Below are 112,325 nucleotides of genomic sequence, written 5' to 3'. Positions count from 1 at the left end.
CTGATTCCCGGGGCCGGTTCTAGTCAACGTCGCAACACAGACGGATTCTCGGCGGCTAGCAGAGCGGTGAAAAGTTCTGCCGGGCAACGGTCTTGAAGGACGTGCCGGGGGCGGTGGTTGAGTTCGTCCTCCACGGCCAGCAGATGCTCGGGCGTGTGGATATTGAGGTTGATCCCCTTCGGAAAATAGTCGCGCAGCAACCCGTTCGCATTCTCGTTCGAACCGCGCTGCCATGGGAAATGGGAGTCACAGAAGTAGATTGCGGCGCCCAGCGAGCGCGCGATCGTAATGTGCCGGGCCATATCGGTTCCTTGGTCCCAGGTGATCGACCGCAGCAACGCCGACGGCAGATCACGCATCCTGGCGGTCAGTGCCGTGTGCAGAGATTCGCTGTCGCGGGAGGACAGATGTAGTAACCGGACCATGCGGGTCTGGCGCTCGACCAGCGTGCCGATCGCCGAACCCTGGTCCTTTCCAACGATGAGATCTCCCTCCCAGTGACCTGCTTGGGTGCGGTCTTCGGGCCGAAAGGGACGGTCGTGGACGGTGAGCATAGGGCGTTGGAATCGCGGGCGACGACGGTCGACCTTCTGGTGAGCGCGCCGATGATCGCGACCGGTGCGCAGCGGCGAGCGACGGTGCGGTGCAAGCGGCGAGGGCCGCAACAGGGACGATCCGGGCTGGTAGACGGCCTGATAGATGGTCTCGTGGCACAACCACATTCGCGGATCGCTGAGGAATCGTTTCCGCAGATGCCGGCTGATCTGCTGTGGGCTCCACCGCTGCGCCAGCAGTTCCGCGACCAGCCGTTGCAGTTCGGGGTGGGTTTCGAGGCGGCGACGATGCCGTCGAGCGCGCCGCGCGGTCGCGCGTCGATGTGCTTCAAAGGGGCGATATCCTTTGGTCTTGAACGCATTTCGTCGTAGTTCCCGGGAGATCGTCGACGGTGATCGGCCCAGCTGGGCCGCGATCGCGCGGATGCTCAGGCCTGCCTGGCGTAGATCTGCGATCTCGATCCGCTCGTCCTGGGACAGGAACCTGGCGTCGATCTGACGTACTGCCAACCGGTCCAAGGCCGGCACGAACCCGACGACCTTGCCGTTGCGGTAGGTCTTGTAGCCACGCGACCAGTTGGCGCCCGCGGTCCGCGACGCTCCGACCTCGCGAGCCGCGCGGAGAATGCTCCAGCCGCGAGCCCTAAGTTCCATGAACCGTTGACGTTTGGCCGACTGCGGGCGGCGCCCCGGCCCCTTCTTCACGCGACGCGACGAGGGCAACACAACCTCCAGAACCTACGGGAGTGTTGCGATCACCGGTAGAAACCGCCCCGGAACGACCGGGTCACCATTCAACCGAAGTTGACACCGTTTCGAGTTCCAGGACGAGGCCCGTGACACGCGCCGCCGCAGAACAGTTCGACGCGGCGACAGCCCGTATGCAGTCCGGCTATCCGCGTGACCGTGGTGTGTACTTGGCGCGGGCTGCGGTGGCGCATATGACCGCGGGGGATATCGAGCCGGCGGCGTCGGCGGGGAAGCAGGCTCTGCGGATTGGCATTGCCACCAATTCGGGCCGGATCATGGAGCCGGTGATCACGCTTGCGGCGTTGATGGATCCGCACAGCACCCAGCCCGGGGTGGGCGAATTCGTAGAGGAGTTCGAGCAGTGGAAGGTAGCGAGTTGCCCAAGCCGTATGTAGTGCTCTCGGTGGCAGTGAGTGTGGATGGCTATATCGACGACCTCGTTCCCGAACGCCTCTACCTGTCGAACGAGGCGGATTTCGATCGTGTCGACCAGGTACGTGCCGGATGTGATGCCATCCTGATCGGGGCGGAGACATTGCGGCGGGACAATCCGCGTTTGATCATCAAGAGCGCAGACCGTCTCGAAGCTCGCGCCGCCGCGGGAAAGCCCGCGCATCTGCAGAAGGTCGTGGTGACGGCTTCCGGCAACCTGGATCGTGAGGCGAAGTTCTGGCACCACGGCGTGGAAGAACGCCGTCCGATCGTCTACACCACGGACGCGGCAGCGCTGAAGCTGCGTGAACGGCTCGGCGACCTCGCCACAGTCGTAACGCTCGGCGACACAGTGGATTTCGATGCTCTGCTCGATGACCTCGGCACGCGCGGCATCGGCCGGGTGATGATCGAAGGTGGTACCTCAATACACACCGCAGTACTTGCCGCCGGATTGGCCGACGAACTCCATGTCGCTGTCGCGCCTTTGGTAATCGGGCAGGGGGATGCGCCCCGCTTCGTCAACCGGCGGAGTTCCCTGGAGGAACTCGCCGACGGATGCAGTTGGCCGACGTGACCCAGATCGGGGATGTTGCGCTCATTGGATACTTTCCGAAAGTCACGTCCACAGACGGCTGACAAGTTACAAGCCGAGGTCGGTGATTACCGATCTTTCGGGGACCTCATGCTCACTGCCGGTAGCAGTTTCGTACTTGAGCTCCCCAGTGTCAGGCAGTGCGGCCTCCACCGCCGAGTCAATGGTAGAACCCGCGGATGGGATATCGACACCGCCGGAGTCGCCGTCGGCGGCGGCCTCTGCACTGTCCGTTGGTGCGTGCTCGTGTAGTTCGAGGCGGTGCCAGAGGGCTGCGGCGGGCATGTCGTCGGGGAGGGGGCGTTGTGCGGCGGCGCTGGTGAGGAGGGTTTCGATGTCGTGGCCGGCGTCGGCGGCGGTGTCGAGGTGTTGGGCGAGGACGGGCCACCAGGGGTCGGTGGTGAGGCGAGTGTCGATGCGTTTTGCGAGTGCGGACCAGGTGTGGGTGGCGGTGTAAAGATCGCCGAGGGCGTCGGTGACTTGGGTGTTGAGCCGGTGTTGATGATGGCGTTCGGTGGTGGGGTAGCGGCGTGGTCCGGTGGGGCGCAGGTCGGTGTCGGGGATGTGGTGGGCTGCGCGCCAGACGGCGAGTTTTTCGATAAGGGAGGGGTTTTTGAGTAGTGGTTGTGCCCATGGTGGGGCGGTCGAGGGTGTCCATGTTCTGGTGTCGCTGGTGATTTGTTCGGTGAGGGTGGTGATGATTCGGGCGCGTGCGTCGAGGTGTTCCCTGAGCGGGGTGTCGGTGATGTGGTGGGGGTGCCGGAGTGTCCAGGGCAGCGGTCCGGGCTGGGTGGAGTGTGTTCCGGTGGTGTCGAGGCGCCAGTCGAGGACGGCGGCGGGGTCGTGGGCGGTGTCGAGTTCTCGTTCGGCGGCCGCGGTGCGGAGGGCTTGGACGGGGTCGTGGCCGGTGAGGGCGAGGGTGGCGAGGTGGTGGCGTAGGACGGTGTAGGCGGGTGCGTCGGTGAGTCCTGGGAGGAGGTTGTCGGCGGCGGTGTCGATGTGGTGGAGGGTGTCGGGGCCGAGGGTGTGTTCGACGGCGATGCCGGTGGCGTCGAGGTAGGTATCGATAGCGGGGCCGAGTCGTTTGTGGGGGTTGAGGGTGTCGCGGAGGTGGTTGTGGGCGCTGGTGTGGGTGGCGTCGCGGGCGAGGATGTGTTGCAGCACTTCGGCGCTGGTGCGGGAAAGGATCGCCGGTTCGATCCAAGGGGAGGATTCAGCATGGTCGGTGGTGGTGGGGATGTATGCGTGGTTGGTGTGGATGCCGCGGGTGAGGGCGACGTAGAGCTGGTTGCGTGATTCGCGGCCGGTGAGCACGGTGTGGCAGGTGTCGGTGGTGATTCCTTGGGCGGAATCGAGGGTGAGGGCGTAGCCGAGGCGGACGTGTTCGGCGACGTAGCCGGCGGGCAGCAGTGTTGTGGCGCTAGGTTTTCCGTTGTGGGTGTGGTGGGTGGCGGTGAGGCTGCCGTCGGGGTGGACGGTGGTGATGGTCCAGCGGTAGCCGTTGCGGACCCAGTCGTTGTCACCGAGGGGGAGGCGGGGGTTGTTGCGTCGGGTGCAGATGATGTCGCCGGCCGAGGCAGCGAGCCCGTCGGCGAGGACCACTTCCGGGCCGGGATCGGCGGTTGTTCGGGTGAGGCGGTCGGTGCGGGCGCGAGTGTTGAGGTCGGTGACGATGTCGTGGGTGGCGGCGAGCATGAGCGTGTTTCGGCCGTGGTGGTGGTCGGCAAACCATGCGGCATACGCCTTGTCGGCGACCGCTGCGGGGGTGCCGGAGTGGATGCGTTGGTGGTCGAGATAGAACCCGAGCGCAGCGGGGTCACCGTCGCGCAGCATGAGACTTGCGCGGGCTTCGGCAGGTGAGGTGAACCGCACGACCGCGGTGAGAGTGGGTGTGGTCGGGTTGTGGGTGGTGTCGATGCCGGTGCCGCCGGGTTCGATGGAGGGCAGTTGTTTGTCGTCTCCGAGGCAACGGATGGTGGCGTCGCGGGTGGTGAGGAATTCGAACAGGCGCAGTCGTTTGTCGTCGCCGAGCTTGACGTGTTCGTCGACGATCACCAACGTGCGGTCGTTGATCTGCAGCATCCACTCCGTCACTGACGCCGGGAACTCGGCGCCGGCGGTTGCTTGTTCGGGTGTTCGGGGCTGGATTCGGTCGAGAACGTGCAGGAGGCGGTCGACGGTTTCGACCCTGGTGCCGGTGTTTTCGGCGAGGACCGCGGCTGCGGCGGCGGTGGGGGCGAGGCCGAGGACGGTGCCGCCGGAGGCGTGCCAGGCGTTGACGAGCACACGCATGGCGGTGGTTTTGCCGGTGCCAGCGGGCGCGTTCGCGACCGCGATCCGCGCGGGAGACGTGGCGAAATGCGTGACGAGCGCGGTCTGACCGGTATTGAGCTGTGCGAGGTTATGAGCGGGATCGGTGTTGTAGGCGTCGATCGCTGCGGTCACGAGCTCGGGCGGCAGGGTGCGCGCGCCGGGCTGTATCGAAAGGTCGAGGAGGCGTTGTTCGGTGCCGAGCCGGCGTGCGGAGGTGTAGGTCTGGCTGCCAGGAACGGTGTAGACACTCGTGCCGTCGCGGCGTTGGAAGACTGCCGGTGGATACTGGAGAACGGGTTCGGCGGTGACATCCGCGTCGCCGCGGGGGAGGGATCTGGTGGGTGATAGTGCTTCACGAACCACGGCATCCACCACTGATGGCCAATGTGTCGGGTGAAGGTAGCCGCGGGTTTGGCGTTCGGTTTCGGCGCGGATGTGGTGGTGTTGCCATACCGAGCGTTGCCCGGAAACGACGGCGATGACCTCGTCGGCGGTGCAAAAAATCCACGCCTCGTCGATCGTCGGGCGAGCACCTGTGCGGAGATTGAGCACCGAGAAGACCGTGTCCTCGACAGCCTTCGGTCCGCCTAGCAGTGCCGCTGCTTCGTTGTGCCAGTCGTGGCGTTGTTGGGCGTAGGAGCGGGAGAGGTGTTTGGCGGGGCGGGTTTCGAGGGTGGCGCGCTCGGCCAGGGCGAACAGTTCTTTCGGGGTCGGTTCGCGCCCGAGCTGCTGTTGAAACGACACCGCGAGCGAGTCGAGCCGGTGGGAGATGGCGGCGTCACGGCGTGACCAGTGGTGGGCCAGTTCGGGTGGGATGCCAGTGATTTCGCGAATGGGCCGCTTGTTGGGTGTGGGGGCCGGTCGTTCAGCGAAGCCGATGCCGAGGCTGGTTTCGAGGTGGTGTTCGAGGCGGGTGTTGTAGATCTCGCTGACGACGACGAGGTTGCGGTAGATGTGGGTGGCGTCGAGGCTGCGCCATTTCCCGTCGAGGGTGCGGACTCGGTTGGCGATGAGCATGTGAGTGTGCAGATCGGGATCGCCCGAGCGTGATTCGCGGTGGGTGAAGCGTGCGGCGATGAGCCCTTCGACGTCGACGTGCCGCACCCCGTGGGTGCCGAGGCGGGTATAGGTGGCGTTGTTTTCCAGCCAGGCGATGGCGTCGTCGACGGCCGCATTGTGGGCGGCCTGGATAGTGTCGGCGATCGGCTTGGGGGCGATGGCCCACAGCGCGGAGACGCTTTTGACGGGCGAGAAGGTGATGTCGAACCCGGCTACCGCTGTCGATTGCGGGCGGGAGATGCGGGCGACGAACCCGGACAGTTCTCGGTCGTCGAGCGGTGCGCGGTCGTAGTTCTCGACGAACATCGCTGTCGCGACCTCGGTGCGGATGCGGGCGCGGGTGTCGTCGTCGATGGCGGCGTGCGCGTCGAGTCCGTGGGAGAGGTTGTGTTCCCTATATGCCTGGGCGCAGCGGGTGCGGAAGGTGTTGTCGCCGTGGCGGGCGGGGAAGGCTTTGCCGAGTCGGCTGGCTTGTTTGGCGGCGTGGACAGCGTCTTTGGGTTTGGCGCCCTTGGCGATCGCTTCGGTGACGATTTGGTATTCGATGACGGTGGCGTTGGGGTGTCGGCCGAGGCCGAACAGGCATCGCATCTGGTCTTCGGTGACTTGGTCGCCGGCTGTGATGTCGAGGGCGGCAAGGCCGGTGCCGTGCCAGGTTCCGGGTGCTTCGCCGCGGGTGGAGTAGTAGTCGGCGAGGCTGGATGTGCCGAGGTCGGTGGCGTCGGCGGCGGCTACCTGGCGTTGGTAGTACAGGTAGCTGGTGCCGGCGAGGATCTTGTGCAGCGTCGCTGTCACGTATCCATCAGACACCCAACGACATTCGGGATGCGAGGGCTGGAAGGGAGGTAGTTTGTATCAATTTGCGCCGTTTCGCCATGTTGTAAGGAAATTCTCAGCCAGGGTGCAAGAGGTCTGCGTGTGTTGAGTGGATATGGGGGTGAGGGGTTATGGGGAGTTGGGGGTATGGGGGTTATGTGTATGAGTGGAATGTGTGGGTGTGAATGTGTGTGGGGGTGAGAAGGTTTGATGGGTGATTGTGTGTGAGTAGCTGTGTCCGGACCTGCGCTTGGATGCGTTCTGGCGCGGCCCAGTCCAGCTACGCCTGCGTCTTCTCGTCGAAGGTACTGTCGAAACCGATCTGCTCGGCATCGCTCACGTCCGGCTCCCCTCGTCGATTGTGTGCTGGTCAGATTAGCTCGGGTCACTGTCACCGTCCGTTGTCTGTTCGTCCTCGATGCGCTGGCGTATCTCGACCACTGAGCGGCCTTTCGGGATGCGCCTCGGCCAGCAACACACACCGACGAAGACGGCGAGCAGCGTGGCCACGGCGACTGCGCAGAAGAGCCACACCCCGGTCACGGAAAAACCCACAACCGTTCACAGGGCAGCCGGGGATATAGCGGATCCGGCGTCTCGAAGGTGACGCTCACGGCCGGATAGTCGATGGTCCAGTGCACGGCGAATCGCGCGGCGGCCGATATACATGCGACGAACCTCATTTCGTGCGTGCTCGGGACTGTGATGAGGACACAGAGACCGATGTCCGGCTCGTGTGGTCGCGGCGATTCGGGTTGAGCCTCAGTGGGTTCGGTGAAGCTCATCGACCCGCTGGTGCTTCCCGATCGCGGAGTACTCGGTCAGGCCGACCAGAACGTCGAGCAATGTCTCCAGGTCGACACCCTCGGGTAGAGGAGCGTCGGTGTCGGGTTGCGCGCGGAACCTGATACCGCGGGCGGCCGCTCGCTCACGTGGGGTATCGACCGGCGGAACGATTCTGCCCGAGCGGACAAGGAAGTTGTACGCGCTCGACTTGCGTGCGCAATCGGTCGCGTGGCACTTCAAGTGCTGCTGCATGATTCGTTGCGCCGAATCGACCGAGAGTGGCTGTTCGGGGTGCGCGTGGGCGGTGTCGTCCGGACTGGGCGCCGACGCCGCCCAGGTCGCCGGAGGGCAGACCGTCTCCAGGTCGAACTGCTCGCACACCCGGCTCGGTGTGTGGCCGACGGTCTCGAGGTCGTAGACGATCACCGCGTCGGCGCTCAGGCCGGAGGCCAGACCGAGTGCGTAACCGATCGGGTCGGCGCGGTCTGCTGGTGGCCGCACCGTGTAGACGTAGACGTAGCCCATGCGCTCGGCATGGCGGCGGATCTGATCAGCGTGCTCCGGCGCCCGCGCGCCCGATACGTCCGCGCGAATTATGCCGATAGCGGTGGGAAGCAAAGTATTCCATGTCCCCGATTTCATGCCCTGTCCTCTCAGCTCGTCAGGAGAAAGAGGGCCGCCGCCGGGGTGGTCGATCGACCGGCGTCACGATCTTGGTGGTCGACAACCGCTGAGGGCAATGCATGGAACCGGCGGCAGGCCCGCGCCTAGGTTGGACGCTCAACAAGCCGAGACTGTCCCGCAGCGGGACACGACCGATAGCATGGTGTTTCAGTGCCCGCCACGAAAGAGCGCAGATGTCCGAATTCGAGCACGTCGAAGACCGATTCATCGGCCAGCAGGTACGCAAGATCCGCGCTCGTCGCGGAATGACTCAACAAGTCCTCGCTGACCGTGCGGGGCGTAGTCGCGGCGCGATCGCGAAGTACGAGAGTGGCGAGCGTCCGGTCGACTCACGCCGAACTCTGCTGGCGTTGGCCGCCGCTCTCAACGTCACCATCGGTGATCTGACCGGCCACGATGACGAGAAACTGAATCCCTCCGGAGCCGGTTTCCATTCGAGGGTGCCCGAACTCGAAACGGTGTTGTGGTCGAAGGGGAACGTCACGGATACCGCGCCGCCACGCAGCCTCGAAGAGTTGGCATCGCTGGCTGAGATCGCGACCAAACTTCGCCACGACTGCGACTACGAGACTCTGGGTCCGATGCTGGCGCCGATGTTGACCGACAGCTATCGCCATGTGCGCGATGATGGTTCGGAACGTGCATGGGACGTCCTCGGCACCGTGGCGTACGGGGTCGCGTCGGCGTTGCGGGCGCGCGGCTACCACTCGCTTGCATGGAATGCGGCACAGGAAGCGGAGCGGGCTGCGGAACGCGCCGGCGGGGCGGCGCCGAGGGCTGCCGCCGCGTTCGTTCAGGGGCAGATCCTGCTGTCGCGTCCCGACGCGCTTCCGGCGGCTCTCGCAACGATCACAGGCACTGCCGAGAAGCTGTCGTGCGAGGTGCGCACCGTTGGCGAGATCGAGACGTACGGGATGCTGCATCTGCAGGGGTCGATTGTCGCCGCGACGATGGGCGACGATCCCGAGCCGCACTTGGCCGAGGCGGCGGAACAAGCTCTGAGGCTGTCGCAGGCAGGTCCGAATACCTCAGTGGCACGGAACAAGTCGTTCGTTCCAGCGAACGTGGCCCTGTGGCGCATGTCGGCTGCGATGGAGCGCCGGGAGCCTGGTCGTGTGCTGGAGCTGGCACCCGGTTTGTCGCCCGACCAGCTGCCGAACGAAGGCCGGCGCGCACAGTACTTCGTCGAGATCGGCCGCGCCTACGCGATGCAGCGCAAGTATCGGGACTCGTTGTACGCGCTGTTGCGGGCAGAGCACGCGGCGCCGCAGCACGTGCGGGGCATGACGCACGTGCGTGAGCTGGTTGGTCACATGATGCGGGCCGCGCGTCGTGATCTGACGGCGGGCGAGCTGGGCAAGTTGGCTCAGCGCGTCGGCGTGGTGCCGGTCTGACGCTGCGTATTCGTTGGGGTCGGATGCAGCGGTGCAGCCATGAGCTGCCCTGCCCGTTGTCGATCTCGATCGTGAATTCGCAGAGTCCGGGCCGCTTACCGTCGGTGACACGTGCCCAGCCTCGTACTATCCTGGTGAGGTTGAGTCCGCCAGCCGATTCCTGCCCATTTACAACACGATCAGGCTGTACTGGGCACTCGATAATAGAGTGTTCAGCGTGACCTTCATCGGACGCGACCAGCGGAGAAATGCTCGATAAGCGGCATTATGGTGTGATAAAACGTACTGGCCTGACGGCGCCAGCGGATAACGCAGCAGGACTACTCGCGCTGGGTGCTGTGACGACGGTCGGAAATCAGACGATCGAGGGTTTTCTGATCGCGGATCATCCGCTGCGGGATCGGTGCGGGTATGTTGTTCTGTTCGAGTAGTTGGCGCAGCGAGACGGGAAACTGCTGATTCGTCCACCCGCCGAACAGGTCAGCTATATCTCTGCCAGGTGCCGAGAAGTGGTCGGCGAGTCCTTCGAATAGGGCGAGATCACCGATTCTCAAGGGCACCGGCGGACGGGTAGAGCCCTGTAGTTCGGCGAATGGTGTCTCTGCCCGGACTCGCCAGTCAAGCTGTACCGCGGTCGTATTCGACAGCCCATTGTTCGGGACCACGACGTACGGAAAGAAGACTGGGTCGGCTTCGACGCCGAACGATAGATGCTCTCTGACCAGTTTCGCCGTCGAGACTATCTGGTTGAATTTGGTTGTAATGAAGGAGGATTCGATATCGGTATTGAACGTGTCAACGTCGGCGAGTCCCTGTGCCAGGTTCGCGCTCAGATGGTGGTTTGTGGCATCAATGAGAATGCAACCGCGGCCGGCCACCAGCATGAAGTCGCAGACTGACGGCGTCCGGCCCCTGCTCTCTGTCCATTCGTCCTGCATTTCGGGTTCGGTAACCAGTCGGGTGATCTTGGAGCTGTGGGCGACGATTCGCTTCAGTATGTCGTTGGCGACACGCTCGAAGGCGTAGTTCATGCCCTGACTGAACGCTTCCGCCACTGACCCAGATGTCGGGGCTCCCAACGCGAAAAACGTCTGCCAGTAGAGCTGTGAGCCGAAGAACCGGTCGATCACCCACTGATATCGCAGGACGAACAGTGTGTCGGCGCTTTGCAGAAGGAAGGGACGCTCGGTGAAGGCGTACCGCTGATAAGCCACTGGCCCGCGCGAGCGATCCTGGCGAAGTCTCCGCGTGAACTGGGCCGCGTCGTACGCCGTGTTCTCGATGACAAATTCCACCGCGTCTGTCGCAGCTCCGGCGCGCGTCAACTCCTCTCGGGTGAACTCGAACCGCCCGGCCGCTATGCCCTCGGTGATGATCTGCCCCACCACCATGACATCGAGAAGTGGGACGCGATTAGCGATCTCGAAAGCGTCGGCTGGATTCTCTCCGATCCGGGTGTCGGTGACTCGCGCGGGCCACGGCCGGAACCAAAGGTCGTAGGTCGACGCCTTGATCAACTCGAGCTTGACAGATTCGTTGCTCAGCAAGTTCGCCATCTCTTCGAGAGCGTCTTGGCGAACGGCTGCAACCGTCTCCTCGGCGGTGTAGGCCGCGACGGCCGCCATCTGCTCCCTGAGCTGCGCGGGATCGGGATTCGCGACGGCGTCGAGGGGATTCTGTGCCCCCGCATGCTCAGTCGTGATCGACATGACCAGAACCAATATGTCTGCGATCTCAATATCGCGGCGCGGAACAGCTTCCTCATCCCCGCCGTATTCGAGGGCCTCGCGGATCAACTGCGTCATCGACCGCGGCGGGATGAGGCGATGGGTGGAACCGACCATGCTCACAAGACGGGTAGCCCATTCGGTGCCGCACTCCGCGAGAAGCTCACGCTCCACGCGGCCCTCCGACCAGTCGGTGGTGGACGCGACATCGAGGCGAGACTGAACCGCAGCCACAGCGTGAAGCGTTGAGGCCAAGTCAAATTGACCAAGATACTCAGCCCGCTGGCCGTGGTCCATCGCGGTCAGCCCGGCGTGACCGGAGATCACCGGGAACGTTGGTGTGTACTGTGCGGAAGGTGGTTCGGTGGCGGGCGGTGCGGTGCGGGACGCTCCGGCGGATCGAGCTTCGCCGCGTCGCTCTTTCCTCGTCTTGCCTGAGCGCGGCTTACCCCGATTCTTCTTCGACATCGACACCTCCATGCTGCGACCGGCCCCAAAGCTGCGCGGCCGGACCTCGTGAACCAGTACTAACCGATCGCGGCCAGGGAAGCGGCGTTACAGACGCCTCTGGCCCCCGCTGCTGCGACGGACGGCACCTACGGTCAACACTCGCACGAGGTTTGGGCGAACTCATGGCCGAAGGATCCATCAGCGACACCGACGGCAGGCACATCCGCAAACTGACAGGGCGACCGCAAGATAGCTGACATGCCAGCAGGCCTGCTCCTTGCCGGCCTGGGATACTGGCTCATCCCTACTATCAGGAGGATTCTTCCCGTGGCCCAATCCGGGGTTCTGCCGTTGATCGACCTTGTCGCTGATGCCGTGTCTCGTGCGGTCAGCGTGGTCCGACCCGATGCGGCAGGCGCAGACCCGGTAGTGCGACGATCCGCACACGCCGATTTCCAATCCAATGTTGCTCTGTCGCTTGCCAAGCGATTGAAGTCCAAGCCGGTCGAACTGGCGAATGATGTCGCCACGAATCTGGAGCTGGCTGGGGCACCGGTGATTTCGGTCGAGCCGTCCGGGCCGGGTTTTCTGAATATCGGGGTTTCGGACATGGCGGTGTGGCAGCAGGTCGCGGCACGACTGGACGATGGCCGCCTCGGAGTGGCGGCGTCGGAGGATGGTCGTCGGACGGTGATCGACTACTCGGCGCCCAATATCGCTAAGGAGATGCACGTCGGGCATCTGCGGACGACGATCATTGGTGACAGCCTCGCTCGCGTGCTGGAGTTTCTGGGGGCGGAGGTGGTTCGTCAGAATCACTTGGGGGACTGGGGAACTCAGTTCGGGATGCTGATCCAATACTTGGACGAGCACCCGGATGCGCGCTGGCGCCGCGAGGACCTCGCGGAGCGGGACGGTTCGTCGGTGTCCGCGTTGGACGGGTTGTACAAGGCGGCGCGTAAGGAGTTCGATGCCGACTCGGCGTTCGCGGACAGGTCGCGGGCGCGGGTGGTGGCGTTGCAGGCCGGTGATCCGACGACGATGGCTCGGTGGCGCGAGATCGTCTCGGAGTCGGAACAGGCGTTCGCCGATATTTACCGTCGGCTCGGCGTGTTGCTGACTGCCGAGGATTCGGTGGGGGAGTCGTTCTACAACTCGATGCTGGTGGACACCATCGACGAGGTGGTCGGCAAGGGAATCGCGGTCGAGAGTGATGGCGCGCTGGTCGTTTTCTCCGAGGAAGTGAACGGTCCCGACGGCCGGCCGGTGCCATTGATGGTGCGAAAAAGCGACGGTGGATACGGTTACGACACAACCGATCTCGCTACGATCCGCTACCGGATCAACGAGCTGGGAGCGCAACGGCTGCTGTACGTGACCGACTCCCGGCAAGCCCTGCACTTCCAGCTGATCTTCGAAACCGCCAGGCGCGCAGGCTGGCTCACCGACAAAGTCGACGCGGAGCACATCGCCTACGGCACGGTCCTCGGCCCCGACGGCAGGCCGTTCAAGACCCGCGCCGGTGGAACCGTGCGATTGATGGACCTACTCGACGACGCTTTCACGAAGGCCCGTCAAGTTGTCGCGGACAAAGACCCTGACCTGGACCCGGCAGAGCTGGACACGATCGCCGAACAGGCCGGGATCGGTGCGGTGAAGTATGCCGATCTATCGACTTCGCGGGTCAAGGACTATACCTTCGACCTCGACCGCATGATCGCCTTCAACGGAAACACCTCCGTATATCTGCAATACGCGCACACGCGGATCCGTTCGATCCTCCGCAAGGCGGGCGAGCCTGCACCGGTTGTCGATATCGACCTGGTCTTGGAACCGGCCGAACGCGCCCTCGCCCTGGAACTCGATGGCTACAGCTCGACCGTCCGCGAGGTCGCCGAAACCCTCGAGCCACACCGTTTGTGCGGATATCTGTACGAGTTGGCGCGTGACTTCACCACGTTCTACGACGACAACTGCCCGGTCCTCAGCGCGGACGAACCTGTACGCGGAAACCGCCTGGCGTTGTGCAAGCTCACTGCCGAAACGCTCGCTCACGGGCTCGGATTGCTGGGAATCGCTGCCCCTGAAAGGATGTAGTAGTGCGTTGAGTCTGTATGGACCATCGGTCCTAGGATATCTAGCATATGCACCGATAAGCGTCTCGGGCCGCAACCAATGAGCGATTCAGCCAAATCGATACCCCGGCGGGTCTATGTCTGGATTCGTTCTATCAGAGAGGATTGACCTCGGCTCGGCATTGCCTGCCGCAAACGTCGCGATTTAGCTGGCGCGCGCATCTCGTGCGGCGGGTTGCTCCGAATTATGTCCTTGTCGGCAGCAGGGGCGATAATTGGCGCGTGAACCTTGACGAGTTGCTTCGCAATGACGATGGTGGGCCGAGGATCGTGCGCATCGACGACGTTCCGGCGCTAGACTACTTGGACGCTGCCGCGCGGCGAGTACTCTGGGGGCGTCGGGGGGTGCTGCCTGTGCTTGAGAAGTTTTCGCGTCTCCTGGCCGACCTGGACCTCTCGAGTATGGACAATAGCGACGACGATGTGGCTCTCGCTTTTCTATCTGCAGTAAGTGAGCCAGCACGGTCGGAGGCGGCTGCTCAGCTGGCACGTGGGAACGCAGTTCTCCATCCCTTGCCACTCCTTCTCGCCATCAAAGAGGTCATCGAGCATGCGGATTCGGATGAAGAATCCGAGCTCTCGTGTGACGAACTCTTGGCGGTACTTCTAAGTATCGCGTCGGAAGCTCACGAGGCTGCGATGCCAGCACGAGGGGGAGGTTTCGATCAGACCCTCGGTGAGATTACAGTTAACCGAATAGCTCAAGCGCTATTACTGTTTCCTGAACCATTGGAAATGCTTTTAACAACAACCCAGGGCACCTGGTATCGGTCGTGGTCGGACCGAACATCGAAAAAAACGAGACGCGATCTTGCTGCTGGGCCGGCCGAGCAATGGGCGGAGATCACAGGCGTAGCGCTCGATGACTTTCTATCGCTCGGATGGTTATTCTACAATCTGTGGAGGCATGAGGGGTTCTCGCGAATCAATGCTAGCTTTTTTTCTGACCACTCTGTGGCTCCGGAGGCGGTAAAGTTCCTGATTGAGCACTGCAGTCTCACCGTCTCAGACTTGCGCTCACTGCTTAGACAAGAGCGCGCCGAAGGTGCGGCGCTCTGGACTCGGTACAAGCTGCAGCAGTTTCCGTTCGTTCGGCTGGATGACGGCACATTGGTGCCTATCAGGTTCCAGTTCGTGATACAGCGTATTTTTGGCGATCACCTATACCTTGAGTCTGAAGCAATCTTGCGGCAAAGAGATAGTAAGAAGGCAGATCACTACGCCGAGTCCATGCGAGACATCTTCGAAGAGCGGGTCGGCGAGGTGCTCCAGAGAATTTGTGCATACGACGCATCGGGCAATACTGTCTTGATTCAAGAAGACCAGATGAGGCGCGCATGGCGCACTAGCAAGTCTAGTATTCCGAAGATCTGCGATTTCGCTCTATTCCGCGACCACGGATGTGTATTGGTAGACGCTAACATGCGAAACCTGCCACAGCCTTTTGCAGAGGGAAGTGGAACGTTTGATTCCTTGCAACAAGAAATCGAGCAGCGCTTTACCGCAACGAAATTCAAACAGCTTCTCAGTACAGTGGACCTCTTCATGACCCGCAGCTGGAACAGGCTGCATACTGCTGTAACTGGCCGGACAAGATTCGTGCCGCTCGTCGTCGTGCCAGACGCCGGCATGCCAAGTGAGCTCGCAACCGAGAACGCCATATTCGTTAAGGGTGTGAAGCTCGTGCAAAAGTACAACGACAACCTGAACTTCTACAGAGTCCATGCGCCAGCCATACTATGCTGGCGGGACCTCCTGATTCTCGATGGACTCGCAGAGAAAGGGGTCGACATATTTGCCCTTCTGAAACGCTGGCGAAATATCGACCCGCGCGGACGCTCCGGGCGCCAACCCATCCCGATACCTCTCGGAGAATACGTCGATCAATGTTATCCAGGCTCGTCGATGGGGCGGCAGGAACGGAAGCGGGGGTGGGATTTGTTTGAGGGACTTCGAGACCATACTGCTCAGAGAGCGATCGATTCTGCACCGCCGTCAGTCCGCGACTCGCTTGCGCGTTCGATTGCCGGTCAACGGAGGCAGCTACCGACTTGGGAGAACAGAGGAGAGTTTGAGATGCAGTCAGGTCGCGCCGTACGCATACGCTATTGAATTGATAAACCTAGGGTTAACGATGTAAATGTGGTGGTCACTCGAACGTTAAATCGCCGCGTTTCGACCCAGATTGCAATAGTAAAGCTGTAATGCTTTCTAGTGAAAGGCGGTAAGTCCAGCTAAATCCGCACCGATCTCCACTCGGTTTATCAGCCATCGGCATTTGGCTGCAACTAGCGCTACTGGCTCGTGAGATACTTGCGAGTTGCGCACTGACTCATCGAGAATGGCAGCTAGTAGTTTTGATGCTACTTTTACGGTTTCAGTCATACTGTACGGCTCGAGAACGCCAGCATGTACGATCTCATTTCGGCATGCGTACAGTCTGCGTAGCGACTCCGAGAACTCGGCCCGTATCAAATGAAGCTGCTGCTTTTCGAGGACTAATCTGCGGGCCTGCTGCAACAGTACGGGGCCATACTCGGTATCTACGGCTAGAGAGTTTCCGGACAGAAGAGACTCAACGATGAGTTCAACTCTGCGATACAAATCCGCGCTCTTGAGTTCATTCGCAAGAGCATCTCTGCCGAGCTCGCTGTGGCTTGCTGCAAGCTTGTCGAGCAGATCGGTTATGTACATGCATGCTAATAGGTCACCAGGACGATCTGAAATGTCAGCTAGAGCGCCAAAGTCGGATGCATCGGCAAACATCGTTTCAACCATCGCCCATGTGGTGACACAGGAAGATCTGAAGGAAACGGTCCCGACGCTAGACAGCAGATCTAGCCCCGCTTCGATTTCAGCGGGAAGCTGATGAAGTCTCCAGCGATCGCCTCCGATGCTTAACGATTGCAGGGAAAATGGTGTGCGTTCTAAGTCAGGAAGGTCCACTTTACTGGAGCCCGGATGCATCCATGCCCCGCCGACGGACTCTACCTCGAACTTTGTGCCCACCATTCGGCCCCTTGTTATGACCTCCTGCAAAGCCTTCGCGAACAGCTCTTCGGCGCGGTACTTTTCGATTGCTGATATCTGCAAAATCAACCCGCCCGTGTGGTCGGGTACTGTTACTCCCCGCATGTATTCTGCGAATTTATCCTCAAAATCATTCTTTGTTAGCCAAGGTGGCTCGCTTTTTTCGTTGTCCTCGTCAATCGAGAGTAGTGGCACGAGATAGGTGTACTCGCCTGGGCCCTTTCGTGCCACGCTCGCGGCAGAATTCAGAAGATCCTGCAGAGTGCTAACTTCGGAGTTGTGTTTGAGATAGTAATTGCAGTGTTTTAGTATCCATTTGTCTGAAAACCCGCACCAGCGTAGATGTCCTGCGATATAGCAAGAAATTAGATTGAGATCCAGTTTCGTTGAAATTGGGTCCTCGTCTTCGTCTAAACTAGCTATGAAGGCTAGCCAAAATTCGAAGTATTCGAGACTTAATTGATTTATTTCGTGTTGCAGAACGAAGAACGAGTGAGTGCCATGCTGGAATTGGTCAGTTTTGCTCGGCATCGAATTGAGGGCCTGACCGCGTCGCCGTCCGGATAAGACTGGATCATGTTGGATTACGCGACGAGCCGTATTGACCACATATTGCACTCGTGCTGAAGTCGGGTTCGACCCGGCAAGGGCCATGCATTCTTGCATGGCCCTCAGCGTTCCCACCTGCCACAGTTGGTTATGCCAAGTCGATTCGGCATCGACCAACGAAGCAATCCGAAGGGCGATAACCTTGCCGACTCCATCTTTGGTAAACATGGCGATAAGTCAAGCAGAAGCAGGGATTAATTGACTAGTGGCACCGCTGGTCCGGGTATCGCCCAAGCGCTGGTGTAATGACATCTGATTGCGCTGTGGGGCTGACTGAGGCCGCTCATCGAATCGGCTGGCGCTCCTCCGGCGGGCCAATGCCCGTCTCTCGCTGAGCTCATCGGTTGCCCGCGTATCGATGACGTCGCGGGACGCCGATGTCATCGCCTTGGCCCAGTCACAGTCCGGTGCCGTAGTCGACCCTGTGGCTGGAGCCTGACGCTGGCTCGTGCATGGACTCAGGGTTGCTGGGGTTGGAGTTCGTGGTTCGGGCTGAGCTACGTCGATCGCTTGTTGGATCGTGGAGCCTCGGGCAGTCCGGTTGAATGCGGGAGGTGCCGGCCCTGGTGGTGCGTTCGGCGTTGTGTCTGCGAATTCGAGTCGGTGCCAGAGGGCGGCGGCGGGTATGTCGTCGGGTATGTCGTCGGGGAGTGGGCGTTGGTTGGCGGCGGTGGTGAGGAGGGCTTCGATGCCGTGGCCGGCGTCGGCGGCGGTGTCGAGGTGCTGGGCGTGGACCGGCCACCAGGGGTCGGTGGTGAGTCGGGTGTCGATGCGTTTGGTGAGAGCGGACCAGGTGTGGGTGGCGTAGTGCAGGGCACCGGGGGTGTCGATGATGCGGGTGTCGAGATGCTGTTGGTGATGGCGTTCGGCTGCCGGGTAGCGGCAGGGCCCGGTGGGGCGCTGGTCGGTGTCGGGGGTGTGGTGGGCGGCTCGCCATATCGCGAGTTGTGCTGTGAGATCACGGTTTTCGAGCAGTGGCCGCGCCCATCGGGGTGCTGTCGCCATGTGGTGAGGGGGAATGGAGAGTGATGGTGGGGGTTGCGGATGAATTGCCATGGGCCTCTCGTTGCCGCAAGCGGCCCGGCGTCGAGGCGTGGATAAGCGCAGGTGTTGGTCGTCGCGTCGAGTGTCGCGCGCCGTAGCGCCAGGCTCGGCGTTGTCTGGCCTCTCTTACCCGGCCCGCGACGACGGCGCACATCGACAGTGGCGTCCTGTATTCACTGTCGGCGGGTCCGTTTGTGGCGGACCGAAGATCATGTCGTGGGTGGGTCTAGCGCCTTGGCTCGACTGACAATTCTGCTGACGGTTGATCGGCTGCGATGCGTTCGCTCGGCGATCTCGCTGGCGCTGAGTCCTTCGGCGTAATGCAACGCCAGGATGTGTGCGACCGCGTCAGGGTCTCGGCGGCGTGCGGGATCGCGTGCGCAGATCTCCGCTGCGATTTCGCTCCATGTGGTTGCGCCGGAAATGGTCGCTTCCGTCGTGCGCACGGTGTTGTTGTCGGCCGGGGGGCGTGACGATTCTGGCGGTGTATCAGGGACTGTCGTCGGTCCGGCGGACGCTACGTCTTCTGTTGTGGCGCTGGTGCCGTGGGGTGGCTGTGTGATCGAGATGAGGGCGACGGTGGCTTGGGTCATCGAGCCTTCGATGATCAGTGGCCACAGCCATGCCTGGTTGTGCGGGATGCCGGCCAGTTCGGCGAGGGACCGCAACGCGGTGAACGACAGCCAGAACGCTCCGGCCGCGATGAGGACGGTCAGTACGACGGCGAGCCGGTGGGCGGTGGTGCTGCGCACCTGCTTTCGCTGCAGCACGGTGACGCCGTGCACAGCGGTCAGCAACGCGATCGGGGGCACGACTGCGACCGCACCGGCGATCGGCGGCACCGGTGCGTGCAGGACGGCGTGCACAGCGTTGCCGGTCACGCTCACTGTTGCGGAGGCGACGAGCACGCACCAGAAGAAGGCGTGCACACGGTCGTGACCGTGTGCACGGTCCTGGCCGTTCGGCGAGGTGGGCGTGCGCACGATGGGGTCGGGTGCGGGCATGTGGTGTGGTCCTTGCGGCGAGCGGGGATCGGGTGTGCACGCGGCAGTGTTCATGTGGCCGTGGGTCCTTCGGCCGTGGCCAAGGGGTGGGGCTCGCCGGTGAGTACGGCGAGGGCGGCGGCGACTTCGAGCAGGTTGGCTTTGACGTAGGTGGCCGTTGTGCCCGCGGTCTTGCCGTGGTGGCCGGCGTAGGCGCGGGCCACGGCGTAGCCGAAGGTGCGCTCTACCCATGTCAGGGTGGTATGCCGGAGCCAGTGCATGGTCACGCCCTGCACGGCCACCCATGGCAGCTCTTCGCCGATGCGTGCCCAGATGTGGTCGTAGCGTCGCGAGGTGATGGGTGTGCCGTTGCGGTAGCGCAGCAGCTGCCCCGACACCGGGGCGTTGCGGGCGGCGGCGTGGGCGCGTAGGTGGCGCATGAGTGTGGGGGAGACCGGTTGCCAGCGGTCGGTGCCGTCTTTTTCGCGGAGCCACACCAGGCATTGGTCGGCGTCGAGGTCGTGTGGTCGCAGGGCCAGTGCGCCGCTGCGGCGGCACGCGGTCTCGATGTGCAGGCGCAGGATCAGTGCGTCCAGTTCCCCGTCGTTGCCGGTCTCGGCGGCCACCGCGCAGATTTCGGCCAGCTGCCCGGAGGGAATCGCGTAGCGGTGCGAGGGTTTTCGTGTGGGCTTGGCGACCTTGCGGGCGGGGTTGTCGCTGGGGCGGATCCAGCCGGTGCTCTCGGCGTAGCGGTACACGCAGCGCACCGCGCTGACGAAATGCTCGACCGCGCTGCCCCCGCCGCGCGAAGCCCGGTTGGCGCGGGCGTGCTCTTGGACTGCTCGGGCCATGGCCTCGAGGTCGGCTTGGGTCGGCTCGTCGAGGCGCCGTGTCGGCCACTGTGTTTCCAGGCGCCGCAGATGCGCGTCGTAGGTGCGCATCGTGCCGGGACGCAGCGTGGCCCGCACCTGCGGGACCACCTCGGCGAAGGTCGGCACCAGCGCGGCGGTGCCGACGAGATCGGCGGGACTGATCCCCATCTGAGCCAGCAGGACCCGCGCGGCCGCGACAGCCTCGGCCGACGCCACTGATGTTGTGTTGGCGGTCATCGGTGTCAGCGCTCCAGCAGTGCCAGGCCGGGAGCGAACACCGTCTCCATCGCGGCAGGCGCGACGATCGCCAGCCGATCGCCGGTGCGTCTGCCGAGAAGGAGGGCGCGGTCGCCGATGAACAGCTGCACGCGGCGCCGTTGCCGCAAGGGGATACCAATGGTCCCGTCGCGGATCAGGATCGGGCCCTCGGGGTCGGGGGAGGCGACGAGGATTCCGTGTTCGGCGCAGCGCAGCATAAGTCGGTCGCCGGCCTCCCAGCCCAGCGCGGCGAAGACCTTGCGATCCACGACCCGCCCGCCTCGCCCGACCGTGGACATCCCGACGACCAGGTCGGCGTCCGGCGCGGGAACAGGCAGCGGGGCAAGCGAATGCGGGCCGTGGATCAGCTGCTGCAACGGCGTCTGCGGTGGGATCACCGGTGCGATCACGCGCCCCACCCCCGCACACCGCGGGGCGATGAGGGTCGCACGAACGCACGCAAATATCGCATTCGTGTTACCAAAGTGCGCGGGTCACAGACTGTTGTCACTGGTCGTCCTTCGCGTGGTTGAGTGCGCTCACACACGCGGACGCCGAATGTGTCACCAGTGACACGAAATCGTGCGCGAGGGGGGACTTGAACCCCCACGTCCGAGGACACTGGAACCTAAATCCAGCGCGTCTGCCAATTCCGCCACTCGCGCGTGATGGTACGACCGTCCAAACTCTACCGGCCCGGGCGCGGATCGCGAAGCCACGCGGGGGTGTCGTGTACCCGCGGGTAACACGAACTGGGATTATAACGATTTGGCAACTCCCAATATGAGGAACCCTCAACTTTCTGACTTCCGAGTAACGCTGCCACCTGGGGCTTCAAACATGAGGGAGGGTCATGTTTGGCGTTGTTCTTGTACGGCTGTACCGAAATACTCGACGGTAGGGGTGCGGGGGCGGGGGAAACGTGAGGCTTTCCTCATGATTTTGTGCGAACCTGAGGCTTCGTCAGGTCCTCAGGGGTGAGGGACGCCTGTGCACGCAAGAGCGGGCCCCGCGGGGTGAGCCGCCACGAGAAGGAAGTCGATACGTCTTGACGATCAACGAACGCACCGGGACCGGAACGAACGGGAAGGTCGCTGGGGGAGTTTCGGATACGGGTATCAAGTCGTCGCTGCTGGATCGCCTGCTCGGTGGTGAGAAGTACGCGCTGGCCTTCGGTGGCCAGGGTGCGCAGTGGCTGCGGGAGCTGGAGGAGATCGGACGCGACAGTGCGCTCGAGCCCGAGTTGACCGCGCTCGTGCACGAAGCGGATGCGCGGCTGGAACCGGTGGCGGCGCAGCTGCTGGTGGTCCGGCCCGTCGGCTTCGATCCGATCGCGTGGATGCTCGAGGACGAGCTCGCCGACGGCGAGGAAGGCGAGGAGTCGGCGGCGCCGTCCGCGCAGGCGCTGCGTTCCGCGGCGGTCTCGATGCCGGGCGTCTTCCTCGCGCAGGTCGCCGCGCTGCGGGCGCTGCGGATGCAGGGTCTGGATCCGGCCGAGCAGGCGCCGACCGGCATCATCGGTCACTCCCAGGGTCTGCTCGCCGCCGAGGCCGCGTCCGCACAGGGTGCGCGTGATGCGGAACTGCTCGCGCTGGCCCAATTGATCGGCGCGGCGGCCACACTGGTCGCGCGCCGGCGCGGTCTCATTCCGGTCGGCGACAAATCGCCGATGGTCGCGGTGTCCAATGTCGACCCCGACGAGCTGCGCGCGGTCGTGGCCGAGGTCTCGGAAGGTGTGGACCCGAACATCGCCGCGGTGGTGTCGATTCGCAACGGCCGCCGACGCGCGGTGCTGTCGGGCACCGTGGCCCAGTTGGAGCGGGTGCGGCAGCGCTGCACCGAGATCAACGCCGAGCAGAGCCGCGATCGCGATGCCAAGAAGCGCGGCGGCTCGGTGTTCGCCCCGGTCTTCGAGGACGTCCAGGTCGAGGTCGCTTTCCATCACCCCGCGCTGGCCGAGACCGTCGAGCTGGTGTCGGCCTGGGCCGCGCAGTGTGAGATCGACACCGAACTCGCCGCGCAGCTGGCCCGCAGCATTCTGGTCGACCCGGTGGACTGGGTGCAGATCGTCGACGACACCGTTTCCGGTGGCGCGCAATGGATTCTGGATATCGGCCCGGGTGATCTGCTGAGCCGCTTGACCCAGGGGTCGCTCAAGGGCACCGGCGTGGGCATCGTCGCGGCCGCGACCCGGCCCGGTCAGCGCAGCCTCTTCACCCCGGGCGCGGCCCCGCAGGTCGCCCCGTCCTGGGATGCGTTCGCGCCCAAGCCGATTCGTCTCCCCAACGGCCGGATCGTGGTCGAAACCGCCTTCACTCGCCTGACCGGCCGGTCGCCGATTCTGCTGGCCGGTATGACCCCGACCACCGTCGACGCGAAAATCGTTGCCGCCGCGGCGAATGCGGGTCACTGGGCCGAGCTGGCCGGTGGCGGCCAGGTGACCGAGCAGATCTTCGCCGATCGGGTCGCCGAGCTGAAGACCCTGCTGCAGCCCGGCCGGGCCGTGCAGTTCAACTCGCTGTTCCTCGACCCCTACCTGTGGAAATTGCAGCTGGGCGGCAAGCGGCTGGTGCAGCGCTCCCGCACGGCCGGCGCCCCGTTCGACGGCGTGGTCGTGACGGCGGGCATCCCCGAACTCGACGAGGCCGTGGCGCTGATCGCCGAGCTGACCGAGGCCGGCATCACCCACGTCGCGTTCAAGCCCGGTACCGTCGCGCAGATCCGCGCGGTGCTGCGCATCGCCGACGAGGTGCCGGACTACCCGGTGATCATGCACATCGAGGGCGGTCGCGCGGGCGGCCACCACTCCTGGGAGGACCTCGACGACCTGCTGCTCGAGACCTACGCCGAACTGCGCAACCGCGCGAACGTCGTGGTCTGCGTCGGTGGCGGCATCGGCACCCCGGAGCGGGCCACCGAATACCTCACCGGCGAATGGTCGGTTTCCCACGGCTACCCGACGATGCCGCTGGACGGCGTGCTGGTCGGCACCGCGGCCATGGCCACCCTGGAGGCCACCACCGCACCCGAGGTCAAGCAGCTGCTGGTCGACACCCCCGGTACCCCCGACTGGGTCGCCGCCGGGACCGCCACCGGCGGAATGGCTTCCGGCCGTAGCCAATTGGGCGCCGACATCCACGAGATCGACAACTCCGCCTCGCGGACCGGGCGCCTGCTCGACGAGGTCGCCGGTGACGCCGAGGCCGTGGCCGCGCGCCGCGACGAGATCATCGAGGCGCTCGACCGCACCGCCAAGCCGTACTTCGGCGATGTCGCCGGTATGACCTACCTGCGCTGGCTGGAGCGCTACGTCGAGCTGGCCGCACTGCTGCCCGAGCACCAGCGTGCCGGTCGCGACGGCTTCGACTGCGGCACCGACCTCGGCGACGCGATCGCCGACGCCACCCGCTCGGTCTGGGCCGACATCACGTGGCGGGATCGGTTCGCCGAGATGGTGCGGCGCGCCGAGGGCCGCCTCAACCCCGCCGACCGCGGCCGCATCCCGACCCTGTTCGACGACGACAGCGTCTTCGAACGGCCGGTGCACGTGATCTGCACGCTGAAGGAGCACTACCCGGCCGCCGCCGAGACCGTCCTGCACCCGGCCGATGTGCCGTTCTTCGTCTCGCTGTGCAAGACCCCGGGCAAGCCGGTCAACTTCGTGCCGGTCGTCGACGCCGACGTGCGCCGGTGGTGGCGCTCGGACTCGCTGTGGCAGGCCCACGACCCGCGCTACGCCGCCGACCAGGTATGCGTGATCCCCGGCACCGTCGCGGTCGCCGGCATCACCCGCGTCGACGAGCCGGTCGGTGAACTGCTCGACCGCTTCGAACAGGACACCGCCTACACGCTGATCCGCGGAGGCGTCACCCCCGCCGCCGTCGACGGGCGCCGCCGCGCCGACATCGGTTCCGGCGCCATCGACGTCGTGCTGGCCGCGCCCGACGTGCAGTGGGCCGGGCGCACCACCGCCAACCCGGTGCACCGTCTCGGCGATCTGCACGAGTGGACCGTCGACCCGCAGGGCGCGGTGCACCGGCCGACCGGCGCCACCCTGGTTCCGGCTACCGGCCCCGACGCCGACAACGCCTACGTGGAACTGGCCGTCCCGCTGTCGCCGGCGAACGAGGTCCGGATCCGGATCACGGTTCCCGCTTCGGTCTACAACGGTGGCGCGCCGGTGGTGACCGAAGACGATGCCGAGACCGCGATGTCGGCCCTGCTGGCCGTGGCTGCCGGGCAGGCCCTGCCGGAAGTCAAGTCCGCCAACGGCTCTCACGTCGCACACGTCAACCTCGCCTGGACGCCCGATATGGTCGCCGACCACGCCGGTGTGACCGGCTCGGGTCTGCCGGAGGGCCTCAGCACCATCGGCCGCCGGGTTCCCGACGTGCTGGTCGGCGCGTGCTGGCCGGCCGTATTCGCCGTGCTGGGCGCGAGCCGCGCAGAGGGCGAGAACGGAAGCGTCAGCAGTGTTATCGAGGGCATGCTGGATCTGGTGCACCTGGACCACCAGGTCGACCTGGTGCGTGAGCTGCCCGGTGATCCGGCGGTGCTCAGCGTTCGCGCGGAATCCGCGTCGGTGGTCGACACCGATCTGGGGCGCGTCGTCGAGGTGCGGGTCACCGTCGGGGTCATGCGCGATCACGGTCTGGAGACGCCGACCGTCGCAACGCTGGTGGAACGCTTCGCGATTCGCGGCCGCAACGGCGGCAACGAGCTCACCGATCCGCCGCGCGCGGCCGGGACCGTGTCCGAGGAGGCCACCGAAACCCCGCGCCGCCGTCGTCGCGACGTCACGCTCACCGCGCCGCGGGCCATGGCCGCCTTCGCCGAGGTCTCCGGCGACCACAACCCCATCCACACCAGCAACGCCGCCGCGAAACTCGCGGGCCTGGGCAGCCCGATCGTGCACGGCATGTGGCTGTCGGCCGCTGCCCAGCACGCGGTGTCGGCCGTGGATCCCGAATCTCCGCTGCCCGCACGCACTGTCACCGCCTGGACCACCCGATTCCTCGGAATGGTCCGGCCGGGCGCGCAGATCGATGTGCGCGTCGAGCGGATCGCCGTCGACCGCGGCTGCGAGATCGTCGAGGTGTCCTGCCGGACCGGCGGTGATCTGGTGATGACCGCGACCGCCCGGTTGGCGGCTCCCAAGACCGTCTACGCCTTCCCCGGTCAGGGCATCCAGACCAAGGGGATGGGCCTGGACGCCCGGTCGCGGTCGAAGGCGGCCAAGCAGGTGTGGGATCGCGCCGACAAGCACACCCGGGAAGCTCTGGGCTTCTCGATCCTCGCCGTGGTGCGCGACAACCCGACCTACCTCAAGGCGCGGGGCGTGGAATACCGTCACCCGCAGGGTGTTCTGCATCTGACCCAGTTCACTCAGGTCGCGATGGCCACCCTGGGCGTGGCTCAGGTCGCCGAACTGCGCGAGGCCGGTGCGTTCGTCGAGGGCGCGATGCTGGCCGGCCACTCCGTCGGTGAGTACAACGCGCTGGCCGCGGTGGCCGGTGTGCTGCCGCTGGAAGCCGTGCTCGAGGTCGTGTTCCAGCGTGGCTCGGCCATGCACGAGCTGGTGCCCCGGGATGCGCAGGGCCGCAGCGACTATCGGATGGCCGCCATTCGCCCGTCGCAGATCGGGCTGCCCGACGCCGAGGTGATCGACTTCGTCGCCGGCGTCGGCGAGCGCGTCGGCGAGTTCCTCGAGGTGGTGAACCTGAACCTGCGCGGTTCGCAGTACGCGATCGCCGGTACGGTCGCCGGGCTCGAGGAGCTGGAAGCCGAAATCGAGCGTCGCCGTGCGGAATTCGGCGGTAAGCGTGCCTTCGTGCTGGTGCCGGGCATCGACGTGCCGTTCCACTCGACGGTGCTGCGCAAGGGTGTGCCCGAGTTCCGGCACAAGCTCGAGGAGCTGCTGCCGGAGAACCTGCATCCGGAAATCCTTGCCGGGCGCTACATTCCGAACCTGGTGCCGCGGCCGTTCTCGCTGGAGCGCGACTTCATCGCCGAGATCGCCGACTACGTGCCGTCGGAGCCGCTGCGCGCGGTACTCGACGACTTCGAGTCGTGGTCCGCGCGTCCGGAAGAACTGTGCCGGGTGGTGCTGATCGAGCTGCTGGCCTGGCAGTTCGCCAGCCCGGTGCGCTGGATCGAGACCCAGGATCTGCTGTTCGGCGACACCGGACGCGGTGGCCTCGGCGTGGAGCGGTTCGTCGAGATCGGCCTGGCGGCGACGCCGACCGTGGCGAACCTGGCGAGCAACACCCTGAAGTTGCCGCAGTACTCCGCCACCAAGGTCGAGGTGCTCAACATCGAGCGCGAGGCCGGCGTGGTGTACTCCACCGACACCGATCCGGCGCCGGTCGACGAGCCGGAAGAGGCTGTGGCCGAAGCGGTTCCGGCCGAGACGGCCGCCGCGGCCGCCCCGGCACCGGCTCCGGTCGCCGCTGCCGGTGGTCCTCGTCCCGACGACCTCACCTTCACCGCCGCCGACGCCACCCGCGTGCTGATCGCGCTGTGGACCAAGCTGCGGCTGGACCAGATCGGTCCCGTGGACACCATCGAGGCGCTGTGCGACGGTGTCTCCTCGCGGCGCAACCAGCTGCTGGTCGACCTCGGCTCCGAACTGTCGCTGGGTGCGATCGACGGCGCCGCGGATGCCGATATGGGCGCCCTCTCGGTCACCGTCGACCGCCTGGCCCGCACCTACAAGCCGTTCGGCTCGGTGCTGTCCGACGCCATCGGTGATCACCTGCGCAAGGTGTTCGGTCCCTCGGGCAAGCGCCCCGCGGCGATCACCGATCGCGTGAAGAAGGTGTGGCAGCTCGGCGACGGCTGGGCCCACCACGTCACCGCTGAGGTGTCGCTCGGCACCCGTGAGGGCACCAGCGTGCGCGGCGGGGATCTCGGTGGCCTGGTCTCCGGCGCGCTGAGCGACGGCGCCGCGGTGGATGCCGCGATCGACGCCGCGGTGCAGGCCGTGGCCGCCCGCCGCGGAATCAGCGTCGCGCTGCCGGCTGCCGGTGGTGGCGGTGGCGCCACGGTCGACGCGGCCGCCCTCGGTGAATTCACCGAGCAGATCACCGGTCGCGACGGTGTGCTGGCGACCGCCGCCCGGGTGGTGCTCGAGCAGCTGGGGCTCACCGACCAGGTGTCGGCGCCGGAGGCGAGCGACGAATCGCTGGTCGACCTGGTCTCGGCCGAATTGGGTTCGGACTGGCCGCGTTTGGTGGCTCCGGCCTTCGACGCCCGCAAGGCCGTGCTGATCGACGACCGCTGGGCCACCGCCCGCGAGGATCTGGCCACGCTGTGGCTGGGTGGCTCGGGCGAGGACACGGTCGACAGTTTCGTCGGAGCCGGTAAGGCCGTTGCGGCACAGGCGCAGTGGTGGCGCAAACTCGCCATGGGCGAAGCGCGTTCGGTGCTGGCCCGGACCTATGAACGGATCGCCGAGGCGGCCGTGAGCACCGACGAGGGTGTCTGGTCCGCCGATACCGCGGTGATCACGGGCGCGAGCAAGGGGTCCATCGCGGCCTCGATCGCGGGCCGGCTGCTCGCCGGCGGCGCGACCGTCATCCTCACCACATCCAAGCTCGACGACGACCGCCTCGCCTTCTACAAGCAGCTCTACCGCGAGCACGCTCGTGCGGGGGCCGCGCTGTGGGTGGTGCCGGCGAATATGGCCTCCTACGCCGATATCGACGCGCTGATCGACTGGGTCGGCAACGAGCAGACCGACAACGCCGGCGGCGCGAAGGTTCTCGTGAAGCCCGCGATGACCCCGACGCTGCTGCTGCCGTTCGCCGCCCCGCGGGTGGCCGGCGATCTGGCCGATGCCGGGGCGCGCGCCGAAATGGAGATGCGGGTCCTGCTGTGGTCGGTGGAACGTCTGATCGGCGGTCTGTCCGCCCTCGGCGCCGACCACGACGTGGACGCGAAACTGCATGTGGTGCTTCCGGGTTCGCCCAACCGCGGCATGTTCGGCGGCGACGGCGCCTACGGCGAGTCGAAGGCCGCGCTGGACGCGGTGATCGCCAAGTGGCGGGTCGAGAAGTCGTGGGCGCAGCGGGTCACCCTGGTCCACGCGATGATCGGCTGGGTGCGCGGCACCGGCCTGATGGGTCATAACGATCCGCTGGTCGCGGCCGTCGAGAAGGCCGGCGTGCACACCTGGTCCACCCAGGAGATGGCCGGCGAGCTGCTCAAGTGGTGCACGTCGCGGGCCCGCGCCGTCACCGCCACCGGACCGCAGCAGATCGACCTCACCGGCGGTCTGGCCGGTGCGAAGCTGGACCTGTCGGTCCTGGCCGAGGACGTCGAGCGCGAGCCGGAGGCGATCACCGACGAGCGGGCGACGGTCCCGGCGCTGCCGGTGCCGCCCACGCTCACCTCGGCCCTGCCGACTCCCGAATGGGGCGCTGTCACCGCCGATCTCGCCGATATGGTCGTGATCGTCGGCGCCGGTGAGCTCGGGCCCTACGGTTCCGCGCGCACGCGCTTCGAGATGGAGGTCGCCGACGAACTGTCCGCGGCCGGCGTCCTGGAGCTGGCGTGGACCACCGGTCTGGTCACCTGGGAGAACGACCCGAAGCCGGGCTGGTACGACGCGGAGAGCGGCGAATACGTCGAGGAATCGGAGCTGGCCGAGCGCTACCACGACGCGGTGGTGCAGCGCTGTGGCATCCGCCGCTACGGCGACGACGGTTCCATGATCGACAACGCGGCGCCGCTGCTCACCTCGGTCTTCCTCGACCGGGATCTGAGCTTTGTGGTCAACAGCGAGGCCGAGGCGCGCGCGTTCTACGCCGCCGATCCGGAGCACACCGTGATCAGCCCCGTCGCCGAGTCGAGCGACTGGCAGGTGATTCGCCAGGCGGGCACCGAGATTCGAGTGCCGCGCAAGGCGAAGCTGTCGCGCACCGTCGGCGGTCAGATCCCCGAGGGCTGGGATCCGACCCGCTGGGGCATCTCGCCGGATATGGCGAGTTCGGTGGACCGGGTGGCGCTGTGGAACATCGTCTGCACCGTGGACGCGTTCCTGTCCAGCGGCTTCAGCCCCGCCGAGCTGATGAGCTGGGTGCACCCGGCGATGGTGACCAACACCCAGGGCACCGGTATGGGCGGCATGTCCTCGATGCGCTCGCTCTACATCGACAACCTGCTCGGTGAGCCGCGTGCCAACGACATCCTGCAGGAGGCCTTGCCGAACGTCGCACTGGCGCACGTGGTTCAGTCCTACGTCGGCAGCTACGGCGGCATGATCCATCCGGTCGCGGCGTGTGCGACCGCGGCGGTGTCGGTCGAGGAGGGTGTCGACAAGATCCGTCTCGGCAAGGCCGAGGTCGTGGTCGCCGGCGGTTACGACGATCTCGGTATCGAGGGCATCGTCGGCTTCGGTGACATGTCGGCGACCGCGGATTCTGCGGCCATGAGCGCCAAGGGCATCAGCGACCGCTACTTCTCCCGGGCCAACGACCGGCGTCGCGGCGGATTCATCGAATCCCAGGGTGGCGGAACGGTTCTGCTGGCCCGCGGTGACATCGCCGCGGAGTTCGGCCTGCCGGTTCTCGGTGTGGTCGCGTTCGCGCAGTCCTTCGCCGACGGCGTGCACACCTCGATCCCGGCTCCCGGACTGGGCGCGCTCGGCGCGGGTCGCGGTGGTGCGGAATCGCGGCTGGCCGCCGAACTGCGCAAGCTGGGCGTGACCCCGGACGAGATCGCGGTGATCTCCAAGCACGACACCTCCACCGCCGCCAACGATCCCAACGAATCGGAGCTGCACGAGCGGCTGGCCGGCGCGCTGGGACGGTCCGAAGGCGCACCGATGTTCGTGATTTCGCAGAAGTCGCTGACCGGTCACGCCAAGGGCGGTGCGGCCGCCTTCCAGCTGATCGGGCTGTGCCAGGTGCTGGAGCAGGGCGTGATTCCGCCGAACCGCAGCCTCGACTGCGTCGACGAGAAGATGGCCGAGTACCCGCACCTGGTGTGGCCGCGGCAGCCGCTGCGGTTCGGGGATCGGTTCGCGCTCAAGGCCGGTCTGGTGACCTCGCTCGGATTCGGGCACGTCTCCGGTCTGCTGGCGGTCGTGCATCCGCAGGCCTTCGTCGAGGCGCTCGATCCGCAGCGTCGCGACGATTACCTGCGCCGCGCCGAGGAACGCCGGCTCGCCGGGCGTCAGCGGCTGGTCGAGGCGATGTGCGGTGGGGAACCGCTGTACGAGCGGCCCGCCGACCGCCGTCTCGGCGGCGACGGCACTCCGGCCAAGCAGATCCGTCAGCTCGAGGCCGACGTGCTGCTCTCGGCGGAGGCCCGCCTGGGCGCCGAGGGGCTGTATCTGGCCCACGGCTCCTGCGGCACAGGCGAACTGGCCGGTAACCGGGAGGCCGAGAAGTAGGGAGATCGGCCCCGGGAAGTAACAACTCCCGGGTAACGATCCGCCGATACCGATGATGGCCCGCCGAATCCGTAGGCTGCGGATTCATGACCATCCTCGGTATCGGCTTGGATCTGGTGACCATCTCCGATTTCGCCGAACAGCTCGAACGGGCCGGAACCACTATGCTCCGGGAGAGTTTCACCGCGGGTGAGCGGCGTTACTGTCAGAGCAAGGGCACCGATCCGGCCCGCAGTTTCGCGGCGCGGTGGGCGGCCAAGGAGGCCGTGCTCAAAGCATGGGCCACCTCGCGGTTCGCGCGCCGTCCGCAGATCGGTGACAACCCGTATCCGCTCATCGAAGTGGTGAACGACGCCTGGGGCCGGCCCAGCATCAAATTGCACGGGCTGGCAGCGGAATTCCTGCCGCGGGTGCGGGTTCACCTGTCGATCACGCACGACGGCGATACGGCCGCCGCGATGGTCGTCCTCGAGGATCCGGGCGAATTGGCCGATTTGATCGAAAACCCCTGAGGCGGTAGGGCTCCGGCACCCCGAGTCGGCCCGTCGCTCCTGCGAAGGCCGGAACCGGCGACGTCTCGCTCACACGTCGCCGGTTCCGCCCTTCGTCGGAGCGACGGAAAGCCCTGTCGGCGACAGGTGCGGATCGCGCGCGATCAGGCCGTCGTATCGCGTTGTCCGGTGCGCGATTCCTTCTCCGCGATCAACAGGTACGCGACCATGAGCCGCTTGAGTTCGGCCACGGCCGCCTCGTGGCTGAGCCCGTCCTGTACCGAGAAATTCAGCATCGAATACACCACGTGCACCAGCACCTGCGCCATCATCGAGCGGCGCCCGCGCGGGGTACGCGGCATCAGCGGCCGCAGCATCTGCTGCACCGCCTCGGCGAATTCCTTCTCGTGGATGGCGCCGGTGGCGCGGGTCGACGGGGTCGACTGCATGGCCAGCCACACCTCGCGCCGCGACGGATCGGTCATCCACAGTTCCGCGAGGTGGTCGACGAGTTTGTTCATATGCCGCAACCAGTCCATCGACGGAATTTCGCCGTGGAAGTCGGCCAGCTCCTGGGAAACGGCCACCAGATCCTGCCGATTCAATTCGCAGACGATGACGTATTTGTTGGCGAAGAACTGATACAGCGTGCCGATCGGCACCTCGGCGCGGGCGGCGACTTCCTCGCACGTGAACGATTCGAATCCGACCTCGACCAATAGTTCGCGCGACGATTGCAGCAGCGCATCGAATTTGCGCTTGCTACGTTCCTGGGTGGGCCGCCGGCGCGGCATCAACTCCTGCGGGTCGTCCTGCAGCTCCAACGCCGGATCAGGACGCCGGTTCGACCTCGGTGCCGTGCGCGCTTCCACCACATCCACCAGGCTAGCGGTAGCGACACGCGGATGACACACGGTGCCGACTTCTGTACCCGCGATTCGGTCCGATTCATAACCCATCCAAGCCGAATGTGGTGACGAACACATACCGAGTAGATCTACATCGGCGGGGGTGTGTCGATTTTCGATCATTCCCGCTGCGGCGTTGAACCGCTGCTCGGCGCAGCTTCTCCGGCGCGGTTCCTGCACACGGAAGGCCTGATCTGTGGTGGTTCGACCTGTGGTGACTCTCGGTGCTTCGATCGCTCGCGACTGCGTGGACGCGGTGGCCCTGCGCGAGGGAAGTGCGAAACTGACCGACCGGGTGCTCGCGCACCACGTGGCCGAACTGGGCGCCGCGTCGCCGGCCGGATTGCCCGGACTGATCGAAGCGCTGCTCGACGGGCTCGCCGCGCGGGTCGGCGCGGAGTACGAGATCGCCGGGGCGGCCGTGACCTATCGCGATGCCGCGGGCCGGCGGGCGGTCGTCACCGGCCTGGCTTCCGGGCCGTGGTACGAGGCCTCGCTGGTCTCGGCCAAGTCGGCGCATCTGGCACTGGCCCGCGCGATGACCTGGGCGAGCGAATTCGACCACCTGCTGATCTGCGAGCTGACCCCGGGATACCAAGGCTTCTCGCTGATTTCGCCGCATCGCGACCGCGTGGTCGCGGCCACCGCGACCGCCGCCGGTTTCGTCTCCGAGGATTCGCTGCGGCCGGGCATCGCCGCCGCCTGGGATCAGCTGGATGCGGCCGGTGTGCGGCCCAGCGCGGTCGTCGCGATCGGTTCGGAGGCAGAGCAGCCGGGGCTCGCCGCGGTGTTGTCGGCGGGGTTCAACGCGCCGGTGATTCCGTGCGCGGTGGCGGAGGCCGGGTCGGCGATCGGTGCGGCACTCGTGGTGCAGCCGGAGGCGTTCGTCGCGGGAACGGGGGAACGCGCACGGGTATCACGCAATTCGGTCGCGGTCGTCGCCGCGGCGAGCGTGCTGGCCGGCGGTCTGACCATCGGCGGCGTGCACGAGCTCACCGATCATCCGCGCTCGGATGCCACCACCCGCCTCGCCGACGCCCGCAACGCGCAGCCGAGCCGGGGGCCGCGCCACGCACGACCGGAACCGGGTCTGCCGGCGGTGGATTCGATTCCGGAATTGCCGGTCGACGGCCCCGCCGATCGGCCGTCATCGGGTCCGCGGCATGCCGCACCGGATCCGTCCGACGCCGATCCGGCCGCGGCGGGCTGGGGTTCGGACGGTTCGTCCTGGCTGGGCGTGCGCGGTTCGGATCCGGCGAGTGAGCCGAAGCGCCTGACCAAGGAGGCGCCGCAGCCGGATTCGGCGCAACCGCAGACGAAGTCGGTGATCCCCGCTCCGACCGAACCGGTCGGAGCGCCCAACGGCTCGCTGCTGTTTCCGGGCGAGCCGGCGCCGCCACAGCTCGGTACCGCCGAATTCACCGAGTGGTGGGACAACCACTGGCGGCTGACGCTGCGCTGGATGGTCGCGATGATGCCGCAGCGCGACTGAACAGCCGCGAAAACACCCGCGAGGGGGCCCGGGACGATCGTCTCGGGCCCCTCGTCTACGGTCGGTCCGCGCTACACCGACAGGTCGCGGCGCAGCTTCGCCACATGCCCTGTCGCGCGCACGTTGTACTGCGCCACCTGGATGACGCCCTGCTCGTCCACCAGGAAGGTGGAGCGGATGACGCCGGTGATGCGCTTTCCGTACATCGTCTTCTCACCGTAGGCGCCCCACGCCTGGAGCACTTCGCGGTCCGGATCGGAGAGCAGCGGGAAGGTCAGTTTCTCGTTGTCCCGGAATTTCGCCAGCTTGGCCGGTTTGTCGGGCGAAATACCGATGACGTCGAGGCCGGCCTCGTTCAGTTCGGTCAGGTTGTCGCGGAAGTCGCACGCCTGCTTGGTGCAGCCGGGCGTGCTGGCGGCCGGGTAGAAGTAGACGATCACCTTGCGGCCGCGGTAGTCCGCCAGCGACACCGGCTTACCGTCGGCGTCGGGAAGCGTGAAATCCGGCGCGGGATCGCCGGGGCCGAGTTTTTTGGTATCGGTCATGCCAGCACGGTAGCCCACCGATGTGACAACGGACGCGACATCGGGGGCGGCGGATAGACTCGACGCCCAGCGACCTACCGGAACGACAACAGGAGACAATGTGGCGAGGGATACCGAGCACATCGAGCGGGAGATCGAAGCCGCGCGCAATCGGCTCGCGGGCACACTCGACGAGCTCGCGGTGCGGGCGGACCCGCAGCGGATCGCCGACAACACGAAGAGGGCCGTGGTGGCGAAGGTGAACGAGCCGAAGGTGAAGTACAGCCTGATCGGCGCGGGCGCTCTGGTCGGCGTGCTGGTGCTGATCAAGATCTTCCGCCGCTGACGCCACAGAAACGACGGAACCCGGTGTGACACAGTGTCACACCGGGTTCTTTTCGTCTACGGCCAGTGCCGCGGGGATCAGACGGTCGGGCAGGCCATACCGGTGCCGTCGGGATCCAGGTGCGGCGAATAGCCGGGCTCACCACGGAACAGCGGAGCACGACCCGCCGCCCGGGCCTCGTCACAATTCTTGAACGTGCCTCCCGCCGAACCCGTCTGGGTCAGCCCCGCCGAGCCGGTGGCACCGATGGCATCGTCGATACCCGACGATCCGGTACCGGCGGAACCGGTGGGAACGAAACCGTCGGCCATGGCGGACGGGGCGGTGAGGACGATCGGGGCGGCGAGGGTGATCAAGCCCGCGCCGGTCACGATTAGCCTGCGAACGTTCATGTATTCCTCGATGTCAGCTGCGGTTGATACGGCGGACCGGCCGCACTCCCCGCGGTGGCAGGGCCGGAACCGCCGAGTCTACTGTTCTGATGGCGACCGCCGTTGTCAACCGCACGGCCGAGAGCCGCTTATTCACCCAGGCGGCGGCCCGTCATATGTTCCGCCGGAATATGTCCCATTCGTCCGGCCTCGAAATCCGTTATGGCGTCGATGATTTCCTGTTTGGAATTCATCACGAACGGCCCGTATTGCACGACCGGTTCACGAATGGGCGCGCCGCCCAGCAGTAGTACCTCGAATTGACCGGTGGGTCCGTCCTGGTGGTCGTCGGCGGTCAGCGCGACGGCCTCGCCGTGGCCGAGTACCGCCAGTTGCCCCTCGGTGAGGGTGCGGCCTTCGTCGCCGACAGTGCCGCTGCCGGCCAGCACGTACGCCATCGCGGTGAACTCCTGCGGCCACGGCGTTTCCAGCCGCGCGCCGGGGCTGATCGAGGCGTGCGCGTAGGCGATGGGCGTATAGGTCGAGCCGGGACCCTCGTATCCGCCGACATTTCCGGCGATGATGCGCACGAGTGCGCCGCCGTCGTGGGAGGTGACCAGTGTCAATTCGCTCGCGCGCAGATCCTGGTAGCGCGGGTCCGCCATTTTCAGCGACCGCGGCAGGTTGACCCACAGCTGCACGCCGTGGAAGACGCCGCCGGAGATCACCAGGTCCTCGGCGGGAAGTTCGTCGTGCAGGATGCCCGAGCCGGCGGTCATCCATTGGGTGTCGCCCTCGGCGATCGTTCCGCCGCCGCCGTTGGAATCGTGGTGGACCATGGTGCCGTCGATCATGTACGTGACGGTTTCGAAACCGCGGTGCGGATGCCACGGGGCGCCCTTGGCCTGGTAGGGCTCGTAGGCGACCGGGCCCATGTGGTCGAGCAGGATGAACGGATCCGCGGTGCGCACATCGAGGCTCGGGAAGGGCCGGCGCACCTCGAATCCGGCGCCCTCGAGTTGTTTGTGGGCGGTCGTCACGGTCCGGACCGGCCGCTGCCGCATGGTCTGCTCCGGTCGGGGCAGTCGCGGCAGCACCAGGATGTCGTCGACGGTGATCGCGGGCATGGTGTCCTCCTAGGCCGGTTGGTGTCCATGTCAACCAATTACTCGGTAGGATCATTCCCATGGTGCGGTGGCTGGACGAACAGGAGCAACGGACCTGGTCCGCGTACATCCGGCTGCGTCAGCGTCTCGACGCCGCGATGGCCGCCGGACTCGCGAGCGACGGGCTGTCGGTCTCCGATTACGAAATTCTGGTGGCACTGTCAGACGCGCGCGAGGGGAGTGTGCGTGCCCGCGACCTCGCCGCGCAGATCTGCTGGGACAAGAGCCGGCTGTCGAAGCATCTGGCGCGGATGGACAAGCGCGGGCTGGTGGTGCGGAGTCCGGCCGCCGACGACGCGCGCGGCCGGCTGATCTGTCTCACCGACTCCGGTCGCCGGGCGCTCGAAAAGGCCGCGCCCCGGCATGTCGAATTGGTGCGGCGGCTGTTCGTCGACCAGCTGACCGACGCGGAGGCGCGGGCGTTGCGATCGCTGGCGGACAAAGTGAGCGCGCGTGCCGAGAGCGAATCGGATATGCCGTCGGCGATCGGTGGCGCTGCGCACGCGGATTGAGGCGCACGCCGGACGGTCGTCCGAGTTTCCGATACCGAGGCTCCGAAGTCGTCGCGGCCGGTTCGATGCTCGGGTTGTTTCGTCCAGGCCGCGGATTCACCTGTCTTCGGTGCCATCCGACCGGTCGAATTGCGCCCGCTTCCAGTCGCCGAACGGTTCGTCGCGTTCACGCACCGCTTCCCGGAAGCCGACTGTGGCCGAGCGCAATTGGAACGCATAGCCTTCGCGCGTGTGCCGGGAGACGCCGTCGAAGACGGTGCTCACCATTCCCGAATTCGCGACGCCCTGGGCCAGCAGTGAGCTGTTGAGTGCCAATTTCGCCATGATCAGCTGATTGATCGGCATGCGCGAAATCCGTTCCAGCAGTTGCTCGGTGCGTTCGTCGAGCTCGTCCGCCGGACAGGACTCCACGGCCAGGCCCCACTCCTCGGCCTGCTTGCCGCTGAGGCAGTCGCCGGTGAACAGCAGCCGCTTGGCGCGCTGGTCGCCGAGCCGGTGCGCCCACATACCGGCCGCCGGAATGCCCCACACGCGTGTGGGTGGGTAGCCGATCTTGGTGTCGTCGGCGCAGATGATCTGATCGCAGAACAGGGCGATATCCGTTCCGCCGGCGACGGCGAATCCGTGCAGTTTGGCGACCGTCGGCTTGTTCGCGTGCAGCAGGCTGGAGAAGCCGCGGTTGAACCGGCTCATCATCTGATAGTCGACCATGGGATCCCAAGTGCCCCAAGGGTTGTGGTTGCGCGCCTGCACCACCGGGTCGAGAACGGTTCCGGTCGTGGGCTGGGCCGACACGGTGGGAGACAGGCCGTTCTCCGCGAAGATCGAGAGGTCGTAGCCGCCGCAGAATCCCTTGCCGCGCCCGGAAACCACCATCACGTGCACGCGCGGATCCAGATCCGCGCGCTCGACCGCGTGCGCGAGTTCGATCGGAGTATCGGCGGTGATGGCATTGCCGTGCTCGGGCCGGTCGAAGGTGATGCGTGCGATCCGGCCGGTCACCTCGTAGGTGAGGGTGCGGTAGGCCGGGTCCTGCTCCGGTTCGGGTCGGTCGGTGAACAGCGAGTCCTCGCCGCTGGTCAGGTCCTCGCGCCAGGCCGCGGGCCGGGTTCCGGAGTGGTGCGCGTCGTCGGTCACCCAAGAAGTGAACTCCAGTTCACTTCTTGCTGTCAAGGGGTGCCGCCGGTTGCCGATCGAGGGAGGAAGTAGGGGTTGCGGCGTGCGAGCGCGTCGGACCGGTGGTTCAGGGGGCCGGTTTTCCGTCGTCGGCGAGCCAGGGCGTCACCGGCGGCTTGATCCACAGGATCTTCTCGTCCGTGTGATCACGTTGTGCGGCAGGATGATTCGGGTTGCGGGCGGCCCACCCGTCCTTCTCGTCGAGCAGCCGCGCGACCAGCGCCCACGTTTCGTCGGTGCTGGGCGGATTGGTATCGGCGGCCCGCGCGAGTTTGCGGCGCGTGGCTGCCGGGATCGTCGCGAGTTCGGCGCCGGAGATTCCGCGCTGCCACAGATAGGCCGCGAGCCGTCGCGCCTTCTCGGCGCGGCCCTTACTGGCGTGGTCGGTATGTGCGTAGTCGGCCATATCGGTTCCCGATCGCGAGCGAATTGCCCACGAGCCTAGCCACGTCCCCGCCGAGCCGAATCAGAGGATCCACTCCGGTCGATAGTCGGCATGATCGGCCCAGCGCACTTGTGAGCCGGTCAACGGTTCCGTGGTCTGCCGGACTCGGCTATGGCGAAGTCCCGCCCGCCGACGTGTCGGTTCCCCGGAAGAATTCGCGGATGTCCCGGAGCATCGGCGACTCATCCAGGATGTCGGGGAGGTCGGGTTGGTCGTCCAGGTCGGCCGCGACCGACGCCGCGGCGGCCTCGCTCTGCCTGCGAGCCCGGTGGGCGGCCTCCTGTGTCGCCTCCACGATGGTGCGGACGAGTTCCGCCGCCGGCTTGCGCAGCGCGGCGGCCGACAGCGACAGATCGGTGAGAACGCCACCGGCGTCGACGGTCGCTGTGACCGAGCTGTCGGCGGAATCGGCTTGCACCCGAACCTTTTCCAGCTGCTGATTGATCTCCGCGAGCCGGGAGTGCTGTTGCTCGTAGGAATCGAGCAACCGCTCGACCTGGTTACGCAGTCCGCTGTTGGCCGACCGCAGGGCCTCCCGCCGCCACCGGTCCATATCGGTGTCCTCTCGTCGGCCGAACCGGGAGAGACGATTGTCCTCCACCCTGCGCGACAGGCCGGACGCTGCCTTCTCGGTGGTGGGAGGATCGGCGGCCGATCAGGTTCTGCGCGAGATGACCATGATGTATTCGCAGGGAGCGTTCGTCCGGTTGGCGAAGCCGTGGTCCGCGTCGGCCTGGAAGAACAGGGAGTCGCCCGTGTTCAGGGTTTCGCTGATCCCGCCGATCAACACGGTGAGGGCGCCGTCGAGCACCACGAGTTGCTTCTCGGTACCCGGCGGATACGCGGGCAGCAGCCCGGTGGAGACCTGTGCGGGGAGGTGGTGGACGATCATCTCGCCTGTTCCCGCGCCCGGAGCCGCGGACACCATGTGTCGTTCGAAGCCGGTTTCCGGGTCGCGGAAAACCGGGCGATCGCTCTTGCGCAGGACGACGGCCCCGCCGGATGCGGCAGCTGCCGACCCGCCGACCAGGTCCGAGAGCGACGCGTCGAGCGCGTGGGCGATTCTGGAGGCGACGCCGATCGTCGGGCTCTTCTCACCCCGTTCGACCTTGGACAACATCGCCCGGCTGACCGACGACTGTGTCGACAACTGCTCCAGCGTCAGCCCCGCCTCCTCGCGGCGTCGCCGCACATTGCCGCCGAACACGCCGGCAGGGTCGTCATCGCGGTGTGGTCCGGTCACCTTTGCCTCTTGCTCGACCACCGTGCTCCTCGATCGATGGGTATCTCGCCGTGCACAGTGTATGTTTCTTCTATAGAAGAATACATCTTCTATAGAAGATTTACGCGATCCGCGTGACACGACGGAGGTCTTATGCGTGTGGTTTCGAGTGGCAGGCTCCATGCCACGTTCGAATTCGGTGATCTGCAAGTGATTTCGCTGCGAGACGGATACATCGACATGCCGACGAGCCGGCTCCGCGACGAGAACGGGTGCCCGCTCGAGGAGCTGCCGGCCGCCGTGCCGCTGGTCGGCGACAATGTGAGGCTGGCGGTCAATGCCTTCTTCGTCACCGACGGCACGCGGTCGGTTCTCATCGACACCGGCGCGTCCGATGCGTGGCACGACCCCACCATGGGGTTGATCTACGACGCGCTCGACGAGGCGGGAATCGACCGGGCGCAGGTCACCGATGTGGCCATCACCCACGACCACGAAGACCACGTGAGCGGTCTGATCGCGCCGGACGGCACGGAGGCGTTCGCCGAACTCGAACGTGTGTGGATCGGCGCGGGCGACACGTCGGTGTTCACGGGTCGGCTGGCGCCGATCCGGGACCGGGTCGTCCCCGTGTCGGAGAAAATCGCGATCAACGATTGGGTCACCGCGATCCCGACACCGGGTCACACCCCCGGTCACACCGTCTACGACGTCAGCAGTGGCACCGCCCACCTTCTCGTCTGGGGCGACACGGTCCACGTCCCGGCCCTCCAGTTCGATCGGCCGAAGGTCTCCTGGGAGCTCGACGGCAACCAGTCCCAGGCCCGCGCTGCGCGGGCGGCCCTCCTCGAACAACTGACCCGGCCACGTCATTTCGTCGCCGGCGCCCACCTCGACTCACCCGGCATCGCCCGCGTAATCCCCGCCGGCTCCGGTTACGCGCTGGAATATCTGGCACCACCGATCGGCTGATCGAGCCCGGCGTCTCGGGGCCGCAGCGCGGGTGCAACAGCGTGTGGAATCCCGTTGTGACCGACTGGAATTCGCGGATCGTCCGGACCGGAACGCAGAAGACCCCTGACCGGCAATCCTGGTCAGGGGTCTTCGTGGAGTGCGCCATCAGGGACTCGAACCCCGAACCCGCTGATTAAGAGTCAGCTGCTCTGCCAATTGAGCTAATGGCGCTTGGACCTCCGGATCGGGCTGTGGGCTCCGTTCCGGTGCGGGAGAAACCATAACAGTTGGGTGCGCGGAAAGTGAAATCGCCTGTTCAAAGGCTATTCGAGAAGGCATCGTGATCTTGGATGAATGCGGTAACGGTTGGCGGGCCGGAAGGGATGAATCGGACGAGAGTGTGCGGGGCCGGCGCGTCGTGTTCAACCGGTTGCGACCCTTCCACCTGGCAGAATAGGTGGGCGTGGTCTCGACCGATCCCCGCATGCGTGGTGGGTTGAGCAGCGTGGCCGGTTTTCCCGGTTGCGTACGAGGCATGAAACGGGGTTGCACATGGGCGGACGTCGAGGCTCGCGGCGAATGAGAGCGCCGGCGGCGTGGTTGGGCGTGATGTCGATGCTCGCGCTCGCGGTGACCGGATGCAGTGATTCCGGGGCCGCGAACAACGGACCGGCGATCGAGGCGGCTTCGGCCATCGACCTGGTCAAACCGAAGGTGCTGACGCCGGTCGCCGACGGGGCGGTCGGGGTGCCGCCGGGCGATCCGATTCCGGTGAAGGTGGACAACGGGAAATTGACCGCTGTCACGTTGCTCACACCCGAGGGCAATCCGGTGGCGGGGCAGATCGCCCCCGACGGAACCTCGTGGCAACTGACCGAACAACTCGGCTTCGACCGCACGTATCGCCTGCAGGCCGATGCGGTCGGAATCGGCGGCACCACCTCGACGACAATCAGTTTCACCACTCTCGCACCGCGCAACAAGACGCATCCGTGGTTGCTGCCCGGTGAGAACGCGGTGGTCGGAATCGGTCAGCCGGTCGCGATCCAGTTCGACGAGAACATCCCGGATCGACGCGCCGCGCAGGATGCGATCAAGATCACCACGACACCGGCGGTGGAAGGCGCGTTCTATTGGGTGAACAATCGCGAAGTGCGTTGGCGCCCCGAGCATTTCTGGGCCCCGGGAACCAGTGTCGCGGTCGACGTGAACACCTACGGCCGCGATCTGGGTGGCGGGCTGGTCGGTGACTCCGATATCCATTCCAGCTTCACCATCGGCGATCCGATGGTCTTCACCGCCGACGACAACACCAAGATGGTCACCGTCGAACGCAACGGCCAGGTGATACGAACCATGCCGACCTCGATGGGCAAGGATTCCACGCCCACCCAGAACGGCATCTACATCATCGGCGACCAGTTCGACCACATGATCATGGATTCGTCCACCTACGGTGTCGCCGCCACCGGCCCCAACGGATATCGGACCCCGGTCGACTGGGCGACGCGCATGTCCTACAGCGGTATCTTCATGCATTCGGCGCCGTGGTCGGTCGGTCAGCAGGGCTATTCGAACACCAGCCACGGCTGCCTCAACCTGAGCCCGGCCGATGCCCGCTGGGTGTACGAGAACGCCAAACGCGGCGATATCGCGATCGTCAAGAACACCGTCGGTGACACCCTGTCCGGCGTCGACGGACTCGGCGACTGGAATATCCCGTGGGCGGAATGGAAGGCGGGCAACGCCGACACCAACCGCTGACGACGGCGAGACGAGCGGGCCTTCCGGATATCCGGAAGGCCCGCTCGTCGTTCGGGCTCCACGCGGTGATCGGACGCTACACTGGCTTCCGCCAATCCACTCCCGCGAAATCCGGGGCCGAGGCGCACAACACTCCGGCTCCCCGAAATCGCCTGTGTTCGTGGCTCTTCCGGGGCGATCGCCGCTCCGCTGCGTGGTTGGCGGTGGCTCCCGTGTGATTCGGTCTCGGCGTGCTGAAGGGTCAGGTCCTCATGGGTGGTGTAGAGCGGTACGCGGTCACGACCCCTGGGGGTCGTCGTTCTCGTGGTCGGCTGCGAGAGGTCGGCGGGGCTGTCGCGTCGGTGATCGTTGCCGTACTCGCGGTGACGATGGCCTCCGCTTCCGGTATCGCGGTCGCGGAACCCGCAGACCCGCTGGCGCGCTTTCATCGGCAACGTCTCGACTGGAGTGTATGCGACGATGCGGCCCTGGTAGCAGAGGGTGCTGTCTGCGCGGATGTCGCGGTGCCACTCGATTACGGCAGTCCGGACGGGCCTATCATCAGTATCGCGGTCTCGCGGATCCCGGCGAGCGATACAGCACACCGTCGCGGTGTGCTGCTGACCAATTCGGGCGGACCCGGTACGCCGGGGCTCGATGCGTTCGAACTCGTCGGTGATGTTCTCGAACCGGATGTGCTGAGCCGCTACGACCTGATCGGATTCGATCCGCGTGGCGTCGCCCACTCCGGGCGGCACCAGCGATGCGGCTGGCCGGTCGCCACCCCGATCCGCTCGGCAGGTATCGGATTACCGGGCTTCGTCACCGAAACGGCCCTGCAGGCACGGCTCGCCGCCGACTGTCTGGTGGGCGGTGACCTGGCCTGGATGCGGCAGCTCAGCACGCGCAACACCGCGCGCGACATGGACGTGATCCGTGCGGCACTGGGCGAGGACCGCATCAGCTATTACGGCGTCTCTTATGGCACGTATCTGGGCGCGGTCTACTCGCAGTTGTTCCCCGGCCGATCCGACCGCATGGTGCTCGACAGTGCCATCGATCCGCAGCGCTACTGGCTCGGCTTACAACAGGACTGGGGCCCGGCGGTGGAAGCGGCCTTCGACGACTGGGCCGGCTGGATGGCGGCTCGCGATCGGCAGTACCACCTCGGCGCTTCCGCTCCCGAGATACGCCGGCGAGTCGAGGCTCTCATCGATCGTGCGGCGCGGTCGCCGATCGTGGTCGAGGGCTTCGGCTTCGACGATCATGTCCTGCCGAATCTGCTGTGGACGATGTTGCGGGATGCGCGATTGAACGAGGCGCTGGCGGCATCGGTGCGAGCCGTTGCCGATGCGGCGGAGGGCCGCGCGCCCGCGGTGCCCGCGCAGCTGCACCAGCAGATCGAGTACTACGAGCACGACGAAGATTCGGTGATGGTGCAGATCTGGTGTGCGGACGCACCGATGCCCGCCGATCCCGCGTGGTACTGGAATGCGATCGAGGCGGCTCGCCCGACTCAGCCGATCTTCGCCGCACTGGCTGACAACATCCAGCCCTGTGCCTTCTGGCCACCGCCGGTGGAACCGCCCACCGTGGTCGACAACGATGTGCCCGCCCTGATCCTGTCCGCCACGGGCGACAACCGGACGCCCCATGCGCACTCACTGGCACTGCATCGGCAGATGGCGGGATCTCGCTTGATCACGTTGGCCGACACCAGGATCCACATGGTGCTGCGTCCGGGTTTGAGCACCTGCATTCTCGACACGACCAACGGCTACTTCCGGGACGGGGACTTCCCGGAAGACGATCGCACCTGCCGGCCCACCACACTGATCGAATGAGCCGTCCGACCGGTGCGCGCTCGACCAGGGTCGGCCGGCAACCGGATGGACTGAACGGTAACCGTGAGGCGCGCCACGTCCGCGCATCGCGATCGGGTCGGCGGACCGGACGGAAAGTCGACGACTCGACTCATGACGAAGGGGCAGGTCCGGAATCTTTTCCGGACCTGCCCCTTGCAGGGTGACCGACGGGACTCGAACCCGCGACAGCCAGGATCACAACCTGGTGCTCTACCAACTGAACTACGGTCACCATTGCCGGTAACAACCGGCGCGGTAGATGGTAGCGCGAAGACCGTCGGGAAACCTAATCGGCGGGTGCGGCGGGGGGCTCGGAACCGGTGAAACCGGCGCTGACCTGCGCGGCGATCTCGGCGATCTCGGCGGTCGAGGGGCCGGGGGCGGCAACGAACGCGGTCCGGCGGTAATACCGGAGCTCCCGGATGGACTCCTCGATATCGGCGAGGGCGCGGTGGGCCAGGCCCTTCTCCGGCTGACCGAAGTAGATGCGCGGATACCAGCGCCGGCACAGCTCCTTGATCGAGCTCACGTCGATCATCCGGTAGTGCAGGTGGGCGTCGAGTTCGGGCATGTCCCGGGCGATGAAGCCGCGGTCGGTGGCGATGGAATTGCCGGCGAGCGGCACGGTGCCGGGGGTGGGAACCCACTCGCGCACGTAGTCGAGAACCCGCTGTTGCGCCTCCTCCATGGTGACCGTGGAGCGTCGCACCTCGTCGGTCAGGCCGGATTTGGCGTGCATCTCCTGCACCACCGGCGGCATCGCCGCCAACGCGTCGTCGTCGGCGTGGATGACGATATCGACGCCGTCGCCGAGGATATTGAGATCGCTATCGGTTACGAGCGCGGCCACCTCGATCAGCTTGTCGCTGTCCAGGCGCAGGCCGGTCATCTCGCAATCCATCCACACCATCAGTTTGTCGGACACTCCGGCAACCTTAGTGCGCGGACGGTGCGAATCGGACCGACCGCACCGGATGCGTGCCGTCCGGCCCGTTGCGGCCGCTTTCCGGCAAACATCCCGCTACAGTTTGCCCAGGTATATGCGTGATTCCAGTGGTGTCGGCAGCGGTGGGCAGGGCGACGGAGGATCGGCGATGACCAGTTCCGAGGACAAGGCGGCGAAGGCGGCGGCGGCGCGCAAGGCGGCCGAGGAAGCGGCCCGGGTCGCGGCCGAGGCGGCGGCCGCGGCGGAGGCGGCCGAGGCCGAAGCCGCCGCGGAGCAGGCGCCGGAGCCGAAAATGGCTGCCGCCGAGACGGATTCGGCCGCCCAGCAGATCGCGGCGGGTTACGACTTCGAGGGTGCCGCGCTGGAACTGGGTGCGGTAGTCGTCGGCGGGGAGGTCGATCCGGCCGCGCGGGTCCGGATTCCGATGCGAACGCTGAACCGTCACGGTCTCGTCGCCGGCGCCACCGGAACCGGGAAGACCAAGACCCTGCAGGGCATCGCCGAACAGCTGTCCGCGGCGGGGGTGCCGGTGGTGCTCGCCGATGTGAAGGGCGATCTGTCGGGGTTGGCGCAGCAGGGCGAATCGAACGACAAACTCGCCGCCCGTGCCGCCCAGACCGGCGATACCGACTGGGCGCCGCACGGATTCCCGATCGAATTCGTCTCCCTCGGCACCGAGGGAATCGGCGTCCCGATCCGCGCGACCATCACCTCGTTCGGCCCGGTGCTGCTCAGTAAAGTGCTGGGGCTCAACGACACTCAGGAATCCACCCTCGGCCTGATCTTCCACTGGGCCGACACCCGGGGGCTGGCGCTGCTGGATCTGAAGGATCTGCGTTCGGTGATCCAGCACCTGACCAGTCCGGAGGGGAAGGAGGATCTGAAGGGGATCGGCGGGGTGTCGGGCGCGACGGCCGGGGTGATCCTGCGTGCGCTGGTGAATTTGGAGGCCGACGGCGGCGACACCTTCTTCGGTGAGCCCGAACTCGACCCCGCCGATCTGTTGCGGACCGCCGGCGGTCAGGGCGTGATCACGCTGTTCGAACTCGGATCGCAGGCGGCGCGGCCGGTGCTGTTCTCCACCTTCCTGATGTGGGTGCTGGCCGATCTGTTCCAGACCCTGCCCGAGGTCGGCGATGTCGACAAACCCGAGCTGGTCTTCATCTTCGACGAAGCGCATCTGCTGTTCGCCGACGCGTCCAAGGCGTTCCTGGAACAGGTCGAGCAGACGGTGAAACTGATCCGCTCCAAGGGGGTCGGCGTGTTCTTCTGCACGCAGTTGCCCACCGACGTGCCCAATGCGGTGCTGTCGCAACTGGGTGCGCGGATCCAGCACGCGCTGCGCGCGTTCACCCCCGACGACCAGAAGGCGTTGTCGAAGACGGTGCGCACCTATCCGAAGACCGCGGCCTACGACCTCGAGAACGCGCTCACCACGCTGGGGATCGGTGAGGCGATCGTGACGGTGCTGTCCGAACAGGGCGCGCCGACGCCCGTGGCCTGGACCCGGCTGCGCCCGCCGCGGTCGCTGATGAACACCATCGGCGAGGACGGGATCCGCTCGCGCGCACAGTCGAGCCCGCTGTTCGAGAAGTACGGCCGGACCGTGGACCGGGAATCGGCCTACGAGATGCTGGCCGCGAAAGTGGTTGCGGCCGAACCGGAACCGCAGGCGGTGCCGCAGGGCTCCGGCGGGCGTGCACCGGAGCCGGACGTCTCGGCGGCGGAACGGATCATGAGCAATCCGGCGGTGAAGAGTTTCCTGCGTTCGGCGGCCTCGGCCGCGGGCCGCGAGATCAGCCGCAGCCTTTTCGGCACCCGCAAGCGCTGAGCGCTCCCTGACGCCGGGCAGGCGTCACCGGCCCGCGCGCGGAGGTGCCACTCAACCGAGATCGCGCAGCAGCAGATCCGCCACGGTCTCGCGGCGCACCAGCTCTCGCATCCTGCCGTGACGGAGCGCGACGATCGGCGGCCGCCCGACGCCGTTGCAGGCCGACGCCAGGCTGTGGTGGTAGGCGCCGGTGCACGGAATCGCCAGCAACTCACCGACGTGCAGATCCGCGGGTAACCGGATATCGGCGGCGAGGACGTCACCGGCTTCGCAGTAGCGTCCGGCCACGGTGGCGGTGATGGTCGGTCCGGTGGGATGCCGGTTCGCCACCACCGCGTCGTAGCGCGCCCCGTAGAGGGCGACCCGCGGATTGTCGTTCATTCCGCCGTCCACGATCACGAACGTTCGTCCGCCCGGCACATGCTTGATCGCGGTGACGCGATAGATCGTCACGCCGGCGCGAGCGACGATGCCGCGGCCCGGTTCCATCGCGATCACCGGGCGGGGGAAGCGGTTTCGCGCGCACGCCGCGTCCAGGGCGTCGTCGATGATGTCGGCCAGCTCCGAGAGATTCAGTTCCGCGTCGCCCGTGCGATAGGCCACCGCATGCCCGCCGCCCAGATCGAGCTGGGTCAGCACGACGCCGTAGTCGTGCCGGACCTCGGCCATCCGCGCGACGAGCCGTCGCACCGCATCCCCGTAATGGTCGGGGGTGTGGATCTGCGAGCCGAGGTGGCAGTGGAAACCGCGCAGATCGAGCAGGGGATGGTCGATGATCGTCCGGATCGCCTCCTCGGTGGTCTCGTCGTGCAGGCCGAAGCCGAATTTCTGATCGCTGACCCCCGTGCGGACGGCCGGATGTCCGTGCACGTCGATATCGGGTGTCAGGCGCAGCAGAACCTGCTGCGGCCGTGTGACCACCGTGCCCAGCAGACTCACCTCGGTAAGCGAGTCGATCACGATCCGCCCCACGCCGGCGCCGACCGCGTATTCCAGTTCGGCGAACGGTTTCCCGCTGCCGTGCAGGATGATCCGACGCGGGTCCACCCCGGCCGACAGGGCGATCGCCAGTTCGCCGGCCGAGCACACATCGATGCCGAGACCTTCCTCGGCCACCAGCGCCGCGATCGTCCGAGTCAGCAGAGCCTTTGCGGCGTAGACGATTTCGGCATCGGGGAAGTGTTTGCGGTACGACCGGCAGCGGGTGCGGATCTCGCTGTCACCGATCACATAGGTCGGTGTGCCGTAGCGGTCGGCGACATCGTCGAGGGCGACCCCGTCGACGGTGATGCGGCCCAGTTCGTCGTAGTGCGTCCGGTACGGCCACACGGTGGTGTCCAATCGCGGGGATGCCATCCCCGAACGTAAGGACGGGAACATCTCGAGCAACGTCACGGCGTGTCTCCTGTGGTTCCCCGCTTTCCTCCTCGACTGCGGGGGTCACTCTCAGGACTACGCCGCGCAACGGTGCCGGAACCGTCTCGATACGCCGTCTTGACCAGCGGCGCCGCGATCTTGACGCCGCCCTGACACCCTGCGGATCAGCCGGCCAGCTTCTTGTAGAACGAGCCGACGATGGGCGCGGTGAGCGCCCGCGGCGCGTACTGGCCGGCAACGCTCATACCCTTGCTGATCAGGCCGGGAACGACGCGCATCTTGTTGCGCGCCAGGGCGTCGATGGAGATTTTCGCGGTGTAGGCGGCCGACACCCAGATGAAGTCCGGGATCTTGCTGCCGACCTCTTCCTGGTCGGGATTGTCGGTGCGCACCGGGCCCGGCGCCAGCAGCGTGACATGCACGCCGCTGCCGGTCAGCTCGCCGCGCAGCGATTCGGAGAAGGTGTTGGTGAAGGCCTTGGTCGCGGCATAGGTGGCGTTGTTGGGGATGGCCATGTTCCCGGCCGCCGAACCGGTGATGAGGATGCCGCCGCCGCGGGCGAGCATGCCGGGCAGCACCGCCAGGGTCAGATCGTGGACCGCGACCGCGTTCAGTTCCATCACCGAGCGCTCGACGTCGGCGTCCAGGTCGGCGACTGCGCCGAAGGTGGCGACACCGGCGTTGTTGCACAGGATGGCGATCTCCCGGCCGGCCAGCTCGGCCACCAGCGGTGCGCGCTGTTCGCGATCGGACAGGTCCACCGCGCGAACCTCGGCGGTCACTCCGTAGGTGTCGGTCAGCCGCTGTGCCAGCTCGGCGAGCAGGTCGCCGCGCCGGGCGACCAGGATGACCGAATAGCCGCGTTTGGCGAGCTCCTCGGCCAGAGCGGTTCCGATCCCGGAGGACGCTCCGGTGACGACGGCACGATTGTCGGCGGTGGGTGCAGGCAAGCTCACGGTCGCCGAGCCTACCGGGTGCCCTCATCCGCGGCGCCGGAGTTCCCCTCGCCGCGGGGCTTGGGCTCGAGGAAGGCGATCCCCCAGTCGATATGCCCGTGCCAGACCCCGGCGATCCGTCCACCCTGCACCGCCGGCTTCGGATCCCCGACCGGGCCACCGGCCGCACGCACCGCCGCCACCGTGGCATCGAGATCCGCAGTGCCGAAGGCGACGCCGACCAGCGCGGGCCGCTTCGCCGGGGCGGCGACGACCTCCAGGAACGCCTCGCCGACCCGATAGAACGCCATTTCGGGGCCGTCCGGACCACGCGGGTGGAAGCGCCGTCGCGGGCCGATCCCCAGCACGGCGTTCAGCGCGGTCACGGATTCGTCCAGATCCGGCACCCAGTAGACGACGTGGTCGACGAAGGTCACCCCGTTGGGATGGGCCGTCTCGGTCTCGACGTCGTGCAGCAGCTCCGGCACACCCAGTGTCGCCGCGTCGGACTCGATCCCCTCGAATCCCCAGCCGGTGCCGACGCCGAGCGTGCAGGAGATCCGCCCGATCCGCATCATCCCGCCCTCGACCGCGAAACCCAATGCGGCCCACGACTTCTCGTCGCCGGGCAGTCCCAGCCGGGTGAGAATCGCCATTACAGCGCCGCCGCCAGGCGGGTGCCCTGATCGATGGCCCGCTTGGCATCGAGTTCGGCTGCCACATCGGCGCCGCCGATCAGATGGATGCGCACCCCCGCCTGCCGCAGCGGATCGACCAGATCGCGCACCGATTCCTGTCCGGCACACAGGATCACGTTGTCACATTCGATGACGGTGGGCCGATTCCGCTTGTCACCGAAACTGATGTGCAACCCGCGGTCGTCGATGCGTTCGTAGTTGACGCCGCCGATCTGCTCGACACCCTTCGCCTTCACCGCCGCACGATGCACCCAGCCGGTGGTCTTGCCCAGGCTCTTGCCGAATGGAGTCGACTTCCGTTGCAGCAGTACGACATCGCGGGGCGCGGGCGAGGGACGCGCGACGGTCAGCTGCCCCGGAGCCTCCGGATCGTCGGCGGTGACACCCCACTCCTGCTTCCATTCGTCGAGCTTGCGCGCCGGATGCCCCTCGACGGTGAGGAATTCGCTGACGTCGTAACCGATTCCGCCCGCCCCGATCACCGCGACCTTCTTCCCGACCGGCTTCTCCTCGCGCACGAGTTCGGCGTAGGTGAGCACCTTCGGATGGTCGATACCCGGAATATTCGGGATACGCGGGCGCACGCCGGTGGCGAGCACCACGTGGTCGTAGCGGCCTTCGATCAACTCACCGGCGCTCACCCGGCGGTTCAGGAATACCCGCACCCCGGCGAGTTCCAGCTTGCGGGTGAAGTACCGGATCGTCTCGTTGAATTCCTCCTTGCCCGGAATCCGCCGCGCGATATCGAACTGTCCGCCGATCTTGTCGTCGGCTTCGAACAGATCCACCTTGTGGCCGCGTTCGGCGAGGTTCACCGCCGCCGACAATCCCGCCGGTCCCGCGCCCACGACCGCGATGCGCTGCATCCGCCGGGTGGGCAGCAGGCGCAGTTCGGTTTCGTGGCCGGCCCGCGGATTCAGCAGGCAGGACACGGTCTTGTGGACGAAGGCGTGGTCCAGGCAGGCCTGGTTGCAGGCGATACAGGTGTTGATCTCGTCGTCGCGGGCGGCGCGGGCCTTGGCGGCCCACTCCGGGTCGGCCAGCAGCGGCCGGGCCAGCGACACCAGATCGGCGTCGCCACGGGTGAGGATCTCCTCCGCGGTCTCGGGCATGTTGATCCGGTTCGAGGCGCAGACCGGAATGTTCACGCGCGCGGTGATTTTCGCGGTGAATTCGACGAAGGCCGCGCGCGGCACCGAGGTGACGATCGTCGGCACCCGTGCCTCGTGCCAGCCGATGTCGGTGTTGATGATGCTGACGCCCGCGGTCTCCAATTCGGTTGCCAGCGCCAGGATCTCGGGTTCGGTCTGGCCGTGTTCGACGAATTCCGCCATCGACAGCCGGAACACGATGACGAAGTCCGCGCCGACCGCGGCCCGGATCCGGCGCACGATCTCCAACGGAAAGCGCCGCCGGTTCTCCGCCGACCCGCCCCAGCGATCGGTGCGCTTGTTGGTGCGCGGCGCGAGGAACTGGTTGATCAGATATCCCTCGCCACCCATGATCTCGACACCGTCGTATCCGGCGAACTTCGCGAGCCGCGCACACCGCACGTAGTCCTCGATGGTGCGCTCGACACCCTGGTCGGAGAGTTTGCGAGGGCGGAACGGGTTGATCGGCGCCTTGATCGAGGAAGCCGAAACACTGAACGGCACATAGGCATAGCGCCCGGCGTGCAGAATCTGCAGGGCGATCTTGCCGCCCTCGGCGTGCACGGCCCTGGTGATCGCGCGATGCCGGTAGGCCTCGGTCTTGTTGGTGAGTTTGGCGCCCAATGGCAGCAGCCAGCCCTCGCGGTTGGGGGCGTAGCCGCCGGTGATGATCAGGCCCACGCCGCCGCGGGCGCGCTCGGCGAAATAGGCGGCCAGCCGGTTGGTATCCCAGGCGCGATCTTCCAGGCCGGTGTGCATCGAACCCATGACCACCCGGTTGCGCAGGGTGGTGTGGCCCAGGTCGAGCGGCTCGAACAGATGCGGATACGAATGCGGCGAATCGGAATTCGCGGTCATGGGATTACCTTTCGGAAACGGAATCCGGTTGCGGGGCTGAGGCTTCCGGATCAGGCGACGACGAGCGCGACACACCCCGCAGACCGGCCAGTACCTCGTCGCACCATTCGACGAAGCCGACCTCGACTCGGATACCGCCGCGCAGCACCAGGTACTGGTACAGGGCGGTGCCGGTGAGCCGGTCCGGGGCGGGAAAATCCTTCTTCTCGATGAGGCGGTACAGCTCCAGCCGCTGGGCGTGGTGATCGCGATGACGTTCGACCTCGGCGCGCAACGCGTCCGGATCGCCGTGGGCGGCGGCGCGGATCTTCACGCCCAATTCGCTGCGCAGCGGGCCGATATCGTCGGTCGGCTCCGCAATCCAGCGCGCCAGTTCGGCATCTCCGGCGGCGCTGACGGTGTAGACCTTCTTGTCGGGCCGCCCGTCCTGAGCGATCGCCTCGCCGGTGACCCAGCCGCGTTCCTCCATGCGCTTGAGTACCCGGTAGATCTGCTGATGCGTTGCGCTCCAGAAGAATCCGATCGATTTGTCGAATCGGCGCGCCAGTTCGTACCCCGAACCGGCCCGCTCGCTCAGCGATACCAGCAGTGCGTGTTCGAGGGCCATGCGGTGAGGTTAACCGATACCCGCTGTACTATGCAACGTGGTGCATATTCCCGGTCAGGGGAGCCGGAACTGCGAGAATCCTGTGAGGACGTGCAGTTTTCTGTATCATCACCCGCGGTGCTCTGCACTATCTCGGATACGGGAAGGGCGCCTCGCACGACCGCGAGGTCCGCGGGGCGTCCTTCTGTCCGAGGGGCGCTCAGGCGGTATGCGGTTTCCAGGCGGCCATGCCGAGGGCAATCATCCGCACTTGGCCGACGGTGCGATCGACGAGTTGCGGGCGGTCGCGCAAGGGGACGGCGACGAAGTCGGCGATGTGGTCGGCGACGGTGGAGACGATCAGGTCGGCAGCCAGTTCCAGATCATCGGTCGGCCATGCGTCCAGCGCCGGAATCCGCGACATGTCGACCACCAATTCCCTTGTGATCAACTGCATTTCGGAGGCTATCGCGGAGCGTAGCGCCGGTGCGCCCCCGTGGCGTTCGCGGATGAGGAAGCCGTAGAGGTCCTCGCGGCCGGCGATCTGAGCGAAGACGAATCGCACCGTTTCGGCCAGGCGCGCGTCCGGGGTGCGGCGCAAGTGCCGCAGCGCCAGGCGCAGCTGTCGCACGCCCTCGTCGACCAGGGCGGTTCCCAATTCGTCGAGGGAATCGAAGTGGCGATAGAAGGCGGTGGGCACGATCCCGGCCGAGCGGGCGATCTCACGCAGGCTCAGCGCCGCGAATCCGCGCTCGGCAGCCAGGGCCAGCGTGCCGTCCAGCAGCGCTCGCCGCGTGCGCTCCTTGCGCTCGACTCGGGTTTCGGCCTGCTCGCTCATCTCGCTGAGCATACATCCGTTCACGATTGGTCCATTCATGGAGATGTTGCATCGGTCACATCAGATGCAGGTTGAACTATTGCGGTACCGCCAGGCACACTAGTTCAGTGTACAGATGTGCACCGAAAAAGGTGCACATGATCAACAGACGAAGGCTGGGGAGAACCGCATGGTGGGACTGCTCGATCTGGTCCAGACACTGACCTCGCCGCACCCGCTCGACCGGTATCTGGAGTTGGTGCGACCGACACTGACGCTGCGCGATATGCGGGCCGAGATCATCGGCGTGGATCGGTCGGTGCCCGGTTCGGTGACCCTCACACTCCGTCCGACGCGACAGTGGGCCGGGCACGAGGCCGGTCAGTTCGTGCAGGTGGGCGTGCTGATCGACGGAGTGAAACACACCCGCTGCTATTCGCCGATCGATGCCGAGGCCGGCCCGCGCCGCACCCTCACGCTGACCGTGAAGGCGCATCCGGAGGGGCTGGTGTCGCAGTATCTGCACCGGCACGCGAAGCGGGGCATGGTCGTGGACCTGGCGCCCGCGTCCGGTGTGTTCCGGCTGCCGGAGCGGCGACCGGACAAGGTGGTGCTGATCAGCGGAGGCAGCGGCATCACGCCGGTGCTGTCGATGCTGTCCACCCTGGTGGCCGAGGGGTACCGCGGTGACGTGGTGTTCCTGCACTACGCCCGCTCACCCCAGGAGGTGCCGCACCGGGACCTGCTCGCCGATATCGCCCGCCGCCACGACAACGTCGACATCGTGCTGGGTTATCCGGAACTGGCCCGGTCCGAGCGGCTGGACGGCGCACCGTGGAGCTGCGCGACCGTGCCCGGCGCGAAGTTCCTCGACTACGACGAACTGTCGCGCATCGCGCCGTTCTTCGCGACCGCTCAGACCTACGTCTGCGGCCCGCCGCCGCTGATGGAGTCCGTGCGCCGCATCTATCAGGCCGAGGGCCTCGACGACCGGCTGCACAGTGAGGAATTCGTCCTCACCGCCGCGCCGGCCGACACCACCGACGTCGAGGGCGTCACCACCTTCTCGGTGAGCGGCAAGCAGTCGGAGAACACCGGTGCGAGCCTGCTCGAACAGGCCGAATCGGCCGGATTGACGCCGGAGTTCGGGTGCCGGATGGGTATCTGCTTCTCCTGCACGGCGGTCAAGCGGTCCGGCTGCACCCGCAATCTGCGCAGTGGCGAAGTGGACAGCGATCCCGACCAGCCGATCCAGCTGTGCATCAGCGCCGCGGTCGGCGACGTCGACATCGAAATCTGAAAGGGGAGAACCGTCATGACCATACTCGCCGAAACCGAGAACGGACCGCTGGTCCTGTCGCCGGAACAGGTCGCCGAGATCGGCCGCGAGCTGGACGCGCTGCGCGATCGCATCACCGCTGATCTGGGGGAGCGCGATCGCGAATACATCTACTCGATCATCAAGGCGCAGCGCGGGTTCGAGATCGCCGGGCGCGGCCTGATGTACCTGGGCTTCCTGCCGCCGTTCTGGCTGGCCGGAGTGGCGGCGCTGAGCCTGTCCAAGATTCTGGACAATATGGAGATCGGCCACAACGTCATGCACGGCCAGTGGGACTGGATGCGCGAACCCGGCCTCAATTCCCGTGTGTTCGAATGGGATACGGTGTGCCCGGCCGATCAGTGGAAGCATTCGCACAACTACATGCACCACACCTACACCAACATCCACGGTCGTGACCGCGACATCGGCTACGGCGTGCTGCGCATCGACGAGGGCCAGCAGTGGAACCCGTACTACCTGGGCAACCCGGTGTACGCGCTGGCGCTGATGCTGTTGTTCGAGTGGGGCGTGATGCTGCACGACCTCGAGGCCGACAATATCGTCAAGGGCAAGCGGAAGTGGTCGGATATCAAGCGCCTGGCCAAGGGGCAGATCCGCAAGGCGGGCCGGCAGGTGCTCAAGGACTACATCGTCTTCCCGCTGCTGAGCGGCCCGCTGTTCGTCTCCACCCTGGCCGGCAACGTGACCGCCAACCTGGTGCGCAACGTCTGGGCGTACTCGATCATCTTCTGCGGGCACTTCCCGTCGGGCGTACAGACGTTCACCGAAGAGGAGACCGAGAACGAGACGCGCGGCGAGTGGTACGTGCGGCAGATGCTCGGCTCGGCCAACATCAGCGGCAGCAAACTGTTCCACATCCTGTCGGGCAACCTGTCCCACCAGATCGAACACCACCTGTTCCCGGACCTGCCGGCCAACCGCTATCCGGAGATCGCACCCGAGGTGCGCGCACTGTGCGAGAAGTACGGCCTGCCCTACAACACCGGCCGGCTCAGCAAACAGGTCGGCTCGGTCTGGCTCAAGATCTGCACGCTCGCCCTTCCCCCGGCCATCGTCGGGAAAGGCTCGCAGCCTGGTGTTATCGTGATGCGAGAGCGGCAGGTCGAGCCGAGCGAGGTGGGCGGGTAGATGATCGGAAAATTCGAGAGCAACAAGGATCTGATCCAGGAGCTGACATCCTCCGGGGCACGACACGTCGGCAATATCGCAACGATCATTACCGGCACGGTCTCGGAAGTGACGCGCGAAATCGGTGACTGGATCACCGACGCCATCGAAATGCGGGAGGCCGCGGCCGCGGCGCACCGTGATCGGGAGGCGGCGGCCGGGGTGAACACCGGTCGCGACGAACCGGATGTGTTGATCGACGAGCCCGACTCGGCGGCGAATGTGAATGCGGCTCAGCCCATCATCGATGCCGATGTGGAAATCGTCGATCCGAAGCACTGAGCCGAGTCAGAACACCGGCAGCCGACGCCGGTGTTCGGCGATATCGGTGATCAGATCCTTGTAGCCGTCGGCCAGTTCGGCGAGGCGCACCCAGTGCAGGTGTGCCTCGCCGTCCGGTGTGGAGGCGGGGAGTTCGTCCGTCGGATGGTTCGAGGCGGGCAGTCCGAGCGCATGATGGGCGGCGACCCATTTTCCGGCCATCCGGTCGATGACCGCACCGAGGGTTTCGGTATGCAGCGAGGCGCCCTCGCGGTGCGCGATGTTGTCGGCCACCCAGACGTCGATGCATTCGACCAGCCGGGTGCGTTCGCGATCGATGTGGTCGACCAGGCGGCTGGCGCCGGCCACGCGCGCGCTCGACGCCTTCGGCGCCTGCGCCTCCCGGTAGGCGTGCCGGCGTAGTTCGTGGCAGTGGACCAGCTGCCGGGCCGCCTCCAGCACCGGATGGTCGCCGGGCGGTGGCGTCGTGGACCGGAATGCGCGCAGTAGTGCGGATACCGACGGAAGTGCGCCGGTCGCGTCGTTGTCACCGGCGTATGCGGTCGCCATCGTCTCCCACCCTCGTCTCAGCGGTCGGAATCTGGTTACGCCAGGGCCGAGGAGGTTTTCGGGGAGGGGCTCCCCTCGGCTCCGGCGTAGTCCCGCGGAATCGGACTCCGGCTGTTCGGTCGCACTGCTCACGGGTGTACGAACCGGGATATCCGCGACGATGCGAAAGACGTGTCCGAATGCGGGGACATATTCAGGAAAGCGTGTCCTGACTTGGCATGCAACGGTTGACGCGCGGAACACCCAAGGTGCCGGACAATCGTTATACGCATCACGCCGGGATCACATGATCGCGAAGATCCACCATCGGCGGCGCGGCGCCTGCGCGACCGGTCACGGGTGGCTAGCCTGAAGATTTGTGCCCGCCTATGTCTCTTCGCCGGAGCTGACCTTCGGCTTCCTGTTCGCTCTCGAAGATCCCGAGCGAATCGCCGAGGTGGTGCGAGATCTGATGGAACGTCGGACAGTCTCGGTCTTTCGCCTCGCGCACGTCTCCGGCGCGGAAGGTCCGCCCGAGCGCTATGTCGTGAACTGGGCTGCCATTCCGCAGATTTCGATCACCACCGCCGCACCGGACGCCGACGCCATCCAGGCCGAGCGGATCATGCTGGTCAACGCATTTCTCGGCGAGGGCGGTGAGGTCAGCTTGTACTCGTCGGACAGCAATCGCCCAGACGACAAGCGCTAGAGTCGATTTGCCATCGGCACCGCAATCGTTTTCGTTACGGAGACACTCCACACAGCGGCTCTTACGTCCCTCTCAGCTACCGGCCAGCGGCGATTAAGTTCCGGCCAGCAGGGTGGGTCTGGTCGATCGCCCGGCAAGGGCACCGACGACCTATGCCCCCTAGAGAGAGGTAGAAGCATGATTCCGGTCATCATCGACACCGGTAGCGCCGCGCTGAACGGCATTCTCGACACCGGCAGCGCCGCCCTCAGCGGCGTTCTGAACACCCTGTTCACCGGGTCGTTCGGCGGCTGATTCCGCCTCGTCCCCGGGGATCGCGCCCCGGGCAACCGCCCCGGCGTCCGACGGCGCCGGGGCGGTTCCGTCTGCGGCGGAGTAGATGCGGCGCACCACATCCTCGATATCGGGTTCCTCGATGGACAGGTCGCGCACCTCGACCCGGTTCGAGATGGCGGCGAGAAGCTGGGCGGCGGTGGTGATTTCGGGATCGAATGCCAGCCGCTGCCGCATGCCGCCGGCCTCGGCCGCCAGCAGTGTCGCCCCCGCGAGGTCGGTGAGATCGTCGCTGGGCCGGGCCAGATCGACGACCAGGACGCGCCGCGCGCCGACGGTGCGCGCCAGTCCCGGCAACGTGCCGTCGTAGGCGAGACGGCCGTGGTCGACCACCAGCACCCGTTCACAGAGGCGCTCGATATCGCCCATATCGTGGGTGGTGAGCAGCAGGGTGGTGCCGCTGTCCGCCCGTTCCCGGCGCAGGAACTCCCGTAGCCGCTGTTTGGACAGCACGTCCAGTCCGATGGTCGGCTCGTCGAGAATCAGCAGCTCCGGGCGATGCAGCAGCGCCGCGGCGATTTCGGCGCGCATGCGCTGACCGAGGGAGAGCTGACGGACCGGGGTGTCGAGGGTGTGCGCCATCTCGAGCTGTTCGACGAGTTCGTCCGTGCGGCGGCGGGCCGCGGCCGGTTCCAGGCGATGGATCGCGGCCAGGATGGTGAACGATTCGCGCAGCGGCAGATCCCACCACAGCTGTGACCGCTGTCCGAACACCACGCCGATCCGGCCGGCCAGTTCGCGCCGCCGGCGCACCGGATCCAGTCCGCAGGTGCGCACCGTGCCCGAGGTCGGCACCAGGATGCCGGTGAGCATCTTGATCGTGGTGGATTTGCCGGCTCCGTTGGCGCCGATATAGCCGACCGCCGAACCGGATTCGATGCGAAAGCTCATCGAATCCACGGCGGTCAGCACCTCGCGCACGCGTCTGCGGCGGCCCCGCGCACTGCGCCGGAGCACGAATTGTCTGGTCAGTTCCGATACTTCGACGGTGTTCATCCGCCCCCTCCCTGATAGTGGCGTACCCCGATGCGCCACAGCGTCGAAGCCATTATCCAAACCCACAGTGCCGCAAAAGGTCCGAACCAGGCGAGCTCGGCGGGCAGCCACCGCGGTCCGGGCAGGCCGAGCAGGGCGATCGTGGGCAGATAGGCGACGAACGACACCGGGATCGCGAATCCGAACAGCGCCCGCAGCGGTCCGGAGAACACCGAACTCGGCTGCTGGGCGGCGAAGGATCCGCCGTAGGTGAAGCTGTTGGTGAGCTCCGAGCCGTCCACCAGGTGGAATTGCAGGCCCGCGGCGCAGACGAACAGTCCGGCGAAGATGGCGATCCCGCTCACTACGCTGCTCACCGCGAGCGCGATATGCGCTGGGCTCCACTCGATATCGTTGCCGATCAGGCCGGCGGTCAGGACCACCGCCGCGACGGTGGCCCGCGACAGCCGCCGCAGCGACACATCGCTGGTGATCAGCTGGAGCAGCAGGGGCTGGGGTCGCAGATGGAAGGCGTCGAGGGTGCCCAGCCGAATGTAGGTCGCGAGGGTGTCGGTGTGGCCGACGGCGATCTGCGCGAGCGCGAAGCTCAGGTTGGACAGGCCGAACAGCAGCAGCATCTGAGTCGAGTTCAGCCCGCCCAGGGCGGTGACGTTGTGGTAGATCAACCACATTTCGGCGAATTCGACAACGCCGATCAGAAGGGAGGAGAACAGGTCGGTGGCGAACGACAGCGGATAGGCGCGCTGTGAGCGCATCCGCGAGCGCAGCACGGCCACATAGGGTGTGAGCCGGCTGCCGTACGGTGCGAGCTCAGCCACCCTGCACCTCCAGTTTGCGGCGGCCCGCCGCGATCAGAGCCCGGCCGATGCCGATCGCGATCACGATCCACAGCACCTGCATGCCGATCACCGCCCAGGCCGCCGAACCCGTTGCGCGACCGGACATCACGTCGACCGGCCCCTGGAGCAGCCAGGGAAACGGGGTCAATTGTGCGGCAGCGGCCAACGGCGCCGGAAACAGGTGGATGGGTACGTAGAGACCGGCGAGGAACGTGGACAGGATCTGGTAGAGCATTCTGACCCCGCGCGTCTCGATCAGCCAGAATCCCAGCAGGCTCACCGAGAACAACAGCAGCAGTGAAAGCGTCACGGCCGCAACGACACTGACGGCGCCGAGCAGATACGGCGCGAAGGTGCCGGGCAACACCAGTTGCGCCGTGATCAGACCGGTGGCGATGGAGGGCAAGCCGCGCAGTGCCAGTGTGCACGCCGAACCGCCGAGATCGGTTGCCAGATAGAAGAATTGGATATCGATAGGGCGTTGCAGATCGACCGCGACATCGCCGGTGCGTACCCGCTCCGCGATATCGTGCGGCGGCCCCATCACCCGCAGGGCGCCCAGCATGGCCTGCGACAACCACACGTAGGCGCCGATCGACGCACCGGTGTAGCCGCCGAAGCCCGGTGTGGAGCGCGCCGCCGCGATCATCACCGCGGCGCGGATCAGGCCGAATACGACATTGGCGGCCAGGCCCGCGAAGACGGCCGACCGGTAATTCCATTGGCGCCTGAAGCCGGCGCCGAACAGACGTGAATAAACCCCCGAGAGTGCGCGCACAAGTCGTCCAGAATACGACGTGGTCGCTCACCCGGCGAGCGAATTTCGAAGAACCGGAGTGGGGAAGTGCGGGCGGTCGGTATGGTCGTCGCACCCGACGGCCGGGCGTGCTCGGATGCTCGACGGTTGCCGGCCCCGTCTGTCGGGGCACGCCGGGCGATGTCCCGGCCGTTGCCGGGGTCGATGTGGATTCGCGCAAAACCTTGCCGCGACCTCCATCGCAGTGTTAGAAACAGTCATGTTTCACACTGGGGTCGCCGCGGTGGCTCCCGCCCCTGAGGACCGCCTATGACCACCGTTTTCGAAACGCTGGAATCGGATGTGCGTGGATACTGCCGGGTCTGGCCGACGGTCTTCGACACCGCCCGCGGCGCCTGGCTCCGTGACGAGCAGGGTCGTGAATACCTCGACTTCTTCGCCGGAGCCGGCGCGCTCAACTACGGGCACAACAATCCGATCCTGAAGGCGGCCCTGCTGGACTATCTGTCCCGCGACGGGCTCATTCACGGCTTGGATATGTCGACGGTCGCCAAGCGTGATCTGCTCGAGGCGGTGCGCGATCTGATCCTCGTCCCGCGCGGGCTCGACTACAAGGTGCAATTCCCCGGCCCGACCGGGGCGAACGCGGTGGAGGCGGCGCTGAAGCTGGCCCGCAAGATCACCGGGCGCAGCAACGTGGTGAATTTCACCAACGCCTTCCACGGTATGACGCTGGGTGCGCTGGCCGTGACCGGTAACGCCGCCAAGCGGGCGGGGGCCGGCGTGCCGCTGCCGCACGTCCATCCGATGCCCTACGACGGCTACCTGGGTGGTGCGGACGAATTGGCGTGGATCGAGCGGATGCTCGACGACACGTCCTCGGGGGTGGATAAACCGGCGGCCGTGATCGTGGAGACGGTGCAGGGCGAGGGTGGGGTGAACATCGCCGGCGCGGAGTGGTTGCGCCGGCTCGCGGAGTTGGTCGCGACGCGCGGAATTCTGCTGATCGTCGACGATGTGCAGATGGGCTGCGGACGGACCGGACCGTTCTTCTCCTTCGAGACCGCGGGCATCACTCCGGATATCGTGACACTCTCGAAGTCGATCGGCGGCTACGGCCTGCCGATGGCGCTGGTGCTGATGAAACGCGAGCTCGACCAGTGGGCGCCCGGTGAGCACAACGGCACCTTCCGCGGTAACAATCCCGCGTTCGTCACCGCGCGGGTGGCGCTGGAGGAGTACTGGCGTGACGACCGGCTCGAGCTCTCCACGCTGGCCCGCGGTGAGCGGGTGCGCGCCGCCTTGGCGCGGGTGGCGGATGCGGTGGGCGGATTGTCCACGCGGGGCCGCGGTCTGGTGCACGGCCTGGTCTTCGACGACGCCTCCGAGGCAGGCAAGGTGAGCCGGGTCGCCTTCGAGGAGGGAGTGCTCGTGGAAACCTCGGGCGCCAACGACGAGGTGGTGAAACTGCTTCCGCCACTGACCATTACGGATGCCGAGTTGGATCACGGACTCGACATCCTCGCGCGCGCTGTCGACATCGTCTGCGGCGGGCGCACATAGGGGGATCGGACCGTCGGCTGCCGACCCACACCCGGTAGCCGATCGCGGGGCCGGGTTTCCGCTGCGGGGCCCGGTCCCGCACATTCGTGTGTGCCGCGAACGGTTACGAATCGGATGTCTTCATCTTGTCCAGGATCCTGGGCTGCCACTGGTAGAACCAGCTGAATTTGTAGGACTCGCCCTCGGGCGACGAGGTGGCGGCATAGGTGTATCGCCGGTCGTTCGTGGCGTAGGGGACCTGGTCGGCGAGGTCCAGGAAGTGCGGGTCGATCGGGACGGGGAGGGCGGCCGGGTCGGGTGTGATGACCGGGAAGCACAGGCGCTCGATCCGCGACGATTCCCAGCTGAACGTGGCGTATATGTCGAATGCCTTCGCGGTGAGCGAGAGGAATTGCGCGCTGGGTTCCGGGAATCCGGCATCCCGATGCAGAGACGCGATGGCGTCGGGTGCGAAGTGGTCGGCGGTAAGCCCGGGGAAGTACACGTTCATCGTCTTGTCGTGGTAGTCGATGCCGAGGAGGCCGACCTTGTCCGCCAGGCCGTGCCGGGCGAACATATCGGCGTGGTCGGCGAGACCGGCCGGCATGGAGGGGAGTGCGGCGAGTTCCGGCACGTTCTGCACGCCGTCCGCGGGAAAGAACGGCCAGATCTTCTTGAAGCCGCCGGCCACGCCGATGTCGATGCCGTAGCTGTCCACGGGGAAGCGCGTGCGGACCTGGTCCAGCAGTGAGCCGATCGGATGATCGGTCTCCGGGATCAGCCCGTTCGAACGCGCGATGTCGTACGGGTCGATGTCTTTCGGCAGCGTGAGAAAGCGATAGTCGAGGTCGCCCGAGCGACGGGCTTGGGTGACCACCCGGAAAGAGATCACCGATTGCGTGAGCATCGGGCCGTATGCGTTCAGGAGCGGCCACACAGCGTCCGGAGTGCAGGCGACGTTCGCCAGCCGCGCGGATTTCTCGATGGCCGCATACAGATCGTCCAGCGCGGATTCGGTAGTGGTGGACATGCGTCCTTCCTGAGGTGGGTGCTACGAGCAACATCGCGGTCTCGCCGAGACGACGGCCGGGCAGTGAGTGCTGCCCCGGCGGAGTCGAATGCGGAACGCGCACAGGATTTTACGAATCGATGTCGCCGACAGGCTGTGGTCGACTGCCCGCTGCTGGGAGCTTGTCGGGTTCGGGACTTTCGATAACCCCGTGACGAACGAGAGAAGGAAGTGGACTTCGGCTGCGAGCAGGATGGCTCGACGCTACCGGTCCGGTACTTTCGTGGAGCGGATGACGGGATTCGAACCCGCGACCCTCACCTTGGCAAGGTGATGCGCTACCAACTGCGCTACATCCGCATCCCGCCTCGCGGCGGTGCGAGAAAAACAATAGCCGATGGCGGCGCGCAACCGCGAATCCGCAGGTCAGCGCGCTGCGTAGATGACCTCAGCTGAGCAGCAGGTGCACCTGCAGTTCACCCACCAGAAAGCCGAGCACACCGCCGATGGCGACCAGTTTCCACTCGTCCTGTTTGAACGCCGGGCGCAGCAACCCTTCGTATTCGTCGTCGGTGAGCTGGCGGGTCTTCTCGATCACCAGACTGCGCAGATCCAGCGTGCGCATCGCGTGATCTTCGAATCCGGCTGCGGCACTGCGGATGTAGGCCAGCATCTCGGGCACGATCTCGCGTTTGACCCGGGTGATGGAATCGCCGGCGACCAGCATCACCAGCGGTCGCGCGGGTGCGGACTGCGTATCGATGAATTCGTCCATCCGTCGCGCCAGAATCGAGGCCAGCCGGTCCGAGCGCTCGCCGTTGAGGACCGCCTCTCGCATCTTGGCCGGGGTGAGGATTTCGGTGGCGATCAGGTCGCCGTAGTCGACGCAGACCTGTTCGCGGCGCTTGTGGAACAGCCCCTGCCAGCCGATGCGGCCGAAGATCCGCCACGGCCGCACAGGTCGGAAGATCATCTGCAACGCCAGCCAGTCGGTGACCAGGCCGGTGAATCCGCCGAACAGCGGCATCAGCCACGAGGAGTGGGTGAAGGCCCAGGTGATCATCTGGACGAAGCCCAGCAGGGTGCCGAACAACAGGCCGGAGCGCACGATGAAGCGCAGTTCGTGATGGCCCACCCGGCGCACCATCTCCACCAGCAGCGCCTTGTCGTTGACCAGGGTGTCGATGGCGATGGACCGCAGATCCATGATCTGGTCGAGATTGGTCCGCAGGTCGGTGACGATCTCGTCGATGAGGTCGGGGACATCGCGCTGGACCCGGCGGATCATCGCCTCACGGGCGAACTGCGGCATGGTCACCCACAGCCGCGGTTCGTAGCGCATCATCAGCTCGTCGACGGTGTGCGCGACGGCGTCGTCGAGCGGTTCGCGCAGGGTGGTGGTGAGCTCGGCGACGTCGATGCGGCCGAGGATCTCCTGCGGATCGATCAGCCGCGAGAACATCAGGTCCACCGCGATCGTCGCCATTCTCGGCGCCGCCTTCGGAATCACGCCCTGCCACCCGAACCAGGGTGGGATGCCGCGGAATTCCAACGGACGGCACAGCATTTCGACGGCGACGAGTTTGGTGGTCCAGCCGATGAAGGCGGCGATCACCGGAATCGAGCAGTAGAGCAGCCAGTGCTCGGTGAAATCGGCGATCACGCGTCCGCCCTGTGGGGAGCCCGCGCCCAGCGGAGGTTCGGCGAACAGCGCTGCAACGGTGGGGAAATGTCGAGCCGCACGCGCGAACAGTAACAGGTTCTATGGAGGCGTTTACTGGGAGCCGGGGCTGGCGGCCAGGAACATGTAGCTCTTCTCCTCGACCCGCCGCGCGATCCGCCAGGCGCCGTCCACGCGGGTGAAGGTATCCAGGTACCACAGGCCGCACAGCATGAGGTTCTGCTTCCCCTCCGCTTCGCCGACGAGCATCGGGTTGTGGCACATGGTGCGGCCGGTGGCGGTATCGCCGTCGACGGTGATGGAGGAATTGCTGATCAGATGCTGGAAGGCGGGAAAGTTCGGCATCACCGTGGCGAGGAACTTCTTGATCTCGGGCAGGCCCCCGCTGGCGCCGCCCATGGCCGAGTAGTCGATCTGCGCGTCGGCGGTGAAGACGTCGTCGAGCAGATCCCACTGCTGGGTGTCCACGGCATGGGAGTATCGGACCATCAGATCCTCGATCTCGATCCGATCCGAAATCTCTTGCAGCGACAGCATTTTTCCTCCAGTGGTAGCGGCTCGGCGACGATGCGGACCAGACGATGCGGGCTATCCGGAAGCCGCGTCGAAGGCGCGCACCAGGGTGCGCGGCGCCTTGTGTCGCCAGGCGTCGGTGAGCAATTCGCTCAGTAGGCCGGTGTCGGCGGCGCTGAGGTCGACGCGGACCGCCGACAGGTGCTTGCCCCACCACTTCTCCGTGCAGCAGTCCGGATATTCCGCGACGGCCTCCCGGATATCGGCTTCACTCGCCATCACGTGGGCGTGCGTGGGGTCGGGCAGGGTCGCGAAGATCGCCTTGCGGACGCGGAACGACGGCATGTCGAAATGCGGCGCTTCGGTGGACTCGGGTAGTCCCAGCGCAATTCGCCGGACGTCGTCGGCATCGGCCATGGGCCGATTATGCGGCCGAATCCGCGTCGTCGCGTCCGGTTCCGCGAGATGGGCCGTACTAGCCGAGGTCGGCGAGGGCGGCCTCGATCGCGCGGTGGAAGGTGGGGTAGGCGTAGATCATTTCCCGCAGCGTGGTGACCGGCACCCGGGCGTGCACCGCGACGGCCAGGGCGCTCAGCACCTCGCCACCGACCGGGCCGACCGAGGTGGCGCCGACCAGAATGCCGCGATCGGCGTCGGCGACCAGCTTGACGAATCCGGCGTTGCCGGGCCCGTGAATCCAGCCGCGGGTCGAATCCGGGACCTCGGCCCGTCCGGTCCAGACGCTCAGTCCGGCGTCGCGGGCCTGCGACTCCGTCATCCCGACCGCGCCCACCTCCGGTTCGGTGAAGGTGACATTGGGAACCGCGTGATACTGCGCGGGTTCGGTGAGGGAGCCGAGGATGTCCGCGGCGGCGATGCGCGCCTGGTACATGGACATGTGGGTGAACGCGCCGTGTCCGGTGACGTCCCCGATCGCCCAGACCCCCTCGGCGGCGCGCAGCCGGTCGTCGACCCGGATGCCGTGCGCCTGTTCGTCCAGGCCGATGGCGCCGACGCCCAGTGCGGACAGATCGGTGTAGCGGCCGGCGGCGACCAGCAGGCGCTGGGCGCGGATCGGATCACCGTTGCTCAGCCGCACGGTGAAATAGCTGCCGTCGTGGTCGATGCGGGTGGCCTCGACGCCGGTTCGGACCGAAATACTCTCTTCGGCAAAGACTTTGGCGAGCAGGTCGGCGGCCTCGGGCTCGGCGCGCGGGAGCAGCCGGCTGCGCACGGCCATCGTCACCTCGGCGCCGAACCGCGAGAAGATCTGGGCGAATTCCGCGCCGACCGGTCCGCCGCCGAGCACGATCAGCGATTCCGGCGCCTCGGTGGTGGTCACCGCCTCGCGATTGGTCCAGTACGGGGTGTCGGCCAGACCCTCGATCGGCGGTACGGACGGGGCGGTGCCGGGATTCAGCACGATTGCCCGCAGGGCGCGGAAGTCGCGCGGTCCGTCGGCGGTATCGACGCGGACCTGGCCTGGACCGGTGATGCGCCCCCAGCCCCGCACGAAGGTGCCGCCGGCGGATTCGAATCGTTCGACCGCGACCTTGTCGTCCCAGTTGTCGGTCGCCTCGTCGCGGATCCGCTTCGCCACCGGCGCCCAATCCGTATGCACCTGGGCACTTCCCGCGAGGGTGCCGACCCGGCGCGCCTCGGCCAGGGTCTCGGCGGCGCGCACCATCATCTTGGTCGGCACACAGGCGTAGTAGGGGCATTCGCCGCCCAGCAACCGGCCTTCGACGCCCACCACCGCGAGTCCGGCGCGCGCCAATTCGGTCGCCACGGCCTCGCCGCCGGGCCCCATGCCGATGACGACGGCATCCACGGATTCGGTCGCCGGGGTTTCGGCGGGCATGCGATCACGCTCCTCTGATTCGACTCGGTGGGGGACGGCGGGGTCCCGCAGACCATGGTGACAGCTGCGACGCCGCCGGTGGGGGATCGACAAGTACCCATCGCGGGATTCCGTTGCGCGCGCTGACGGGTGGATGGATGATTCTCGAAAGTAAGAATTGGACTCTCGTGACGGTCCTACGGTGATAAAGTAAGTACTCGCTCAGTACTGGAGGTCGCTGATGACGGAGCGAATGCTGCTGACCAATGGGCGGATCCTGACCTGCGGTGGTGATCTCGCCGAACGCCCGCGCGCGGGATCGGTGCTGATCGAGGGGGATCGGATCGCCGAGGTCTCGATCGGTGCGGACATCGCGGTCGATCCGGGAGCCGTGCGGGTGGTGGATCTGCGCGGCGCCACGGTGTTGCCAGGTCTGGGTGACGCGCACACACATATCAGCTGGCCGCTGGATTTCGTCTTCGACCACGCGGCCGTCGCGGCGGCACCGCCGGCGCGGCACATCCTCGACGTCGCCGCCGTGGCGAAAACCTATCTGCACAGCGGTTACACGCTGCTGATCGGTGCCGGAGCCACCCAGCCGCAGGACGATCTGCTCATCCACGATGCGGTGGAGCGGGGTCTGATCGCGGGGCCGCGCCTGATTCCCTGCGGGGCGATGATCGCCGAGCGCGGGGGCCTCGGCGGCGAAGAGGGCGGCCTGATGGAGGTCGTGGACGGGGTTCGCGATATCCGCGAGGTCGTCGCCCGGCAGTGCGACAGTGGCGTGCGGTCGCTCAAACTGTTCATCTCCGGCGACGGCGTGATGCCCGAGCATCCGTCCGAGGACGTCTATATGAACGACGAGATGCTCTCGGCCGCAGTGGAAGTCGCGGACCGCTACGGCGCCTTCGTCACGGTGCACGCCCGCGGTGCGGCCAGTGTGGCGATGGCCGCGCGCACCGGCGTCCGCATCATCCATCACGCGTGTTTCCTCGACGACGAGGCGCTGACCGCGCTGGAGGCGCGCCGCGACGACGTCTGGGTATGTCCGGGCCTGCACTATCTGTACGCCGTGGTCGCGGGCCGGGCAGAGCAATGGGGCATCACCCGGGACCGGGTCGACGCGTCCGGCTATCGCGACGAATTACGCGCTCAGATAGACGGATTGCACAAGCTGAAGGCCGCCGGTATTCCGATTCTCTCGGGGGGCGACTTCGGGCATCAATGGACCCGGCACGGCACCTATGCCGCGGAACTGCAGCGCTATGTCGAGTTGATCGACATGTCCCCGATCGAGGCGATCCACACCGCCACCCGCCACATGGGTCCGGCGGCGCGTCTGGACACCGGTGAGATCCGGTCCGGACTGCTGGCCGATCTGATCGTCGTCGACGGCGACCCGACCGTGGATATCACTGTGCTGCAAGATCATTCGAAGCTGCGAACGGTGATCAAAGGCGGCGACGTCGCCTACGTCGACCCCCGGGTCTATCCGTGACGGCGCAGACGCCGGTGCTCTCGGGAGTCCAGACGCTGGTGCGGCTGCTCGCCCTGCGCCACGAACTGGACCTGCGCGACGGGACGACCACCGCCACCATGGTTTCCGGATACCCGGGGTCGCCGCTGGGCGGTTTCGATCTGGAACTGGACCAGCACGAACCGCGGCGATATCGCATCGTGCACCGGCCCGGGCTGAACGAGGAGCTGGCGGCGGCCACGGTCTGGGGCAGCCAGATGGGCGCCGCCCTCGCCTACGACCGTGTCGACGGCGTGGTGGGCGCCTGGTACGGCAAGGGGCCGGGCCTGGATCGCTCGGGTGACGTACTCAAACACGCCAATGCGATGGGGGCCGGTCCGGGCGGCGGGGCGGTGGTGTTCTGTGGTGACGATCCGGCCGCGAAATCGTCCACCCTGGCCTGCGACAGCCAGTACACCTTCGCCGACGCCGGCATGCCGGTGCTGTTTCCGGGTGATCAGCAGGACATCCTCGACCTTGGTATCCACGCCTTCCGGATGTCGCGCTATGCCGGATGCTGGGTCGGCCTGAAGATCGTCACCGCCGTCGCCGACGGAATCGGCACGGTCGACACGGATCTCGCGCGCCATCATCCGGCCGAACCGCACATCACCATCGCGGGACGGACCTGGTCGCATCGACCGCAGGCGACCATCGGCCCGCATGCGGTGCCCGGCCAGGAAGAGCTGATCAACGAGCATCGGCTGCGCGCGGCCCGCGCCTATGCCCGGCACAACGGCCTCGACCGGACGGTCGGCCCGGACACTGCCGAACTCGGGATCGTGTGCGCGGGCGCCACGTATTTCGATGTGGTGCAAGCGTTGTCGGAGCGCGGAGTGCGCAGTGCCGATCTCGCCGCGGCGGGTGTGCGCATCCTGCGGCTGGGCATGACCTACCCCCTGGTCGAGGAGACCGTCGTCGAGTTCGCGGATTCGGTGCGGCGGTTGCTGGTGGTGGAGGAGAAGCGGCCGTTCGTCGAGACGCAACTGCGCGCGGTGCTGCACGAGGCCCGGCATCGAATTCCGGTGCTGGGCAAGCGGGATCGCGACGGTGCGCCCCTGGTGCCCGGATCCGGTGTGCTCGATCCGAAGGCCGTGGGCGACATTCTCGACCGTGTTCTTCCGGCGCTGCGCCCGGCGACGCCGCCTCGCCTCGATCTGCCGCTGCTGGTGACGCCGGCCCGCGCGCCCGCGTACTGCAGCGGCTGCCCGCACAATCGGTCCACCGTCGTACCGGAGGACGCGCTGGTCGGGGGCGGGGTCGGCTGTCACGGCATCATGTATTTCGAGGCCCGTAACCGCGACCTGACGACGCTGCCGCCGACGCCGATGGGCGCCGAGGGGGTGCCGTGGATCGGATTGTCACCGTTCGTCGCGGCGCCCCATCTGATCCAGAATCTCGGTGACGGCACCCTGACCCATTCCGGCATCCTCGCGGTTCGCGCGAGTGTGGCCGCCGGAACCGACATCACCTTCAAGATCCTCTACAACGCGGCGGTCGCGATGACCGGCGGTCAGGAGGTGACCGGACTGCAGGACGTGCCCGCCCTCACGCGGGCACTGCAGGCCGAGGGGGTGCGCGAGATCGTGGTGTGCGCCGAGGATCCCGGCCGCTACGGCCGCCGCGCGCGATGGGCGCCGGGCGTGGAGGTGCTGGGCCGCGATCGGCTGGCCGAGGTGCAGCAGCGGCTGCGAACGGTGCCCGGCGTGACGGTGATCATCTACGACCAGCGGTGTGCGGCCGAGGCGCGGCGGCTGCGGAAGCGCGGTCTGCTGCCGGAGCCGCCCCGCCGGGTCGTCATCAACGAGGCGGTCTGTGAGGGCTGTGGCGACTGCGGCACGAAGAGCAACTGCCTGTCGGTGCTGCCCGTGGACACCGAATTCGGCACCAAGCGGCGTATCCACGATTCCTCGTGCAATCGTGACTACACCTGCCTGGACGGCGACTGTCCGTCCTTCGTCACCATCGAGCCGAAAGCCGCTGGGCGCCGGCGGAAACGAGCGCCGCGTGAGCGGCCGCGACTTCCGGCGGGATCGTTGCCGGAGCCGGTGCCGCCGGCGGTCGGCGAGCGCTACAGCATCTACTTCACCGGGATCGGCGGCACCGGAATCGTCACCGCCAACCGGATCCTCGTGCGGGCCGCCGAGGCGGCGGGCTGGGTGGTCGGCGGGATGGATCAGACCGGGCTCTCGCAGAAGGCGGGGGCCGTGGTGTCGCATCTGCATCTGGCGGCCGATCGCGCGGGACTGAGTGCGGCGGCGGTGAGCAGTGGCGGCGCCGATCTGTACCTGTCGGGCGACATCCTGCAGGCCGCCACCGCCGAACACCTCGCGAAAGCCCGTGCGGGGCAGGCCGTTGCGGTGGTCGACCGGACCGTCACGCCGACCGCGGCGATGTTGCAGAGCCATACCGCGGCCCCCGATGTGGCGGCATTGGAAGCCGCGATCGCCGATCGGATCGGCGCGCCGCGAACCTCGGTGATCGATGCGCGACGCGTCGCCGAGCGCATCTTCGCCGATCACCTTCCCGCGAATGTCGTGTTGCTGGGGGCGGCCTTTCAGCTGGGTGGCGTGCCGGCGACGGCGGCCCATATGGCGCAGGCGTTGGCGGGGCGCGGCCGGGCGGCGGCGGACAACCGGCTCGCGTTCGACTGGGGTCGCTGGCTGGTGCACGATCCCGCCGCCGTCGCGGCGGCGTTGGGGGGCGAGCGCGTGGCATCCACCGCGCGCGGGTACGAGCCGACGGCGGCGGCCACTGCATCGGCGGAAAGACTTGTGGTGCAGCGTAATCTGCCGTCCGAGCTCCGCGAGGTGCTGCGTCGCCGGACCGCTCAGGTGATCGATTACCAGAGCGTGGGCCGTGCGCGCCGGTACCTCGAACTCGTCGGCTACGCGGCCGCGCGCGACGATGCCGCACGGGAGTGGAAACTGACCCGCGCGGTCGCCGAGTCGTGGTTCGCCCTGCTGACTTACAAGGACGAATACGAGGTCGCGCGTTTGCACTTGGCCGCGGACTACGACGCGGTGGCGGCCGAGCTCGGGCTCGATGGCGGCTACGCGCTGACCTACCACCTGCACCCGCCGATACTGCGGCGTCTGGGAATGGCGCGGAAGCTGCCGGCGGGCCGGACCTATTCGCTCGCCTTCCGGGCACTGCGACGGTTGAAACGCCTGCGTGGCACACCGTTCGACCCGTTCGGATGGGACCGCGACCGGCGCGCCGAACGCGCCGTCATCGTGGAATACGCGCGGCTCGTCGCCGAAATCACCGATGCCGGCGCGGACGTGCCCTACGACCGGCAGGTGGAGTTGGCGGCCTCGGCCGCGACGATCAAGGGCTACGGCCCGATCAAGGAACGCGGTATCGAGCGCTGGCGCGCCGGAATTGCGGCATGGCGGGCCGAACACCGTTCGGCGGGAGCGGTTTCCGAGGCGAGCGGGGCGTTGCCGTGATCAAACGTCTGCGTTTCGCCACCCGCTCCCCGCAGCTGTCCTTCGACGGTTTCGCCCGGCAGTGGCCGCTGCTGTGTGCCGCGGCGGCCGACGCACCCAGCGGACTGCGACCGGTCCGGGTGGCGGTCTGCACCGTCCTTCCCGATCTGACCGGGCCGGATGCCCGGCACGACGGTGTGGTCGCCGAATGGTTTCGCGATATCCGGCATCTGCGGCGCCACGACCGGTGGCGCTCTCGACGCGGCGATGCGGCCGAGACGGTGACGCTCCCGGCCCGTGCGACGGAAGTGATTGCCCGCGAACAGGTTCTGCGCGGCGGCGACTGGCTGCGACACCGATGGGACGACGGTGGTGATCGACTGAAACATATGGCGGTCGCGGTGCGGGCGGCGAACCTGACGCCGGAGGAATTCGCGGCACGCTGGACCGCACATGCGGGCACCGTGCGGCGACCGGGCGCCGCGCCAGTGGCGATACCCGACTCGGCCCGCGGCCGCGCCTATGTGCAGAACCATCCGGTGGCCGCGACCCGCACCGGCTACGACGCGGTGAACGAGGTCTACTTCGACGACCTCACCGGCCTGCGCACGCGCATCGACTGGTTCCGCGCGCACGGCCCGACCGGGCCCGATGAACTGTTCGAGCGATCGTGGTTTCTCGCCGCCCGGGAGATAGTGCTGTCCGGCTGAGCGACGGTGTGCCGCCGCGCCGGTCAGCGGCACATGACCACGAGGCGCCGGGAGATGTGCACCGGGGTCCCGGCGAGCACCATGGGTAGCGCCGCCGCGCTGAGGATCGCCGGTTGAATGCGCCCGCCGACGATCGGATGTGCCTGGGCGCCGTAGTTGTCCAGGGTGAAGGCGAGGTCGGTGGTCGGCTCCGCCGGGCAGTCCGCCGGATCCGGTTCCGGGAAGCACCACTTCCAGCGACCCTCGGTGGTGGAGAAACAGATTTCGATGTAGTCCGCGCGTGCGGGGCAGGGTCCGGCCGATTCGACCGTGGCGCGGACGAACGACTCGCCGTCGAACGCCGCACCGCACATCCGTGATCCGGTTCGCATCGGATACCACTTCCTTCGCGCAACAACTGCCGAACGACGCTGCGGCCGTTCAGTTTCCGGCATCCGATCGCAGTGCGGCCGGCAGTCCGATACTTCTGGGTTCGAGAAAACTGTGCAGTCCGTCCGGCCCCAGTTCGCGACCGAGTCCGGATTCCTTGAAGCCGCCGAACGGCACCCGGGGAAACGGCGGATAGGTGCCGTTGATCGCGATGCTGCCGGTGCGCAGCCGCTTGGCGATCGCCAGTCCGCGCTCGGCGTCCGCGGACCACACCCCGCCGGAGAGGCCGTAGGGCGAATCGTTGGCGATACGCACGGCGTCGTCGTCGCCGTCGTGCGGGATCAGGCACAGCACGGGACCGAAGATCTCCTCCCGCGCCACCCGCATCGCATTGTCGACGCCGGCCAGAATCGTCGGTTCCACGTACCAGCCGCGCGGCAGCCCGGCCGGGCGGCCGCCGCCGGTGACCACCCGCGCACCGGCGTCGCGGGCGAGAGCGATGTAGTGCTCGACGCGGGTGCGCTGCCGCTGCGCCACCAGCGGACCGACCAAGGTCGCCGGATCGTGGGGATCGCCGACCCGGACGGCTGCCGCTGCCGCCGCCGCGGCGTCGACCGCCTCGGCGTAACGGCTGCGCGGCACCAGGACCCGGGTATGCGCACCGCAGACCTGACCGGACATATGCATCGCGCCCTTGACGATCGCGGGCAGGACGTTCGCGAGATCGGCGTCGTCGGTGACGACCGCCGCGGACTTGCCGCCCAGCTCGAGCGACACCCGCTTCACCCGTTCACCGCACACGCTCATGATGCGTTTACCCGCGGCGGTCGACCCGGTGAAGGCCACCTTGTCCGTGTCCGGATGGGTGACCAGATACTCGCCGACCTCTCGATCGCCGGGCACGATATTGACTGCGCCGGAGGGTATTCCGGCTTCGTCCAGCGCCTCGGCCAGTACGAAGTTGCTCAGCGGCGACTCCGGCGGCGGTTTGATCACCACCGTGCACCCCGCGGCCAGTGCCGGCGCGGTCTTCCACGCCGCCAGGGTCACCGGGGCATTCCACGGCACCACGGCCGCGACGACGCCGACCGGTTCCCTGGTGACCAGGCCGGACCGGTCACCGGCGGTGACGATGCGCTCGAAGTCGAAGTCGCGGATCAGCTCCGCGTAATAGTCGAACAGCGCCGCGACCATACCGGTCTGTGCCTGTCTGGATTGGCTGACCGGACAGCCGATCTCGTCGACCGTCACGGCCGCGATATCGGCCTCGCGTGTGCGCAGCAGTTCGGCGGCGCGAGCGAGCATGCCGGCGCGCTCGCCGGGCGACAGCCGGCGCCACGGCCCCTCGTCGAAGGCGGTGCGCGCGGCCGCGACGGCCCGATCGATATCGGCCGTGCGGGCCACCGGCACCTCGCCGACGGTTTCCTCGGTGGACGGTGAGATCACGGCGAAGCGTTCGTCGCCGGCAGGTGGTACCCACCTACCTCCGATGTAGAACTCACCCCGGTACATCAGCCGATCGGTCACGCCGCCTCCTGTCGTGTGCGGGACACCCGCGTCCGGTCGGCGGCGCGAGCCGCGATGGTCGCTCACGCCGCCCTCCGATGTCGTGTCGTCAGGGTCAGTTCCGCTGCGGCGGATCGAGGTGATAGAGCCGGGTCGCGGTGTGCTGCAGGACTTTCGCGACCGTCTGCTCCGGAATTCCGGTCAGTGAACGATCGATGATGTCGCGCGGGCTCGGTGATTCCGAGGCCGGCCCCGGCGAGAGGCTGGTGGCGTGCGGGAAATCGGTTTCGAACATCAGATTGTCGGCCAGTTCGCCGATCACCGGTCGCAGCGAACGGTTTTCGAACCAGTACATGCCGTAGATCTGGCGGCGCATGTATTCACTCGGCAGCAGCCGATCCGGATATTCGTGGTGCGCACCGACATTGAGCCACTGCCAGTCCATACTCTCGCCCAGGAAGGGCAGCCAGCCGGCGCCGTTCTCCACCGAGACGAAATTCAGCTTCGGATAGCGATGGCAGACGCCGCTGACCACCACCTCGGCGATGTTCTGCGCATTCCCGAGCAGCACCAGCGCGCTCTCCTTGGTGAAGTCGAGCTTCTGCGATTGGTCGACCGCGCCCTTGAGATCGTCGGGGGAGTTGAGGAAGCCGACGTGGAAGTTCATCGACAGTCCCATGTCCTGGGCCTGGCCGAGCAGCGGCTCCCAGTAGTCGTCGACCAGGCGGGGCAGGCCGACCTTGTCGTAGCGAGCGGCGAAAAGCACACCCTTGTGGCCCATCTCGTAGGCCCGCTTCATCTCGGTGACCGATTCGTCGATATCCCAGAACGGCAGCATCATCATCGGAACCAGCCGGCGCGAATCCGCCGAGCACCACTCGACCAGCCAGTCGTTGTACGCGCGAACGCATTCGGTGGCCAGCTCGTGCGGCATCCGGTTCAGGAAGACGTGGCTGTGGAAGCCGAGAATATTCGGATACATCACCTGGTAGTAGATGCCGACCTCGTCCATATAGGCGAGCCGCGCCTTGGCGTCGAGTGCGGCGGGGAAGGCCTCGGAGAGCTTCTTCGGATGTGAGGGCGGGAACTCGGGCCATTTGGCTTGTGCGAAAGCGCCTACGCCGTAGAGCTTCTTGTCGCCGATGTACCAGTAATCCTCTTGCCGCCGTTCGTGGAAGCGGACGTGCGGAACCAGATCGCCCCACTTCTTCGAGATCCGCGAGGTCCACAGGTCGGCCGGTTCGATGATGTGGGAGTCGACATCGGCGACCGCATATCGCTCACACAGGGCGGTTCCGGCGCCATCGGGGTCAGCCATCCCGAACTCCTTCTGTACCAGGAAGATTATTCAACTATGAGAGTGTTCACTTACTTACTCTAGAGATCGCGAGGGTGATGTACAACCGTCTGTCGCGCCCGATCGGGATCGGCCCCCCGGTGGCGTCGGTGGCTCAGTGGCCGGATTCGGGGGCGGGCGGCGTGGATTCGCCGGGCTGGGGCCGGTCCGGGTCCGCGACCCCGCGCAGGTGCGGCGCCATCATCAGCGGCGTCACGCTCAGCACGCCCGATTCCACCGGCAGGGTGATGCCGGTGATCCAGCGGGCTTCGTCGCTGGCCAGGAAGGTCGCTGCCCAGGCCACGTCCCAGCCGTCGCCGGGGGTGCCCAGCAGACCCGCCTCCGACCGCATGGTGTTCATGAATTCGGCCCGCGGCCCCGGCGCCGACACCGAGAGCACCATGGGCGTCGTGATGTGCCCGGGCGCGATCGCGTTCACCCGAATCCCTTGGCGGCCGTGCGAATACGCCATATCGACGGTCATCGCGAGCAGGCCGCCCTTGGCCGCGGAGTAGGCGACCGTGCCGTCGCCGCGCAGTGCCGAGATCGAGGAGATGTTCACGATCGATCCGCCGCCGCGTTCGGCCAGTGCCGGCACCGCGTACTTCGAGGAGAGGAACGCGGTGCGCAGATTGATGTCGAAGGATCGGTCCCAGTCCGCTTCGGAGACGTCGACGACCGTGCCGACCGCGGCGAGGCCGATATTGTTGACGAGGATGTCCAGTCCGCCGAAGGAGTCGACGGCGGTGCGCACCATCGCCTCGCACGCCGCGGCCTCGGTCAGATCGGCCGCGAAGACCGCGGCCTTGCCGCCCTCCTCCTCGATCATCCGCAGGGTTTGTTCGGCGCGCTCGGCATACCGGTCCACCAGCAGCACGGCGGCGCCCTCCCGCGCCAGTGCCACCGCGGTCGCCTTCCCGGTGCCGATGCCGGGCCCGGGCGTGGATCCCGCACCCGTCACGATTGCCACCTTGCCGTCCACGCGGCCCGGACGCTCCACCATGATCATCTCTCCTTCGCCGTCACCGGTACTGCTACCTCACCAGCGCGTCAAAAGCGCTGCGCCGGACTCGATTCCGCCGACATTCGTCACCGCCGCGACCTCGGCGCCGGCGACCTGCCGCGCGCCCGCCTCGCCGCGCAGCTGCCGCACCGCCTCGGCGGTGTGGCCGAATCCGGCGTGCAATCGCCCGCCCGAGAGCTGACCGCCCCAGGTGTTGAGCGGCAGCTCACCGCCCAGCGCGATGCGCTTGCCGCCGTCGATGTAGTCCCCGGCCTCGCCGGTGCCGCAGAAGCCCATCGCCTCGAGCCACCACACCGCCTCGATGCTGAAACCGTCGTAGAGCTGGGCGGTGTCCACATCGGCGGGAGTCAGCGCGGTACGCGCCCACAGGTCCGCGGCGGTCGCGTAGCCCACCCGGCCCATGTCCTCCCACTGGTCCCAGGCCGGGCGCCCGTCCACCACGCCGGCCATCGCCTCGATGCGGACCGGTGCGCGTAGGTCGCGGGCCGTCTCGACCGCGGACACCACGATCGCGGTCGCGCCGTCGGCCGGCACATCGCAGTCGAACAAACAGAGCGGGGAGGAGATCATCCGCGCGGCCAGATAGTCGTCGACGGTGAGCGGCGAACGGTAGACGGCGTCGGGATTGTGGGCGGCGCTTGTGCGCTGGGTGACCGGTATCCACGCCAATTGCGCTCGGGTGAGCCCGAATTCGTACATGTAGCGGGTAGCGAACGGGGCGATCTGGCATACCGGGGACAGCATCCCGATCGGCAGCAGCCATGCCTGCGGGCCTTCGGCCGCGGGTTTGGTGGATCCGTAGGCCGGGCGCCCACCGGCGGCGCGGGCGGCGCTGCCCTCCTTCACGGTCCGCCAGATCACCACGTGGCGGGCCTGGCCTGTGGCGATCGCCTGCGCCGGACCGTAGAACGGCAGTGCCATGCCTTCGACGAGACCCTGGCGCCAGCGGGTCGTGATGCGCAGCGCGTCCTGGACCTCGTAGAGATTGCCGTTGGCGTAGCCGGGCACATTGGCGACACCTCCGCCGGGGAACATGGCGAGGCCGTCGATATCGTCGACGGTCAGCCCGGCGTCGGCGACGGCGGCGAGGATGGCGTCGAGGGTCAGTTGCAGGCCGGAGCGGTCGAGCCGGCGGGCGATCGCGGATTGACCGATGCCGGAGATCACGGCGCGATGCTCGAACAGGTCCGTACTCATCGCGTGACCCCGGTCCCGTCGTCGCGGGCGAGGAAGCTGGGGACGGCGTATCCGCCCGGGCCGGGCTCGAATCCGACGTCGACCCGCATGCCGATCGTCACCTCGGCCGGCGCGCAGCCGCGCACCCGTCCGGGGATCCGCACGCCGGGGCGGCCGGGGAATTCCACCAGCACGATCGCATAGGGGACCTCGAGGTCGGGCAGCCAGCGCTGATAGTTCACGGTGAAGCTGTAAACCGTTCCGGGACCAGTAATTTCGACGAATTCCGGTGTGCGGCGCCGGCATCGGCGGCAGACGCCCCGGGGCGGGAAGGAATCGGCTCCGCAGGCGGGGCAATGTTCGACCAGCAAACGGCCGGCGGCGGCCCATACCCAGAAGGGCTCGGTCTCCTCGGTGACCATCGGCGGGATACCCGGTATCGCGTTCATCCGGCCTCCAGGAGCGAGTCGTTGCTGCCTATAACCACTATCATGATAAGTGAGCATTTGCTATCTTCGTGTGGTCGGTGCCGATCGGGCATCGGCGCACTGCTCGCCGAAGGAGTCGGATGTCCGCCGACCGCATCGTCTTCGGGGCAGCCGCGATGCCGGAACCGGATCGGGACTGGCTGGCCGCTGCCGAACGCCTGCCCATCGAATCCGTCTGGCAGGGCGGCCACATCCTGCCGCCGAGTACTACCGGTGAGGCCGTCACCCGTCTGTCGCTGATGGTCGCATGGACCGAACGCGTCCGGGTCGGAACGGCGACGCTGCTGCTGCCGCTCTATCCGCCGGTGATCGTGGCCAAACAACTCGCCGATCTGGATGCCCGTTCCGGCGGGCGGGTGTCGGTGGGGCTCGGGGTCGGCGGGGAGTTCCGGCACGAATTCGAGGCCGTCGGTGTGCCGCTGTCCGAACGCGGCCCCCGCACCGACGAGGCGATGGATGTGCTGCGCGCACTGTGGCGCGACGAACCGGTCGATCACGAGGGCCGGTTCTTCCGATTCCGCGATCTGCATCTGCGCCCGGTCCGCAGCCCCGACGGCTCCAGAATGCGACCCGGCGGCCCGCCGTTGATCGTGTCCGGGCGCAAAGCTCCGGCGATGCGTCGTGCCGCACGCCGGGGCGACGGCTGGATGCCGTATCTCGTGTCGCCGTCGGCGTATGCCCGCTCGGTCACCGCGATTCGGCAGGAAGCGGCGACGATCGGCCGCGACCTCACCGGCTTCGAGTGGACGATGTATCTGTACTGCTCGATTCGCCGCGACGGTGACCGCGCCCGCGCCGAGGTGGCCGATTTCCTCGGTGGCGCCTACGGCGGCAAACCGGGCGACATGCTGCTGCGAATCGCGCCGGCCGGTACACCCGACGAGGTCGCGGTGCGGCTGCAGGAATACGTCGACGCGGGCGTGCGGCATTTCGTGATCGCGCCGGCGACGCGATCGGACACGCTGGACGTGGTTCGGCTGGCCGCCGAAGAGGTGCTGCCGAGATTGGAACTGCCCGTTCGGGTCGGGCGATGAACACCGAATGTGCCGGGGCCGAGGGCGTTTCGGTTCCGGCGGGGGTGCCCGCGCAGAGTGCGCCGGCTGTCGGTTCACCGGCTTGTCCAGCGTTCCCGGCGACGTCGGATGGTTGTTCGAAAGGGCTCTGATATGAGTGGCGAAGGTCCCTGCGCGGGTTTGACGGTGGTCGAGATCGCGGTGGGGGTCAGCGATCTCGGGCCGGGGTTGGCCGGTGGGCTGCCGGGAATGCTGCTGGCCGATCTCGGGGCACGTGTGGTGCGGGTGGTCGGCGAGGATGCGCCGATCGACGCCGCGGTGCCGTGGGGCCGCGTCTGGCATCGCGACAAGCGCATCCTCACCACCAGCGAGGCGGCGGAAATTTCCGAGTTGTTGCGGACGGCGGATATCGCGCTGGTCTACGGTCCGGAGGATCTCGTCGAGGCGCGCGGACTGGGGTTTCGTGAGTGCGCCGCAAGTAATCCCGCGCTCGTGTACGCACGCTGCCGGCCGAGTCGCACCGCAGCCGGAACGGTCGAGGATTTCGGACTCCTGGTCGAGGCGCGGGCCGGCTTCTGCACGCAATTGCGGGGCCATCGTCCCGGGCCGATCTTCCCCGAGGTGCGCGCGTCCGGCATGGGGGCTGCCTTCCTGCTGCTCACCTCGGTATTCGCGCTGCTGCATCGCCGCGTCGGCACCGGTACGGGCGGCTGGAGCGAAACCTCGCTCTACGACGGGATGCTGGCCACCCTCGGCTGCATGATCGGCCGATCCGAACGCGCCGCGCCCGAAGTCGAATCGTATTGGGAACACGGCTCGACCTTCCCGAATTTCCTCTACCGCTGCGCCGACGGCGAACTGCTGCAGGTGTGGTTCGGCGGTAAGGGCATGTATCAGGCGGTGATCGAGGTCCTCGGCGACGAACCCAGTCCGGACGGGTACTACACCGACCAGACCACCGGCAAACTGCGGGCCCGCGCGCAGCGGTGGACGTCGTTGTTCGCCACACGACCGCGCGAGGAATGGGTCGAGCGGCTGCGCGCCGCGGGGGTGGCCTGCGAGCCGGTGCTCGGGCCGGGAGAGGTGCTGCGCGATCCGTACACCGCCGCAACCGGTTTGGCCGTCACCCGTTCCGACCGCGGACACGAGGATCTGATGATCGGCTCGCCGTTCGAGATCCACCCGCTGCGTCCGGCCTCGGGTTTGCCTCGCGCCTCGCGAACGCGCGCTGCCGCAGCGCTTTTCGAGGGCCTACGCGTCGTGGACTTCTCGGCGTTCGTCGCCGGGCCGCTGGCTGCCGAGGTGCTGGCGGACCTGGGCGCCGATGTGATCAAGGTGGAGCCACCGAGTGGTGAGGCGATGCGGGCCGCCGCCTATGCGGTGGCGGCCTGCCAACGCGGAAAGCGCAGTCTCGCATTGGATATCAACGCTCCCGAGGCGCGGCCGGTGGTTCAGAAGCTGCTCACCTGCGCCGATGTGGTGCTGCACAACTTCCGCGTCGGTGTCGCGGAGCGGCTCGGTATCGACGCGGACACCGTGGCACGCCTGAATCCGAACGCGGTGTACTGCCACGCCAGTGCTTTCGGCGCCACCGGCCCGCGGGCGGCCTACCCGGGCAACGACGCCTTGATGCAGGCGCTGACCGGTTTCGAGCGGGCGATCGGCGGCGCGGACAACGAGCCGCTGGCCGCGACCTGGATACCGATCGATATGGCCGGCGGCTGGGTCGCCGCCGCCGGCATCGCGCTGGGTCTCTACGCCCGGGCCACCCAGCAGCGCGGTCAGCAGGTGATCACCAGTCTGCTCGGCGCCGGAATGCTCATGCACTGCGGTGTTTTCGTGCGCGACGGCGAACTCGTCGCCGGCCCGGCGCTGGACGAGCGGCAGACCGGGTACGGTCCCGGCTATCGAATCTACGAGGGCTCCGACGGCGAGTGGTTCGCACTCGTGGTCGCCGACGCCGAATCCTGGTGGAAGCTGGACGGATTCGTCGCTGCCGCCGCCGGTGGCCCGAGCTTGGGTGACTACGTCCCGCTACGCAGCGGCGACGACGACAGCGCCGCCCGCGCGGCCGAGGCGACACTCGAATTCACCTTCGCGACCGCCCCCGCCGCCGACTGGGTGCGCCGGCTACGCGAACTCGGCATCCTCGCCGAACTCATCGAGCCGATGGACCGCAACCGCTTCCGCCACGCCATCCTGGACGATCCGGTGAACCACCAAATCGGCCGGGTCGTCGGTTATCGGACCGCCGACTGGGGCTATTTCGAACAGATCGGCCCCCTGCTGCGCACCGGCCCCGACGTGACCGGCGGCCCCCGCCTGATGATCCCGGGTGTCGGCGAGCACACCGCGGAAGTGCTGCGCGAGTTGGGGTTCGACGATTCTCAGGTGGACGAACTGCTCGCCACGAAGGTCGCGCGCCAGCTGGACTGACGCGATCGGTTCGCGATCGGCTTGCCGATGCGGTGTGTTCGGCCACAACGCCTGGGGCGTCGGCTGCCGTTGTGGCAGGCTCGAATCTTCAGTTCAGTCCGAGTAGTCCCGCTGTATTGCCGCGCAAGACCTGGTGGCGGACTTCGGGATCGCAGGTTTCCAGTCGTGGCAGGTAGTCGCGTGGTTCGCGCAGGCCCTCGGGGTGGGGGAAGTCCGAGCCGAACAGGACGTGGTCGGCGCCGATGGCGTCGATCAGGTCGTGTACGTCGTCCTCGGGGAAGGGGCAGACCCACAGGTGTTCGGCCAGTGCTTCGCTCGGGCGGGGTGGCAACTTGCCGCCGATCATCGGGCCGCGGCGGCCGAGTGCGGCGGCCTTGTCGATCGTTTTGAACAGGGGGCGAAGCCAATTCGAGCCGTTCTCGATCGAGACGATCTTCACCCCCGGGTGGCGGCCGAAGAGGTTGTGCAGGGTGAGCGCGATCAAGGTGTCGACCACCGGGCGTTCGGTATTGCACAGCGCCCATTGCAGCGGCGATTGCTGATGCGACGGATTGTCCGGGTTCTCCGACCAGTGCGTGCCGTAGAAATGCTGGTAGCCGCTGTTGGATACGTGGAAGGCCACCGGAATTCCGGCATCGGAGACGGTCGCCCAGAACGGATCGAAGATCGGGTCGGCGGGGGAGCGGCCCGCGATGGGGCCGGGGCACAGATGCACCATCCGCGCACCGGCGTCGAGTACCCGGTGCAGCTCACGCACGGCCTGGTCGATATCGAGCAGCGAGAGCATCGGTACGCCGAACAGCCGCCCGTCGGCGCCGTATCCCCAGTCCTCCTCGAGCCAGCGGTTGAATGCCCGCAGACTCGCGTAGGTGAGCTCGATGTCGTCTCGCAGGTCGTACTCCACGGCCACACCCAGTGTCGGCAACATGATCGTGGCATCCACGCCCTGCCGGTCGAGAACGGCCAAACGCGCACCGCGCTCGGCGAATTCCGGGTGGTCCTTCGAGGTCACCACCTCGCGATGGGTGAATCCGTCGGCGACGCCGCCGACGAACAGTCCCTGCAGCGCGCCCGGCGCCGAGGCGTAGTCGCCGGGCATCACGCTCATGAAGGTGCGCTGCCCGCGCAGGAAGATGCGACCCAGTCCGTCCGTGCCGCGTTCCACCCGGATGGTGCGATCGGCGAAGCGCGACTCGATGTGGCGCGAGAAGCAGTCGTCGGGCTCGTAGTAGTGCCCGTCGGCATCGATCAACCCGTATTCCATCTCTGCGCTACCTCCGGGATCGCCCGCGGTCAGGAAAGTGTGCCTTGAGTAAGTGAGCACACAGTTACTAACTTCGCACCGGCGATAGAGGATGTCAAGGTCGCACCGCATTCCGCGGCAGAAGGAGGCGTCGCCGCTCCGGTGTGGCGAATCGGCGCCGAGACACTCGCCGCGCTCCTAATATGAGTAAGCACTCGCTTGACAAGCGGGGCGCAGCGGCGGGAGTCGCGGCGCATCCGAATCGATCGTCAGAGGTACGCAGTGAAAGTCGTTGTCGCCTACGAGGTCGGCCGGCCCCTCGAAATCGAAGATCTGCCCCTGCCGGAACCCGGCCCCCACGATGTGGTGGTGCGCCTGAGCGCCAGCGGCATCTGCCATACCGACCTCACCGTCATCAACGGGCTCTCGCCGCTGCCGCTGCCGATCGTGCCCGGCCACGAGGGGTGTGGGGTGGTCGAGGAGGTGGGCGCCGAGGTGCGCCGGGTGCGCGTGGGCGATCGGGTGCTCGCCTCGGTGACACCGGCCTGCGGGCACTGCTGGTCGTGTGTCAACGGCATGTCGAACCATTGCGAACTCAACGCGGAAGTCAAACGGCGACAACGCTTCCGGCTCGCCGACGGCCGCAGTGCCGCCGCGGTGTGCGGCTGCGGAACCTTCGCCGAGGCGATGGTCGTGCACGAAGCGTCGGTGGTCGCCGTGCAGACCGATCTGGCCGATGAACAGCTCGCCCTGCTCGGCTGCGGGGTGACCACGGGCCTCGGGGCGGCACTGAATACCGCCGGCGTCACCCCGGGCTCGTCGGTGGCGGTGATCGGCTGCGGCGGGGTCGGGCAGTCGGTCATCCAGGGGGCGCATATCGCCGGTGCCGCCACGATCGTCGCCGTCGATCCGATGCCCGGCCGCCGGGACGCGAGCATCGGGGTGGGCGCCACCCACACCGTCGACCCGCAGGCCGGCGATCCGGTCGCGCAGGTACGGGAGCTGACCGGCGGGCGCGGCGCCGACTTCACCTTCGAGGTGGTCGGCCGTCCCGAACTCGTTACCCAAGCCATCGATATGGCCCGAGTGGAGGGTGTGGTGACGCTGGTCGGCATGCCCTCGACCGCGGATGTACTGACGCTGCCCGCGATCTCGACGGTGTTCTCCGGCAAGCGGATCGCCGGATCGGTGGTCGGCGGGGCCCAGATCCTGCGCGACTTCCCGCGCTTCATCCGGCTGGCCGAGGCGGGGCGCCTGGATCTGGAATCCATGATCACCCATCGCATTTCGCTCGACGAGATCAACAAGGGTGTGCAGCTGCTCTCCCGGGCCGAGGGCGTGCGCACCGTCATCGTGTGAACCGGTCGACCGGGCAACGAATCGCCGGCAGCCCTGGCGCCCGCCCCGGCATCGGGCTACCTTGTATGTAAGTATTCGCTTTGTTACCGGAGTTGGGAGATCCCATGTCGTTCAGCTGGTTCATATCGGTTGATGACCATCTCATCGAGCCGGCGCGGCTGTGGCAGGAGCGGTTGCCGGAGAAGTGGCGCGAGACCGGTCCCCGGATCGTCCGGGAGGACAAGTCGGAATTCTGGATCTACGAGGATCGCCAGATCGTCACCACCGGCCTCAACGCCGTGGCCGGTAAGAAGCGCGAGGAATTCTCCCCCGAGCCGATCACCTACGAGGAGATGCGGCTGGGTTGTTACGACCCGGCGGCGCGGGTCGCCGATATGAACCAGGGGCACGTGCTGTCGTCGATGCTGTTCCCCTCGCTCCCGCGCTACTGCGGCCAGATCTTCCACGAGGCGAAGGACAAGGAGCTCGCGCTGCTGTGCGTGCGGGCGTGGAACGATTTCATTCTCGAGGAATTCGCCCAGGCCTATCCCGGCCGATTCATCCCGATGATGATCATCCCGCTGTGGGACCCCGTCGCCGCCGCGGCCGAAATCGAGCGCACCGCGGCGTTGGGGGCGAAATCCATTGCTTTCTCGGAGAACCCGACCAAACTCGGCCTGCCGTCGATCCACACCGACTTCTGGGATCCGGTCTTTCGCGCCTGCGACGACACCGGCTTCGTGATCTCGATGCACGTCGGATCGTCCTCGAATATGATCCGGACCTCCGAGGATATGCCGACGCTGGCCTTCATGGCCTACTCCGCGGCCGCGAACCAGGCGGGGACACTGCTGGATTGGCTGTTCAGCGGCAATTTCGTGAAGTACTCGAATCTCAAGATCGCCCTCTCCGAGGGGTGCATCGGCTGGATTCCGTACTTCCTCGAACGCGCCGAGCAGGTGGTCGACAAACAGCGGTTCTGGGCCTCGCGGTTCGATATCAGCATGAACGCCACGCACGAACGCGGCGAGCAGAAGGGCGAAGCGACCTTCGATCTCGATACCGATATCCGGCGGTTGTTCCGCGACCACGTGTACGGCACCTTCATCGAGGACCAAGCGGGAATTCGCTTGCTGGACATCATCGGTGAGGACAACGTGATGCTGGAATGCGACTACCCGCATTCGGATTCCACCTGGCCGGACACCGTGCAGATGGCCGGCAAGTGGCTCGGGCACCTTCCGCAGGACGTGCAGGACAAGATCACCGTCGGCAATGCGTCGCGGGTCTACGACTTCACCCCCGCCGATCCGGCCTCGATTCCCGAGTCGTGACATGTCGCGGGCCGGCTGCGGCCCGCGTACGTCGAGGTCCGCCCCCCGTGACGGTCGGCGGACCTTTACGTATAGGCCGGGCGCGCAATGCGCCGGCGGTAGCCGAGAGCGGGTGGCTCAGCTCAGGACGATCGCGCGTTCGGGGCAGTTGTCGGCCGCTTCGCGGGTCCGGTCCCGAAGGTCGGCCGGTACCTTGGAAAGCGTTGCGCGGCCGTGCCCTTCGTCATCGAGGTCGAAGACCTCCGGGCAGATCTCCCAGCAGCGGGCGTGGCCCTGGCAGCGGTCGGGATCGACGGATACGTGCATGACTGTCCTCCGGTGTCGGGCGATTCAGTAGGTGGCCGACAGGGCCCACGGCCCGTCGGGAAAGGACCGTCCGAGCAGTTCCATGCTGTAGACGATGCGTCCGGTGTCGTGGGGGGACGTGCACAGCAGCACAGCGGCGTCGGCCATGGCGTCGTCCGGTTCGACCGGGGTGTTGTCCGGCGTGTGCGGGGAGACGACGGCGACGCCGGGAGTCATGACCAGACCGGAGGTGCCCAGACTGTTGATTCGCACGCCGGTGCCGTACACCTCGGCCGCCAGGCCGGTGGTCAGGCGATCGAGCGCCGATTTGCACATGCCGTAGGGCACGCAGCCGTCGGCGGCCCACTCCGGATAGGGCGGCCCCAGGGGGTGGCGCGCCTGTTTGGAGGTGATGTTGAGGATCCAGCCGAGCCCGCGTTCGATCATCCCGGGAAGCGCCAACTGGCACAGGCGAAACGGGGTGTGCACCATCATCTGGAACATCAGGCCGTAGCGGTGCGGGCGGATGTCGAGGGCCGGGCCGTAGAAGTTCACCCCGGCATTGTTGACGAGGATGTCGACCGGCCCGAGTAGCGCTTCGGCCCGTGCCACGACCGTCTCGACCTCCGCGGGAACCGTCAGATCGGCGCGAATCGCCGCTGCCCGGCCGCCGTGATCGCGAATGTGCGCCACGACCTCCTCGATGGAACCGGGAAGCGTCGAGGCGCCCGGTTCGGCGGTGCGAGCCACCACCGCCACCGCCGCACCCTCGGCGGCGAAGCGTTCGGCGATCCGCCGGCCGATGCCGCGGCTCGCGCCGGTCACCAGTGCGGTCCGGCCGTCCATCGATCCCACGTCGACTCCTGCGCTGAGTGCTCCGGACGGTAATCCGGATCGGGGCCTAGCAAGTAAGTACCTACTTTCTCACGGTACCCGGTGATATGCGAGCGTTTCCCGGGTTATGTTGAGTGAGTACCTGCTTATTTATGCTCGGGCGGCCCGCACCGGGAAGGATGGAAAACCATGCATGACATCGTGATTCGCGGTGGGAACGTGGTCGACGGAACGGGTGCGCCGCCGCGTCGGGCGGAGGTGGCGATCGACGGGGACCGGATCGTGGACATCGGCCCGGCGGTCGGCTCCGGCCGCCGGGTGATCGACGCGTCGGGCCGGTTCGTGACCCCCGGGTTCATCGATGTGCACACCCATCTGGATGCCCAGCTGTTCTGGGATCCGCTCGCGACGCCCTCGTGCTATCAGGGCGTGAGCACGGTGGTGATGGGCAATTGCGGCGTCACCTTCGCGCCGGTGCGGCCGGGGCAGGAGGGCTACTTGGCGGCGATGATGGAGTCGGTGGAAGACATCCCGGCCGACACGATCATGGCCGGGCTGGACTGGGGCTGGCAGACCTACGGCGACTATCTGAAAACACTGGGCGACCGCGAACTCGGCGTGAACGTCGGCGGGCTGATCGGTCACGCCGCCCTGCGCTACTACGTGATGGGGGAGCGCAGTCTCGACGAGGCGCCCGCCACCGCCGAAGACCGCGCCGCGATGGCGGAACTGGTCGGCGAGGCCGTCGACGCCGGAGCGCTGGGCTTCTCGACCTCCCGGACCTATATGCACACCGTGCCGGACGGGCGGCCGGTGCCGGGCACCTTCGCCGACGTGGAGGAGCTGTGGGCGATCGCCGGCGTCCTCGCCGAACGCGGGCGCGGGACCTTCCAGGTGGTCCCGCGCATCGGCGAGCGCGACGGCGCCGACCGTGCCAATTCCCGCGCCGAAATGGCGTGGATGGAACAGGTGAGCCTGAATTCCGCTCGGCCCCTGACCTTTTCGATCATGCAGAGCGACCGGCGTCCCGGACTGTGGTCCTGGGTGATGGAACAGACGGCCGGGGCCCGCGCGCGAGGTGCCGATCTGCGCCCGATGACCGCGGTGCGCGGCAGCGCGATCGTCTACGGAATCGCCGGACGCACCCCGTACGACGCACTGCCCCCCTGGTCCGAGGTGATGGCCGAACCGCCGGCTACGCGGCTCGAGTTGCTGGCCCGCGGCGACGTCCGCGATCGCCTGATCGCCGAAGCCGAACTGCCCTCGCAGGCATCAGGTCCGCTGGCGCCGAAGGATCCGGCGAAAATGTATCTGCTGCCGCCGGGTTCGGCCGCCTACGACGTCGGGGCGGACAACAGCCTGGCAGCCGAGGCGCGGCGGCGCGGCGTCGGCGCCGCGGCCGCCTTCATCGACTACACGCTCGAGACGAACGGCCGTGGACTGCTGTACTACCCGGTGCTCAATCAGGATCTGGACGCGGTCGCGCGCATGATCACCAACCCCGACGTCGTATTGGGCGTCGCCGATGCGGGTGCGCACGTCGCGCTGACCATGGACGCCGGCAATTCGACCTATTTCCTGCGGCACTGGGTGCGGGATCGGGCACTGCTGGGGATCGGCCCGGCCGTCCGGCGACTGACCGTCGATGCCGCGAATCTGTTCGGAATCGCCGATCGCGGGGTGCTCGCACCGGGCGCGTACGCCGATGTGAACGTCATCGATCTGGCGAATCTCGACCTGTTCGCCCCGGAGATGGCCGCCGATTTCCCCTTGGGCGCACAGCGATTCGTGCAGCGGGCACGCGGTTACGACTACACGCTGGTCAACGGACACGTGCTCGTCGACCACGACGAAACCACCGGTGCGGTCCCCGGCCGGTTGGTCACCGCGCGCTGAGAATCTCGCGGGCCGATGGCGCGTTGCCGCCGAAGCGGGCCGTTGCCCGTGCGCCGGGCCGTCGTTACGATATCTAAGTTAGAGAACACTTACTTATTTGAGAATCGGGGTGGCACCAATGAGCCATGAGGCCGTGATCATTTCGGGCGCGCGCACGGCGATCGGAACGGCATACAAGGGGTCGCTCACCGAAACCGACGCCTTCACACTGGGAACGGCGGCGGTCGCCGAGGCGGTGCGCCGAGCGGGCGTCGAACCCGACCTCGTCGACGACGTCATCCTCGGCGAATCGCTGTACGGCGGCGGGGCTATCGGCCGGTACGTCGCCATCGAGGCCGGGCTGGTGAACGCGCCCGGCATCGCGCACAACCGGCACTGCGCCTCCGGACTGTCCACGCTGCAGAGCGCGGCCGCCTCGGTGATCGCCGGGATGGATCGGATCGTGGTGGCGGGCGGTGTGCAGTCGAGTTCGACCGCGCCGACGGTGAATCGGCGCATTCCGGGCTCCGAGGAATGGGAGGAGGACTGGCTCGCGCCCAGTCACCGCGAAACTCCGGACGCACCCGTGCGGGATATGTCGATCACGGTCGGGTGGAACGCCGCGGTCAAGGCCGGGATAACGCGCGCGCAGATGGACGAGTGGGCGTTGCGTTCCCATCAGCGCGCGGTGGCCGCGATCGACGCCGGCAGCTTCACCGAGGAGATCGTGCCGATCGAGGTGACCCGTCGCGACGGCAGTACGGTCACCTTCGCCGTCGACGAACATCCCCGGCGCACATCGTCATTGGAGAAGCTGGCCTCCTTGAAACCGCTGCATCCCGAGATCGAGGGCTTCGGCATCACCGCCGGGAACGCCGCGGGCATCAACGACGCGGCCGGTGCGGTGGTGGTCGCGGACCGCGCACTGGCCCGCGAGCGCGGAATCGAGCCGCTGGCCGTGGTCCGGGCCTGGGCGTCGGTGGGCGTCGCGCCCGCGGACACCGGCCTGGCGCCCGCGCCCGCGATCGAGAAGGTGCTCGCGCGCGCCGGACTGTCGGTGGGCGATGTGGCGCTCTGGGAGATCAACGAGGCCTTCGCCTCGGTCGCGGTCGCCGCGACCAGGGCGCTGGGGCTCGACGAGGAGAAGGTCAATGTCCTCGGAAGTGGTTGCAGTCTGGGACATCCCGTGGCGATGACGGGAACCCGGATGGTGTTGAGCCTCGTGCACGAACTGCGGCGCCGCGGCGGTGGGGTCGGCGTCGCGGCGATGTGCGCGGGAGGTGGGATGGGCACCGCGGTCGTCGTCGACGTGCCCTGAGCTCGCGCCCTCGGCAGCCGGAAGATGTTCGGCTGCCGAGGTTCTCACCGTGGTTCGAGCGTTTCCAGCAGGGCGTGGGTGTCCTGCTGGAACACCCGGATCTCGCGGACCATGCCGTCGGCGAAGGAGAACAGCTCCACCACGTCGACCGTGGCGTGCCGCCCCGATTCCTTGGCCGTCCAGGTCTGGGTGGTCAACTGCACCACCGATTCCTCGGAGCCGAAGATGCGCGGATTGTCGATACTGCGCTCCCAGTACCGTCCGAACGATTCGCCCATGGCGGCCACCCCGGCATGTCCGTGGTAGCTGCCGCCGTGTGGCAGTGAGGCCGGTTGTTCGATGCGGATGTCGGGGTGGAACAGCGCCAGCGCGCCCGCGCCGTCACCGGCGGCGAAGCGGCGCGACAACTCCGTCACGATCTCCAAGCCGTTGCGCGACGCGGTGCCGCGCGGTGAATCATGCTGTGGGCTCATCGGATTCGGCCCCCTCGATCACCGGGAAGAATCCCTTGACCGTGCCCTCGCTGATCAATGTGACGGCCCGGTCGCGGTCGGCCTTCTTGGCGGTGCCGTGCCGGGTTTCCAGGGCCTGCATCAGTGCCATGCCCATCACCGCACGGGCGGAGATGTTGGGCGATTCGAAGGGGAATCCGTAACGATCCTCGACCTCGCGCCACGCCTCGGCGAGCCGGTCCATGGCGACCGCGAAATTCTCCCGGTAGAACCGCCGGGCCACCTGTGGATCGCCGAACAGCACCAGGCCCAGGAGCGGCAGCACCTCGTCGAGCGTCGAAATCAGTTGGCGGTACAGACCTTTGAGCGTCTCCAGCTGTCGTTGCGGGGTCAGCGGCTGATCGCGGTCGACGACGGCGGTCGCGGCGACCAGATCGTCGACGGCCGACTTGAGCGGTTCCACCACCGCTTCGAAGAACAGTTGATCCTTACTCTCGAAGTGCCGGTAGATGATTCCCTCGCTGATACCGCTGTGCTCAGCGATCATCTTGACCGTGGTGCCGTTCATATCGCCGGTCTCGCTGAAGGCGCGGCGCGCGGCGGCCAGGATCGAACTCTTGCGCGCCTCGGCGGTGAGCCGGCGCCGTACCGGCGGTGCGCCATTGGCGGGGGTGGGCGGGATCGTGGAACTCCCGGTCGTCGTGGTTCTGGCCACGAGTCCTCCTCGTTTCCGGGCCGACGCCGGTGCCGATCGGCGTTGTTAGTGGGTACACACTTTATCCTAATGCGCTCGCGACGGCATCCACCGCTCGGCGTGATCACGGCGATCTCTCCAGGTAGAACCGGGTTCTCACCTTTCCTTGCGGAGTAAGTAATCACCTACTAAGCTCCGAGGTGACCGTCCTTCGGGTCCGGAGTTTCGGGTGGAGTGTGTTATGGACAGGCAAGCGCTGGAACACAGCCTCGCGCGCCGATTGCTCGACCACATCGACGAGGGCACCACCGATCTGGCGCCGGAAATCCTCGAGTTGCCGACCGATATCTATTCGACCCAGCGGCATGCCGAGGAATTCGACGTCCTGTTTCGCGGCCACCCTCTGGTGCTGTGCCTGTCGGGCGCGCTTCCGCACGCGGGCACCTACCGCACCGTCGACCTGTGCGGCGTCCCGATCCTGTTGACCCGCAACGACGAAGGCCACGTCCGCGCCTTCGCCAACGCCTGCCGCCACCGCGGCGTGCGAGTGGTCGACGGCGGCGGCGCCCGCAGCCGATTCGCCTGCCCGTTCCACTCGTGGACCTACGATCTCGACGGCCGCCTGGTCGCCGTGCCCGTGGACGACGCCTTCACCGGAATGTGCCTGGAGCGCAAGGGACTTGTCGAACTGCCCGTCAGCGAGGGGTACGGGCTGATCGTCGGATCGCTGCGCCCGGGGCCTGCCGTGGACATCGACGAATATCTCGGCCCCGGCCTGGCCGACGAACTGGCGGTGCTCGAGTTCGCGGACTGGGAGTTGTACGGCGAACCGCACGTGCACCGCGTGGGGGCCAACTGGAAGGTCACCCTCGACACCTTCCGTGAGAACTACCACTTCCGCTTTCTGCACCGCCGGACCCTGGCGAAATACGCCTACGGTGGCGTGCTGACCTTCGACCCGTTCGGCCGGCATCTGCGCAATTGCTCCGCACTGCGCTCGATCGACGAACTGCGCGAGCTGCCCGACGAGCAGTGGGGCGACGTGATGGGCCATATCAGCCTGCAGTACGCGCTGTTTCCGAACACCAGCCTCACCTTCGACAGCCGGCACGTGGAGCTGTGGCAGATCGTCCCGGTCGACGCGAACTCCTCCGAAGTCGTGCACAGCACATATCTGCGCCCCGGTCTGAGCGAGTCCGAACGGGCCAAGGCCGTGGAGATGGCCCCCTGGATCTGCGAGACCGTGGTCGACGGGGAGGACTTCTGGGTGGCGGCGCGGACCGAGCCCGGTATCCGGGCAGGCGTGCTGGACACCATCGTGTTCGGCCGCAACGAGCCCGCCCCCCAGCATCTGCACCGCGGTTTCGAGGACGCGCTGGCCGTCGCCCGCCGGGCGTGAGAATGTCCGACCCCCTTGCTGATTCACACTCCCCGGGAGGACCCATGGATCTGTTGCTGCGCCGCGCCTGGCTGGTGGACGGAAGTGGCGACCCCGGCAGGGCCGCCGAGGTGGGAATCACCGGGGACCGCATCACCGCCGTCGGCGCGCCCGGCGAGCTGACGCCGGGACCGGACACGCGCATCGTCGATCTCGACGGGCTCACCCTCACACCGGGTTTCATCGATATCCACACCCACTACGACGCGCAGATCCTCTGGGACAGCGATCTCACGCCCTCCTGCTGGCATGGTGTCACCACCGTGATCATGGGCAATTGCGGTTTCGGGGTGGCGCCGACCCGGCCGCCGCATCGCGAAATCATCGTGCGCACACTGGAAAACGTCGAGGGTATGTCGATGGAGGCGCTGAATGCCGGCATCGACTGGTGCTTCGAGACCTTCCCGCAGTATCTCGATGCCCTCGAGCGGCGCCGCAAGCGGCTCAATGTCGGTGCGTTCCTGGGACATACGCCCCTGCGGCTGTTCGTCCTGGGCGGAGAGGAACGCGCCGCCACCCCCGCGGAACTCGACACCATGCGCGCGCTGGTCCGTGAGGCGGTGACCGCCGGTGCGGTCGGACTGTCCACCTCCCGCCAACCGGCCCATCAGGGTGCGTTCGGCCGCCCGGTGCCCAGTCGCTTCGCCGAGGTCGACGAGGTCGACGCGCTGGCGGCGGAACTGGGCGCGGTGGGCAAGGGCATCCTGCAGGTGTCGATCGGGCCCGGCATGTTCGTCAACCAGTTCTCGGATCTGTCCGTGCGCTACGGCATTCCGGTCACCTGGACAGCGCTGGTGGCGCGCGCCGACAAACCCGGCGCCGCCATGCGCACGGTGGAGCGCGGCGGTGCGCTGCCCGGTGAGGTGTACCCGCAGATCGCCTGCCGGCCCATCGTGATGCAGGTCAGCCTCGCCGACCCCACGCCGCTGGGGGAGATCGACGAGTGGAAGGAAGTCCTCGCCCGGCCGCGGCAGGAACGCGCCGCGCTCTACCGGGACGCGGCATGGCGGGAGCGGGCCCGCCCGGCGACGCTGGCCGCATGGGCGCATCGGTGGCCCAAGGTCGCCGTGGAGGAAACCGTCGCCCATCCCGCCCTGGTGGGAATCCCGTTGGACCGCTTGGCCGCCGAGCGTGGTACCACCGCCTTCGACCTGATGCTCGACGTCGCGCTCGCCGACGGGATGTCGACGCGCTTCCGCGTGGTCCTCGACAACGACGGCGACGACGAGATCGGTGATCTGCTCGCCGACAAGCGCACGATCCTGGGCCTGTCCGATGCGGGCGCGCACGCCAGTCAGCTCTGCGACGCCTGCTACTCCACCCATCTGCTGGGACATTGGGTGCGCGAGCGCAAGGCCATCGGGCTGGAAGATGCGGTGTGGCGCCTGACCGGTCAGCCCGCGCACGCCTTCCGCATCCGCGAGCGCGGGCTGATTCGCGAGGGGTATTTCGCCGACCTGGTGGCCTTCGATCCCGCGACCGTCGGAACGACCCCGATCGAGCGGGTGCACGATCAGCCCGGGGGAGCGGATCGGCTCGTCGTGCGCAGCACCGGCGTCGCGCACATGTGGGTCAACGGCGTCCAGACTCGCCGTGACGGCGTGGATGTGGCCGACACGGCTGCGGGGCGGCTGCTGCGTAGCTGATCGAGTCGTTCCGGCGTGCCGAAGGGGCCGGCGAATATTGCTCGGCCCCTTGGGTATTCGCTGCGCGGCACCGGCGTGAACGGTCAATCCGTATCGATCCACACGGATTTGACCTCGAGGTATTCCTCCAGCGAATGCGGTCCCATCTCGCGTCCGTATCCGCTCATCTTGTATCCGCCGAACGGCACCGCCGGATCGAACAGCAGCATGGTGTTGACCCAGACGGTGCCGGTCCGCAATCGGGCCGCCAGCCGATGGGCGGTGCCGATGTCGCGGGTCCAGATTCCGCCCGCCAGGCCGTAATCGGAATCGTTGGCCCGCTCGGCCACCTCGTCGAGGGTGTCGAACGGCAGCACGCAGGCGACCGGACCGAAGATCTCCTCGCGCGCGATCCGCATCTCGTCGCGCACATCGGCGAATACCGTCGGCTCCACGAAATAGCCGGCGGCGAGATCGCCGATATCGACGCGCGCCCCACCGGCCGTGGTGCGCGCGCCCTCGTCCGGGCCGATCGCCAGGTATTCGCATACGCGGTCGAGTTGCTGCCGGGAGACCAGCGGGCCGATCCGGGTGCGCGGGTCCAGGCTGTTGCCGACGGTGAGCGACCGCGCGAAATCCGACAGGCGGTCGACGAATTCGTCGTAGATCGGCCGCTCGACGAAGATGCGGGTCCCGGCACAACAGGTCTGGCCCGAATTCGAGAACACGCCCATTCCGGCGCCCGGAACCGCCTTCGTCAGATCGGCATCGGCGAAGACCACGTCGGGAGATTTTCCGCCCAGTTCCACCGACACGCGTTTGAGGGTGTCGGCGCAGGAGCGGATGATCTCGCGACCCACCGCGGTCGATCCGGTGAACGCGATCTTGTCCACGCCCGGATGCACGGTCAGCGCGGCGCCGGCGGATTCACCGTCGCCGGTCACGATGTTCACCACGCCGTCGGGAATCCCGGTCTCGCTCAACAGTTCTCCGAGCCGCAGCGCGGCCAGGCTCGCCTCCTCGGCGGGTTTGAGCACGAGGGTGCATCCGGTGGCCAGCACCGGGGCGATCTTCCACACCGCGTTGGCGACCGGGCGATTCCACGGCACGATCGCGGCGACGACCCCGACCGGCTCCTTGACCGTGTAGCTGAACACCGAGCCCGGAATCGAATTCGGCAGCGTCTCACCGTGAATCTTGGTCGCCCAGCCCGCGTAGTACCGCAACACCTCGGCTTCCCAGGCGCGCGACTCCGGCCGGCGGCGGCCCAGCGGCGAACCCATATCGAGCGATTCGAGCAGGCGCAGTTCGTCGAAGTGCTCCTGCACCTTGTCCGCGAACGCCCACAGCAGGGCCTGGCGATCGCGCGGGGAGAAGTGCTGCCAGGGGCCCACCAGCGCCGAGCGGGCCGCGGTGACCGCGCGGTCGGCATCGACGGCATCGGCGGCGGCCAGTTCGGCGATCACCGCGCCGGTGGAGGGATCGATGCTGACGAAGGTGCGCCCCGAGGCCGCGGCCTCCCAACGGCCGCCGATCAGCAGGCGTTTGGTGCGACCGTCGAGGAATGCGGGGAGTGAAGCGACTGCTCCGGTGCTTGTCGACATGGAAATCCTTCCTGACCACGGCACATCGAGCGGCCGCCGCCGGACAGGTTGTGAGTAAGAACTTACTAACACATGGTAGGTCACGGCATCCGGTCATCCGCTAGAAAGTGATCACTTACCCTGTTACTGTGATTTGGCGCCCACTCGGTGCCCGAGCCGCCAGGGGAAACCATGGAGAAGACAACGCCGAACGGCATACGCCTGCCCGATGATTGGTGTCTGCGCCAGTTCGACCACCTCGCACCCGAACTCGCCGCCACACTGCCGGAGACGATGGCCCGCATGCGTGAGCTGTGCCCGGTGGCGCACAGCGACCGCTACGGCGGATTCTGGGTGGCCTCCGGATACGAGGAGGTGCTGAGCGTGGCGCAGAACTGGTCGGTGTTCAGCTCCGCGCACGGTCTGTCGGTCACGGGCACCAAGGGGGTAGTGCGCAATCTGCCTGTCGAAGTCGATCCGCCCGAACAGCGTGCCTACAAGAGCCTGATCACCCCGTACTTCACCCCCGCGGCGGTCGCCGACTGGGAACAGCCGACGCGCGATCTGGTCACTCGCCTGCTCGACGGTTTCCTCGCCGACGGGGAGTGCGAATTCATGGACGCCTTCGCGCGGCCGCTGCCCAGTCTGGCCTTCTTCGAACTCGCCATCGGCGCGCCCGCCGACGAACTCGATACGGTGTCGCGACTGGCTTCTCGGTCGTCGATTCCGAATCATCCCGAATCGCGCGAATGCTGGAAGGGCTTGTACGCCTGGGTCAAAGGCTTTCTCGCCGCCCGGCGCGAGCAACCGCCGCGCGGAGATGTGGTCGATGCGGTGCTGGCCGCCGAGATCGACGGCGTGCCGCTGACCGAGGACGAAACCATCGGAGCGGTACAACTTCTCATCCTCGGTGGGCTCGAAACCACCGCCGGTGCGCTCGGACTGATGGTGGAGCGGTTCTGCCGCGAACCGGAGATTCCGCAGTTGCTGCGCGAACGCCCCGAGCTCATGCCGAAGGCCGTCGAGGAACTGCTGCGGCTGGATTCGCCGTTCGTCTCGGTGGGCCGCACCGCGGTGCGCGAGACCGAATTGGCCGGCCACGTCATCGAATCCGGTGACAAGATGCTCATCCACTGGGCCTCGGCCAATCGTGACGCCGGCGAATTCCCGGATCCGGACCGATTCGACCCGACCCGGACTCGCAACCGCCACTTCGCCTTCGGCGCCGGCCCGCATCGCTGTGCGGGCTCCAACCTGGCCCGTTTGAACCTGCGCGTGGCGCTCGAGGAGATCGTGCGGCGCATGGATCACATCGCCGTCCGGGACCGGGCGGAGATTCGGTATCACGCCGGTCTCACCCGTTCGCCCCTGAGCCTGCCGATCACCTTCGTCGCCCGCGAACCCGATCGAACCTAGCACCGGCTGTGGCTCCCGACGGCGAAAAGCCCCTTCGCACTTGGTCGTTGATGGGAAGCCGCTGCGGTTGACGCGGTTTCGCCGAACCGTTTAGGTAAGCATCATGCGAATCGGCGGTGCGGGAATTCTCGACGTGCTCGGTAGCCGACGGACGGCGGTGGCGGTACTCGCGACGATCACCGGCTTCTACTACTTGTTCGTCGCGATCACCAACTGCACCGACACCGTCACCAATCGCCGCGGCGTGGCCGCCGTGCTCTCGATGCGGGCCACGATCCACAATCCGGGCACCGACTGGCGTGCTCTCACCAACGGCGACATCGCGCTGGTCGTCTACATCCTTGTGGTGATCTGGGAGTTCTCGATCGCTCTCGTGCTGCTCGTCGCCGCGGCCTGCTGGCTGCGGGAGCTGAGCGGGCGGCCACGCCGGGTGCCGGTGCGACCCGGCACCGCGGCGAAGCTGTCCAGTATCGGCTGGACGATGGCGGTGCTGCTGTTCGCGGGGGCGTTCCTGACCGTCGGCGGGGAGTGGTTCCGGATGTGGGCGAACAAGGAGGTCAACGCCTCCTCGGCGGCGTTGCAGAACTTCCTGATCGCCGGCATCGGCCTGGTGCTGGTACATCTGCCCGACTCGGCGCCACGGGCCGCCGCGCCGTCGGAATGAGTTGCGGCTGTGCGGGAACAGTGTCCGCGCGGCCGGGGTTGCAGCGCGTATGGAACTCGACACCGCGCTCGACTTCGCCCGTACGACCTCGCGGTCCGTCCTGACCACCCTGCGCCGCAACGGGCGTCCACAGCTGTCGAACGTCACCCACTGGGTCGCCCCCGACGGCATCATCCGGATCTCCATCACGGCGGACCGGGCCAAATACGCCAATCTGCGCCGGGAGCCGTGGGCGGCCCTGCACGTCACCCGTGACGACTTCTGGGGCTACGCCGTCCTGGAGGCCGATGTCGAACTGACCCCGGTGGCCGCGACCGCCGACGACGCCACCGTCGAGGAGCTGATCGCCTACTACCGGGCGCTCAGCGGCGAGCATCCGGACTGGGCGGACTATCGCCGCGCGATGGTCGCCGACCGCCGGGTGATCGCGCGTCTGCGTCCCACCCGCGCCTACGGCATGCTGCCCTGAGGCCTGCGCTCGCCGGACGTGGGCAGCCCCTCGGGAATCCATTGCGGCGCACGCTTTTCCATGAAGGCACGCATTCCCTCCCGCGGTTCCGGCGAGGTTTCCAGGGCGAGGAACATGGTCTGATAGTCGATGCTGCCGTAGCGCTCGTTCAGCATGCGTTTCACCTGGGCGCGGGCCTGCGGTGCGGTCTGCAGGATTTCGGAGACGGCCGCGACGGCCTCCTCGCGTAGCCGCTCGTGCGCCACCACCCGGCTGATGACGCCGAGTCGCCGCGCTTCGTCCGCGTCGAATCGCCGCGCCGACAACAGCAGATCCCGAGCCACCGCCACGCCGACATGGGCGGGCAGCACCGCGGCGAAGGTGGCGTCGGGAATGCCGCGCAGTAGCTCCGGCACCCGGAACACAGCCCGCTCGCTGGCGACCGCGATATCGGACATCATCGCGATGAGCAGACCGCCCGCCTGACAGATCCCGTTCACCGCCGACACCACCGGAGCGCGGCTGTCACGGATGGCGAGGAAGGGCAGCACATCCTGACCCGACAGCTCCGGCGGCAACGCATCCCCGGGCTCGGCGCGCCCGCCCAGGTCGCCGCCCGGCGCGAACACGTCATCGGTCCCGGTGATGATCAACGCCGCCAGATCCGGATCCGAATTGACCAGGTGCACCGCACGTTTGATGCCGAAATACATCGCCGGCGTCAGCGCGTTGCGTGCTGCGGGCCGGTCGATCACGCACCATCCGATCACGCCGTCGCGCTCGAATCGCAGCCCCGCCGCACCGAGATCGTCAGTCATGGAGTAAGAATATCAATCTCATTTATTGGATATTCCATTCTCATCCGGGCGGCTCGACTTCACCGGCGCATAACCTTGCGGCAACGTTGGGCATGCATGCTGGCACCCTCCGCTGAATCGAAAGGTAAGACCCGAATGGACTTTCTGACTGTGCTCGTGGACATGTTGGCTGCGCTGGGGGCCAGCGGTAGCGCGGGCTGACCACCCATCACGACACAACCCGGCCCACCACATCACGGATGTGGTGGGCCGCAGGCGTTCCGGGGACAGTTTCGAGCATCGCTCACCGCGTGGGAAGAGATCATCCGGTCAGAAAGGCGACGGCCTGGTCGGCGACGGCTTCCGGCGTCCGGTCGGCGTGCAGGATGAGGCCGCGTTCGGCGGGTTCGAGCGGTTCGAGTGTCGCGAGCTGGGATTCGAGCAGCGACACCGGCATGTAGTGGCCGTGGCGGTGGGAGATGCGTTCGCTGAGGGTTTCCCGGTCGGCGATCAGGAGCAGGAAGACGGTCTCCGGCGCGGCGGAGCGCAGGATGTCGCGGTAGCGGCGTTTGAGCGCCGAACAGGCGACCACACCGCCGTCTTCGCGGAGATGGCGGTCGCGCAGCCAGTGGCTCACCGACATCAGCCAGGGTTCGCGATCGGCGTCGCTCAGTGCGATGCCGGCGGTCATCTTGGCGATATTGGCCGGCGGATGGAAGTCGTCCGCGTCGGCGAACGGCAGGTCGAGCCGTGCGGCGAGCAGCCGGGCCGTCGTGGTCTTGCCGGTTCCCGACACTCCGGTCACGACGACGCAGGGCGGGACCGTCCGGCGGGGCGTCTGCGCGGGCACAGTTGATCATTCGCTGGTATCGGCGCCGGCCGGTCCCTGCGACCCGGCCGGATACTCGTCGAGCGGCACCACATCGCGCGACCACGCCGACAGGATCGGAGTCACCACGCGCCAAGCCTGTTCGGCCTCGTCCGCGCGGATCGAGAGGGCCGGGTCACCGTTCAGTACGTCGAGCAGGAGCCTGCCGTAGGCCGGCAACTCCGGCGGTTGCACCTGAGCGGTCAGAGTGAGCGGCACCAGGGTCCCGGCGGTGGCGCCGACGGCCGTCAGACCGAGCGACAGGCTTTCGGGGTCGAGCCCGAACCGCAGCACATTGGGCTCCGGCGTTCCCTGATGGCCGAAGGGCATATGCGGGACCGGGCGGAAATGGACGGCGACCTCGTTGCGATCGGTCCCGAGTGCCTTGCCGCTGCGGAGCACGAAGGTCGTTCCCGACCACCGCCAGCTGTCCAGCGTCAGTTCGACCTCGGCGAAGGTCTCGGTCCGGCGACGCGGGTCGACGCCCTCCTCGTCGACGTAGGAAGGAACGTCGCGATCGCCGATCCGTCCCGCGAGATACCGTCCGCGACGCGTGCGGGCGGCGACATCGGCATCGGTCAGCGGACGCACCGAGCGCAGCACATCGACCTTGCGGTCGCGCAGGTCCCGTTCGGACAGCGTGATCGGGGGTTCCATGGCGATCAGGCACAGCAATTGCAACAGATGGTTCTGCACCATGTCCTTGAGCGCGCCGACGTGGTCGTAGTATCCGGCCCTGCCCTCGAGGGTGAGGGTTTCGTCCCAGACAATTTCCACCTTGGCGATATGCGCGCTGTTCCAAATGGATTCGAGGACGCGATTGGCCAGCCTGCTGCCGAGCAGATTCTGCACCGTGGTCATGGCGAGGAAGTGGTCCACGCGGAAGACGGCTCGCTCGGGCACCAGATCGGCCAGTAGCCGATTCAGTTTCTCGGCACTGTCGAGGTCTTCGCCGAACGGTTTCTCGAGCACGATCCCGCTGCCCGCGGGCAGTCCCACCTCGTGCAGGGTCGTGATCGCGGCGGGAAACACCGCCGGGGGCAGGGCGAGGTACACCGCCACCGGACCGTCGCCGGCGATCGCCGCCGCCACCTCGTCGGCGTTCTGGATGTCGGCCCTGCGGTACCGCGTCGCGGCGGCGACCGCCTTCCGGGCGTCGGGCGCCGCCTCCGCGGCATGGTCCTCGAGCTGGGCTACCACCCACTCGTGGCACTCTTCGTCGCTGCGGCCCTTGCGATCGGCGCACACCACCTCGAAACGGCTGTCCAGATGCCCGGCCTGGAACAGGGCGGCCACGGCCGGCAAGAGGTAGCGCCCAGCGAGATCACCGGTGCCGCCGAAGACGGCCAGACGCGTGATCATGTCGCACCTGCCTTCGCTCGCGCGAGTTTCACCCCGCTGGAAATGATGCCGATATGACTGAACGCCTGCGGAAAATTACCCATGAACGTGCCGGTCGTCGGGTCGATCTGCTCCGCGAGCAGGCCGACGGTGCTCGCGCGGGCACACAGGGAGGTGTAGAGCCGCTCGGCGTCCTCGAGCCGTCCCTGCGCGGTGAGGTTGTCGACCATCCAGAAACTGCACAGGACGAACGCGCCCTCGTTGCCGGGCAGGCCGTCCGGTGATTCGTCGTGCAGGTAGCGATACAACAGTCCGTCGCCGGCTCCGAGCCGATCGGCCACCGCCTCGGTCGTCGCCGTCATGCGTGGATGATCGGCGGGCACGACGCGGCGCAGCGGCAGCGCCAGCAAACTCGCATCCAACTCGCCGCCACCATCCAGATGGGCGCTGAGGGTGTGGGCCCGCTCGTCCCACGAGTTCTTGAGGATCGCCTCGCGGATCTCGTTCGCGGTACTGCGCCACATCGCGACGGGACCCGGCAGGTCGAATCGTTCCCCGATCGACGCGGCGCGGTGCAGTGCCACCTGGCACAGCGCCGCGGAATAAGTGAAAACCCGGCCCGGGCTGCGCACTTCCCAGATGCCCTGGTCCGGCTCCTGCCACGATCGGCCTGCGGCCTCCGCCAGATCCGACAGATTCGACCACAGCAGCGGCTGCAACTCACCGCCGGTGCGCAGCCATTGGTCGGCGCAGTCGAGGATCTCGCCGTAGACGTCGTGCTGGCGCTGGTCGGTGGCTCCGTTGCCCCAGCGCACCGGCCCGCTTCCGCGGTAGCCCTCCAGGCCGGTGTCCACCATCTCGTCCGGAACCGGATCGCCGTCGATGTCGTACATGATGCGTGGCTCGCCGCTGCGCTCGAACGCGTCGAGCACCCAGCCCAGGAAGGCGTCGGCCTCGTTGCGGAAACCGATGCGGCGCAAGGCATAGACGGCATACGACGCGTCGCGGATCCAGACGTAGCGATAGTCCCAGTTGCGGACGCCGCCGATGGGCGCCGGCAGCGACGAGGTGGGTGCCGCCACGACGGATCCGCTCACCCAGTGGTCGCAGAGTTTGAGCGTGATCGCGGAGCGCCGGACCAGTGCCTGCTCGGGACCGTCGTAGACACACGTCCGCATCCACGAGCGCCAGGCGTCGGCGGTGTGGCGCAGCATCGCCGCGGCGTCGAAGCGATGGTGGCGGTGGAAGCGCCCCCACGACAGCACGAGCTCCAGCCGCTCGCCCTGGACCAGGTCGAAGGTGGTGTGCACGCCGTCCAGCGGCCGGTCGGCGCGCAGATGCAGCCGCAGGTTCGGTTGCGAGGCGACCCGGATCTCCAGCCCGCTGAGCACCGGCCGCAACTGCGCACCCCCCTGCGGCGCGATCTCGACCGCCACCCGGACGTGCCCGCTGACGACGATCGCGGAGCGAACCAGTTCCGAGCGATCGGCGGGCGCGTCGTCGCCGAGATCGGAGCCGGGGCGCACTACCATGGCGTCTGTCACTCGGAGAACGCCGGTGGCGCTGCGCAATTCGGTTTCCAGCACGCCGGTGTCCGGCTGATAGCGCTGGCGACCTTCCAAAGGATCGGCCGGCGCGACGGTGAAGTGGCCGCCGCGGGCATGGTCGAGCAGCCCGCAGAACAGCGGTTGGGTGTCGAAGCGCGGCAGGCACAGCCACGGGATCGAACCGTCCATCCCGACCAGCGCGGCCGTCGTACCGTCTCCGATCAGACCGTAGTCCTCCAGCGGGAGATACCCGTCGCTCCGGTGGATCGGCCGGAACGGTGGATCGGGATCGTGCACGCCACCCCCTTCCACGAGTGGAACGCCCGGCGACAACTAGAGGGAAGGCTATCAGCTGGCATCCGGTGGGAAACCGGAACAGAGCGGCCGATACCTGCCTGAAACCGCGAATAATCGACTGGCTGGCTAACGCAGGCTTTCCCGGCGGGATGCACAGGCCGAAGGGCGGCCGGAGACTCGGGGGTGTGGGATGCGGCGCTCACTGCCCGTCGGCGTGCGAGGCTCGCCCGGCGACCGACCTTCCGCAAAAATTCCTGGGTGTTTAGCCGTCGAAGCGAGTGGGTAACCACAGTCCAACCCGGAGTATACGCAGGTCAGAGTGGTAAAGCGCCCCCGGCAGGAATCGAACCTGCGACCTAGGGATTAGAAGGCCCTTGCTCTATCCAACTGAGCTACGGAGGCATGGCAGTACCAAACACCATGCCCGGTTTGGGGCAGCGTGTCCAGCGAGTTGATTATAGCGAGCGTCCAGATCGGTGCTGGTCATCGACAACGCCGTGGACGACTGTCGCCCTCGTCACAGCGAGCGGGGCGGATTCGGGCCGGGAAGGCTGTGAGGTGGGCCGCCAACTACGCTGAATAGTATGTCGTCACCGCAGGACCCGCCCGTCGAAGCCGACCCCCAGGCCGTGCGGCCGGAGGCGACGGCGTTCCCGGTGCTGGCGGTGGTGGCGGTAGGTCTGACCGCGCTGGTCGCGCCGATCGTGGTGAGTCTGTCCGCGGCGCAGGCGCTGACTCTGCTCGGCATTCCCGACCCCGGCCCGCTGACCACCTACGGTCTGCCCGCAGTGCGGGCGGTGGCCGATTTCTCGGCCGCGATCGCGGTCGGGTCGCTGCTGTTCGCGGCCTTCCTGTGCCCACCGCAGCGCGATGGTCTGCTCGATGTCGGCGGTTACCGAGCCTTGCGTCGCGCGGGGATCGCGGCGCTGGCCTGGGCGGTGACCTCGGCTCTGCTGGTGCCGTTGACGCTGTCGGACACCACCGGCCAGCCCGTGCGCTCGGTGTTGCGGCCCGATCAGATCTGGCATGCCATCGGCAAGGTCGATGTCGCGGGATCCTGGCGCGCCACCGCGATCATGGCGATTCTGCTCGCCATCGGCTGCCGGCTGGCCTTGCGCTGGGGCTGGACACCCGTGTTGTTCGCCTGGTCGCTGCTGTGCCTGATTCCGGTTGCGCTGACCGGACATTCGTCGTCGGGTGGCGCCCACGATGTGGCGACGAACAGCCTGATCCTGCATCTGGTCGGCATGGCCGTGTGGGTCGGCGGACTGTTCGCGGTCCTCGCCTATGCCATGCGCGGTGGAAAGTACACCGGTCTCGCCGCACGACGATTCTCCCTGGTGGCGACGTGCGCGTTCGCGGTCGTCGCGGTGTCGGGGGTGCTCAACGCCTGGGTGCGGGTGCCGTGGGATGAACTGTTCACCACCACCTACGGCCGGTTGGTGATCGCGAAAACGGTCGCACTCTGCCTGCTCGGTGTCGCCGGATTCCTCCAGCGCCGCCGCGCCCTTCCGGCGCTGGCGGACAATCCCCGCGACCGCTCGGCCTTGATCAGTTACGCCGGAGTCGAGATCTTGATCTTCGCGGCCACGATCGGCCTGGCCGTCGGGCTCGGCCGCACCCCGCCGCCGGATCTCAAACGGGTGCCCTCGCCCGCGGAGGTCGAACTCGGCTACAACCTCGCCGGGCCGCCGACCGTCGGCCGCATCCTGTTCGACTGGCGCTTCGACATCATGTTCGGCACCCTCGCCATCGTGCTGGCGGTGCTGTATCTGGTGGGCGTGCGGCGCCTGCGCGCACGTGGCGACGCCTGGCCGATGGGGCGGACCGTGGCGTGGCTGTGCGGTTGTGCGGTGCTGCTGATCGCGACGAGTTCCGGGGTGGGCCGGTACGCCCCGGCCATGTTCAGCGTGCATATGGCCCAGCACATGCTGCTGTCGATGCTCGCGCCGGTGCTGTTCGCACTAGGGGGCCCGGTGCTGCTGGCTCTGCGCGCCCTGCCCGCTGCCGGCCGCGACGCACCGCCCGGGCCGCGGGAATGGGTGCTTGCCGCGGTACACAACCCGGTCTCGCGTTTCCTGACCCAGCCGGCTGTCGCTGCGGCGTTGTTCATCCTCGGCTTCTACGCGCTGTATCTGGGCGGCATCTTCGATGCGGTGGTCGGCGAGCACGGCGCCCATCTGGCCATGAATCTGCACTTCCTGGTGTCGGGCTACCTGTTCTACTGGGTCGTTCTCGGTATCGACCCCAAACCGCGCCAGGTCCAGCCGCTCACGAAGGTCGGCATGGTGTTCGGATCGCTTCCGTTCCACGCCTTCTTCGGCGTCGCGCTGATGAGCATGACCACGGTGATGGGCGAGTGGTTCTATCGCGGGCTCGGATTGAGCTGGAACACCGATCTGCTCGGCGATCAGCGCACCGGCGGCGGGCTGGCCTGGGCCAGCGGTGAGATTCCGCTGGTCCTGGTGATGCTGGCGCTGCTGGTGCAATGGTCGCGCAGCGACAACCGCACGGCCAAGCGCTTCGACCGGGCCGCCGAGCGCGACCACGACGCCGCCCTCGCCGCGCACAACGCCATGTTCGCCGAACTGGCCAAACGTGACCGCGAGGTGAAACCGTGACCGAGGCGCCCGCGCAGATCCCGCGCCTTTTTCGCGCCGATATCCGGGCCGCCTGCGAGCGGCTGGGTAACGACGTGCGGGTCACGCCCGTATTCCACACCGAGGTGGCCGGTCCCGAGGGGCCGGTCAAGGTCACTCTGAAGCTCGAACATCTGCAGTACGGCGGCACGTTCAAGGTGCGCGGCAGTCTCAACGCGCTGCTGCAGTCGGAGGACGACGGCAGGCCGGTGGTGATCGCCTCCGGTGGCAACGCGGGGATCGCCGCGGCGCTGGCCTGCGCGTTGCGCGGCCGCCCCTGTACCGTCGTCGTCCCGGAAACCGCACCGCACACCAAGGTCGCGGCGATGTGGGGATACGGCGCGGAAGTGCTGTGGCACGGAACGACCTATGCCGAATCCAAACGCCACGCCGACGCGGTGACCGCGGATCGGAACGCGCTGCAACTGCACGCCTACGATCTGCCGGCGGTGGTTGCCGGGGCCGGTGTGGTGGGGCTCGAGATCGAGCGTCAGGTGCGCGGACGGCCGCCGGTGCTGATGGCGGTCGGCGGCGGGGGCCTGATGGCCGGTATCGCGATCGCGCTCGGCCCGCGGTCACGAGTGATCGGCGTCGAACCCAAGGGCGCGCCGACGCTGTACGCGGCGCTGTCGGCGGGGCGCCCGGTCGATGTGCCGGTCGACAGCATCGCGGCGGATGCGCTGGGCGCCACCAGGATCGGCGATATCGCGCTCGATACCGCGATTCGCTACGGCGTCGGCTCGGTCCTGGTGGGCGACGACGCGATCGCGATGGCACGCGAATATCTGTGGCGGGAATTCCGGCTGGTCGTGGAGCCGGCGGGCGCGGTCGCCCTGGCCGCGGTACAGAGTGGGGCCTATGTCCCGGAGCCCGGCGAGCGGCCGGTGATCGTGCTGTGCGGCGCCAATACGGACGTGAGCAACCTCTGACCACGTGGACTCCGGAACGGGTCCTGTTCACACCCACGCGAGTTGTCCACATATTCGCATCCGGGGCTGGTGAGGCGTCGCGGCATCGGCGACGCTGAGTAGGTCACGTCGGCCGAGGGCGCCGCGGACGGGGGCGCAGTCGAATCGCGAAGGGGGACAACCATGTACGAGGCGAATACCGCCGTTATCGGCACCGTCGTCACACATCCCGTACGGCGGAGCCTGCCGGGTGGTGAACAGGTGATCAGCTTCCGGATGGCCAGCAATGCTCGCCGCTTCGATCGCGATACCGGCGGATGGGTGGACAGCGGCACCCTGTTTCTGACGGTGACCTGCTGGCGCCGCCTGGTGGAGGGGGTCGACGCGTCCATCCGTCGAGGGGATCCGATCATCGCCTACGGTCAGCTGCGCACCAACGAGTACCGGACCAGGGAAGGTGTGCAACGCCACGATCTCGAGATGCGAGCCGCCGCGCTGGGGCCCGACCTGGGCCGCTGTGCCGCTCCGGTGCTGCGGCGGGGCGGCGCCCGGAACTCCGGCCCGGACCTACACGTTGTCCCCGAAGGGGACGACGCGGTGCCACAGGCGCCGCCGGGCGAGTCCGGACCTGCCACGGGCGAGGGATCGACTACGGTCGAGCCGGTCTCCGCGGCGGCCGCCGACGCCGGATGACTACCGTTACCTCTGCTCCGCTCGCGCGGTCCTCCGTTTCGACCCACTGGTTCCGACACCGATAGGCTTTCCTACATGGCTGAGTTCATTTACCAGATGAAGAAAGTTCGCAAGGCGCATGGCGACAAGGTCGTCCTCGACGATGTGACCTTGAACTTCCTTCCGGGCGCCAAAATCGGCGTCGTCGGTCCGAACGGCGCCGGTAAATCGAGCGTGCTGAAGATCATGGCCGGACTGGACCAGCCGAACAACGGTGACGCCTTCCTGGCGCCCGGAGCCACGGTCGGCATCCTGCAGCAGGAGCCGCCGCTGAACGAGGAGAAGACCGTCCGCGGCAACGTGGAGGAAGGCCTCGGCGAGATCAAGGTGAAGCTGGACCGCTTCAACGAGATCGCCGAACTCATGGCCACCGACTACTCCGACGAGCTCATGGATGAAATGGGCAAGCTGCAGGAGGACCTGGACCACGCCGACGCGTGGGATATCGACTCCCAGCTCGAGCAGGCCATGGACGCACTGCGCTGCCCGCCGCCGGACGAGCCGGTCGGCAACCTCTCCGGCGGTGAGCGCCGCCGGGTGGCGCTGTGCAAGCTGCTGCTGAGCAAGCCTGATCTGCTGCTGCTCGACGAGCCCACCAACCACCTCGACGCCGAGAGCGTCAACTGGCTCGAACAGCATCTGGCCCAGTACCAGGGCGCGGTCCTCGCGGTCACGCACGACCGGTACTTCCTGGACAATGTCGCCGGCTGGATCCTCGAGCTCGACCGCGGCCGGGCCTACCCCTATGAGGGCAACTACTCCACCTACCTGGAGAAGAAGGCCGAGCGACTCGAGGTTCAGGGCAAGAAGGACCAGAAGCTGCAGAAGCGGCTCAAGGAGGAGCTGGCCTGGGTGCGTTCGGGCGCCAAGGCTCGCCAGGCCAAGAACAAGGCCCGCCTCGGCCGCTACGAGGAGATGGCCGCCGAAGCGGAGAAGATGCGCAAGCTGGACTTCGAGGAGATCCAGATTCCGCACGGCCCGCGCCTGGGCAATGTGGTGGTCGAGGTCGAGCACCTGGACAAGGGGTTCGGCGACCGGCAGCTGATCAAGGATCTGTCGTTCACCCTGCCGCGCAACGGCATCGTCGGCGTGATCGGCCCGAACGGTGTCGGTAAGTCGACACTGTTCAAGACGATCGTCGGACTCGAGCAGCCCGACAGCGGCGAGGTCAAGGTCGGCGACACGGTGAAGCTGAGCTATGTCGACCAGAACCGCGCCGGCATCGACCCGAAGAAGACGGTCTGGCAGGTGGTCTCCGACGGGCTCGACTACATCGAGGTCGGCAATCAGGAGATGCCTTCGCGCGCTTATGTTTCCGCCTTCGGCTTCAAGGGCCCGGATCAGCAGAAGCCGGCCGGTGTGCTGTCCGGTGGTGAACGCAACCGCCTGAACCTGGCGCTGACCCTCAAGCAGGGCGGCAACCTGATCCTGCTCGACGAGCCCACCAACGACCTCGATGTGGAGACTCTCGGCTCGCTGGAGAACGCGCTGGAGAACTTCCCCGGCTGCGCCGTCGTCATCTCCCACGACCGGTGGTTCCTCGACCGCACGTGTACCCACATCCTCGCGTGGGAGGGCGACGACTCGAATCCGGCCAAGTGGTTCTGGTTCGAGGGCAACTTCGAGGCATACGAGGCCAACAAGGTCGAGCGCCTGGGCCCGGAGGCGGCCCGTCCGCACCGCGTTACTCACCGTAAGCTGACTCGCGACTGACCTTTCGGCTCGCGCAGTCGACCGACCACCCGGACGTGCGTCAATCTCTCAGGGGCGCAACGTCATCGCGGCCTACCCGGGTCTCGGCGTAGGCTGCGAACACGGGCGTACCAACCGGCCCGTTCGAGGTAGCTGAGCGTCGCCGAGGGTTTAGAAGGAATACACCCCGGCGCCTCGGCTACCCAGCTACTCTCGACCCCGGCGTCACTTTGTTGCGGAACCGAATCCGAGGGAGTTGGCGAAAAAAATGACGGTCTCGTCCGAATTGTCCAGTAACGCGTGGGCGGAGAGTCTGCCGGAGCCGCTGCGGGGAGAACTCGCAACGCTCGAATCGGCGTACTTCCGTCACGTGGATGCCGGCGATGTGGACTGTGCGATCACCGGAAGTTCGGCGCTGGTCTTCCGACGGCATCTCGAACTGGGCTTGCAACGTCCCCCGGGCGCGGCGCGCGTGCGGGTGTACCACCCCGACGACGGCAGCGGCATCGGGGCGGCGGTGCAACTGGTCACCGACGATATGCGTCTGCTCGTCGAATCGGTGGCTTCGGCCCTGACCCGGATCGGCGCCACCGTCAGCGAAGTGATCCATCCGATCTTCGAGGTGATGCGCGACGACGAGGGGCGGCTGCATTCCGCGGCCCCGCACGAGGTCGACGGCAACGGTGTCACCGGCTTGCGCGAATCCTGGATTCACGTGCAGCTGCATCCGTCCACGAGCCGCGACGTCCTCGAGCGCATCGAGGCCGAGGTGCCCGATGTGCTCACCGACGTACGCCAGGTCATCGGCGATACCGAAGCGATGCGGGCGGTGCAGGATCGCCTCGCCCGCGAGCTGATCCGGACCGCGGATGCGGGATCCTCGCCGTACCCGGTCACGGACCTGGTGGACTGCGCGCATCTGCTCCGCTGGCTGGCAGACGGGCATTTCACCCTCCTCGGCTACGCCCGCTTCCAGCGTCGCCCCGCGGCCGGTGCGGAAGCGAAATCCGTTGTCGTGCCGGACAGTTGCCTCGGTGTCCTGCGACCCAACGTCGGGACCGACTTCCAGGTTCCGGGCGACGGCGGCCGGCGTCCGCTGCTGATGCTCACCCAGGGGCTGGTCCCGGCGACGGTGCACCGCTCGGTCTATCCGTATTTCATCGGTGTCGCGGAAACCGACGCCTCGGGCACGGTCGTCGGCGAACATCTGTTCATCGGTGTGTTCACCGTCGCCGCCCTGCACGAGAACGTGCTCGATATTCCGGTGATCGCGCGCCGGGTGCGCACCGTGATCGAACAATGCGGATTCGATCTCGAATCGTTCTCGGGCCAGGCGATGCTCGAGGTGATCCAGTCCTTCCCACGTACCGAGTTGTTCTCCTCGGATATCGACACGATGCGGCGGACCGCCAGCGCCGTGCTCAGCGTGGGCATGCGTCGACAGGTGCGGCTGTTCCTCCGCCAGGATTCCTACGGTCGTTTCGTGGCCGCCATGGTGTATTTGCCGCGCGACCGCTACACCACCCGGGTTCGGCTCGAGATCCAGGACATCCTGGTTCGCGAGTTGGGCGGTGTATCGATCGACTACTCGGCGCGCGTGTCCGAAAACGAGCTCGCCAGCGTGTATTTCACCGTGCATCTGCCCGAACCGGGCACTCGGGTCGATACCTCCGAGGCCAACCGGTTGCGGATTCAGAATATGCTCGCCGAGGCCAGCCGCACCTGGGACGATCATCTGCGCGACGAGGTGGCTCGGTCCACCGTGCTGGATCCCGCTGTCGTGCAACGGTATGCGGCCGCACTGCCCGACGGGTACAAGGAGGATTTCGGACCTTCCCGGGCGCTGGCCGACATCGTGCGGCTGGAGCGCCTCGCCGGCGAGACCATCGATCAGCATCTGTATCGCAGGCCGGACGCCGCGCCCGGGTCGTGGCGATTCACTCTGTACGTCGGCAGCGGTATTTCGCTGAGCCAGGTGTTGCCACTGTTGCAGAGCCTGGGTGTCGAGGTGGTCGACGAACGGCCCTACGAGGTCGAATTCGGCGACGGCCGGAGGGCGTGGATCTACGATTTCGGTTTGCAGGCCCGACCCGACCTGCTGCGAATGTCGTTGGACCGCAACATGGATGCGGAGCTGGTGGAAACCGCCGACCGGCTCGATCTCCTCGACGCGCAGGAACGTGGATTACGCGAGCGCTTCACCGAGGCGTTCGACGCCCTCTGGCACGGCCGGGCGGAAAGCGATCCCCTCAACGAGTTGGTGTTACGGGCCGGACTGCAGTGGCGGTCGGTGTCGATTCTGCGCGCCTATTCGAAGTACTTGCAGCAGGCGGACTTTCCGTACAGTCAGGCCAATATCGCTCGCGTTCTGCTCGCCTCGCCGGATATCGCGCAGCTGTTCGTCGGACTGTTCGAGGCCATGTTCGATCCCGATTCGGCCTCCGCGGATCGTGCGGACGAGCTGCGTGCGGCAGTGCGGGAACGGATCAACGAGGTCGTGAGCCTGGATGCCGACCGCATTCTGCGTGCCATCCTCGGTGTCGTCACCGCCACGCTGCGTACCAACTACTACGTCGTCGACGCCGACGGGTTGCCGCGTGACTACCTGTCACTGAAGGTCGAGCCGCACGCGATTTCGGAGCTCCCGCGGCCGCGGCCGCAGTTCGAGATCTTCGTATATTCCCCGCGGGTCGAGGGCGTCCATCTACGTTTCGGCCCGGTGGCGCGTGGTGGTTTGCGGTGGTCGGATCGCCTGGAAGATTTCCGGACCGAGATTCTGGGTCTGGTGAAGGCGCAGGCGGTGAAGAACGCGGTGATCGTGCCGGTCGGCGCCAAGGGCGGGTTCGTGGTGAAACGCCCGCCGGCGCCCAGTGGCGATCCGGCAACCGATCGCCAGGCCCTGCAGGGCGAAGGAGTGGAGTGCTATCGCACCTTCATCAGCGGTCTGCTGGATGTGACCGACAATGTCGATCACGCCAGCGGTGAGGTGATTCCGCCGGCGCGGGTGGTGCGCCGCGACGGTGACGACACCTATCTGGTGGTCGCGGCGGACAAGGGGACTGCGACATTCTCCGATATCGCCAACGACGTCGCCAAGAAATACGGTTTCTGGT

86 protein-coding genes and 5 tRNA genes are annotated in these 112,325 nt (G+C 66.9%); 38 read left to right on the top strand and 53 right to left on the bottom strand.

Translation table 11 applies throughout. The annotated features are described in order from the left end of the window. Window positions 1-23: 23 nt before the first annotated feature. Window positions 24-1,259: an IS30 family transposase gene (locus ACPCUW_RS28695; RefSeq protein WP_423428257.1), complete on the bottom strand. Its 1,236-nt coding sequence runs from the start codon at window positions 1,257-1,259 to the stop codon at window positions 24-26. A 131-nt stretch (window positions 1,260-1,390) separates the two neighbouring features. Between ACPCUW_RS28695 and ACPCUW_RS28690 the strand changes: the two genes are divergently transcribed. Together ACPCUW_RS28690 and ACPCUW_RS28685 are read left to right on the top strand one after the other, a co-directional pair. Beyond that, the gene (locus tag ACPCUW_RS28690) at window positions 1,391-1,699 is read left to right on the top strand and encodes a hypothetical protein (protein ID WP_423428256.1); all 309 of its coding nucleotides are present in this window, start codon (window positions 1,391-1,393) and stop codon (window positions 1,697-1,699) included. Continuing rightward, entirely contained in the window at window positions 1,666-2,313 is a 648-nt protein-coding gene (locus ACPCUW_RS28685; RefSeq protein ID WP_423428254.1) for a RibD family protein, read from the top strand. Before ACPCUW_RS28690 ends, ACPCUW_RS28685 begins: the two co-directional genes overlap by 34 nt. 66 nt (window positions 2,314-2,379) lie before the next feature. Here ACPCUW_RS28685 and mobF read toward each other — a convergent pair whose 3' ends face one another. Together mobF and ACPCUW_RS28675 are read right to left on the bottom strand one after the other, a co-directional pair. Next, window positions 2,380-6,498: a MobF family relaxase gene (gene mobF / locus ACPCUW_RS28680; protein ID WP_423428253.1), complete on the bottom strand. Its 4,119-nt coding sequence runs from the start codon at window positions 6,496-6,498 to the stop codon at window positions 2,380-2,382. Window positions 6,499-7,281: 783 nt separating this feature from the next. Next, a complete protein-coding gene (locus ACPCUW_RS28675) occupies window positions 7,282-7,947 on the bottom strand; it encodes a hypothetical protein (protein WP_423428252.1) in 666 nt (221 codons plus the stop codon). Window positions 7,948-8,162: 215 nt separating this feature from the next. Between ACPCUW_RS28675 and ACPCUW_RS28670 the strand changes: the two genes are divergently transcribed. Then, window positions 8,163-9,383, top strand: coding sequence for a helix-turn-helix domain-containing protein (locus tag ACPCUW_RS28670; protein WP_423428250.1), 1,221 nt, complete (start codon window positions 8,163-8,165; stop codon window positions 9,381-9,383). A gap of 320 nt (window positions 9,384-9,703) precedes the next feature. On the opposite strand, the gene ACPCUW_RS28665 is transcribed toward ACPCUW_RS28670, so the two are convergent. Further along, entirely contained in the window at window positions 9,704-11,578 is a 1,875-nt protein-coding gene (locus ACPCUW_RS28665) for a hypothetical protein (RefSeq protein WP_423428248.1), read from the bottom strand. Window positions 11,579-11,935: 357 nt separating this feature from the next. On the opposite strand from ACPCUW_RS28665, the gene argS reads away from it, so the two are divergent. Then, window positions 11,936-13,657 carry an arginine--tRNA ligase gene (gene argS, locus ACPCUW_RS28660; RefSeq protein ID WP_423428260.1) on the top strand — a complete coding sequence of 574 codons (1,722 nt, stop codon included), beginning with the start codon at window positions 11,936-11,938 and terminating at the stop codon, window positions 13,655-13,657. A 260-nt stretch (window positions 13,658-13,917) separates the two neighbouring features. Further along, window positions 13,918-15,807, top strand: a complete 1,890-nt coding sequence (locus tag ACPCUW_RS28655; RefSeq protein ID WP_423428247.1) for a hypothetical protein — start codon at window positions 13,918-13,920, stop codon at window positions 15,805-15,807. 99 nt (window positions 15,808-15,906) lie between these two features. On the opposite strand, the gene ACPCUW_RS28650 is transcribed toward ACPCUW_RS28655, so the two are convergent. From ACPCUW_RS28650 to ACPCUW_RS28630, 5 genes are all read right to left on the bottom strand, one after another. Then, window positions 15,907-17,502: a hypothetical protein gene (locus ACPCUW_RS28650; protein WP_423428246.1), complete on the bottom strand. Its 1,596-nt coding sequence runs from the start codon at window positions 17,500-17,502 to the stop codon at window positions 15,907-15,909. A 1,085-nt stretch (window positions 17,503-18,587) separates the two neighbouring features. Next, entirely contained in the window at window positions 18,588-19,382 is a 795-nt protein-coding gene (locus tag ACPCUW_RS28645; protein ID WP_423428244.1) for a DUF2637 domain-containing protein, read from the bottom strand. A gap of 50 nt (window positions 19,383-19,432) precedes the next feature. Then, window positions 19,433-20,470: a tyrosine-type recombinase/integrase gene (locus ACPCUW_RS28640; protein WP_423428243.1), complete on the bottom strand. Its 1,038-nt coding sequence runs from the start codon at window positions 20,468-20,470 to the stop codon at window positions 19,433-19,435. A 5-nt stretch (window positions 20,471-20,475) separates the two neighbouring features. Further along, window positions 20,476-20,901 carry a hypothetical protein gene (locus ACPCUW_RS28635; RefSeq protein ID WP_423428241.1) on the bottom strand — a complete coding sequence of 142 codons (426 nt, stop codon included), beginning with the start codon at window positions 20,899-20,901 and terminating at the stop codon, window positions 20,476-20,478. Window positions 20,902-21,074: 173 nt separating this feature from the next. Continuing rightward, window positions 21,075-21,156: transfer RNA gene (locus ACPCUW_RS28630), tRNA-Leu, on the bottom strand. 383 nt (window positions 21,157-21,539) lie between these two features. On the opposite strand from ACPCUW_RS28630, the gene ACPCUW_RS28625 reads away from it, so the two are divergent. Both ACPCUW_RS28625 and ACPCUW_RS28620 read left to right on the top strand, forming a co-directional pair. Beyond that, window positions 21,540-30,887, top strand: coding sequence for a fatty acid synthase subunit beta domain-containing protein (locus ACPCUW_RS28625; RefSeq protein WP_423428240.1), 9,348 nt, complete (start codon window positions 21,540-21,542; stop codon window positions 30,885-30,887). 86 nt (window positions 30,888-30,973) lie between these two features. After that, on the top strand, window positions 30,974-31,399 hold the full coding sequence (locus ACPCUW_RS28620; RefSeq protein WP_030517926.1) for a holo-ACP synthase: 426 nt from the start codon (window positions 30,974-30,976) through the stop codon (window positions 31,397-31,399). A gap of 143 nt (window positions 31,400-31,542) precedes the next feature. Here the strand turns inward: ACPCUW_RS28620 and ACPCUW_RS28615 are convergent, their stop codons facing one another. Continuing rightward, the gene (locus tag ACPCUW_RS28615; RefSeq protein ID WP_228533674.1) at window positions 31,543-32,172 is read right to left on the bottom strand and encodes a TetR/AcrR family transcriptional regulator; all 630 of its coding nucleotides are present in this window, start codon (window positions 32,170-32,172) and stop codon (window positions 31,543-31,545) included. Between the two features lie 328 nt (window positions 32,173-32,500). Here ACPCUW_RS28615 and ACPCUW_RS28610 point away from each other — a divergent pair, with 328 nt between their 5' ends. Continuing rightward, window positions 32,501-33,778 carry a hypothetical protein gene (locus ACPCUW_RS28610; RefSeq protein ID WP_423428238.1) on the top strand — a complete coding sequence of 426 codons (1,278 nt, stop codon included), beginning with the start codon at window positions 32,501-32,503 and terminating at the stop codon, window positions 33,776-33,778. 71 nt (window positions 33,779-33,849) lie between these two features. Here the strand turns inward: ACPCUW_RS28610 and bcp are convergent, their stop codons facing one another. Then, window positions 33,850-34,323, bottom strand: coding sequence for a thioredoxin-dependent thiol peroxidase (gene bcp, locus ACPCUW_RS28605; protein WP_064906415.1), 474 nt, complete (start codon window positions 34,321-34,323; stop codon window positions 33,850-33,852). 100 nt (window positions 34,324-34,423) lie between these two features. On the opposite strand from bcp, the gene ACPCUW_RS28600 reads away from it, so the two are divergent. Then, on the top strand, window positions 34,424-34,648 hold the full coding sequence (locus ACPCUW_RS28600) for a DUF3618 domain-containing protein (RefSeq protein ID WP_030517930.1): 225 nt from the start codon (window positions 34,424-34,426) through the stop codon (window positions 34,646-34,648). Between the two features lie 77 nt (window positions 34,649-34,725). On the opposite strand, the gene ACPCUW_RS28595 is transcribed toward ACPCUW_RS28600, so the two are convergent. Both ACPCUW_RS28595 and ACPCUW_RS28590 read right to left on the bottom strand, forming a co-directional pair. Then, on the bottom strand, window positions 34,726-35,040 hold the full coding sequence (locus ACPCUW_RS28595; protein WP_063015339.1) for an excalibur calcium-binding domain-containing protein: 315 nt from the start codon (window positions 35,038-35,040) through the stop codon (window positions 34,726-34,728). Window positions 35,041-35,168: 128 nt separating this feature from the next. Then, on the bottom strand, window positions 35,169-36,146 hold the full coding sequence (locus ACPCUW_RS28590; protein WP_064906417.1) for a pirin family protein: 978 nt from the start codon (window positions 36,144-36,146) through the stop codon (window positions 35,169-35,171). A 59-nt stretch (window positions 36,147-36,205) separates the two neighbouring features. Between ACPCUW_RS28590 and ACPCUW_RS28585 the strand changes: the two genes are divergently transcribed. Continuing rightward, on the top strand, window positions 36,206-36,697 hold the full coding sequence (locus ACPCUW_RS28585; protein ID WP_423428236.1) for a MarR family winged helix-turn-helix transcriptional regulator: 492 nt from the start codon (window positions 36,206-36,208) through the stop codon (window positions 36,695-36,697). 96 nt (window positions 36,698-36,793) lie between these two features. Here the strand turns inward: ACPCUW_RS28585 and ACPCUW_RS28580 are convergent, their stop codons facing one another. From ACPCUW_RS28580 to ACPCUW_RS28565, 4 genes are all read right to left on the bottom strand, one after another. Beyond that, entirely contained in the window at window positions 36,794-37,834 is a 1,041-nt protein-coding gene (locus tag ACPCUW_RS28580; RefSeq protein WP_423428235.1) for a crotonase/enoyl-CoA hydratase family protein, read from the bottom strand. Between the two features lie 106 nt (window positions 37,835-37,940). Then, window positions 37,941-38,279 (bottom strand): hypothetical protein, encoded by a 339-nt coding sequence (locus tag ACPCUW_RS28575; RefSeq protein ID WP_030517823.1) that lies wholly within the window; start codon window positions 38,277-38,279, stop codon window positions 37,941-37,943. A 148-nt stretch (window positions 38,280-38,427) separates the two neighbouring features. Beyond that, on the bottom strand, window positions 38,428-38,871 hold the full coding sequence (locus tag ACPCUW_RS28570; protein ID WP_423428234.1) for a YbaB/EbfC family nucleoid-associated protein: 444 nt from the start codon (window positions 38,869-38,871) through the stop codon (window positions 38,428-38,430). Window positions 38,872-38,973: 102 nt separating this feature from the next. Then, window positions 38,974-39,582: a helix-turn-helix domain-containing protein gene (locus ACPCUW_RS28565; RefSeq protein WP_423428232.1), complete on the bottom strand. Its 609-nt coding sequence runs from the start codon at window positions 39,580-39,582 to the stop codon at window positions 38,974-38,976. A gap of 111 nt (window positions 39,583-39,693) precedes the next feature. Between ACPCUW_RS28565 and ACPCUW_RS28560 the strand changes: the two genes are divergently transcribed. After that, window positions 39,694-40,512: an MBL fold metallo-hydrolase gene (locus ACPCUW_RS28560; RefSeq protein ID WP_423428230.1), complete on the top strand. Its 819-nt coding sequence runs from the start codon at window positions 39,694-39,696 to the stop codon at window positions 40,510-40,512. A gap of 140 nt (window positions 40,513-40,652) precedes the next feature. On the opposite strand, the gene ACPCUW_RS28555 is transcribed toward ACPCUW_RS28560, so the two are convergent. Next, a tRNA-Lys gene (locus ACPCUW_RS28555) sits at window positions 40,653-40,725 on the bottom strand. A gap of 348 nt (window positions 40,726-41,073) precedes the next feature. Here ACPCUW_RS28555 and ACPCUW_RS28550 point away from each other — a divergent pair. Together ACPCUW_RS28550 and ACPCUW_RS28545 are read left to right on the top strand one after the other, a co-directional pair. Then, window positions 41,074-42,258 (top strand): L,D-transpeptidase, encoded by a 1,185-nt coding sequence (locus tag ACPCUW_RS28550; protein ID WP_063015346.1) that lies wholly within the window; start codon window positions 41,074-41,076, stop codon window positions 42,256-42,258. A gap of 593 nt (window positions 42,259-42,851) precedes the next feature. Continuing rightward, complete coding sequence (locus tag ACPCUW_RS28545) at window positions 42,852-44,081, top strand: alpha/beta fold hydrolase (protein ID WP_423428228.1); 1,230 nt, start codon at window positions 42,852-42,854, stop codon at window positions 44,079-44,081. Between the two features lie 180 nt (window positions 44,082-44,261). Here the strand turns inward: ACPCUW_RS28545 and ACPCUW_RS28540 are convergent. Continuing rightward, window positions 44,262-44,334: transfer RNA gene (locus tag ACPCUW_RS28540), tRNA-His, on the bottom strand. 54 nt (window positions 44,335-44,388) lie between these two features. Beyond that, a complete protein-coding gene (gene orn, locus ACPCUW_RS28535) occupies window positions 44,389-45,027 on the bottom strand; it encodes an oligoribonuclease (protein WP_423428227.1) in 639 nt (212 codons plus the stop codon). 169 nt (window positions 45,028-45,196) lie between these two features. On the opposite strand from orn, the gene ACPCUW_RS28530 reads away from it, so the two are divergent. Further along, window positions 45,197-46,879 carry a helicase HerA-like domain-containing protein gene (locus ACPCUW_RS28530; RefSeq protein ID WP_423428226.1) on the top strand — a complete coding sequence of 561 codons (1,683 nt, stop codon included), beginning with the start codon at window positions 45,197-45,199 and terminating at the stop codon, window positions 46,877-46,879. 51 nt (window positions 46,880-46,930) lie between these two features. On the opposite strand, the gene lysA is transcribed toward ACPCUW_RS28530, so the two are convergent. The 6 genes from lysA to ACPCUW_RS28500 form a co-directional block, all read right to left on the bottom strand. Continuing rightward, window positions 46,931-48,274, bottom strand: a complete 1,344-nt coding sequence (gene lysA / locus ACPCUW_RS28525; RefSeq protein ID WP_423428224.1) for a diaminopimelate decarboxylase — start codon at window positions 48,272-48,274, stop codon at window positions 46,931-46,933. 146 nt (window positions 48,275-48,420) lie between these two features. Then, window positions 48,421-49,212: a mycolate reductase gene (gene cmrA, locus ACPCUW_RS28520; protein ID WP_063015350.1), complete on the bottom strand. Its 792-nt coding sequence runs from the start codon at window positions 49,210-49,212 to the stop codon at window positions 48,421-48,423. A gap of 11 nt (window positions 49,213-49,223) precedes the next feature. Beyond that, window positions 49,224-49,847: a VOC family protein gene (locus tag ACPCUW_RS28515; protein WP_423428222.1), complete on the bottom strand. Its 624-nt coding sequence runs from the start codon at window positions 49,845-49,847 to the stop codon at window positions 49,224-49,226. Beyond that, on the bottom strand, window positions 49,847-51,898 hold the full coding sequence (locus ACPCUW_RS28510; RefSeq protein WP_423428220.1) for an FAD-dependent oxidoreductase: 2,052 nt from the start codon (window positions 51,896-51,898) through the stop codon (window positions 49,847-49,849). Before ACPCUW_RS28510 ends, ACPCUW_RS28515 begins: the two co-directional genes overlap by 1 nt. Window positions 51,899-51,902: 4 nt before the next feature. Then, window positions 51,903-52,505 (bottom strand): PadR family transcriptional regulator, encoded by a 603-nt coding sequence (locus tag ACPCUW_RS28505; protein WP_030517834.1) that lies wholly within the window; start codon window positions 52,503-52,505, stop codon window positions 51,903-51,905. Between the two features lie 199 nt (window positions 52,506-52,704). Then, window positions 52,705-53,322, bottom strand: a complete 618-nt coding sequence (locus ACPCUW_RS28500; protein WP_036525890.1) for a TetR family transcriptional regulator — start codon at window positions 53,320-53,322, stop codon at window positions 52,705-52,707. A gap of 169 nt (window positions 53,323-53,491) precedes the next feature. Between ACPCUW_RS28500 and ACPCUW_RS28495 the strand changes: the two genes are divergently transcribed. From ACPCUW_RS28495 to ACPCUW_RS28485, 3 genes are read left to right on the top strand one after another with little or no spacing between them, the layout of a single operon-like run. Then, window positions 53,492-54,601 carry a ferredoxin reductase gene (locus tag ACPCUW_RS28495; RefSeq protein ID WP_082857104.1) on the top strand — a complete coding sequence of 370 codons (1,110 nt, stop codon included), beginning with the start codon at window positions 53,492-53,494 and terminating at the stop codon, window positions 54,599-54,601. A 15-nt stretch (window positions 54,602-54,616) separates the two neighbouring features. After that, complete coding sequence (locus tag ACPCUW_RS28490; protein ID WP_423428217.1) at window positions 54,617-55,771, top strand: fatty acid desaturase family protein; 1,155 nt, start codon at window positions 54,617-54,619, stop codon at window positions 55,769-55,771. Further along, window positions 55,772-56,092, top strand: coding sequence for a hypothetical protein (locus ACPCUW_RS28485; protein WP_063030418.1), 321 nt, complete (start codon window positions 55,772-55,774; stop codon window positions 56,090-56,092). A gap of 6 nt (window positions 56,093-56,098) precedes the next feature. Here the strand turns inward: ACPCUW_RS28485 and ACPCUW_RS28480 are convergent, their stop codons facing one another. Continuing rightward, window positions 56,099-56,641: a DUF4254 domain-containing protein gene (locus tag ACPCUW_RS28480; protein WP_063015357.1), complete on the bottom strand. Its 543-nt coding sequence runs from the start codon at window positions 56,639-56,641 to the stop codon at window positions 56,099-56,101. Between the two features lie 358 nt (window positions 56,642-56,999). Here ACPCUW_RS28480 and ACPCUW_RS28475 point away from each other — a divergent pair, with 358 nt between their 5' ends. Next, the gene (locus ACPCUW_RS28475; RefSeq protein WP_030517840.1) at window positions 57,000-57,329 is read left to right on the top strand and encodes a hypothetical protein; all 330 of its coding nucleotides are present in this window, start codon (window positions 57,000-57,002) and stop codon (window positions 57,327-57,329) included. 159 nt (window positions 57,330-57,488) lie between these two features. Here ACPCUW_RS28475 and ACPCUW_RS28470 read toward each other — a convergent pair whose 3' ends face one another. Genes ACPCUW_RS28470 through ACPCUW_RS28460 form a run of 3 tightly spaced genes read right to left on the bottom strand, consistent with a single transcriptional unit; the run spans window position 57,489 to window position 60,275 of the window. Next, window positions 57,489-58,658: an ABC transporter ATP-binding protein gene (locus ACPCUW_RS28470; RefSeq protein ID WP_423428215.1), complete on the bottom strand. Its 1,170-nt coding sequence runs from the start codon at window positions 58,656-58,658 to the stop codon at window positions 57,489-57,491. After that, window positions 58,655-59,476 carry an ABC transporter permease gene (locus tag ACPCUW_RS28465; RefSeq protein ID WP_063015359.1) on the bottom strand — a complete coding sequence of 274 codons (822 nt, stop codon included), beginning with the start codon at window positions 59,474-59,476 and terminating at the stop codon, window positions 58,655-58,657. Before ACPCUW_RS28465 ends, ACPCUW_RS28470 begins: the two co-directional genes overlap by 4 nt. Beyond that, window positions 59,469-60,275: an ABC transporter permease gene (locus ACPCUW_RS28460; RefSeq protein ID WP_063015360.1), complete on the bottom strand. Its 807-nt coding sequence runs from the start codon at window positions 60,273-60,275 to the stop codon at window positions 59,469-59,471. The genes ACPCUW_RS28465 and ACPCUW_RS28460 overlap by 8 nt, the downstream gene beginning before the upstream one ends. 288 nt (window positions 60,276-60,563) lie before the next feature. On the opposite strand from ACPCUW_RS28460, the gene ectB reads away from it, so the two are divergent. Beyond that, the gene (gene ectB / locus ACPCUW_RS28455; protein WP_423428213.1) at window positions 60,564-61,817 is read left to right on the top strand and encodes a diaminobutyrate--2-oxoglutarate transaminase; all 1,254 of its coding nucleotides are present in this window, start codon (window positions 60,564-60,566) and stop codon (window positions 61,815-61,817) included. A gap of 103 nt (window positions 61,818-61,920) precedes the next feature. On the opposite strand, the gene ACPCUW_RS28450 is transcribed toward ectB, so the two are convergent. The 6 genes from ACPCUW_RS28450 to ACPCUW_RS28425 all read right to left on the bottom strand — a co-directional run bounded on the left by ACPCUW_RS28450 (window position 61,921) and on the right by ACPCUW_RS28425 (window position 66,860). After that, a complete protein-coding gene (locus tag ACPCUW_RS28450) occupies window positions 61,921-62,826 on the bottom strand; it encodes an aromatic prenyltransferase (RefSeq protein ID WP_423428212.1) in 906 nt (301 codons plus the stop codon). A gap of 263 nt (window positions 62,827-63,089) precedes the next feature. After that, window positions 63,090-63,165, bottom strand: a tRNA-Gly gene (locus ACPCUW_RS28445). Between the two features lie 88 nt (window positions 63,166-63,253). Further along, entirely contained in the window at window positions 63,254-64,468 is a 1,215-nt protein-coding gene (locus tag ACPCUW_RS28440; protein WP_423428210.1) for a DUF445 domain-containing protein, read from the bottom strand. A 111-nt stretch (window positions 64,469-64,579) separates the two neighbouring features. Further along, a complete protein-coding gene (locus tag ACPCUW_RS28435) occupies window positions 64,580-65,023 on the bottom strand; it encodes a nuclear transport factor 2 family protein (RefSeq protein WP_063015363.1) in 444 nt (147 codons plus the stop codon). A gap of 51 nt (window positions 65,024-65,074) precedes the next feature. Next, window positions 65,075-65,416, bottom strand: coding sequence for an MmcQ/YjbR family DNA-binding protein (locus ACPCUW_RS28430; RefSeq protein WP_423428208.1), 342 nt, complete (start codon window positions 65,414-65,416; stop codon window positions 65,075-65,077). Between the two features lie 58 nt (window positions 65,417-65,474). Continuing rightward, a complete protein-coding gene (locus tag ACPCUW_RS28425) occupies window positions 65,475-66,860 on the bottom strand; it encodes a dihydrolipoyl dehydrogenase family protein (RefSeq protein ID WP_423428206.1) in 1,386 nt (461 codons plus the stop codon). Between the two features lie 220 nt (window positions 66,861-67,080). On the opposite strand from ACPCUW_RS28425, the gene ACPCUW_RS28420 reads away from it, so the two are divergent. Genes ACPCUW_RS28420 through ACPCUW_RS28410 form a run of 3 tightly spaced genes read left to right on the top strand, consistent with a single transcriptional unit; the run spans window position 67,081 to window position 72,496 of the window. Beyond that, window positions 67,081-68,337, top strand: coding sequence for an amidohydrolase family protein (locus ACPCUW_RS28420; protein ID WP_423428204.1), 1,257 nt, complete (start codon window positions 67,081-67,083; stop codon window positions 68,335-68,337). Beyond that, window positions 68,334-71,807 carry an indolepyruvate ferredoxin oxidoreductase family protein gene (locus ACPCUW_RS28415; protein WP_423428203.1) on the top strand — a complete coding sequence of 1,158 codons (3,474 nt, stop codon included), beginning with the start codon at window positions 68,334-68,336 and terminating at the stop codon, window positions 71,805-71,807. The genes ACPCUW_RS28420 and ACPCUW_RS28415 overlap by 4 nt, the downstream gene beginning before the upstream one ends. Beyond that, window positions 71,804-72,496, top strand: coding sequence for a hypothetical protein (locus tag ACPCUW_RS28410; protein WP_423428201.1), 693 nt, complete (start codon window positions 71,804-71,806; stop codon window positions 72,494-72,496). The genes ACPCUW_RS28415 and ACPCUW_RS28410 overlap by 4 nt, the downstream gene beginning before the upstream one ends. 23 nt (window positions 72,497-72,519) lie before the next feature. On the opposite strand, the gene ACPCUW_RS28405 is transcribed toward ACPCUW_RS28410, so the two are convergent. The 6 genes from ACPCUW_RS28405 to ACPCUW_RS28380 all read right to left on the bottom strand — a co-directional run bounded on the left by ACPCUW_RS28405 (window position 72,520) and on the right by ACPCUW_RS28380 (window position 78,356). After that, window positions 72,520-72,867, bottom strand: coding sequence for a hypothetical protein (locus tag ACPCUW_RS28405; protein WP_146098773.1), 348 nt, complete (start codon window positions 72,865-72,867; stop codon window positions 72,520-72,522). A 49-nt stretch (window positions 72,868-72,916) separates the two neighbouring features. After that, window positions 72,917-74,377, bottom strand: coding sequence for an aldehyde dehydrogenase (locus ACPCUW_RS28400; protein WP_423428259.1), 1,461 nt, complete (start codon window positions 74,375-74,377; stop codon window positions 72,917-72,919). 109 nt (window positions 74,378-74,486) lie between these two features. Further along, entirely contained in the window at window positions 74,487-75,689 is a 1,203-nt protein-coding gene (locus ACPCUW_RS28395; RefSeq protein ID WP_423428199.1) for an amidohydrolase family protein, read from the bottom strand. A gap of 133 nt (window positions 75,690-75,822) precedes the next feature. After that, the gene (locus ACPCUW_RS28390; protein WP_423428197.1) at window positions 75,823-76,710 is read right to left on the bottom strand and encodes an SDR family NAD(P)-dependent oxidoreductase; all 888 of its coding nucleotides are present in this window, start codon (window positions 76,708-76,710) and stop codon (window positions 75,823-75,825) included. A 36-nt stretch (window positions 76,711-76,746) separates the two neighbouring features. After that, window positions 76,747-77,928, bottom strand: a complete 1,182-nt coding sequence (locus tag ACPCUW_RS28385; protein ID WP_063018663.1) for a thiolase C-terminal domain-containing protein — start codon at window positions 77,926-77,928, stop codon at window positions 76,747-76,749. Continuing rightward, window positions 77,925-78,356: a Zn-ribbon domain-containing OB-fold protein gene (locus ACPCUW_RS28380; protein WP_423428196.1), complete on the bottom strand. Its 432-nt coding sequence runs from the start codon at window positions 78,354-78,356 to the stop codon at window positions 77,925-77,927. Before ACPCUW_RS28380 ends, ACPCUW_RS28385 begins: the two co-directional genes overlap by 4 nt. A gap of 119 nt (window positions 78,357-78,475) precedes the next feature. Here ACPCUW_RS28380 and ACPCUW_RS28375 point away from each other — a divergent pair, with 119 nt between their 5' ends. Together ACPCUW_RS28375 and ACPCUW_RS28370 are read left to right on the top strand one after the other, a co-directional pair. After that, window positions 78,476-79,429, top strand: a complete 954-nt coding sequence (locus tag ACPCUW_RS28375) for an LLM class flavin-dependent oxidoreductase (protein WP_423428194.1) — start codon at window positions 78,476-78,478, stop codon at window positions 79,427-79,429. Between the two features lie 132 nt (window positions 79,430-79,561). Continuing rightward, window positions 79,562-81,844: a CoA transferase gene (locus tag ACPCUW_RS28370; RefSeq protein ID WP_423428193.1), complete on the top strand. Its 2,283-nt coding sequence runs from the start codon at window positions 79,562-79,564 to the stop codon at window positions 81,842-81,844. Between the two features lie 88 nt (window positions 81,845-81,932). Here the strand turns inward: ACPCUW_RS28370 and ACPCUW_RS28365 are convergent, their stop codons facing one another. Beyond that, window positions 81,933-83,108, bottom strand: a complete 1,176-nt coding sequence (locus ACPCUW_RS28365; RefSeq protein WP_423428192.1) for an amidohydrolase family protein — start codon at window positions 83,106-83,108, stop codon at window positions 81,933-81,935. A 261-nt stretch (window positions 83,109-83,369) separates the two neighbouring features. Here ACPCUW_RS28365 and ACPCUW_RS28360 point away from each other — a divergent pair, with 261 nt between their 5' ends. Both ACPCUW_RS28360 and ACPCUW_RS28355 read left to right on the top strand, forming a co-directional pair. Beyond that, window positions 83,370-84,446: a Zn-dependent alcohol dehydrogenase gene (locus tag ACPCUW_RS28360; RefSeq protein WP_423428190.1), complete on the top strand. Its 1,077-nt coding sequence runs from the start codon at window positions 83,370-83,372 to the stop codon at window positions 84,444-84,446. 104 nt (window positions 84,447-84,550) lie between these two features. Continuing rightward, entirely contained in the window at window positions 84,551-85,759 is a 1,209-nt protein-coding gene (locus ACPCUW_RS28355) for an amidohydrolase family protein (protein ID WP_423428189.1), read from the top strand. A 117-nt stretch (window positions 85,760-85,876) separates the two neighbouring features. Here ACPCUW_RS28355 and ACPCUW_RS28350 read toward each other — a convergent pair whose 3' ends face one another. Both ACPCUW_RS28350 and ACPCUW_RS28345 read right to left on the bottom strand, forming a co-directional pair. Further along, entirely contained in the window at window positions 85,877-86,065 is a 189-nt protein-coding gene (locus ACPCUW_RS28350; protein ID WP_423428188.1) for a ferredoxin, read from the bottom strand. 24 nt (window positions 86,066-86,089) lie between these two features. After that, the gene (locus ACPCUW_RS28345; protein ID WP_423428258.1) at window positions 86,090-86,890 is read right to left on the bottom strand and encodes an SDR family NAD(P)-dependent oxidoreductase; all 801 of its coding nucleotides are present in this window, start codon (window positions 86,888-86,890) and stop codon (window positions 86,090-86,092) included. Window positions 86,891-87,067: 177 nt separating this feature from the next. Between ACPCUW_RS28345 and ACPCUW_RS28340 the strand changes: the two genes are divergently transcribed. After that, complete coding sequence (locus ACPCUW_RS28340) at window positions 87,068-88,774, top strand: N-acyl-D-amino-acid deacylase family protein (protein WP_423428186.1); 1,707 nt, start codon at window positions 87,068-87,070, stop codon at window positions 88,772-88,774. 118 nt (window positions 88,775-88,892) lie between these two features. Further along, window positions 88,893-90,071: a thiolase family protein gene (locus ACPCUW_RS28335; RefSeq protein ID WP_063018691.1), complete on the top strand. Its 1,179-nt coding sequence runs from the start codon at window positions 88,893-88,895 to the stop codon at window positions 90,069-90,071. A gap of 44 nt (window positions 90,072-90,115) precedes the next feature. On the opposite strand, the gene ACPCUW_RS28330 is transcribed toward ACPCUW_RS28335, so the two are convergent. Together ACPCUW_RS28330 and ACPCUW_RS28325 are read right to left on the bottom strand one after the other, a co-directional pair. Further along, window positions 90,116-90,544, bottom strand: a complete 429-nt coding sequence (locus ACPCUW_RS28330) for a nuclear transport factor 2 family protein (protein ID WP_063018693.1) — start codon at window positions 90,542-90,544, stop codon at window positions 90,116-90,118. After that, the gene (locus ACPCUW_RS28325) at window positions 90,528-91,238 is read right to left on the bottom strand and encodes a TetR/AcrR family transcriptional regulator (protein ID WP_423428183.1); all 711 of its coding nucleotides are present in this window, start codon (window positions 91,236-91,238) and stop codon (window positions 90,528-90,530) included. Before ACPCUW_RS28325 ends, ACPCUW_RS28330 begins: the two co-directional genes overlap by 17 nt. 220 nt (window positions 91,239-91,458) lie before the next feature. On the opposite strand from ACPCUW_RS28325, the gene ACPCUW_RS28320 reads away from it, so the two are divergent. Both ACPCUW_RS28320 and ACPCUW_RS28315 read left to right on the top strand, forming a co-directional pair. Next, on the top strand, window positions 91,459-92,616 hold the full coding sequence (locus tag ACPCUW_RS28320; RefSeq protein ID WP_218401385.1) for an aromatic ring-hydroxylating oxygenase subunit alpha: 1,158 nt from the start codon (window positions 91,459-91,461) through the stop codon (window positions 92,614-92,616). Window positions 92,617-92,660: 44 nt separating this feature from the next. Further along, window positions 92,661-94,301, top strand: coding sequence for an N-acyl-D-amino-acid deacylase family protein (locus ACPCUW_RS28315; protein WP_423428181.1), 1,641 nt, complete (start codon window positions 92,661-92,663; stop codon window positions 94,299-94,301). Between the two features lie 83 nt (window positions 94,302-94,384). On the opposite strand, the gene ACPCUW_RS28310 is transcribed toward ACPCUW_RS28315, so the two are convergent. After that, on the bottom strand, window positions 94,385-95,884 hold the full coding sequence (locus ACPCUW_RS28310) for an aldehyde dehydrogenase family protein (protein ID WP_423428179.1): 1,500 nt from the start codon (window positions 95,882-95,884) through the stop codon (window positions 94,385-94,387). A gap of 171 nt (window positions 95,885-96,055) precedes the next feature. On the opposite strand from ACPCUW_RS28310, the gene ACPCUW_RS28305 reads away from it, so the two are divergent. From ACPCUW_RS28305 to ACPCUW_RS28295, 3 genes are all read left to right on the top strand, one after another. Further along, the gene (locus tag ACPCUW_RS28305; RefSeq protein WP_423428177.1) at window positions 96,056-97,279 is read left to right on the top strand and encodes a cytochrome P450; all 1,224 of its coding nucleotides are present in this window, start codon (window positions 96,056-96,058) and stop codon (window positions 97,277-97,279) included. Window positions 97,280-97,382: 103 nt separating this feature from the next. Continuing rightward, window positions 97,383-97,943, top strand: coding sequence for a DUF2165 domain-containing protein (locus tag ACPCUW_RS28300; RefSeq protein WP_063030408.1), 561 nt, complete (start codon window positions 97,383-97,385; stop codon window positions 97,941-97,943). Window positions 97,944-97,992: 49 nt separating this feature from the next. Further along, window positions 97,993-98,412 (top strand): PPOX class F420-dependent oxidoreductase, encoded by a 420-nt coding sequence (locus tag ACPCUW_RS28295; RefSeq protein ID WP_063017493.1) that lies wholly within the window; start codon window positions 97,993-97,995, stop codon window positions 98,410-98,412. Here the strand turns inward: ACPCUW_RS28295 and ACPCUW_RS28290 are convergent. The 5 genes from ACPCUW_RS28290 to ACPCUW_RS28270 all read right to left on the bottom strand — a co-directional run bounded on the left by ACPCUW_RS28290 (window position 98,394) and on the right by ACPCUW_RS28270 (window position 103,643). Next, on the bottom strand, window positions 98,394-99,209 hold the full coding sequence (locus ACPCUW_RS28290) for an enoyl-CoA hydratase/isomerase family protein (RefSeq protein WP_423428175.1): 816 nt from the start codon (window positions 99,207-99,209) through the stop codon (window positions 98,394-98,396). The genes ACPCUW_RS28295 and ACPCUW_RS28290 overlap by 19 nt on opposite strands. A 301-nt stretch (window positions 99,210-99,510) precedes the next feature. After that, the gene (locus ACPCUW_RS28285) at window positions 99,511-100,038 is read right to left on the bottom strand and encodes a gluconokinase (RefSeq protein WP_423428173.1); all 528 of its coding nucleotides are present in this window, start codon (window positions 100,036-100,038) and stop codon (window positions 99,511-99,513) included. A gap of 6 nt (window positions 100,039-100,044) precedes the next feature. Continuing rightward, on the bottom strand, window positions 100,045-101,418 hold the full coding sequence (locus ACPCUW_RS28280) for a glucose-6-phosphate dehydrogenase (RefSeq protein WP_423428171.1): 1,374 nt from the start codon (window positions 101,416-101,418) through the stop codon (window positions 100,045-100,047). After that, complete coding sequence (locus ACPCUW_RS28275; protein WP_064906475.1) at window positions 101,415-103,241, bottom strand: glycoside hydrolase family 15 protein; 1,827 nt, start codon at window positions 103,239-103,241, stop codon at window positions 101,415-101,417. Before ACPCUW_RS28275 ends, ACPCUW_RS28280 begins: the two co-directional genes overlap by 4 nt. A 328-nt stretch (window positions 103,242-103,569) precedes the next feature. After that, window positions 103,570-103,643 (bottom strand) — tRNA-Arg (locus ACPCUW_RS28270). A 182-nt stretch (window positions 103,644-103,825) separates the two neighbouring features. On the opposite strand from ACPCUW_RS28270, the gene ACPCUW_RS28265 reads away from it, so the two are divergent. From ACPCUW_RS28265 to ACPCUW_RS28245, 5 genes are all read left to right on the top strand, one after another. After that, entirely contained in the window at window positions 103,826-105,862 is a 2,037-nt protein-coding gene (locus ACPCUW_RS28265) for a cytochrome c oxidase assembly protein (protein WP_423428170.1), read from the top strand. Next, window positions 105,859-106,809, top strand: coding sequence for a threonine/serine dehydratase (locus tag ACPCUW_RS28260; protein ID WP_423428168.1), 951 nt, complete (start codon window positions 105,859-105,861; stop codon window positions 106,807-106,809). Before ACPCUW_RS28265 ends, ACPCUW_RS28260 begins: the two co-directional genes overlap by 4 nt. A gap of 162 nt (window positions 106,810-106,971) precedes the next feature. Further along, a complete protein-coding gene (locus ACPCUW_RS28255; protein WP_082857342.1) occupies window positions 106,972-107,481 on the top strand; it encodes a single-stranded DNA-binding protein in 510 nt (169 codons plus the stop codon). A gap of 75 nt (window positions 107,482-107,556) precedes the next feature. Further along, window positions 107,557-109,233, top strand: coding sequence for an energy-dependent translational throttle protein EttA (ettA, locus tag ACPCUW_RS28250; RefSeq protein ID WP_030517883.1), 1,677 nt, complete (start codon window positions 107,557-107,559; stop codon window positions 109,231-109,233). A gap of 247 nt (window positions 109,234-109,480) precedes the next feature. Then, window positions 109,481-112,325: NAD-glutamate dehydrogenase domain-containing protein (locus ACPCUW_RS28245; protein WP_423428167.1), on the top strand; the 2,845-nt coding region annotated here is incomplete at its 3' end.

Origin of the sequence: Nocardia sp. AB354, from assembly GCF_049538315.1 — a bacterium.
GTDB classification, from domain to species: Bacteria; Actinomycetota; Actinomycetes; order Mycobacteriales; family Mycobacteriaceae; genus Nocardia; species Nocardia nova.
This window is presented reverse-complemented; position numbering and strand designations above follow the sequence as displayed.

Bases quoted from the DNA above. Each gene is read 5' to 3' on its own strand.
- ACPCUW_RS28390 (WP_423428197.1), bottom strand. From the start codon at position 76,710: ATGGTGGAGCGTCCGGGCCGCGTGGACGGCAAGGTGGCAATCGTGACG.
- ettA (WP_030517883.1), top strand. From the start codon at position 107,557: ATGGCTGAGTTCATTTACCAGATGAAGAAAGTTCGCAAGGCGCATGGC.
- ACPCUW_RS28500 (WP_036525890.1), bottom strand. From the start codon at position 53,322: ATGAGCGAGCAGGCCGAAACCCGAGTCGAGCGCAAGGAGCGCACGCGG.
- ACPCUW_RS28280 (WP_423428171.1), bottom strand. From the start codon at position 101,418: ATGATCACGCGTCTGGCCGTCTTCGGCGGCACCGGTGATCTCGCTGGG.
- ACPCUW_RS28640 (WP_423428243.1), bottom strand. From the start codon at position 20,470: ATGACCGCCAACACAACATCAGTGGCGTCGGCCGAGGCTGTCGCGGCC.
- ACPCUW_RS28295 (WP_063017493.1), top strand. From the start codon at position 97,993: ATGGAACTCGACACCGCGCTCGACTTCGCCCGTACGACCTCGCGGTCC.
- ACPCUW_RS28435 (WP_063015363.1), bottom strand. From the start codon at position 65,023: ATGCTGTCGCTGCAAGAGATTTCGGATCGGATCGAGATCGAGGATCTG.
- ACPCUW_RS28450 (WP_423428212.1), bottom strand. From the start codon at position 62,826: ATGTCCACCACTACCGAATCCGCGCTGGACGATCTGTATGCGGCCATC.
- ACPCUW_RS28380 (WP_423428196.1), bottom strand. From the start codon at position 78,356: ATGAACGCGATACCGGGTATCCCGCCGATGGTCACCGAGGAGACCGAG.
- ACPCUW_RS28370 (WP_423428193.1), top strand. From the start codon at position 79,562: ATGAGTGGCGAAGGTCCCTGCGCGGGTTTGACGGTGGTCGAGATCGCG.
- ACPCUW_RS28480 (WP_063015357.1), bottom strand. From the start codon at position 56,641: ATGGCGACCGCATACGCCGGTGACAACGACGCGACCGGCGCACTTCCG.
- ACPCUW_RS28290 (WP_423428175.1), bottom strand. From the start codon at position 99,209: ATGACTGACGATCTCGGTGCGGCGGGGCTGCGATTCGAGCGCGACGGC.
- ACPCUW_RS28615 (WP_228533674.1), bottom strand. From the start codon at position 32,172: ATGCCGCGCCGGCGGCCCACCCAGGAACGTAGCAAGCGCAAATTCGAT.
- ACPCUW_RS28265 (WP_423428170.1), top strand. From the start codon at position 103,826: ATGTCGTCACCGCAGGACCCGCCCGTCGAAGCCGACCCCCAGGCCGTG.
- ACPCUW_RS28420 (WP_423428204.1), top strand. From the start codon at position 67,081: ATGACGGAGCGAATGCTGCTGACCAATGGGCGGATCCTGACCTGCGGT.
- ACPCUW_RS28530 (WP_423428226.1), top strand. From the start codon at position 45,197: ATGACCAGTTCCGAGGACAAGGCGGCGAAGGCGGCGGCGGCGCGCAAG.
- ACPCUW_RS28505 (WP_030517834.1), bottom strand. From the start codon at position 52,505: ATGGCCCTCGAACACGCACTGCTGGTATCGCTGAGCGAGCGGGCCGGT.
- ACPCUW_RS28300 (WP_063030408.1), top strand. From the start codon at position 97,383: ATGCGAATCGGCGGTGCGGGAATTCTCGACGTGCTCGGTAGCCGACGG.
- ACPCUW_RS28510 (WP_423428220.1), bottom strand. From the start codon at position 51,898: ATGACCGCGAATTCCGATTCGCCGCATTCGTATCCGCATCTGTTCGAG.
- ACPCUW_RS28490 (WP_423428217.1), top strand. From the start codon at position 54,617: ATGACCATACTCGCCGAAACCGAGAACGGACCGCTGGTCCTGTCGCCG.
- ACPCUW_RS28590 (WP_064906417.1), bottom strand. From the start codon at position 36,146: ATGCCCGCGATCACCGTCGACGACATCCTGGTGCTGCCGCGACTGCCC.
- ACPCUW_RS28570 (WP_423428234.1), bottom strand. From the start codon at position 38,871: ATGGACCGGTGGCGGCGGGAGGCCCTGCGGTCGGCCAACAGCGGACTG.
- ACPCUW_RS28395 (WP_423428199.1), bottom strand. From the start codon at position 75,689: ATGGCTGACCCCGATGGCGCCGGAACCGCCCTGTGTGAGCGATATGCG.
- ACPCUW_RS28620 (WP_030517926.1), top strand. From the start codon at position 30,974: ATGACCATCCTCGGTATCGGCTTGGATCTGGTGACCATCTCCGATTTC.
- ectB (WP_423428213.1), top strand. From the start codon at position 60,564: ATGACCACCGTTTTCGAAACGCTGGAATCGGATGTGCGTGGATACTGC.
- ACPCUW_RS28375 (WP_423428194.1), top strand. From the start codon at position 78,476: ATGTCCGCCGACCGCATCGTCTTCGGGGCAGCCGCGATGCCGGAACCG.
- ACPCUW_RS28400 (WP_423428259.1), bottom strand. From the start codon at position 74,377: ATGTACCGGGGTGAGTTCTACATCGGAGGTAGGTGGGTACCACCTGCC.
- ACPCUW_RS28340 (WP_423428186.1), top strand. From the start codon at position 87,068: ATGCATGACATCGTGATTCGCGGTGGGAACGTGGTCGACGGAACGGGT.
- ACPCUW_RS28310 (WP_423428179.1), bottom strand. From the start codon at position 95,884: ATGTCGACAAGCACCGGAGCAGTCGCTTCACTCCCCGCATTCCTCGAC.
- ACPCUW_RS28595 (WP_063015339.1), bottom strand. From the start codon at position 35,040: ATGAACGTTCGCAGGCTAATCGTGACCGGCGCGGGCTTGATCACCCTC.
- ACPCUW_RS28470 (WP_423428215.1), bottom strand. From the start codon at position 58,658: ATGAACACCGTCGAAGTATCGGAACTGACCAGACAATTCGTGCTCCGG.
- ACPCUW_RS28355 (WP_423428189.1), top strand. From the start codon at position 84,551: ATGTCGTTCAGCTGGTTCATATCGGTTGATGACCATCTCATCGAGCCG.
- ACPCUW_RS28405 (WP_146098773.1), bottom strand. From the start codon at position 72,867: ATGCGAACCGGATCACGGATGTGCGGTGCGGCGTTCGACGGCGAGTCG.
- ACPCUW_RS28345 (WP_423428258.1), bottom strand. From the start codon at position 86,890: ATGGACGGCCGGACCGCACTGGTGACCGGCGCGAGCCGCGGCATCGGC.
- ACPCUW_RS28255 (WP_082857342.1), top strand. From the start codon at position 106,972: ATGTACGAGGCGAATACCGCCGTTATCGGCACCGTCGTCACACATCCC.
- ACPCUW_RS28305 (WP_423428177.1), top strand. From the start codon at position 96,056: ATGGAGAAGACAACGCCGAACGGCATACGCCTGCCCGATGATTGGTGT.
- ACPCUW_RS28315 (WP_423428181.1), top strand. From the start codon at position 92,661: ATGGATCTGTTGCTGCGCCGCGCCTGGCTGGTGGACGGAAGTGGCGAC.
- ACPCUW_RS28645 (WP_423428244.1), bottom strand. From the start codon at position 19,382: ATGCCCGCACCCGACCCCATCGTGCGCACGCCCACCTCGCCGAACGGC.
- ACPCUW_RS28575 (WP_030517823.1), bottom strand. From the start codon at position 38,279: ATGGCCGACTACGCACATACCGACCACGCCAGTAAGGGCCGCGCCGAG.
- ACPCUW_RS28365 (WP_423428192.1), bottom strand. From the start codon at position 83,108: ATGGAATACGGGTTGATCGATGCCGACGGGCACTACTACGAGCCCGAC.
- ACPCUW_RS28430 (WP_423428208.1), bottom strand. From the start codon at position 65,416: ATGGCCGATGCCGACGACGTCCGGCGAATTGCGCTGGGACTACCCGAG.
- ACPCUW_RS28425 (WP_423428206.1), bottom strand. From the start codon at position 66,860: ATGCCCGCCGAAACCCCGGCGACCGAATCCGTGGATGCCGTCGTCATC.
- ACPCUW_RS28650 (WP_423428246.1), bottom strand. From the start codon at position 17,502: ATGTTTACCAAAGATGGAGTCGGCAAGGTTATCGCCCTTCGGATTGCT.
- ACPCUW_RS28485 (WP_063030418.1), top strand. From the start codon at position 55,772: ATGATCGGAAAATTCGAGAGCAACAAGGATCTGATCCAGGAGCTGACA.
- ACPCUW_RS28385 (WP_063018663.1), bottom strand. From the start codon at position 77,928: ATGAGTACGGACCTGTTCGAGCATCGCGCCGTGATCTCCGGCATCGGT.
- ACPCUW_RS28330 (WP_063018693.1), bottom strand. From the start codon at position 90,544: ATGAGCCCACAGCATGATTCACCGCGCGGCACCGCGTCGCGCAACGGC.
- bcp (WP_064906415.1), bottom strand. From the start codon at position 34,323: ATGACCGATACCAAAAAACTCGGCCCCGGCGATCCCGCGCCGGATTTC.
- ACPCUW_RS28670 (WP_423428250.1), top strand. From the start codon at position 8,163: ATGTCCGAATTCGAGCACGTCGAAGACCGATTCATCGGCCAGCAGGTA.
- ACPCUW_RS28585 (WP_423428236.1), top strand. From the start codon at position 36,206: ATGGTGCGGTGGCTGGACGAACAGGAGCAACGGACCTGGTCCGCGTAC.
- ACPCUW_RS28550 (WP_063015346.1), top strand. From the start codon at position 41,074: ATGAGAGCGCCGGCGGCGTGGTTGGGCGTGATGTCGATGCTCGCGCTC.
- ACPCUW_RS28495 (WP_082857104.1), top strand. From the start codon at position 53,492: ATGGTGGGACTGCTCGATCTGGTCCAGACACTGACCTCGCCGCACCCG.
- ACPCUW_RS28515 (WP_423428222.1), bottom strand. From the start codon at position 49,847: ATGGCGATTCTCACCCGGCTGGGACTGCCCGGCGACGAGAAGTCGTGG.
- ACPCUW_RS28665 (WP_423428248.1), bottom strand. From the start codon at position 11,578: ATGTCGAAGAAGAATCGGGGTAAGCCGCGCTCAGGCAAGACGAGGAAA.
- ACPCUW_RS28675 (WP_423428252.1), bottom strand. From the start codon at position 7,947: ATGAAATCGGGGACATGGAATACTTTGCTTCCCACCGCTATCGGCATA.
- ACPCUW_RS28560 (WP_423428230.1), top strand. From the start codon at position 39,694: ATGCGTGTGGTTTCGAGTGGCAGGCTCCATGCCACGTTCGAATTCGGT.
- ACPCUW_RS28350 (WP_423428188.1), bottom strand. From the start codon at position 86,065: ATGCACGTATCCGTCGATCCCGACCGCTGCCAGGGCCACGCCCGCTGC.
- ACPCUW_RS28335 (WP_063018691.1), top strand. From the start codon at position 88,893: ATGAGCCATGAGGCCGTGATCATTTCGGGCGCGCGCACGGCGATCGGA.
- ACPCUW_RS28320 (WP_218401385.1), top strand. From the start codon at position 91,459: ATGGACAGGCAAGCGCTGGAACACAGCCTCGCGCGCCGATTGCTCGAC.